The following is a 113,809-nucleotide window of genomic DNA, read 5'->3' as shown; positions in this document are numbered from 1 at the left end:
AGGCCCGGGTTCGGTTGACTCTTCCCGTGACCCCTGACGCGCTGATCGGATTGCTCGCGGACCCGCTGCGACTACGCGTTGTGTCCGCGTTGGTCCTGGGAGCCCGCAGCCCCGCGGAAATCTCCGAGAAGGCCGGTTTGGACGCCCGGCGGGTGGAGGTGGCGCTGCGCAAGCTGCGCGGCGCCGGCCTGGTCGCCGGGCAGCCCGGCGAGATGCTGGTGCGGCAGGACCTGTTCGAACAGGCCGTGCGGGTCGAGCGGGAGCCGGAGGATCCGTTCCTCGGGGACGGTCGGCTGGTCAAGCTGCCCGCGCAGCACGGCCGCCGGCGGGCCGTGCTGGAACAGGTGTGCACGGCGTTCGAGCCCGGCCGCCGCTACCCGGAGCGGGAGGTGGTCGAGGTGTTGCGGACGTGGTGCGAGGGCGGCGAGGTCGACCACGTGACCCTGCGCCGGTACCTCGTGGACGAAGGTCTGCTGGACCGGGCCGAGGGCCTCTACTGGCGGTCCGGCGGCCCGGTCGCGGGGTGAGCCCCGCGCGGCACGGGGTGGACTTCTTCCGGTTCTAGTTGAACTTGTCCGGGTCCGGGCCGACCCGCCGGCCGGTCTCCAGGCCGGCGATCCGGGCGAGGTCGTCACGGCCGAGTTCGAAGTCGGTGATCGCGAAGTTCTCCGCGATCCGGCTCGGCGTGACGGACTTGGGGATCACCACGTTGCCGAGCTGGAGGTGCCAGCGCAGCACCACCTGGGCCGGGGTCCGGCCGTGCTCGTCGGCGATCTCCGCGACCACCTCGTCGCGCAACAGGTCGCCGCCCTGCGCGAGCGGGCTCCACGCCTCGGTGGCGATGCCGTGTCCGGCGTGGAATCGGCGCAGCTCCTCCTGCTGGAACCGGGGGTGCAGCTCGACCTGGTTGACCGCGGGCACCGCGCCGGTCGCCTCGATCACCCGTTCGAGATGGGGCACCTGGAAGTTGGACACGCCGATCGCCCGCACCCGGCCGTCGGCGAGCAGCTTGCCCAGCGCGCGCCAGCTGTCCACGTAGCGGTCGCGGGCGGCGGCGGGCCAGTGGATCAGGTAGAGGTCGAGCCGGTCCAGGCCGAGCTTGCCCAGGCTGGTGTCGAAGGCGCGCAGCGCCTCGTCGTAGCCCTGGTCGGTGTTCCACAGCTTGGTGGTGATGAACAGGTCGTCGCGCGGCACGCCGGAGGCTGCGACGGCCCGGCCCACGGGCTCCTCGTTGCCGTAGATGGCGGCGGTGTCGATACTGCGGTAACCGACCCGCAGCGCCTCGGCGACAGCGTCCTCCGTGTCCTGTGTGGACACCTGGAACACGCCGAAACCGATCTGCGGCATGGTGACGCCGTTGTTGAGCGTAATGGTCGTCATGGGCCCATCATCACCCCTGTCAACGGCTCCCACCTCTTGGACGGCGTTGACGCCCTTCCCGTGCGGCTGATCCGATTCCCACCGTGGCTGTCGTGAAGGCAATCCCCGATGTGACGAGCGTCGACGTGACGGTCGTCATCCGCCTCAGCGCGCCGACCGCCCAGGTGGTGGAGACCGCCGCACAGCTCGCCGAGGCGCTGCGGGCCGTGCTGGACCTGCCCGAGGTGGACGTGGTGGTGGACCTGCCGGTCCCGCGCTCCGAGCCCGAACTGCGCATCCTGGCGGATTCCCGCCGGGTGCTGCACCGGGGGGTGAACGTGGAGCTGACCAGGCTGGAGTTCGACCTGTTGCACCACCTGTGTACCCACCCCCGCCAGGTGCACCGCCGCACGGCGCTGATGAACAGCGTGTGGGGCTCGACCAGTTTCGTCGACACCCGGACGGTGGACGTGCACGTGCGCCGGATCCGCCGCAAGCTCGGCGACGCGGCGGCGCTGATCACCACCGTGCGCGGCGTGGGCTACCGGATGGACAACCCGTTCGCGGTGTCCGTGGAGCACGACGCGCTGGCCGGCTGACCCACCGGGGAGGCGGCGCACCCGCCTCCCCGGTGCCACAGTGGACCGGCGTGCGCCCCCGATCGGGCGTGGGCGGTGATCGAGCCGCTGCTACCGGCCTCCGGGCGCGGACGCCCGCATCCGGCTGGTTCCCGCTTGCCTCGGCGGACGCATCGCAGCAGGCGGCGGCCCTCGTCCCCGGTCAATCGACGTGCTCCGACCGGCCCGGCCACCCGTGCCTCCCATGCCGGGCGGCGACCACCTCACCACCGGGCACGAGATCGACCACGCTCCCGGTCCGGGACGCCAATCGGCATGTCCCGAACCCGGCGAACGTTCATGGTCACCGCATCAGGTGCGGGCGTCCCAGCGGAAGAACCGCACGGCCAGCACGCAGCCCAGCGCCGTCCAGCCGAGCAGCGACAGCGCGGCCAGCTCCGGCCGCCCGGCCCCGCCCCAGGCGACCCGCACCAGGTCGGCCACCCCGCCGCCGGGCAGCGCCACGCCGCGCACGTCGGACGACACCGCCGCCCACAGCCCGCCCGCGAACACGAGCATGAAGAACGGCCCGGTGGTGATCTGGGCCAGTTCCGCGGTCGAGGTGACGCCGCTGGTCGCGACGCCCGCCGCCGCGCTCATCACCACCCCGCCGACGACCGCGAGCAGCAGCAGCTCCGGCCGGTCCGGCAGCGGCGCGCCGGACACCAGGCTCACCCCCAACAGCAGCACCACCTGCACCAACGTCAACAGCACCGGCGGCAGCACGACCCCGGTCAGCACCACGGCGTCCGACGCCGCCCCGGTGCGCAGCCGCTTGAGGTAGAGGTCCTGGCGGCGGGAGGTCAGCGAGGTCGTGATGGTCACGTACGCGGTGAACCCCATCGCGCCCAGCAGTTGCAGCGTGATGGCGACCGGCCAGCCCTCGGGGCCGATGGTGGTCGCGAAGTACACCCCCATCGCCAACGGCATCGCGAACGCCAGCGCCGCGGCGGTCCGGTTGCGCGACAACATCTTCAGCTCGGCCACACCCAGTGCGGTGATCATGCCGCGGTCACCTGCCTCGTCGCGTGGAAAACGTCTTCCAGGGACGCGTGGTGCGCCCTGAGCCTGCCCAGCGCCAGCCCTTCCCGGCGCGCCCACCCCAGCAGCACGTCCAAGTCGTCCTGGAGCTGCCGGGTGCGCACGTCGACCCGCCCGGACGGCACGTGCACCACGTCCCCGGACAGCATCGGCAGCGCGGTCACGTCCAGCGGGCGCGGCAGGTCGAACGAGATCCGCGCGGGCTGCTCGGCGAGCACGTCCACCAGCGCGCCGGACACCGCCACCCGCCCCTCGTGCAGGATCGCCAGCCGGTGCGCGAGCGATTCGGCCTCCTCCAGGTAGTGCGTGGTCAGCAGCACGGTGGTGCCCTCGGCGAGCAGGTCGCGCACCACGTCCCAGGTGCGCTGCCGGGACTCCGGGTCGAGCCCGGTGGTCGGCTCGTCGAGGAACAGCAGCTCGGGCTTGCCGAGCACGGCGAGCACCAGGTCCAGCCGCCGCCGCTCGCCGCCGGAGAGCTGCTTGATCCGCACGTCGCGCCGGTGGCCCAGGTCGAGCCGTTCCAGCCCGTCCCCCCGGTCGCCGGGACGCCACAGCCGGACCATCTCGGCGACCGTGAGGTCCGCCGGGAAGCCGCTGTCCTGCAACATGATCCCGGTCCGGGCCCGGATCGCCGCCCGGTCCCGGCCGGGGTCGAGCCCCAGCACCCGCACCCGTCCCGCGCTCGGCGCGCGCAGCCCCTCCAGGGTCTCCAGCAGCGTGGTCTTGCCCGCGCCGTTCGTGCCGAGCAGGGCGAACAGCTCGCCCTGCGCGACCTGGAGGTCGACCCCGCGCACCGCCTCGAAGTCCCCGTAGCGGCAGTGCAGCGCCGCCACGTCGATCACCGGATTCCGCATGCCGTCGATGCTCGCGCCCGCCCGCGCCCGCCGACAGTGCCGCCGCTCACCGGTCCATGTGACAGATGTCAGCAGACAGCGGGGCGATCCGGCTCGTAGATTCAGCACGTGACGACTATTGGCACCCTGCGGCGATGGACCTTGTGGTCGGTGGTCGGCGCGGGCGCGATGGTCGCCGCGGTCACCGCGCTGGACCTGTCCACCGGCCGCTACGGACCCCTGGGGACGCCGCTGCTGGCGTTGGCGGTCGTCGTGGTGGCGGTGCAGCACGCCCGGCACATGCGGCAGGCGATGGGCGGCCTGGGTCGTGGCGGGCTGCACGCGGTCGAGCACCTGGCGACCTTCGCGGTGGCCCTGGCGGCGCTCACCTACGCCGGCTACCACACGCCCGTGCCGATGGCCTGGTACCTGCTGCCCGCTGCGGTGATCGCGCACGTGGTGGCCAACCGGCCGCGCGGGTCGCGGTCGCTGATCATGCTCGTGGGCACGGCGGCGGCCATCCTGGCGGGCGGCGTGCTGCACTCGCCGGACACGTTCGGCTCGCTGGTGCTGCCGGTGGTGCTGGTCAGCGCGTTCGTCATCGCCGACCTGGCCCAGCTGTGGTTCTGGGACGCGGTGCTCCAGCTCGACCGGGGGCGGCAGGCGTCCGAGGCGCTGGTGGTGGCCGAGGAGCGGCTGCGGTTCGCCGCCGACCTGCACGACATCCAGGGCCACCACCTCCAGGCCATCGCGCTCAAGGGCGAGCTGACCTCGCGGCTGATCGGCCGCGACGACGACGCGGCCCGCCGGCACGCGGACGAGGTGGCCGAGCTGGCCCGGACCGCGCTGAAGGAGACCCGCGACGTGGTGCTGGGCTACCGGCGGGCGAGCCTGGGCACCGAGATCACCAACGCGGTGGGCGTGCTGCGGGCGGCCGGGATCGAGACGGCGGTGTCCGGCGAGGCCGCGAACGTGCCGCCGCCGTTGCAGCCGCTGTTCGGCGCGCTGGTCCGCGAGGGCACCACGAACGTGCTGCGGCACAGCCGGGCGCGGCGGTGCGACGTGGACATCCGGGTGGCCGACGGGCAGGTCAGCGTGCGGCTGCGCAACGACGGGGTCCGGCCCGACGACGCGACCGGCGACGGTTCGGGCCTGGCCGGGCTGCGCGAGCGGTTCGCCGCGGTCGGCGGCCGGGTGGAGTTCGACGCGGGCGGGGACGGGTTCGAGCTGGTCGGGTCGGTGCGGTCGTGATCCGGGTGGTGCTGGCCGACGACGAGGACCTGATCCGGGGCGCGCTGGCGGCGTTGCTGGAGCTGGAGGAGGACCTGACCGTGGTCGCCCAGACCAGCGACGGGGACGGCGCGGTCGCGGCGGTCCGGGCGCACCGGCCCGACATCGCCGTGTTCGACCTGGAGATGCCGGGGCGCGACGGGGTGCGGGCGGCCGAGGCGGTGCGCGACCTGGAGGGCGTCGCGGTGGTCATCGTCACCCGGCACGCGCGGCCGGGCGTGCTGCGGCGGGCGTTGAGCGCGGGTGTGCGGGGGTTCGTGCCGAAGACCACACCGGCTTCGAAGCTCGCGTCGATCCTGCGCGACGTGCACGCCGGCCGCCGGTACGTGGACTCCGAGATCGCCGCCGCCGCGCTGACCGAGGACGCCTGCCCGCTGACCGCGCGGGAGCTGGACGTGCTGCGGCACGCCTTGCGCGGCGGCACGGTCAACGTCATCGCGCAGGAGGCCCACCTGGCCGCCGGGACGGTGCGCAACTACCTGTCCTCGGCGATGACCAAGCTCGGCGTGAGCACCCGCTACGAGGCCGCCCGCCGGGCGTGGGAGGAGGGCTGGATCTGAGCGTGGCGCCGCCCGATCCGGGGTACTCCCCCGGTGCGGAGAGGAGGCGTCATGCCCGGAGGCAGAGAGCTGCCCGGCACGATCGCGCGGTCGTCGAGGAAGGCGCAGCGCGCGTGGATCAAGGCCCACGACACGGCGGTGGCCGAGCACGGTGAGGGCGAACACGCCCACCGCGCCGCGTTCGCCGCCCTGAAGCGCGGGTTCGACAACGTCGGCGACCGCTGGGAACCGAAGGGCCACAACGGACCGACCCACCGGTCCCCGGGCCGGGGTCGCGGCGCGGGAGGGGTGGACGCGAACGCGAGCAAGGCCCACCTGTACGCCGTCGCGAAGCTGCTCGACGTGCCGGGGCGGTCGTCGATGACCAAGGACGAGCTGGTCGACGCCATCGCCCGCGCGCACCAGAGCCGCACCCGTGCGGCGAGCCGCTACTCGGCGGGGTTCTGACCGCGCTCCCGCCACGGCACCAGGAACCACAGGGTGCCGAACAGCACCGCCGCCACCCCGCCCAGCACGATCGCCGGCACGCCGCCCACCACGACCTCGGCGAGCAGCAGGATCGTGCCCGTCATCGCGACCGCCAGGCACCCCAGCCCGAGCACCGCGAACCGGTTCGCCACCGCGATGACGTGCTCCCGGCGGCCCCGCCGGAACAGGATGCGGTGCCACGCGGCGGGCGCGGTCAGCAACGCGACCGCGCCCGCCGCGAACAGGATCGTGACCAGGTGGGTGACCCGGACGTAGGTGTCGGCCGACGCGTACCGGTCGGTGAACGCGATCGACAGCAGGAATCCGAACAGGATCTGCACGCCCGCCTGCGCGACCCGCAGCTCTTGGAGCAACTCGTTGAGGTTGCGCGCCAAACGGCGTTCGTCGGACGACTCGGCTTCGCTCACCGGAGAGGGGTACCCGTCCGCCGTCCGGACCAACCGACGTGTGGGATCGGGCTCGTGGGGTAACCGGGGTTCGTACTCGACACGAGGAAGAGGGTTGTTATCCAGTGACGACGATCGAGAAGTCCGTGGACGTCGACGTGCCGGTCACCACCGCGTACAACCAGTGGACCCAGTTCGAGTCCTTCCCGCGCTTCATGGAGGGCGTCGAGAGCATCACCCAGCTCACGCCCACCCGCACGCACTGGGTGACCAAGATCGCCGGTGTGCAGCGGGAGTTCGACGCCGAGATCTCCGAGCAGCACGCGGACGAGCGGGTCGCCTGGCACTCCGTGGACGGCCCGAAGCAGGCCGGTGTGGTGACCTTCCACCGCCTCGACGACCGCAGCACGCGGGTGCACCTGCAGATGGAGTTCGCCCCGGACACGCTGACCGAGAAGGCGGGCGCGGCGCTGGGCGTCGTGGACCACCGCATCTCCGGCGACATGAAGCGGTTCAAGGAGTTCATCGAGGGCCGCCGCGTCGAGACCGGCGCGTGGCGCGACGACGTGAACCGTCCCCCGCAGACCCGGTAGTCCCGTTCCACCCCGGCGCGCCGGCCGTGACGACCCCTCGTCACGGCCGGCGCGCCGGTCCGCTCACCGGTCCACGGTCAACTCCCGCGCGGTCGCGTACCGGTCGCGGACCCGCGGTGTCGGGTCGGCTTCGGACACCTCGGACCCCAGTTCGGACCAGTGCGGCGGGCCGTCCGAGCCGGCCACCGCCCACGCCGCCTGCCTGGCCGCGCCGTCCGCCACGTACTCGCCGGTCGCGGGCAGGACGACCGGGCGGCCGAACACGGCGGGCGCGACGTGCCGCACGGCCGCCGACCGCGCGCCGCCGCCGATGAGCAGCACCCGTTCGACGGGCGTGCCGACGGCCGCCAGCGCGTCGACCGCGTCGGCCAGGCCGCACAGCAGCCCCTCCACGGCGGCCCGCGCCAGGTGGGCGGGCGTCGCGTTGGCCGGCCGCAGCCCGTGCACCGCGCCGGTCGAGTCCGGTTTGTTCGGCGTCCGCTCGCCTTCCAGGTACGGCACCAGCACGAGCCCGTCCGCGCCCGCCGGGGCGGCCAGGGCCAGCCGGGACAGCTGCGCCAGGTCCACGCCGAGCAGCGCCGCCGTCGCGTCGAGCACGCGGGAGGCGTTGAGCGTGCACACCAGCGGCAGGTGGCCGCCCTCGGCGTCGGCGAAGCCGTTCACCGTCCCGGTGGGGTCCGCGACGGGTCGGGACGCGCGGGCGAACGCCGTGCCGGACGTGCCGACCGACACCACGACGTCACCGGGTCGGGCCTGCACGCCGAGCGCGGCGGCGGCGTTGTCCCCCGCACCCGCGCCCAACCTCGCGGCGGCGGGCTCGGCGGGCCCGAGCACCCTCGGCAGCACCGGGACCCGGCCGAACGCCAGCTCCACCAGGTCCGGCCGGTACCGCCCGGTGGCCGCCGACCAGTAACCGGTGCCGCTGGCGTCGCTGCGGTCCGTGGTCAGCGAGTCGAGGCCGCCCGCACCGGCCAGCCGCCAGGTCAGCCAGTCGTGCGGCAGGCACACGGCCGCCGTCCGATCCGCGTTCGCGGGTTCGTGCGCGGCCAGCCACCGGAGCTTCGCGACGGTCAGCGAGGCGACCGGCACGTTCCCGACCGCCGCCGCCCACGCCGCCGCGCCGAGTTCCGCGACCAGCTCCGCCGCCGCCCCCGCCGACCGCAGGTCGTTCCACAGCAGGGCGGGCCGCACGACCGCGCCGGTCTCGTCCAGGCACACCAGCCCGTGTTGTTGCGCCGCAACGGAAACCGCCGCCACGTCGGCCAACCCGCCGGCCGCCTCGACCGCCGCGCCCAGCGCGTCCCACCACGCCGCCGGGTCGACCTCCGTCCCCGCCGGGTGCGCGGCCCGGCCTTCCCGCACCAGCGCACCGGTCTCCGCGTCCCGCACCACGACCTTGCACGACTGCGTGGACGAGTCGACCCCCGCGACGAGCGCCATCAGCGCGCCCCCAGCAGGTGCTCCAAAGCCAGCTGCGACAACCGCACGAACCCGTAACCACGTTCCGAGGCAACGGAAAAGTCGTCATCGCCGCCGAGGAAGTCCTCAATGGACTCCCCGGCGGCCAAGGTGGGCTCGGCCAGCTCGAAGACCCCGCTGTAGCGCAGGGCTTCCCGCACCTCGGGATCCGCCCGGAACGCCGCCGCACGCTCCCGCAACAACCGGTAGGTGCGCATGTTGGCCGCCGCGCTGACCCACACCCCGTCGAGGTCCTCGGTGCGCAACGGCTTGTAGTCGAAGTGCCGGGGGCCGTCGTAACCGCCGTGCTCCAACAGGTCCACCAGGAAGAACGCGGACAGCAGGTCGCCGTGCCCGAACACCAGGTCCTGGTCGTAGCGCGGCCCCTTCTGCCCGTTGAGGTCGATGTGGAAGAGCTTGCCCTGCCACAGCGCCTGGGCGACGCCGTGCACGACGTTGAGGCCCGCCATCTGCTCGTGCCCGACCTCGGGGTTTACCCCGACCAGGTCGCGGTGCTCCAACGTGGCGATGAACGCCAGCGCGTGCCCGACGGTCGGCAGCAGGATGTCGCCGCGCGGCTCGTTCGGCTTGGGCTCCAACGCGAACCGCAACCCGTAGCCCCGGTCCTCGGAGTACTGGGCGACGGTGTCCAGCGCCTCCCGGTACCGGTCCAGCGCGGCCCGCACGTCCTTGCCCGGGTCCACCTCCGAGCCCTCCCGGCCGCCCCACAGCACGACGGTGGACGCGCCGAGGTCGGCCGCGAGGTCAAGGTTGCGCAGCACCTTGCGCAGCGCGAACCGGCGCGCGGACCGGTCGTTGGAGGTGAACCCGCCGTCCTTGAACACCGGGTGGGTGAACAGGTTCGTGGTCACCATCGGCACCACCAGCCCGGTTTCGCCCAGCACCGCGCGCAATCGCGACACCCGCCGGTCCCGCTCGGCCGCGTCCGCGCCGAACGGGACCAGGTCGTCGTCGTGGAACGTGACGCCCCAGGCGCCCAGTTCGGCCAGCCGGCGCACCGCGAGCACCGGGTCCAGCGGCGGCCGGGTGGCGTCGCCGAACGGGTCGCGCCCCTGCCAGCCGACCGTCCACAGGCCGAAGCTGAACCTGTCCACCGGGCCACCTCCGATAAGTTTGATGGCTGAACTTATCGCAGCGGGCCGCTAGGATCCAGGGGTGTCCCGACCGCGGCCCGCCGGCCAGCACACCGTCCGCCGGCACAACTGCGCGCTCGTGCTGGACGCGATCGCCGCCGCACCCGGCACGTCCCGGGCCACCGTCGCCGCCCGCACCGGCCTGACCAAGGCCACCGTGTCCAGCCTGGTCGACCGGATGATCGGCGCACGGCTGGTGGTCGAGGGCGCGGCGCAGAGCAGGCCCGGACCGGGCCGCCGGGGCACCGCCCTGCACCTGTCCCCCGCCGGGCCGCACGGCCTGGGCGTGGAGATCGGCGTCGACTACGTCTCGACCTGCCTGGTCGACCTGACCGGCCGGGTGCGCACGAGCTGGCTGCGCCCCGGCGACAACCGGGCCGCGCCGCCCGGCCGCGTGCTGACCAAGGTCGCCGCCGCGATCCGGCTGGCGCTCAAGGAGGACGTCACGATCGGCGGCGTCGGCGTGGCCGTGCCGGGCCTGGTCGAGTCCGCCACCGGCATCCTGCGGCTCGCGCCGAACCTGGGCTGGCGCGAGGTCGACGTGCGCGGCGAGCTGACCAGGCGGGTCGGGCTGGAGGTGCCGGTGCTGGTCGGCAACGAGGCGAACCTGGCGGCCCTGGCCGAACTGCGGCACGGGTGCGGCGCCCCGGACTTCGTGCACGTGTCGGGTGAGATCGGCATCGGCGCGGGCATCGTGCTGGGCGGCGAACTGTTCGAGGGCGTGTCCGGGTTCGGCGGCGAGATCGGCCACCTGTCGGTGGACCCGGGGGGCCCGGCGTGCCCGTGCGGGTCGCGCGGCTGCCTGGAGCGCCTGGCGGGCCAGGACGAGATCGTGCGGGCGGCCCGGGTCGCCGACGTGCCGGGACTGCTCGCGGCGCTCGACGCGGGCGACCCCGCCGCCACGGCCGCCGTGCACGACGCGGCGACGTGGCTGGGCGTGGCGCTGGCCGGCGCGGTGAACCTGCTCGACCTGCCGACCGTCGTGCTGGGCGGCACCTACGCGCGCCTGGAACCGTGGCTGAGGCGGCCGCTGCTGGCCGAGCTGGGCCGCCGGGTGGTCAGCGCCGCCTGGTCCCCGGTCACCGTGCTGGCGTCCCCGCTGGCCTCCGACGCGGCGACCCGGGGCGCGGCCGGCACCGCGCTCCGGGCCATCCTCGCCGACCCCGACCCCTACATCTGCGCCGTGCTGGCCTGAAACCCGCGACCCGGCGCAGGAGGGGCGGTGCCCCCTGGTCACCGCCCCCGACACCACCATCCCGATCACCGGTACACGTCCCGGTACACGTGGCCGTGTACCGCGATCACTACGCTGGGCCCGTGCGCTTCGGGGTCCTGGGACCGTTGGACGTTCGCGACCACCAAGGTCGACCGCTGCTGCCCACCCGCCGCAAACAGCGGGTCCTGCTCGCCGTGCTGCTCCTGCGCGACAGCCCGACCAGCACGGACGCCCTGTCCGACGCGCTGTGGGACGACCTGCCGCGCTCGGCCTCGGCCAACCTCAAGACCTACCTGTCCGACCTGCGCCGGCTGCTGCGCCCGAACGCCACCATCGACACCCGCCCGGAGGGCTACGCGCTGGCCGTGCCCCGCCCGGACCTCGACGCCACGCACTTCGAGGACTTGGTGCAGGACGGCCGCAACGCGTTGCGGGACAAGCGGTTCGACGTGGCCACCGAGCGGCTCACCCGGGCGCTGGGCCTGTGGCGCGGGCCGGTGCTCGACGGCCTGCCGGTCCCGGAGCTGATCCGCCCGCAGGTCACCGTGCTGGAGGAGCTGCGGCTGGACGTCCAAGAGGACAACCTCGACGCCCGACTGGCCCTGGGCCAGGACGTCGTGGGCGAACTCCAGGCGCTGACCGGCCGACACCCGCTGCGCGAACGGCTCTGGGGCCAGCTCATGCTCGCCCTCTACCGCACCGGCCGGCAGGCCGAGGCCCTGGCCGCGCACCAACGCCTGCGCGAAACGCTGGACACCCGCCTGGGCATCGAGCCGTCACCGGCGATCCGCCGCCTGCACGTGGAGATCCTGCGCGCGGACACCACCCTCGACCGCCCCGGCCCCACCGTCCCCCGGCACCTGCCGCCCGCCGTCCCGTCGTTCACCGGCCGCGCCGAGGCGCTGCGCCGGCTCGACCTGCTGGCCGCGCAGGCGGTCGAGGACCGGGCCGGCACGACGGCCGTGGTGACCGGCACCGCCGGCGTCGGCAAGACCGCCCTCGCCCTGCGCTGGGCCGACCAGGCCCGGGCGAGCTTCCCGGACGGCCAGCTCTACGCCGACCTGCGCGGCTTCGACCCCCTGCCACCCCGCCACCCGACCGAGGTCCTGGCCCGCTTCCTGCACGCGCTGGGCGTGCCGCCGGAACGCGTGCCGGCCGACCAGGACGCGGCGGCGGCCCTCTACCGCAGCACGCTCGCCGACCGCAGGGTCCTCGTGCTGCTGGACAACGCGGCCTCCCCCGAGCAGGTCCGCCCCCTGCTCCCCGGCGGCTCGGGCTGCCTCGTGGTGGTCACCAGCCGGGACCGCCTGGCGGGCCTGGTGGCCCGGGACGGCGCGACCCGCGTCCCCCTCGACGTGCTCACCGCCGCCGAGTCCGGCGCGCTGCTGAGGTCCCTGCTGGGCCCCGCCGCCGAACCGGAGGCCACCGCCGAACTGGCGGACCTGTGCGCCCACCTGCCGCTGGCCCTGCGCATCACCGCGGCGGACTTCCCCGGCGGCCGGCTGGCCGACCACGTCGCCGAACTGCGCCGGGGCAACCGCCTGACCGCGCTGCACGCCGACCAGGACACCGCCGTGCGCGCCGCGTTCGACCTGTCCTACGCCAAACTCCCGGCACCCGCCCGCAGGCTGTTCCGCCGAATCGCCCTGATCCCCGGCCAGGACTTCACCGCCGACGCCGCAGCGGCCCTGGACGGAAACCCCCTGCCCACGGTCAAAACCCACCTGGCCACGCTCGTGGACGCCCACCTCGTGCACCACGACGGCACCCGCTACACCACCCACGACCTGCTACGCCTCTACGCCCGCGAACGCGTCCACGCGGAGGAGACGGCCGACACCAGGACCCGCGCGAGCCACCGCCTGCACGACCACTACACCGCCCACGCGATCGCGGCCGCCACCGTCCTCTACCCCGACATGGCCCGGCTGCCGACGACAACCCCGCCCGCACCGCCACCGTTCGAGAACGAGACCCATGCCTCGACCTGGCTCGACGCGGAACGCGCCAACCTCGTCGCCACCGTCCAGCACGCCGCCGAGCACCCCGACCTGGCCCCCTACGCGTGGCACCTGGCCGACGCGCTGCGCGGCTACTTCTGGCTGCGGATGGCCACCACCGACTGGCTCACCGTCGCCACGACGGCCCGCCGCGCCGCCCCGGACAGCGACCCGGCCGCACAGGCGTCCGCCGAGCTGAGCCTGGGCAACCTGCACTTCCTGCTCAGCGACCACCCCCGGGCCACCGCGCACAGCACCGACGCCCTGCGCCTGGCCGAACGGGGCGGCTGGCCCGCCGGACAGGCGTCGGCCCACAACAACCTCGGCGGCATCCTGCGCCAGTCCGGCCGGCTGCCCGAGGCCGCCGAGCACTTCGCCGAGTCGCTCGACCTCGACCGCCGGCACGGCCTGCCCGCGGGCCAGATGGCCGGCCTCAACAACCTGGCCATCGTCGCCTGGCAACTGGGCCGGCTCGCCGACTCCACCGAGTACTTCACCCAGGCCCTGCGCCTGCGCCGGGAAGCCCGCGCACCGCAGGGGATCGCGCTCGCGCTGGGCAACCTCGGCGAGCTGTGGCACACCCGGGGCGACCCCGACCGAGCCCTGGAACACCTCACCGAGGCCGTGGACATCCACCGCGAGATCGGCGCGCGCGTGGCCGAGGCCGGCAACCTCGCCACGCTGGCCGCCGTCCACAACGACCTGGGCGACACCGAGCGCGCCTACGACCACGCCCGGACGTCGCTGATGCTCGCCCGGGACACCGGCGAGCGCCGCGCCGAAGCCGGCGCGCTGCTCGTGCTCGGCGACATCCACCGCCGCGCGGGCCACGCCCAGGACGCCCGCGACTGCCACCACCGCGCCGTCACGCTGGCCAGGGAGACCGACGACGACTTCCTGGAGGCCGAGGCCCTCATCGGCACCCACCCGGCGCAGGCCCTGACCATCGCCCGCCACGCCGGCTACCGGGTGACCGAGGGCAAGGCCCTGACCGCGCTGGCCCACGCCGAACTCGCGCGCGGCGACGCGGGAGCGGCCGTCGCCCACGCGCGCGCCGCGCTGGAAATCCACCGGGCGACCGGCCACAGGTCGGGTGAAGCGCACACCCTGGTGATCCTCGGACGCGCGGAACCCGAGCGGAGGAAGGCACACTGGCAGATGGCCCTGGACCTGTTCACCCGGATGCGCGCACCCGAAGCAGGCCGGATTCGGGGTCGAGTCTGAAAGTCTGGACGACACCCGGAACGCTGCGGAGAATCGGGGAAACTTTGGGCAGGGGGTGGAACCGGTGCCGCGTGGAGAGCGCCCGTTGGACGTCGGCGACAGTCCGCTGCTGAAGTTCGCGGCCGACCTGAGGTCGTTGCGCGACAAGGCGGGCGGGTACAGCTACCGACAGCTGGGCGCCCGCGCGCACTACTCGGCGACCACCCTGTCCGACGCGGCCGGCGGCCGGAAGCTGCCCAGCCTCGCGGTGACCCTCGCCTACGTCCGCGCGTGCGAGGGCGACGTGGACGAGTGGGAGGACCGCTGGCACCAGGTGGCGGCCGAGGTCCTGCCGACGCCCCCGGCGTGCCCGAACGAGGCGCACCCCCCGTACGCGGGCCTGGCGGCGTACGGCACCGAGGACGCCGAGTGGTTCTTCGGCCGCGACCGCATCCTGGAGGACTTGGAGGCCCGGATCACCGCACGGCGCTTCACGGCCGTGTTCGGCGCATCGGGAGCCGGCAAGTCGTCGCTGCTCAAGGCCGGTCTGATCCCCCGGCTGCCGGGTCCCACCGTGCTCACCACGCCGGGCGAGGTCGACGTCGAGGCGGGCAAGCTCGACCTGACCCAGGACCTGATCATCGTCGACCAGTTCGAAGAGGTCTTCACCCTCTGCCAGGACCGGGTGAAGCAGGCGGAGTTCATCGACGCGCTGCTGTCCGCGCAGTGCCGCGTCGTGCTCGGCGTGCGGGCGGACTTCTACAGCCACTGCGCCCAGCACCCGAACCTGGTGGAGGCCCTCACCGACGGCCAACTACTGCTCGGCCCGATGGGCCCGGAGGAACTGCGCCAGGTGATCATGCAGCCCGCCGTCAAGGCGTCCTGCACGGTGGAGACCGCCCTGGTCAGCAGGCTGATCGCGGACGCCACCGGGCAGGCCGGCGTCCTCCCGCTGATGTCGCACGCCCTGCTGGAGACCTGGCGGCGCCGGCGCGGCACCACGATGACCCTGGCGGGCTACGAGGCGGCCGGCGGAATCCAGCACGCCATCGCGCAGACCGCCGAACGCACGTTCACCTCCCTGGAGAAGCAGCAGCGGACCCTGGCCCGCCAGGTCTTCCTCAGGCTGACCGCGCTGGGCGACGGCATCGAGGACACCAAGCGCCGGCTGCCCAGGGCCGAGCTGGACCAGGACGTCGACGTGGACGTCGTCCTCGACCGCCTGGCCCACGCCCGCCTGCTCACCCTCGACCGCGACACGGTCGAGATCTCCCACGAGGCCCTGATCCGCTCGTGGCCGCGCCTGCGCAACTGGCTGGCGACCGACCGTGACGGCCTGCGCACCATGCGTCAACTCACCGAGGCCGCGGCCACGTGGGACTCGCTCGGCCGGGACCCCGACGCCCTGTACCGGGGAACCAGGCTGGACACCGCCGTCGAGTGGACCCACCGCGACGGCGCGCGGACCAGCGCCCTGGAACGCGAGTTCCTGGCCGAGAGCGAAGCCTCCCGCGACCGCGAACGCCACCTGGCCCACCGCCGCACCAGGAGGCTGCGCCAACTGGTCGCCCTGCTGCTCGTGCTCCTGGTGCTGGCCTCGGGCGCGGTGGTGCTGGCCATCGGTGCCCAGAAGCAGGCGGCCACCGAGCGGAACCTCTCCGTGGCCCGGTACGTGGCCAACGAGGCCCAGAACCGCAGGACCGCCGGCGACCGCGTGCTGGCCAACCAGATGATCATCGCCGCGTACCGCCTCAGCGGCACCGACGACCTGCGCGACCTCGTCCTGAGCGCCCACGCGTCCGCAGCCGAGGACATGGTCAGCCGCTCGGTCCTGTCCAACGGCGCGGCCCTGAGCCCCGACGGCACCCAGATCCCGACCGCGCGCGTCCCGTACAGCGCCGACGACCGCGTCTACAAGCGCCTGGGCGGCCTGCTGACCCCGCGCAACACCGTCACGTCCTTCGCCGTGACAGCCGCCGAACGCGCCTACGCCACCACCGCCGAAACCCCCGACGCCCGGATCTGGGACGTCACCGACGCCCGCGAACCGAAACCCGTCTACACGTTCTCCGGCCCGGTCACCAGAATCGCCTTCGCCCCCACCGACGGCCGGATCCTGGTGACCGTGGAAGGCGCGTCGGAAGCCAAGATCTGGGACGCCTCGAACCCGAGGGAACCCAAGGTCCTGGGCGTCCTGACCGGCCACCCGAGGTGGATCACCGACATCGCGTTCAGCCCGAACGGCCAGATCCTGGCCACCATCGACAACCAGAGCACGGTGCGCCTCTGGAGCCTGGCGAACCCACGGGAACCACGCCAGATCGGCGAACTGAAAGACGGCGAGGACGTCTCCACGCTAGCCCTCTCCCCCAACGCCAAGACCATCGCCGTGGCCGGCGCGAACGGCACCATCCGCCTCTGGGACCTGGCCGACCCGTGGTCCCCCACCCGCCTGGCCAGGATGATCGGCCACTCCGACAAGGTCCTGGCCATGGGCTTCCGCCGGGACGGCAAATCCCTGGCCAGCACCAGCAAGGACGACACCGTCCGAATGTGGGACCTGACCGACAACCGCCGACCGTCCCAACGCGCGAGGGTCAGCGGCCCCACCGACGGCATCTACACCATCAACTTCGGCGACACCCCGAACTGGGTGGTGACCTCGAACGCGGACGGCACCACCCGCGCGTGGGAATTCGACGTGGACATCGCCATCGCAAAAATGTGCGAATCAGTCGACCAACAAATCACCGAAGAGGAATGGCACAGAAACTTCGAGGGCATCGACTACTACCCACCCTGCGCCTAACCCCTCACTCCCCCACCGCTCCGCACCACCAGACCAACCGCACGCACACACCCCAACACCCACCCCACACCCCCGCACCCCCACCACCCCACCCCAGCCCTCACAAACCCCACCTTCGCCGCGTTCTCCCCGTATTGCCTGCGCGCAGCGAACCGCGCTTGGCCGGGTTGCGCAAGCGCGCTTTTCGCTTGCGCAACCCGGCCAAGGGTGGTTGTCTTCAGACCAGGCAATACGGGGAGAACGCGGCGTGCTTCACCTCCCCCGGATGCCTGCCCAGCGGCGAGCGTCGTTCTTGAACTCGAAAACCCGAGCCCGCCCGACCCCACATCCCCCACCCGCCGACTGGCACCCAAGCCCTCCGGGACCGATAATCACGGCGTGACCACTCCCCGTGACGAGGACCGCATCAAAGCGACTCCTGCCGCCCCGCTCCCGGACGGTCCGACCAGCACGTCGATCGACCACACGCCGACCCCACCGGCGACCACCGGCCACAAACCAACGCCGACCGGCCGCAAACCCCGCCCCACCAGGATCAGCGGCACGTGGGTAGCCGTCCTGGCATCGATCGTCGTCCTCACGTTCCTGCTGGTCTTCATCCTGCAAAACCTGACCGACGCGACGATCCACTTCATCGGCCTGGCCAGCACCCTGCCCCTAGGCGTGGCCCTCCTCTTCTCCGCGATCGGCGGTGCCGTCACCGTCGCCCTGGTAGGTGCCGCGCGCATCCTCCAACTACGCCGCCAAGCCAAACGCTGACCCCACCCGGCCAGCCGTCACGCCCCCACCCAACCGCCCGCCACCGCTACAACCGCCACCGCTGCCAACCGCCACCGCAACAACGCCACACCGCAAAGCCGTCACGCGCTGACGCGAGTGACCATCGACGTAGGCAACAGCAGGAACGGCGGGAGGTTCTCCTCTCCCGCCAACTCCGACATCAGCCGCCACGTCATCGTCCGCCCCAACCGCTCCACGTCCTGCCGAACGGTCGTCAACGGCGGCACCGCGGTCGACGCGATCATCAGGTCGTCGAACCCCACCACCGCCACGTCCTCCGGCACCCTCTTCCCCCGCGCGTGCAACACCTGCAACGCGCCCAACGCCATGATGTCGGCCGCGACGAACACCGCGTCCAACGACGGGTCCCGCGCCAGCAGCTCCTCCATCGCCGTCGCACCGCTCTCCGGCGTGAAGTCCCCGTACGCCACCAGGTCCGCCGGAACCCGAGCCTGGCTCATCCCGCGCTTCCACCCGGCCAGCCGGTCCATCCCGACCGCCATGTCCCGAGGCCCGGCGATCGTCCCGATCCTCTTGCGCCCCAACGAAACCAGGTGCCGAGCCGCCTCCAACGCCCCGTTGAAGTTGTCGGAGTCCACATAGGGCACTCCGGCCGCGCCCAGCGGTCGCCCGCCGACGACCGTCGGCAACCCGGCGTCCGCGAGCACCCGGGGCAGCGGGTCCTGGCCGTGCAGGCTGATCACCAGCACACCGTCGACGTGCCCGCCGCACAGGTAGTTGACCAGGTCCTGCTCGTCACCCTCCTTGCTCATCATCAGCACCAGCTGCACCCGCCGCCCGGCGAGTTCCGCGTGCACACCGCGCAGCACCCCGGCGAAGAACGGGTCGGCGAGCACCCGACTCCCCTGCTCCGAGACGACCAGCGCGATGCAGTTGGCCCGGTTGCCCGCCAACGTCCGGGCCGCCTGGTTGGGCGAGTACCCGAGGCGCGCGATGGCCTGGCTGACCGCCTCGCGCGCCTTCGTGCTGACGTAAGGCTCGCCGTTGATCACCCGGGACACCGTCGACTTGGACACCCCGGCGGCGCGGGCGACCTCTTCCAAGCGGGTTGTCGCCCGACGTGGCCTGGGCTGGTCAACGGCGTCGGTCACGAGGCGACCGTCGCGGCGAGCACGTTGCCCCGGGCAACCTGGGAGTACCACATGGCACTCATCTTAGGAGTCCGCACTTGCGTGTCGTAGTCGACATGCACGATCCCGAACCGCTTGGCGTAACCTTCGGCCCACTCGAAGTTGTCCATCAGCGACCAGGCGAAGTACCCGCGCAGGTCGACGCCCGCTTCGATGGCCGCGTGCGCCGCCCGCAGGTGCGATTCGAGGTACCCCAACCGCTCCGGGTCGTACACCGCGCCGTCCGCCGCCACCGCGTCGCGGTAGGCCGCACCGTTTTCCGTTACGTACAGCGGAATCGAGGAGTACTCGCGATGGACGCGCAGGAGTACTTTCGTCAAGCCCGACGGTTCGACCTCCCAATCCATGTCCGTCCGGGGCAGACCTCGGCTCGGGAACGTCACGTGCTCCGCCCCCACCCACGGCGACCCGGGCACCGCCGGCCCCGGCTGCCCGCTCACGAAGTGCTCCGCGTAGTAGTTCACGCCCAACTGGTCGAGCGTCGCGGCCACGACGCCGAGGTCGCCGTCCCTGATGTGCGCGGCGAACCCGTACGGCTCCAGGTCTTCCAGCACATCGGCCGGGTACCGCCCGTTGAACAGCGGCTCCAGGAAGATCCGGTTCTGGAGCCCGTCCAGCCTGCGCGCCGCGTCCACGTCCGCCGGGTCGTCCGGGTCGGCCGCGATGACCGGGTACATGTTCAACGTGATCCCGATCTTCGCCCGCGCCGACGCCGCGCGGATCACCTCCGCCGCCAAGCCGTGGCCCAGCAGCAGGTGGTGCACCGCGGCCGCCGCCGCCCCGGGCTCCTGCCGCCCCGGCGCGTGCACCCCGGCCGCGTAGCCCAGGAACGCCGAGCACCACGGCTCGTTCAACGTGGTCCAGTTCGTCACGCGATCGCCCAGCACGCCCACCACCGAGTCCGCGAAATCCGCGAACCGGTACGAGGTGGCGCGCCCGGCCCACCCGCCACGTTCCTCCAGGGCCTGCGGTAGGTCCCAGTGGTACAGCGTCGGCCACGGCTCGATGCCCGCCGCCAACAACCGGTCCACCAGCCGGTCGTAGAAGTCCAGCCCCGCCGGGTTGACCCGCCCACCGTCCGGGCGCACCCTCGGCCACGCCACCGAGAACCGGTACGCCTGCAACCCCAGGTCCGCCATCAGCCGCACGTCTTCGTCCACCCGCCGGTAGTGGTCCGCCGCCGGCTCCCCGGTGTGCCCGCCGGCCACCGCCCCCGGCACCTCGCAGAACTCGTCCCAGATGGACTTGGTGCGCCCGTCCACCGTCGTCGCGCCCTCGACCTGGAACGCGGCCGTAGCCGCCCCCCACAGGAACCCCTCCGGAAAGGAAACCTCCGCCGCCCCCACCACACCGCCCGCACCCACCACACCGACCGCACCGACCGCACCCACCGCACGAGAATCCACAGCTACCCCTTCACCGCACCCTGCATGATCCCGGCGACGATCTGCCGCCCGAGGACGAGGAACACGATCAGCACCGGCACCGTGGCCAACGTGGTCCCGGCCAGCACCAGCGAGTTGTCGACGTAGTAACCGCTCTGGAGCTTCTCCAGCGCCACCTGGATCGTCGGGTTGTCGGCGTTCAGCACGACCAACGGCCACAGGAAGTCGTTCCACGACATCATGAACGTGAACACCCCGAGCATCGCCGCCGCCGGGCGGACCGCCGGCAGGCACACGTGCCAGAACACGCGCACCAGCCCGCACCCGTCCATCCGGGCCGCTTCGACCAGCTCGTCCGGCACCGCGTCCACGATGTACTGCCGCATCCAGAACACCCCGAACGCGGTGACCAGGTTGGGCACGATCACCGCACCCAACGTGCCCGACCACCCGAACTCGGCCATCGCCAAGTACAGCGGGATGATCCCGAGCTGGGTCGGCACCGCCAACGTCGCGACCACGAACACCAGCAGCGGCCCACGCCCCCGGAACCGCAGTTTGGCGAACGCGAACCCCGCCAACGTCGACAGCAACACCACCGACACCGTCACCACCCCGGACACGATCACGCTGTTGCCCAGGGCTTTCCAGAACGGGATCGAGTCGAACACCCGCGCCGCGTTGGCGAAGAACTTCCCGCCCGGCAACAGCGGAGTGTCCCCGTCCCCGTTGCTGGCAACGACAAACGACCAGTAGAACGGAAACGCCGACCCCAGCACGAACGCGATCAACGTCCCGTAGACCCCGACCCCCGGCCTCCGGCCCGTCACGAATCCACCCCGCGCAACCGCCGCGTCAACAGGAAGTTGATCCCCGCGATCACCACCACCACCAGGAACAGAACCCAGGCCAACGCGGCCGCGTACCCGAGGTCGAAACTCTCGAACGCCGACTGGTACAGGTACAGCACCACGGTCTGGTACTGCCCCGTCGCGCCCCCGTTGCTGCTCCCCGCCGGCGCGAACAGCTTCGGCTCCGTGAAGATCTGCAAGCCGCCGATGGTCGACGTGACCACCACGAAGATCAACGTGGGCCGCACCAGCGGCAACGTGATCGAGAAGAACCGCCGGAGCCGCCCCGCCCCGTCCACCACCGCGGCCTCGTGCACCTCACGGGGGATCGCCTGCATCGCCGCCAGCACGATCAGCGCGTTGTACCCGGTCCACCGCCAGTCGACCATCGCCGCGATCGCGACGTGGCTCCACCACCGCGAAGCCTGCCAGTCGATCCTCGACGCCCCGAAGAACTCCAGGACGTCGTTGACCATCCCGTACTTCGGCCCGAACAGGTCCGCGAAGATGATCGTCAACGCCACCAGCGAAGCCGCGTACGGCAGCAGCACCCCCATCCGCCACGCCGTGCGCCCACGCAACGCGGTGTTCAGCAGCGCGGCGATCCCCACCGCCACCACCACCTGGGGAACGCTCGACAACACGAAGATGCTCAACGTGTTGACCAGGGCGTTCCAGAACCTCTCATCCGCCAGCAACGCCGCGTAGTTGCCCAACCCGACGAACGGCGTGGAGTCCGCCCCCAACTCCCAGTCGAACAACGACACGTATGCCGTGTACAGCAGGGGAAACAGCCCGACCACACCGAACAACACGAAGAAAGGCGCAACGAACAGATACGGCGTGTACCGCGCGTCGAACCGCTGCCACCACCCACCAGACCGAAACGACGACGGCGACGGCGAAGACGACCCAGACGACGACCCTGACGAAGACGAGGACGACTCGACGTCCCACCCACCCGTCATCGCAGACGTCACTTCGCGGCCTTCTTGGCACCCTCGACCGCCTGCCGCCACCCTTCTTCCGCCGACTTCCCCTGTTCCACGGCCTGGAGCGCGGGCGCGACCACGTTGTCCTGGATCTCCCCGTCCTGCGGCCCCTTGTACTGCGCCGCCGCGACCTTCGACGCCTGCTCCGCGAACAGCGCCCCGACCTTCTGCCCGCCGAAGTACGCGCTCGTCTGGTCCATCAACTGCGGCGACGCCAGCGCCGCCGGCTGGCTCGGGAACGTGCCCTTCGCGACGAACGCCTTGATCTGCTGTTCCGGCGCGGTCAGCCAGGCCGCCAGCGCCGCCGCTTCCTTGGCGTGCTTGGACTGCCGGGGCACGGTCAGGTACGACCCGCCCCAGTTGCCGCCGCCGCCCGGGAACGCCGCCGTCACCGCCCACTTGCCCGCGTGCTCGGCCCCGGCGTTGCCCTCGATCACGCCGAGCATCCACGACGGGCACGTCTTGGTGGCGAACGCCGACTGCTTGAAGCCGTCCTGCCACTCCTTGCTCCACGCCACGAGCTTCGCGGACTGGCCGCGCGCCACCGCGCCGGTCACCTGGTCCCAGATCCCGCGGTCGTCGTTGACCTCGATGGCCAACTTGTCGTCCCGGTCGAAGAACCCGGTGGCCGCCTGGTTGTGCATGGGGTTGAAGATCTGCGCCGCCGAGTCGAACCACGGCTTCCCGACCGCCGCCACGTACTGGTCGCCCGCCGCGAAGTACGAGTCCCAGGTGGCGAACATCCGGCGCACGCCCTCGGGATCGGTCGGCAGGCCGGCCGCCGACAGGAGATCCGTCCGGTAGCACATGGCCAGCGGGCCGATGTCGGTGCCGTAGCCGATCAGCTTGCCGTCCTTGGTCGTGACGGCGTCGACCTTCCACTTGAGCCACCGGTCCGGCCGCACGTCGCCCGGCCCGATCTCGTTGAGGTCGTTGAACTTCCCGGACTTCGCCAGCACCTGGCTGAGGAACCCCTCCTCGACCGCCTCCACGTCGGCGGTCCCCGATCCGGCGGCCAGCTTGGTGAACAGGTTCTGGTGGTGCGGCGCGGCCTGGCCGGTCTTGCGGTGGGTGATCTTGACGTCCGGGTGCGCGGCCTCGTACTCGGCGAAGAGGTCCTCGTAGCCGAACTCGTTGAACGTCGCGACGGTCAGCTCGACCCGACCGTCCGAGCCGGCACCGCCGGAACCACACGCCGCGAGCACGGCGGCTCCGACCAGGACCGAGGCCAGGACTGCTCGACGTTGGCGCACGAGGACTCCTCACATGATCGGCGGCATTCTGGGAGCGCTCCCAGACCCGCCGAAGTGTGGTGCGCGCCACCCGCCGTGTCAAGCACGCCGTCCCACATCGCAGGCCCACCACGCAAGAAGACGAAAGCTCGAAAACCCTTGGCAACCAACACGACCCCGGCGAAATGATCCGCCGGGGTCGTTGCGTCGAACAGCCTAGCGCCCCGCTCGACACCGCCGCCGGGCACCTCGGGATCAACCGCTCAGGATCGGCGACCCAGATCAAGCGCTCAAGATCGGGCGATCAAGGTCGGGCGATCGAAATCGACCCGCTCACCGCCCGTCCTCCAGGTCGCCTTCGGTCTGGAGGTACACCGCGCGCAGGGCGTCCAACGTCGCCGCCTCCGGGTGCTCCCACATCCCCCGGTCGGCCGCTTCCAGCAGCCGCTCCGAGATCCCGTGCAACGCCCAGGGGTTCGACTCGGTGAGGAACTTCTGGTTCTCCGGGTCCAGCACGTAGCTGGCCGCCAACTGCTCGTACATCCAGTCCGCCACCACACCGGTCGTGGCGTCGTAGCCGAACAGGTAGTCGACGGTCGCCGCCAGCTCGAACGCGCCCTTGTAGCCGTGCCTGCGCATCGCCGCCAGCCAACGCGGGTTCACCACGCGGGCCCGGAAGATCCGGTTCGTCTCCTCGTGCAACGTCCGCGTGCGCACCGCGTCCGGCCGCGTGCTGTCGCCGACGTACGCCGCCGGTGCCTTGCCCGTCAACGCCCGCACGGTCGCGACCATGCCGCCGTGGTACTGGAAGTAGTCGTCCGAGTCGGCGATGTCGTGCTCGCGGGTGTCGATGTTCTTGGCCGCGATGGCGATCCGCCGGTACGCGCTCTCCATGTCGACCCGCGCCTCGACGCCGTCCAGCTCGCGACCGTACGCGTACCCGCCCCACACCGCGTAGACCTCGGCCAGGTCGGCGTCGTCGCGCCAGTTGCGGCTGTCGATCAGCGGGAGCAGCCCGGCCCCGTACGCGCCCGGCTTGGACCCGAAGATCCGCAGCGTCGCACGCCGCCGGTCGCCGTGCTCGGCCAGCTCGGCTTCGGCGTGCGCCCGCACGAAGTTCTCCGAATCCGGCTCCGCCAGCCCCGCCACCAGCTGCACCGCGTCGTCCAGCAGCGCGACCACGTGCGGGAAGGCGTCCCGGAAGAACCCGGAGATCCGCACCGTCACGTCGATCCGGGGCCGGCCCAGCTCCGCCTGCGGCACGACCTCCAGCCCGGTCACCCGGCGCGACTGGTCGTCCCACACCGGCCGGACGCCCAGCAGCGCCAGCACTTCCGCGATGTCGTCGCCGGAGGTGCGCATCGCCGACGTGCCCCACACCGACAGGCCGACCGACGCGGGCCACTCGCCGGTGTCCGCGCGGTAGCGCTCCAGCAGCGAGTCGGCCATCGCCTGCCCGGTCTCCCAGGCCAGTTTGGACGGCACGGCCTTCGGGTCCACCGAGTAGAAGTTGCGCCCGGTCGGCAGCACGTTCACCAAGCCGCGCAACGGGGACCCGCTCGGCCCGGCCGGCACGTACCCGCCGTTCAACGCGTGCAGCAGGTTCGTCATCTCGTCGGTCGTGCGGGCCAGTCGCGGCACGACCTCCAGCGCGCCGAACTCCAGGATCCGCGCCACGTCCTCGGACTCGGTCAACGTCCGCGCGACGGCCGGGTCCCAGTCCGCGTCCTCCATGGCCTGCACGAGTTCCCGCGCACGCGCCTCCACGGCGTCGGTCGAGGCGCGCGTGGTGTCGTCGAGCCCCAACGCCTCCCGCAGGCCGGGCAGCGCGGCGACCTGGCCGGCCCACATCTGCTTGGCCTGGAGGATGGACAGCACGAGGTTGACCCGGGTCTGCCCGGTCGGGGCCTCGCCGAGCACGTGCAGCCCGTCCCGGATCTGGACGTCCTTGATCTCGCACAGCCAGCCGTCGACGTGCAGGATCAGCTCGTCGAACTCGGCGTCGTGCGGCCGGTCGTCCAGCCCCAGGTCGTGGTCGAGCTTCGCGGCCTGGATCAGGGTCCAGATCTGGGCGCGGATCGCGGGCAGCTTGGCCGGGTCCATCGCGGCGATGTTGCCGTGCTCGTCCAGCAGCTGCTCCAGCCGCGCGATGTCGCCGTAGCTGTCCGCGCGGGCCATCGGCGGCACCAGGTGGTCGACCAGGGTGGCGTGCGCGCGGCGCTTGGCCTGCGTGCCCTCGCCCGGGTCGTTGACCAGGAACGGGTAGATCAGCGGCAGGTCGCCCAGCGCCGCGTCCGGGCCGCAGCCGGCGGACATGCCGACCGTCTTGCCGGGCAGCCACTCCAGGTTGCCGTGCTTGCCGACGTGCACCACCGCGTCCGCGCCGAACTCGGCCTCCAGCCACCGGTAGGCGGCCAGGTAGTGGTGGCTCGGCGGCAGGTCCGGGTCGTGGTAGATGGCGATCGGGTTCTCGCCGAACCCGCGCGGCGGCTGGACCATCACCACCACGTTGCCCGACCGCAGGCCGGCCAGCACGATCTCGCCGTCGCGGTCCTTCGAGCGGTCCACGAACAGCTCGCCGGGCGCCGGGCCCCAGTGCCGCTCCATGTCCTCGCGGGTGTCCTCGGGCAGCGTCGCGTACCACTCGCGGTAGCGCGCGGCGGGCAGCCGCACCGGGTTGCCCTGGATCTGCTCCTCGGTCAGCCAGTCGACGTCCTGGCCGCCGGCCGCGATCAACGCGTGGATCAGCGCGTCGCCGTCCAGGTTGGCCACGCCGGGCAGCTCGTCACCGATGTCGTAACCGTTGTCCTGCAACGCCTTCAGCAGACGGACCGCGCTGGCCGGGGTGTCCAGGCCGACCGCGTTGCCGATCCGCGAGTGCTTGGTCGGGTACGCCGAGAGCATGATCACGATCTTGCGCTCGGCCGGCGGGATGTGCCGCAACCTCCCGTGCCGCACCGCGATCCCGGCGACGCGCAGCGCGCGCTCGGGGTCCGCCACGTACACGGTCAGGCCGTCCTCGTCGATCTCCTTGAAGGAGAACGGGACGGTGATGATCCGCCCGTCGAACTCGGGGATCGCGACCTGCGTCGCGGTGTCCAGCGGGGACAGCCCGTCGTCGTTCTCGTCCCACGCCGCGCGGCTGCTGGTCAGGCACAGCCCTTGCAGGACCGGGATGTCCAGCTCGGCGAGCGCGCCCACGTCCCACGCGTCGTCGTCACCGCCGGCCGACGCGGTCGCGGGCTTCGTGCCGCCCGCCGCCAGCACCGTGACGACCAGCGCGTCGGCCTTGCGCAGCTCGGCCAGCAGCGCCGGCTCGGCGGTGCGCAGCGACGCGCAGTACACCGGCAGCGCCCGGCCGCCCTTCTCCTCGATCGCGTCGCACAGGGCGTGCACGAACGCGGTGTTCCCGGCCACGTGGTGCGCCCGGTAGTACAGGACCGCGACCACCGGCCCCGCGCCGGTCCCCGCGGCGCCGTCCGGCCGCTCCAGCACGCCCCAGTTCGGCGCGGCCTGCGGCGGGTTGAAGCCGAACCCGGTCAGCAGGACCGTGTCGGAGAGGAACTTGTGCAGTTCGGCGAGGTTCACCGGACCGCCGTGCGCCAGGTAGGCGTGGGCTTCGGCGCAGACGCCGCCGGGCACCGTGGACAGCTCCATCAGCGGCGCGTCGGGGTTCTGCTCACCGCCCAGCACCACCACCGGGCGGGGGCCGGCGAGCAGCAGGTCCAGGCCCTCTTCCCACATCCGCCGCCCGCCCAGGATGCGCACCACCACCAGGTCGACGCCCTCCACGAGGGCGGGCAGGTCGTCGGCGGTCAGCCGGGCGGGGTTGCCCAGCCGGAAGTCCGCGCCGCTCGAACGGGCGGACAGCAGGTCCGTGTCGGAGGTCGACAGCAGCAGGATCACGTGCGGGCTCCATCCCTCGGGGGTCCTCGCCCCAGGTCGTAGGGGACGGCGGGCGGAGTTCCTGACTCCCGGACTCGCGTCCGGTCACAGTGGCGGGACCGCGCCGGATTCGCACCGGCTTCCTCCTGTTGCTTCGCCGTTCCGGCCCACCCTAACCGGGGAGTTAGCATCCAGCCCATGCCCCAGGACCGCGAACGCCCCGACGCCTGCCCCGGCGCGGTCGACGTGCACCGGGCCGCGGACGGCGGGTTGGCGCGCGTCCGGGTGCCCGGCGGCACGCTGTCCGCCGCGCGGTTCGACGTGCTCCGGCAGGCCGCGCTGGACCTGGGCGACGGTTGGCTGGAACTCACCTCGCGGGCGAACGTGCAGATCAGGGGCCTGGCACCGGGCGCGGAGCACGAGTTGGGCGCGCGGCTGCGCGACGCCGGCCTGCTGCCCTCGCCGACCCACGAGCGGATGCGCAACATCATCGCCGCGCCGCTGGAGGACAACCAGGACCTGGTGGACGCGGTGGACGCCGCGCTGTGCGGGGTGCCCGGCCTGGCCGACCTGCCCGGACGCTTCCTGGTCACGGTGGGTGAGGCGGTCAGCGGCCTGGGCGGTGACATCGGCCTGGTGGGTGACGCGCTGTTGCTGGCCGGCCGCGACTCGGGACTGCGCGTGACCGACCCGGTGGCGGCCGTGGTCGCGGCGGCCGAGGAGTTCCAGGCGATCCGGGGCACCGCCTGGCGTTTGTCCGAAGTGGACGGCGGTGTGCGGAAGATCACCGCTGCGCTGGGCGTCCCCGGGCCGAGAACCCTTGATCCGGCTGTGATTCCGGTCGCACCCGGTCCGCACGGCGACCGCCTGGTGGCGGGGGTGCCGCTGGGCCGGTTGGACGCGCGGCTGCTCGCGGGCACGCCGGTCCGGGTCACGCCGTGGCGCGGCGTCGTGGTGCCCGCCGGCACCGACACGTCCGGTCTGTTCACCGATCCGGAGTCGCCGTGGCGCGGGGTGACCGCGTGCACCGGCCGGCCGGGCTGCGCGAAGTCGCTGACCGACGTGCGGGCGGACGCGGCCCGCTGGATCGGTACCCCGCACCGGGGCCAGGTGCACTGGTCGGGCTGCGCGCGGCGGTGCGGCAGGCCGGCTGGCGACGTGGTGGAGTTCGTCGCGACCGGCGACGGGTACGAGGAGATCAGGTGACCAGCTACATCAAGGACGGCGCGGAGATCTACCGCCGGTCGTTCGCCACCATCCGCGCCGAGGCCGACCTGTCCGGGCTGCCGGCCGACGTCGCGCGGGTCGCGGTGCGGATGATCCACGCGTGCGGCATGGTCGACCTGGTCGACGACATCGGCTACTCCCCCGGCGTGGTGTCCGCCGCGCGCGCGGCGCTGCTGGCCGGCGCGCCGGTCCTGTGCGACGCGCAGATGGTCGCCTCCGGCGTGACCCGGCGCAGGCTGCCCGCCGACAACGAGGTGCTGTGCCTGCTCGGCGACCCGAGGGTGCCCGCGCTGGCGGAGCGGCTCGGCAACACCCGCAGCGCCGCCGCGCTGGAGCTGTGGGGCGACCGGCTCGGCGGCTCGGTGGTCGCCATCGGCAACGCCCCGACCGCCCTGTTCCACCTGCTCGACCTGGTCGCCTCGGGCGCGCCCCGGCCGGCCGCCGTGCTGGGCATCCCGGTGGGGTTCATCGGGGCCGCCGAGTCCAAGCAGGCGCTCGCCGAGAGCGGTCTGGAGCACCTGGTCGTGCGCGGTCGGCGCGGGGGCAGCGCCATGACCGCGGCGGCCGTCAACGCGATCGCGAGCGAGGACGAATGACCGGCAGGCTCTACGGCGTCGGGGTGGGCCCCGGCGACCCCGAACTGGTGACCGTGAAGGCCGCCCGGCTGATCGGCGAGGCGGACGTGGTGGTGTTCCACAGCGCCCGGCACGGCCGCAGCGTGGCGCGCCGGATCGCCGAGCCGTACCTGCGCGGCGACCAGGTGGAGGAGCAGCTGGTCTACCCGGTGACGACCGAGGACTCCGACGACTACCAGGGCGAGATCGACGCGTTCTACGCCGAGTGCGCCCAGCGGCTGGCCGCGCACCTGGACGCCGGGCGGACCGTCGTGGTGCTCGCCGCCGGCGACCCGTTCTTCTACGGCTCCTACATGCACCTGCACAAGCGGCTGGCGGACAAGTACCCGGCCGAGGTGGTCCCCGGCGTCACGTCGGTCAGCGCCGGCGCGGCGGTGATCGGCCGGCCCCTGGTCGAGCGGGACGAGGTGCTGACCGTCCTGCCGGGCACCCTGCCGGTGGACGCGCTGACCGGGCACCTGGCCGCCGGCGACCCGGTCGCGGTCATGAAGCTGGGTCGGACGTTCCCGCACGTGCGGGAGGCGCTGGAGCGCTCCGGGCGGCTGGCCGAGGCGTGGTACGTGGAACGCGCCACGACCGGCGGCCAGCGCACCGCGCCGCTCGCCGACGTCGACCCCGACGGGGTGCCCTACTTCTCCCTGGCCCTGCTCCCCAGCAAGGCGACGCCCGCGCCGCACGCCCCGACCGGGACGGCCGGGACGCCCGCGCGCGGGCAGGTCGTCGTGGTGGGGCTGGGCCCGGCGGGGCCGCAGTGGCTCACGCCCGAGGCGCGCGAGGCGCTGGCCGAGGCGGAGGACCTGGTCGGGTACGTCACCTACCTCGACCGCATCCCGGACCACCCCGCGCGGCGCAAGCACGCGTCGGACAACAAGGTCGAGTCCGAGCGCGCCGCGTTCGCCCTGGACCTGGCCAAGCGCGGGCGGAAGGTCGCCGTGGTCTCCTCCGGCGACCCCGGCGTGTTCGCGATGGCCAGCGCCGTCCTGGAGGTCGCCGCGGAGGAGGAGTTCGCGGACGTCCCGGTGCGGGTGCTGCCCGGCCTGACCGCCGCGCACGCCGTGGCCAGCCGGGCGGGCGCGCCGCTGGGCCACGACTACTGCGTGCTCTCGCTGTCCGACCGGCTCAAGCCGTGGGAGGTCATCGCCGAACGGCTGGAGGCCGCCGCGCGGGCCGACCTCGTGCTGGCGATCTACAACCCGGCGTCGCGCAGCCGCCGGTGGCAGGTCGAGTCGGCCCGCGACCTGCTGCTGCGGCACCGCTCGCCGGACACGCCCGTGGTGGTCGGCCGGGACGTCGGCGGCCCCGAGGAGAGCGTCCGGGTGGTGCGGCTGGCCGACCTCGACCCGGAGACGATCGACATGCGGTGCCTGCTGATCGTCGGCTCCTCGCAGACCCTGCGCACCGGCCGGGGGGCGGTGTTCACGCCCCGGCGCTACCCGTCGTGAGCCACGCCAGCGCCGCGTCCACCGTCGACACGGTCGGCGCGGCGGGCGCGGGCGGGCGGCGGAGCACCACGACGGGCAGCCCGAGCACCCGCGCGGCGTCCAGCTTGGCCGCCGTCATCTCGCCGCCGCTGTCCTTGGTGACCAGGACTTCCACGCCGTAGCGGCGCATCAGCGCCACCTCACCGTCCACTGTGTACGGTCCCCGGTCCTGCACGACGTCCAGCGCGGTGGCGTCGGCGGGCGGGTCGACGGTCCGCGCCACGCCCGCCGCGAACGCGCCCAGCCCGTCCCGCCCGGTGGTCACGAACGCCCGCCGCGCGCCGACCACCCCGGCCGCTTCGGCGATCGAGCCGACCCACGTCCAGCGGTCGCCGGCGCGCTCGGTCCAGCCCGGCCGGCGCAGCACCAGCAGCGGCACGCCGGCCTCGCCGGTCGCGGCGAGCGCGTTGGCGGTGATCCGGTCGGCGAACGGGTGGGTGGCGTCGACCACGGCGTCGACCCGCTCGGCCCGCAGGTAGGCGACCAGCCCGGCCACGCCGCCGAACCCGCCGACCCGCACCTCACCCTCCGGCAGCCGGGGTGACGCGACCCGGCCGGCCAGCGACGACACCACCCGGACCAGCGGCAGCGCACGCCGGGCGAGTTCGCGCGCCTCGCCCGTGCCGCCGAGCACCAGCACCGTCCGCGCGCGGCCGCCACCCGGCGCGACGCCGTCCCCGACCGTCACGGGCGGCACCGGGTGGTCGAGTACAGGTGGCTGTCGACGAACCCCTCGGCGGCCAGCACCTCGCCCACGATGATCACCGCGGTCCGCTTGATCCCGGCGTCCGCGACCTGTCCGGCGATGGTGGCGAGCGTGCCGCGCAGCACGAGTTCGCCGGCTCGGCTCGCGTTCGCCACGACCGCCGCCGGGCACTGCGGCCCGTAGTTCGGCAGCAGCTCGGCGACCACCTCGGAGATCCGCTGCACGGCCAGGTGCAGCACGACCGTGGCCCGCGACACCCCGAGCGTCGCCAGGTCCTCGCCCGGCGGCATCGGGGTGGCGCGCGCGGACGTGCGGGTCAGGATCACGGTCTGACCGACGCCGGGCACGGTGAGTTCGCGCTTGAGCGAGGCCGCCGCCGCCGCGAACGCCGGCACGCCGGGCGTCACGTCGTACGGGATGCCCAGCGCGTCCAGCCGGCGCATCTGCTCGGCCATCGCGCTGTAGACCGACGGGTCGCCGGAGTGCAGCCGCGCCACGTCGTGGCCGGCGTCGTGCGCCGCCGACAGCTCGGCGGTGATCCGGTCCAGGTCGAGGTTCGCGGTGTCCACCAGCCGGGCGTGCGGCGGGCAGTGCCCGAGCACCTCCGGCGGCACCAGCGCACCCGCGTACAGGCACACCGGCGACGACTCCAGCAGCCGCACCGCGCGCAGCGTGAGCAGATCGGCCGCGCCGGGCCCGGCCCCGATGAAGTGGACGGTCACCGGTCCTCCTCCGTCAGCGCCCGGTCCACGACGTCGTCCTTCGTCACGGCCCAGGCGGTCACCTGCATCTGCGGCCGCCACCCGGTGAAGCCGCCCACGGGCGTGTCGCGGCTGACCGAGAGCCTCGTCAACGACCCGCCCGCGGCCGCGTGCCACCGGGCGAGCACGACCTCGGACTCCAGCGTGACGGCGTTGGCCACCAGCCGCCCGCCGGGCCGCAACGCCGCCAGGCACCGCCGCACGACACCGGGCGCGGTCAGCCCGCCGCCGATGAACACCGCGTCCGGCTGCGCGAGGTCCAGCGCCGCCGGGCTCTCCCCCAGCACCACGCGCACCCCCGGCACGCCCAGCGCGGCGGCGTTGCGGGTGATCCGCCCGGCGCGCACCGGGTCGCGTTCGACCGCGATCGCCCGGCACGCCGGGTGGGTGCGGGACCACTCGACCGCGATGCTGCCCGAGCCCGCGCCGACGTCCCACAGCAGCTCGCCGGGACGGGGTGCGAGCAGCGCCAGGACCACCGCGCGCACCTCGCGCTTGGTGAGCTGCCCGTCGTGCTCGTAGGCGTCGTCCGGCAGGCCCGGGACCAGCGCGAACCCGCTGTCGGCGGGTTCGATCGCGAGCACGTTGAGCGGGTCGGCGGCGGTCACGTCGTGGTGGATCCGCTCGGCCGGGCCGCCCAGCTGCTCCAGCACGGTGATCCGGGCGTCGCCGGCCAGCGCGGCCACCTCGGCGGGGTCGCCGCCCAGCACCAGCACCCGCCGTCCGGGGTGCAGGTGCGGCACGAGCAGCGCGGCGGGCTTGCCGACCAGGCTCACCACGGCCACCGCGTCCAACGCCCAGCCCAGCCGCGCGCACGCCAACGACGCCGACGACGGCTGCGGCAGGACCCGCACCGCCTCCGCCCCGAGCAGCCGCACCAGCGTGGTGCCGATGCCGTGGAACATCGGATCACCGCTGGCCAGCACGCACACCGCGCGCCCCTGGTGCGCCCGCAACAACCCCGGCAACGCGGGCAGCAGCGGCGACGGCCACGCCACCCGCTCGACGCCACCCGGCGACTCGGCCGGCGCGCCGGCGGCCCCCGGACCCCCGGGCACCAGGGCGAGCTGCCGGGCGCTGCCCATCAGCACCTCGGCGGAGGTGACCGCGCGGCGTGACGCGGGCGGCAGGCCCTCCCAGCCGTCCGCGCCGATGCCGACGACGGTGATCACACCGAACCCAGCACGCGGGTCACCGCGATCTCGATCACGACCCGCTCCGGGTTGGGGCGCGGCTCGCGGTAGCGCTCGGTGTAGCGGCGCACGGCGTCCGCGACCTCCTCGGCCGACTGCCGCACGACCGCGCGCCCCTCCAGCGTCGACCAGCGCGCACCCTCCACCTGGCACACCGCGACCAGCGCGCCCCCGGCACCGGCCGCCAGCACGTTGCGCACCTTGCGCGAACCGCGCGAGCAGATGATCCGGGCGGTGGCCGTCCCGACGTCGAGCGTGACGCCGACCGGCACCACGTGGGGCGTGCCGTTCGGACGTGCGGTGGTCAGGGTGCTCAGGTGGTACTCCGTCCAGAACGTCCGGAAGTCCTCGCCCTTGGTCGACAACATGGGTGCATCATGCGGCACGACCGCGCTATGGTCGAAAACGTGACGCGTCGATTTAGCCGCCCCTGGCCGGGAGACCCGGCCATCCGGGGCGTGCGCTAGGCGCGGTCCGGGTGGCGGACCGGCTCAGGGGACCTCCCCGCAGCCGACCCGCTTCCCGAAGGGACCTCCCGCGATGCCTCGCGACCTCACCGACCCCGCCCAGGGGCCGCACGCCATGCAGCTCGTCCTGGACGAGATCCTCGCCGCCGCACCGCCCGCCGCCGAGCGCCGGGTGATCCGGGACGGCCCGGAGGTCGGCGTCGAGGACAACTACACCAACCTCGGCTACCCGCCGGACGCCATCACCCGTGACGCCCGTTACACCCGCTACACCACCGAAGGCCGGATGCTGCGCAGCCACACCTCGGCCATGATCCCGCCCGCGCTGCGCGTGCTGGGCACGCAGGAGTGGGACGACGTGCTGCTGGCGTGCGTCGGCATGGTGTACCGGCGCGACGCGGTCGACCGGGTGCACTCGGGCACGCCGCACCAGCTCGACGTGTGGCGGATCTCCCGCCACCGGGCCGATCTGGACGAGCTGGTCGACGCCGTGATCACCGCCGCCGTGCCCGGCGCGCGGTACCGCACGACGCCCGCCGAACACCCCTACACCGAGCAGGGCCTCCAGGTCGACGTGCTGGTCGACGGCGAGTGGCTGGAGGTCGCGGAGGGCGGCCTGGCGGCCCGGCACGTGCTGCGCCGCGCGTGGCTGCCCGACGACGTGCACGGCCTGGCGCTCGGCCTGGGCCTGGACCGGTTGTTGATGCTGCGCAAGGGAATCCCGGACATCCGGCTGCTCTCCTCGGACGATCCCCGGGTGGCCGCGCAGATGCGGGACCTCACGCCGTACCGCGCGGTGTCCAAGCACCCGCCGATCTCACGGGACGTGTCCGTCGCGGTGCGGCCCGAGCAGGACGCGGAGACCATCGGCGACACCGTGCGCGCGACCGTGGGCGACCTCGTGGAAGAGGTGCTGGTGCTGGACGAGACGCCGGTGCACGACCTGCCGCCCGCCGCCGTCACCCGGCTCGGCGCGCACACCGGGCAGAAGAACGTGTTGCTGCGCCTGGTCTTGCGGCACCCGACCCGCACGCTGACCGACGCGGAGGCCAACGCGGCCCGCGACGCCGTGTACGCCGCGGTCCACGAAGGCGGTGCTCAGTGACCGCGCAGGCGGTCCGGGTGGAAGACCAGGGGCACGCTGAACAGGTCGCCGAAGCTCGCGTTGGTGGTGAACACCTCGGCGGCCAGCTCGCCGTACTTGGCGGTGAACGCCTCGTGCAGGTGCGCGCGCGGGATGTCGTCCTCCCGGGTGAGCACGCCGGTGAGCACCACGACGTCGTGGCCGAGGCCGTCGTCGTCGAGGTTCAAGGAGGTGCGGGGGTTGGCCTTGAGCCGGTCCAGCCGCTTGGCGTCGGGCTTGCTGTAGAACAGCACGGTGCCGTCCTCCTGCCAGAGGAACCACACCGGGGCGGGCTGCGGCGTGCCCGTCCGGTCGACCGACGTGACCCAGGCGATCATCTCCTCGCGCAGCCTGCGGGCGACTCGGGCACCGAACTCCGTCGAGGGGTCGGGCAGGGCGAACGTCATGCGGTCATCTCCAGTCGTCGGGTGATCGACTCCTGGCAACACCGTGCCGCACGCCACTATTCCGCCGGCTGCGCCGACCGCTCTTCCGACACCGGGCGGGGGCGGATCTCGTTGAGGTAGTTGTAGATCGTGAACCGGGTGACGCCCAGGACGCCCGCCAGGTAGTCCACCGAATCGCGGACCTGGAACAGGCCGGCGTCGTCGAGGTACCGGACCACCCGGGCCTTGTGCGACTTGCGCATCAGGTCGACCGGCACCCCGGTGTCGGCGACGGCCCGTTCGACCAGCATCCGGCGGTAGGTGTCCACGTCGGGCGGGAACGCCCGCGCGCCCGCACCGGCCTCGGTCGTGCCGCCGGGGTCGGCCTCGATCCGCCGGGCCGCCGCGCGCCCGCCCCCGTCGTCCGGGACGGCGGCGGGCGCGGCGGGTTTCGCGGTGGCCCGCGAGGTGAGGTGGCGCAGGGCGTCGGCGACGAGGGCGACGGTGTCGGCGGTGGTCGAGGCGTGCGGGGAGAGGCGGACGTGCTCGGGGCGGGTGGTCGCCGTCACGCCCGCCCTCGCCAGCGCCGCGCCGACCACCGGCGCCGGCACGTCCGGGAGCGTGAAGGCCAGGATCCCGGCACCGCGCACCCGCTCGGAGACCACCGCGCCGCCCGCCGCGCGCACCACCTCGGCCAGCGCGTCGACCTGGTCGAGGATCCGGCCGCGCAGCACGTCCACGCCCGCGGCCTCGACCAGTTCCAGCGCCGTCGCCAGCGCCCCGGCCGCGACCGGGCTCAGGTGCGTGAGCGACCAGGCCGCCGCGCCGGCCGCCCGGGGCCGCAGCGAGTTGTCGAACACGCCGACGTTCACCGCGCCGGACCAGCCGGACAGGGTCGGCTCCACGCGTTCCAGCGCGCGCTCGGACAGCGCGACGAACCCCGTCGACCACCCCGCGCGCAGCCACTTCTGCCCGCCGGCCACGACCACGTCGGCCACCGCCCACGGCTCGTCCACCACGCCGAACCCCTGGATGGCGTCCACGATCAGCAGCCGGTCGCCGACCACCTCGCGCAGCGCCGCCAGGTCGGCCCGGTAGCCGGTGCGGAAGTCCACCGCGCTCACCGACACCGCCGTCACCTCCGGCGTGAGCGCCGCCCGCACCGCCTCCGGCGTGACCGGCCCGGCGTCGAGCCAGCGCACCCGCGCCCGCCCGCTGCGCGCCCACGGGTAGGTGTTCGCCGGGAACTCGCCCCGCGACACCACGACCTCCCCCACCACCCCCGATGCCGCCTGGAACAGCCCGGTGCTGGTGTTGGGCGCGAGCGCCACCTGGTCGACGGCCGTCCCGACCAGCCGGGCGACCGCCGCGCGCGCCCGCAGGTCCTGCGGCATCAGGTCGTGCACGGTCGAGGGCCCGGCCAGCGAGGACTGCTCCAGCAGCCGGGTCGTCTCGGCGACGACGGCGTGCGTCGGCGGCCCGTACCGGGCGAAATCGACGTAGCCGACGGGTTCACGACACTCGACCAGGTAGGTCTGCGGCACGCTCACACCGACCGAAGCTACAACCCCAGGTTGAACGATTCAACTACGGGTTGAATGGAATTCGCGAGGTGTCCCCTTCGTTGAACCGGGTAACCGGGGGCGAAAACGCCCAGTGCAGAGCGAGGAGAACCTATGGCCACGGTGGAGCTGACCACGGAGAACTTCGACGAGGTGGTCGGCGGATCCGACATGGTTCTGGTCGACTTCTGGGCGGGCTGGTGCGGTCCGTGCCGCCAGTTCGCGCCCACCTACGAGAAGACCGCCGAGAAGCACCCGGACATCGTGTTCGGCAAGGTCGACACCGAGGACCAGCAGCAGCTCGCGGCGGCGTTCCAGATCCGGTCGATCCCGACGCTGATGATCGTGCGCGACGGCGTCGTGCTCTACGCCCAGCCCGGCGCGCTGCCGGAGTCGGCGCTGGAGGACCTGATCGACCAGGCGCGCAAGGTCGACATGGAGGAAGTGCGCAAGCAGGTGGCCGACCAGCAGGCGTGAGACCCACCGGGAGGGGGCGGAGCGATCCGCCCCTCCCGCGCGTCCGCCCCCGTGCGCTCACGGCAGCGAGTCGGGCAGCCCGAACCGCCGGAAGTGCGCCACCCCCTGGAACGAGGTCACGCCGGCGATCAGCCCGTCGCGCAGGGTCAGCACGTTCACCGACCACGCCTCGTGCGCGCCCGACCCGCCGGCGCGCAGGTAGCAGGCCACGGCCGGCTGGGCGTTCGCGCCGATCTCCAGGTGCCGCCACGAGCCGCACCGCATCGGCACCGCCCGCGCGAAGTCCAGCACCGCCGCCCGCCCCGCGTACCAGGCGGGCAGCGGCGGCATGGACCACGTCACGTCCTCGGTGAGCAGCGCGACCAGGGTGTCCGCGTCACCGCGTTCCAGCGCCCCGGCGAACCCGGAGACGACCTCCCGCAGCCGCGCGTCGTCGATCATCCGCAGGGTCTGCTGCTGGGTGGCCGCCGGCACCTTCTCCGCGACGATCCGCCGGGCCCGCGCCAGCGCCGAGTTCACCGAGGCGGTGGAGGTGTTCATGATCCCGGCGATCTCGGCGACGGAGAACCCCAGCACCTCGAACAGGATTAGCGCGGCCCGCTGGTTGCCGGGCAGGTGTTGCAGGGCGGCGACGAACGCCAGCTCCACCGCCTCGCGCTGCTCGTACCGCGCGCCCGGCCCGCTCAGCCCGGTGTCCGGGTAGGGCCCGAGCCACGCCACGTCGGTCAGCGCCACGTCCCCGACCACGGCCCGCTCGCCGGCCGGTCCGAGGTCGACCGGCAGCGCCCGCCGCCCCCGGTGCTCCACGACGTCCAGGCAGGTCCGGGTGGCCACGGTGTACAGCCAGGACCGCAGCGAACTGCGCCCCTCGAACCCCGGCAGCCCCCGCCACGCCCGCAGCAGCGCGTCCTGCAGGGCGTCGTCGGCGTCGTGCGCCGAGCCCAGCATCCGGTAGCAGTGCGCGTGCAGTTCACGACGCAGCGGTTCCACCAGACGGGTGAACGCGGCGTCGTCGCCCGCGCGCGCCTGGTCCAGTTCCGCCTCGGTGGAAGAAACTTCGCTCACGAGCGACGATTCTGCCTCCCGACGGGAGTCACCTACCTCCGAACGGGCGAAAACCGACAGCTGGAGGAACCAGATGACCACCGTGACCGCCGACTCGCTCCGCGTGGACGACGCGACCCTGCACTACGAACTGCGCGGTGCCGGCCCGCTGGTGGTGCTGGTCGGCGCGCCGATGGACGCACGGGCGTTCGAACCGCTGGCCGACCTGCTGGCCACCGACCACACCGTGCTCACCACCGACCCGCGCGGCATCAACCGCAGCCCGGTGGACGACCGCGAGCGCGACTCCACGCCCGAGCAGCGCGCCGACGACCTGCACCGGCTGATCCGGCACGTCGACGCGGGCCCGGCGGCGGTGCTGGGCTCCAGCGGCGGCGCGGTCAGCGTGCTGGCCCTGGTGCAGGCGCACCCGGAGGTCGTGCGCACCGCGATCGCCCACGAGCCGCCGCTCAACGAACTGCTGGAGGACCGCGCGGCGCTGCGCGCGAAGACCGACGAGATCATCGCCATCCACCGGACGGGTGACGCGGTGGCCGCGTTCCGGAAGTTCCTGGAGGTGGCGAACATCTTCCTGCCCGACGAGGTTGTCGAGCACATGCTCGGCGGCGACCGGCCCGCGCAGGACGTGGCCGACGACGAGTACCAGCACAACCGGATGCTGCGCCCGACCACCCGGTGGGTGCCGGACCTGGACGCCCTGCGCGCCGCCCCGACCCGGCTGCTGATCGGCCTGGGCGAGGAGTCGACCGGCCAGCTGTGCGAGCGCACGTCCCGCGCGCTGACCACCGCGCTGGGCACCGAACCGACCCTGTTCCCCGGCGGCCACATCGGCTTCGCGGAGAACCCGGTGGCGTTCGAGCCGCGCCTGCGCGAGGTGCTGGCGGGCTGAGCAGGCGGAGGGGCCGCCGGCGGCAGGTGGGTCCACCCGTCCTCTGCTTCCGGCGTCACAGCTGTGCCGTGCCGGTGAAACCCGGTGGGACCTGCTCTCAACTACGGGTAGGCCGGCGGCCCCTCGCCCACAGGATTCCCGCCCTTCGCGCGCCCACACCTGTGGACGGTGCGAAGCGTCAGAACAGCGGCGACCGCACGCACAGGCGGGTGTCCGCAACGGACACCAGGTCGTCGGCCAGGCCGGGCGCGTGCCGCCGCGCCCACGAGCCCAGCGCCCCCAGGAACCCGACCAGGTCCCGCTGCACGCCCAGCAGCGACTCGCGCAGCACGGCCGCGTCCAGGTCCACGAACGCGCCCTCGCCCGGCTCGTCGCCGAGCCCGCCGTCACCCCACAACCGCAGCACGCCGTCGTCGCGGAACTCCACCCACGGCGCGGGGTCGTGCCCCAGGAAGACCTTCGACCCGGACAGCACGGCCACCCAGTCGCGCCACTCCTCCAGACCGAAGCAGCACCCCGGCGGGACCGTGACCGCCGAATCGCGCACGAGCAGCCCGCCCGGCAGCGTCCAGCCGTCGGAGTCGAGCAGCCACCGCACCGCGGCCTCGACCGACCGCGGCCCGTCGACGTAGGGCAGCGCCGCGCACAACACCGTGCCGACCTCTTCGGAGGTCATCGACGGCCCGACCGGCAACCAGTACGACCCGCCCACCACCGGCCAGAGCGCGAACTCGTCGACCACGGCCGGGAGCCGTTCCGCGACCGCCTCGACGCTGATCATGCCCGCGACGCTAGCCGCGCGGTCAGAACCTCGGCGAGCGCTTTTCCAGGAACGCCGCCACGCCCTCCGCGTACTCGGGGCTGTGCACGGCCTCGTCGTACAGCGCCCGCACCGCGTCGTCGTCCTCGTGCTGCCCGTCGGTGATCCGCTCCACGATCGACTTCGCCCCGCGCACGCTCACCCGCGCCCGCGACGCGATCACCTCGGACAGCTCCTTGACCCGCGCCTCGACGTCGGCGTGCACCTCGTTCACCAGACCGATCCGCAACGCCGTCGCCGCGTCGATGATCTCGCCGCTGAACAGGATCTGCTTGGCCCACGCGGGTCCCACGACGTCGACCAGCCGCTTGGTGGAGGTCAGGTTGTAGACGATGCCGAGCTTCGCGGGCGTGATGCCGAACCGGGCCTGGTCCGAGGCGATCCGCAGGTCGCACGCCAGCGCGATCTCGCACCCGCCGCCGATGCAGAACCCGGTGATGGCGGCGATGGTGGGCTTGCCGAGCGTGGCGATCGCGCGCTCCCCGCCGTGCACCGCCTCGTGGTACCGGGCCGCGCCGTCCGCGCCGCTGCGCAACGTGGAGAACTCGCTGATGTCCGCGCCCGCCGAGAAGTGCTCGCCACCCCGGACCACCAGCACCCGCACGTCCGGCGCGTCCTGGACCCGGGCCAGCAGACCCGGCAGCGACGACCACATCTCGTGGCTCATGGCGTTGCGCTTGGCCGGCCGGTCGATGGTCAGCGTGGCCACCGGGCCGGACGTGTCCAGTCTCAGCGTCATGACCGGAGGGTAGGGGGAATCGGGTCCGGCCGGGCCGTGAGCGCCCTCACGCCAGCCACCAGAACGTCGGGCCGCCCACCACCAGTCCCAGCACGACACCGCCGACCACCTGCGCCACCGTGTGGTCCCCCAACGCCACCCGGGACCACCCGACCAGCGCCACGGCCGGCGTGAACACCAGCGACCACAACCCGAAGATCACCACCATCACGGCCAACGCGCCGGACGCGACCGCGGTGTGCACGGAGATCTTCCACCCGCGCCCGCCGGGCACCGGGGCGGCGAAGGTGATCGCGATGCTGACCACCAGGCTGAGGAACATCGACAGCGCGAGCGCCACCATCCGCTGCGGCGCGTCCCCCAGCACGAGCGCGGCGATCCCCGTGCCGAGCGACAGCGCGCAGGTGAACAGCGGCACCAGCCGGCCCTCGCGGTTGGTCACGTGGTGGCCCTGCCACAACCCGCGCCGCGCGCCGCGGACCACCACCAGCATCGGGATCACCGACCCGGTCACCCCGACCACCAGGCCCCACACCACGGTCGGCAGCACGCTGCCCGTCGCGTGCCAGGCCACCAGTACCGGCAGGCTGAGCACGAGCACCCACGGCGCGAGGACTTCCGTCACCACGCGGGCGAGCACCGGCGGCGTCTGAGTGGCCATTGCCGGAGCGTAGATCGAGATGGTCACGGACGAGGTGGTGTTCCACCGGTGACCACCGATTGGGGTGATCCGGTTTGCGAATGGGTCGGCGGTGGGTATCGCGGGTGCGGGCGGACCCCCGCCGAGGCGACCTCGCGAACGCGGTCGCCCCGTCGGCGGCCCGCCCGCGCGACCCGGTGCGCGAATGGCCTAGCGGTAGGCGTTGCGGGTGTAGGTCAGGCTGAAATCGCCCCGGTTGGCGAAGTACACCGACACCAGGTAAGCCGGGTCGGTGGCGAGCAGGCCGCGCTGGAGGTCGCTGCCGTCGTTGCCGTCGTCCCAGCCCCACGCGCTGTTCGCTGCGTTTGAACTTACTGTGCATTGCTGTGAGCACCAAAAAACCTAGTGACACACTATCGCTCAGCCTGATAGCAAGCACGCTTGCAGGTGCAGCGCACAGCAAGCGCGACCGCCGGAGCACGATCGGCGACCCCGCACAGCAGATGTCCCGTACCGTTCTTTCCCAAGATTGTTCGCACACCTGGATGTACGCTCGACACCAGGGAAGGGGGGTCGCCTGATGGGGGCAACACGACTCGCCCACCGACGCATGAAGCGTTGGCAGGAAGTCAAGCTGATTGGCGGCATCTACGTTCGAGCTTCTCGCGACGCCAACGGCCGTGCCATTTCGATCGGTACGCAGACAGACGAGGGTGTCGAGTTCTTCGAGGAGAACGACATTGAGCACGCCGTAACGTACTCCGATAATAACCTGAGCGGGTCGCCCTACGCCACCGAGGCCCGAGGCGACTACGAACGTGCACTGGAGGACCTTCGCGCGGGCCAGATCAACCTGTTGTGGACGTTCGACCACAGCAGGGCGCAGCGCGATCTGGAGGTATACGCGAGGCTGCGCCGTATCTGCGAAGAGGCTGGCGCGTTCTGGGCTTACGCGGGCCGGATCTACGACATGACCGATCCGAAGGACCGCAAGGACTCTGCTCGGGATGCAGTGGATGCCGAGAACGCCTCAGACAACATCTCGATCCACACCCGGCGCGGGAAGCGGGGTCGCCGGAAGCGCGGCGAGCACAACGGGCCCACTGCCTACGGGTACAAGCCGGTCTACAGCCCTGAGACGGGCAAGTCGCTCGGGTGGGAGATCGTGGCGGAAGAGGCGGAGGTGATCGCTCGAATCGTCGCAGACGGTCTCGACGGCAAGGGGCCGACCACGATCGCGCGCGAACTCAACGCGGATGGCGTCCCTACTCCCCGTGGGCACATGTGGGACAAACGGCGCGTCCAGCACGTTAGCGACGAGTACCGCACACGCGAGTGGCCGACGTTCACAGCCTCCCTCACCGCGGATCAGGAGGACGTTGCCCACGAGATCGTCAAGCGCGTGAACGACGGGGACACGCCGAAAGAGGTCGGCCGCGATCTCAACCGTCGAGGCGTCCCGTATTTCTTCCCGAGCAAGTGGTGTGAGACCAAGGTCAAGAACATCGGACTTGCTCTCCCGACTGCCGGGCTGCTCGCGCACGACGGCGGTATCTATCTGGAGAAAAAGTTGGACCCCGACGCCGCAGAGGGCTTCCGCATGGTGCCCGTTGAAACCGCATGGGAGGCCATCAAGTCTGCGGAGGACCATGACGCCCTCGTCGCCTTGTGGGAACCGCGCAAGGACAACACCAACCGCGACGGTGGGCGGGTCCGTCATCTGTGGACTGGAATCACCAAGTGCGGAGTCTGCGGAAAGGGCCTCAGCAGCCGTGTGAACCACGGGAAGCGCCGGTTGGAATGCCTGAACGGCAAGGGCTGCGTGTCACGTGACCAGACGTTGACGGAGGCTTGGCTGACCGAACATGCCTTGCAACTCCTCGAACGAGAGGACGCGGCCCAACTGTTCCGGCTCGACGTTGCCGCTGACGACGCCAGCAAGGCACAGCAAGAAGCGGAAAGGCTTCGGGCACAGTTGGAGGGCTTCCGCGCTCAGGCACTCGCTGAGAAGATCACGCCTGAGTCGTTCGCCGTGTTCGAGGGGGCGTTGCTACCGAAGATCCACAAGGCCGACCAGTTGGCACGTCGCGCGAAGCTGCCGCCGGTTCTAGCCGAGGTGATCGGGCCGGACGCTCGTTCGGTGTTCCTGTCGCTGGATCTGGTGCAGAAGCGGAAGATCCTGCGCGCGATCATGCGGCCGAAGGTGCACAAGACCAACCGCAAGGTGAAGGGGCGCTTGGACACCAAGACGATTGATCCCGGCTTCCTCTTCGGCGAGCCGGACATGTTGCCGTCTATCGCAGCTCCGTTCTTCCCTGCTGCCTGAACACACGAAGGGCCCCCGGTCCCATCGCAGGGACCGGGGGCCCTTCGTGTGTTCGTTCTACGCGGCCGAACTGTGGGCTGCCAGCACGGCGCGCACGCGAGGCCGGAACACCGCCGCTACGAGGTCGAGCTGACGCGGCGTAAGTCGCGCCGCTGCGTCGACGTTCGCACGAGCAGCGGCCAGCTCATCGGCGGACAGCACTGTTCGGGGGTCGACGGAGTGGACGGGAACGGCCGCAGCAGTCACCACAGGCGATCCTCGGTATCAGCGGGCACGAGCGCGCGACCGTCATTGTCTCGGGGGTCGGCCAGGGGCGTCACCTTGCGTTCGGCGGTGACGACGATGCCGACGGTTCCGAGCAGGACCACGACAGCGGAGATCACGCCCGTGATGGCGTTGCCGGTGTCGGTGGTGAGCAGGCCGGAGCCGACGAGCCCAGACACCAGTGCGGTGAGTCCGCCGACGACGGAGCCGAGGGTGCGCAGCGGGCGCGGGCGGGTGGTCGGGGTGGCGTTCATGTGGTTCTTCTCCTGGGTGTGGTCGGTCGAGTTGCGGTCGAGCCACAGGACGAAGGCCCTGCTGCCCTTGAAGGCGGCCCAGATGAGCAGGGCCAGGGAGACCATGAGCGAGCCGCCGGGTTTCATTCCGGTCGGCCGGGTCAGGGGCGGGTGATCCAGTCGCCCGCGTAGATCCTGTTGGGGTCGGAGATGCCGTTGCGGGCGGCGATGGCGGCGACGCTGGTTCCCCAGCGTGCGGCGAGTCCGGAGAGGGTGTCGCCGTACTGGAGCTGGTAGCGCTCGCCGTCGCCACCGCTGCCTCCGGCGGGGACGCGGATGGTCTGCCCGGCCTGGATGCGGTCGGGGTCGCCGATGCCGTTCGCGGCGGCCAGCTCGGCGACGGTGGTGCCGAACCGAACGGCCAGCCCGGACAGGGTGTCGCCCCACGCGATGGTGTAGTCGGTCCAGTCGGAGGGCGCCGGGCCGGGCTGCGGCTGAGGGGTGGGAACGGGGGCGGGGACGTTGCCGAGGGCGAACGCCTCGCGGGTCCATCCGTCCATCGTGGCGTTGCGGTCCACGAGGCCGGGGAACCCGTCGACGTTGCCGGTCTGGCTGTGCTGGTGCAGTGCGAGGCGTGGGTGGGAGTAGTCGGGGCGGGCGGGGTCTCCGTTGTACTGGGCGACCCAGAGGAGCACCGCGTCGTCGGCCCACTCGTCGGGGCGCAGGCGGGTGGTGAACCAGTTCTGGTTCGCGTAGACGAGGATCGCGCTGCCGGTGGCGGAGCGGAACCGGGAGATGAACTCGGCGACGAACGGGTTGGGGTCGCCGAACCCCCCGGCCTCCATGTCGAGCATCGGCCACATCGAGCCGTGGTCGAGCAGGCCGCGCGACTCCAGCGCCGCGACGAAGAACCCGACCTGTCCGGGGATGTCGCCGGGGTGGGCGTAGTGGTAGCCGCCGGTCATGATCCCGACCGACCGGGCTCCGGCAACCTGGTTGGTGGCCAGCGGGTTGGTGTAGGTGGTGCCCTCGGTGACCTTCACCGAGGCGTAGCTGATGTTGTGGGCGGCGACGGCGGGCCAGTCGATGCGGTCGCCCTGGTGGCTGGAGATGTCGATGCCGTAGTCGGTCAAGAGCCCTCATCTGTTTGGTGGAAAACGAAAAGCGCCGACACCGGGAGTGGTGTCGGCGCGGCTGGTGTTGCCGGTCAGGTGGTCGGTGGTGGTGTGGCGCGCAGGGCGGCGGCGGCCTGGTCCTCGGCGGCGCGGCGGCGGTCGCGTTCGGCGTCCAGTTCGATCTCCAGGCCGGACAGGCGGCGTTCGAGCTTGGCCAGCCGGGTGCGCAGCGCGGCCAGCTCGGCGGCGTGGCCGGTGCGTAGGGAGGCGAGTTCGGCGGCGTGCGCGGTCTCGCGGGCGGCCAGCGCGGACAGGTACTCGGCGCGGTCGGCGCGGTTGGCGGTCATGAGCCGGTGGTTCGCGGCGAGCAGGTAGAACACGACCGCCACGAGTGCGCCGGCCACGCCGAAGCTGGGCAGGGTGGACAGGTCCAGCGGGCTCGCCTCCCTCGGGTCAGGGGACGCGGATGCCCTCGCCGAGCAGGACGTTGCGTGCGGCGGGGTCGGTGGCCGGTTCGGGGGTCAGGCCGGTGTCGGTGGGCGGGCCGGTGCTGGTGGTGGCGCGCAGGGTCACCACCAGGCGGACGCGGCCGGTGTCGTCGCCGCTGGTGCGGATGCCGACCACCCACGCGGTCGTGGACAGGGCCGCGCCGATCTCGTCCACCACGCGCACGAGGTCGCCGAGGGTGAGCCGGGGGTCGGGCAGGATCTCCACGTCGCCGAGCAGCGGCAGCGGTTGCGCGGCCATGGCCAACAGGTAGTCGGCGACGTTGGCGGCGGTGGCGGACTGTTGCAGCCACGGCGTTGCCGCCACTTGGTAGACCTGTGCGCCGTAGCGGGTGCGGCTGGGGTCGTTGTAGCGGCGCACGGTGAGCCGGGTCGGGCTGCCGGAGGCGAGCCGCTGTGACCAGATGGACAGCGACGACGTGCCGGTGGCGGTGGCCATGTAGAGCGTTGCGCCGGACATGTTCCGGAACGAGACCTTGAGCTGTCCGCCGTCGCGTTCGGTGGTGGACTCGACCTGTCCGACGATGGCGTTCGCGCCGTTGGTGTTCACCGAGAACCGGACTCGGCTGGTGTTGGCCGGTAGGACGCTGGCGTAGAGCACGGGCGGCGGGCTGTCGTACTCGGTGGCGTCGTAGTCGAACGTGAGGTTCAGCGTGGCGTTGGGTCCGAGGGTCTGGACGGTGGGCGAGGTGAACCGTTCTGCGGGGCTGCCCGCCGTGAACTGTTGGTAGGGGACGTCCACGACGTTTCGGACGGTGTCGATCGCCTCGGACACGCGCAACGAGGCGATCTCGCGGGCGCTGGTGACGGTGAGCGCGGGAGTGGAGGGCGGGTTGCGGAACCGGAAGTTGGTCCGGTACCTGAACACGCCGTAGGGGTCGAATTCGGCGGTTGCCTGTTCGGCCTTGGCCACGGCGGTGATGACGTCCCACGCGCTGCCCTGGGTGGGCGGGATCGCGAAGAGCCGGGACATCAGCCCCTCTACGACCGCACCCCGTGTCCACGGAGCGTCGAACTCCGCGCGGCTCATCGGGGCCGATCGCATGGACACCTGAACGGCTTCCACGGGGAGCGCGCCGGTCAGCTCCACGTAGTGCAGTTGGGACTGGGACAGCGCCACGAACGCGCCCAGGTCCTTTTCGTAGTAGCCGCCGACCAGGCTGGGACTGGATATCTGGAACCGGCAACTGGGCACGCTGCCGTTCCACGTCCAGTGCACCCCGATGTGGTAGATGTCGCGGGTGTTGATCCCGAACCCGGCGTCCGCCTTGCTGGTGTTGGTGTTGCCCAGTGAACCGGCGTACATCTGGGCGGTGGCGAAGTCGAAGTTGAAGAACAGGTTGTCGGTGAGGTTGTCGGACTGGAACACCAGGGTCAGGCGCATCTCGGAGCCCGCGCCCCGGAACGAACCGGGGTGGGCGACCCACATTTCGGTGTAGAGGCCGCGCCCGCCCACGGTGGTACGGGTGCGCGGGTCCCACCGGACCGTGTACGGGGTGCTGTAGGCCAGCAGCGCCATCTGCCACGGCGTTTCCGCCCGCTGGACGGTGTACTCCGGCCCCGCCGTGCCGTGGCCCCGGTAGAACCCGATGTCCGGCACCACACCACCGTGCAGCGAGGCGTACAGGATGCAGTCGGCGCGGGGCGGCGGGCTGCTGTGGATGCCCGCGTCGCGCAGCAGGTGGTCCACGATCCAGTGCCCGGAAGCGATCGTCGCCGTGGAGGTGGAGACCACGGCGGGCAATCGGGCGGCGTCGCGCAACTTCTCCGCACCGTCCAGGGCGGACAGCTCCACGCGGCCGGTGCGGGAATCCGCGGTGCGGTCGCGCACGGTGCCCCGGAACGCGGGCAGCGTGGACCCGCCGAGCCCCCACGCGTGGGTGACGGACTGGCCGGGCCGGGCGGCGTCGGCGGTCTCGTGCGGCGCGTAGGGGCTGTAGGTCTGGGCGGCGGTGCGGTCCTCGGTTCCGGTGAGCGTCGCCCGGTACTCGGCGGCGGCGCTGCCGTTGGTGGCGCGCATCGGCGCGGGCAGGTCGGAATCGTAGGCACGGTCCACCGTCCACGCGCCCACCTGCTCGGTGACCGGCTTGCCTCCCAGCCGCGTGACGGCGGTGTTGGTCCGCTCGGAATCGGACAGGGCGGCGGTCAGTTCCGGGTCAGCTTGCAGCACGGCGCACCTCCACGAGGGTCAACGTCAGATCGCGCAGGCGCGGCGGCTTGGGCTTGTCGGTGTAGCCGGTGACGGTCATGGCGGGGCAGCCGTCGCCGATCGGCGCGGCCAGGTGGGCGGCCACCCGGCCGCCGATCCACAGCCACGACGTGCCCACCGGGGTGGGCGAGGTGAGCGCGGGGAGTTGGACGGCGGGCCGGACCCAGCACGCGCCGGGCGGGGCCACGGCGTTGACCTCCGCGCCGCCGTTGGCGCGCTCGACGTTGTTCCCGGCGGCGTCGTACCAGTCGAGCACGCACACCCCGCCGAGCGCGGCCAGGGCGTTGGTGAACCCGACCGGCAGGCCGGGCGTGACCGGCCAGCCGATCCAGTACGGGTGACGCCACCGCAGCGACGAGCCCGCCGAGGTGCCGGTGATCGTGGCCGCGCGGCCGGTCTGCGCGGTCAGCGTGCCGCCGCCCACCAGCGCCCACGCCGAGGCCGGGCCGTAGCCCTGCGACGCCGGGCCGTCCACGTGGTTGCGGGCGGTCGGGTCGAGCACGGCCAGCGGCACCGGCCCCCACACCCGGCGGGCCAGTGCGTCGAGCCATCCGGCGGTGTCCTCGTCCAGGCCGGTCCAGGACAGCGCCAGGCGGCGGGGCGGGGTGGCCAGACTGGTCACGGTCACCCCGCCGCCGAGCGCGGCGAACTCCGACACCCCGAGTCCGACCGACCGGTCGAAGTCGGTGGCGGCGTCGGGAATCTCTTTCAGCCGTCCGGCCGGGCCGATCCACAGCGAACCCACGTTCACCTCACCTCCGGGACAGGACGCGTTCGCCCTCGGCGGTCGCGCGGGCGATCTCGGTGGCGCCGACTTGGACGATCACCGGGCGGGACGCGAGGTCCCGCACGGCGGCGGCGAACTCGGCGAACTCGGCCGCGAGCCCGGCGGGCGCGGCCGTGCCGCTCACCCGACCGGGTCCGATCCGGGGCGGGACACCGTCCGGCGCGGCCTGTTGTGGGATGCTGGCGGTCAGATCCGCGAGGTACCGGCGCACGGCCGGTTCCCCCTGCTCCAGACCGGAGACCAGCCCGCGCATGATGAGGACACCGTTGGCGCGCAACAGTGTCCGGTCACGCTCCGGTGGCCCCTTCCACGACGGCAACAGGTTCGTGAGGGACTTCAGCTTGTCCTTCACGGTGTTGATCATGGACTCCACGCCCCGGATCAAGCCACGGATCAGGTTCTTTCCGGCCTCCCACAACAGGCTTCCGAGATCGCCGAGCGCCGAGACGATCCGGCCGGGCAGGTCCGCGACCAGCCCGACGAGCCCGCCGAGCGCGAGTTGCGCCGAGTCCCACAGCGCCCCCAGTGCTCCGGCCGCCATGTCCTTGAGGCCCTGCCAGGCGCGCGACCAGTCACCGGTCACGACGCCCATCACGGTGTCCAGCAACCCTTGCAGGAAACGCAACGCGCCCGACACAGTGTCCACAATGGATGTGAAGACGGGCGTGACGACGTTGTCCAGCAGGAAACGCAGGGCGGGTATCAGCTTCGAGCTGACCTCGGAGCCGACCCCGGCGAGCGCGGCCGTCCACGTGGCCATGAGCCCGGCGGCCTGCACGACCAGGGGCAGGAGCGCGGTCACCAGCGACACCAGCGAGGGCAGGAGCGCGGCAGTCAGCTCCAGCAGGGTCGGCAGCCACGGCACGATGCCTTCCGACCAGATCCGGACGAACGCCTCCGCGAGCGGCGGGAGGATCGGCAGAAGTCCCTGTGCCGCAACGGAAACGATCTGACCTAGCAGGACTCCGGTCTGCACCAGGCTGGGCGTCGCGGCGGCCAGTCCGACCGACAGCACGCCCGCGAGCTGCTGCACCGTGGACACAACGACCGGCAGCACGGGCAGGACAGCCTGGAGGGCCGCCAGGAGCACCTGCGACCAGACGTCCGCGAGCTGCCCGACCAGCGGCAGGACGGCCGACACGGCGGTGAGCAGCGCGCCGCCGATCTGCGCCGCCACGGGCGTGAGCACGGCCAGCAGCCCGGACAGGGCAGGCACGACGATCCGGAGCGCCTGCGCAAGCAACTGTCCAAATTGGACAGCGAGCGGGGCGGCGGCACGCGCGACAGCCACCAGGGCGGGCGTCAGTTCGCGGACGCCGTCGGCGAGCGCGCCGCCCACCAGCTCGCGGACGATGACCTGTGCGGCGGGGGCCAGTTCGGCGACGACGCCCGAGAGCGCGCCGAGCGCGGGCACGAGCACCGAGGCCACGGCCTGCGCCGCCGTGCCCGCCAGGGGCGCGAGCGCGGCGAGGATCTGACCGGCCGGTGCCGCCCCGGCGGCGAGCACCCCGAACGCCTGTGCGACCATCGGGCCGAGCTGTGCCACGGCCGGGGCCACCGAGGTGACCACGGCCTGACCGATGGCGACGATCAGCGGCACGAGCGCGGACGCGACCGCACCCAGACCCGCGAAAATCTGTTGCAGCGCAACTGATCCCTGACCAGTGGTCAGGAAGTCTGCCAGGCTGCCCGTGACCGCGTTGATCGTGCCGAGCAGGCTCGCGCCCCCGGCGTTCGCGGCGGTGAAGATCGCGCCGACGATCCGGAAGACGTTGCCCAGCAACGACACCAGCTCGCCGATTGCGGACAGGCCCGCCGAGATCCAGCCTTCAAGCCTGCCGGTTTCCCTGGCCTGGGCGATGAACCGCCCGAACGCCCCGGCACCCTCGGCCAGCCCGTTCGCCAGGCTGGGCAGGAAGGTCGAGCCGACCGCCCCGATGTCGCGCAGCCCGCCCAGGAACGGGGCGACCCCGCCGGACTGCTCGCGCAGGGCAACCGCGGAATTGCCCAGCACGGTGCGGACGTCCTCGACCGTGCGCGCCTCGCGGCCGAACGACGCGAACCCTCGCGCGGAGGCGTTGAGGGAGTCGGCCATCTCGCCCAGGCCGGTGCGCACGGCGGGCAGGTGCAGCGCGCCCAGCTCGGCGACCTCGCCGCCCAGCGCGGCGAACAGCCGTTGCTGCACATCGAGCTTGACCCCGGCGAACTCGCCTTGCAGGGCGCGCACCGCGCGGGCGGTGTCCTGCATCGCGGGCGGCATCCGCGTGACGGCCTCGGCGAACTTGCCCGGATCGGTCTCGGCGAGCGCGTCGCCCAGTCCTTCCGTCCCGAGCTTGAGGACGTTGAGGGCGACGGCCGCCGCGATCCCGGCGGCGGGCAGCAGCAGCAACCCGCCGGACGCGGTCGCGGCGGCACCGCCCAGCCCGCCGAGCACGGCCACCATCTGCCCGGCCGCCGCGAGCATCGCCGCGTAGCGCAGGGTGGCCACACCCACGGCGGCGGTGTGCCGGGTGATGCCGACCGTGGAGGAAGCGACCGCCGAGTCCAGCGCGGACAGGCCGCGCACCGCGCCGCCCACCGACCGGTCCAGATCGACGCGGAGACTGATCGAGCGGCCGGACTCGCGTCGCACGACCTGGTCCACGTCGCGGGAGGCCGGGCGGGTGTCGGCACCCACCGGCACGGTGACGGTCTGCCGCGAGGCGTCGCGGGCTGCGGCGGCGATCTGCTCGCGCAGCTCGTTCGCGCGGATGCCGACGCCGAGTGTCAGTCTCGGCGCGGACCGTTCGGCCTTGTCGACCTCGCGTTGGAGTTCGGCCTTGATGCCCTCGACCGTGGGCATGATCTTCAGGAAGGCGTTGCCGACTACCGCCACGGGAGATCACGCCTCCCTCATCAGGAGCGCGATCTCACGCAGCGGGGTGGTCTTGGTCGGGGAATCACCTCCCCGCACGGCAGGGGGCGTCTCAGCGCCGGTGACGGCGTCCCACGGTGGTGTCAGGTCTTCCTCGGCGACCTGCTGACCGAACACGGACAGCACGGCCGCCCACAGGGCGGTCACACGTCGTTCGGTCGCGGCGGCGAGGACTTCGGCGCGGGTCCACCGGCCGTCCGGGTACAGCGCCCGCCACAGGGCCGCGTCGGGCGGCAGGTGCGCGACGATCGCGCACACCCGCCGCAGCGACAGCACGCCCCGGTACAGGTCGAGCAGATCGACACCGATGCGCAGGAAGTCCACTTCCAACGCCTCGGCGGTGCCGTCGTCCGCCAGGAGGCGGGCGACGGTCAGCGGTTTCCCATGCCCAACTCCCGCATCACGTGCGTGGAGAAGTCCTCGGCATCGGCGGCGGTCGTGGCCTGCTCGCGCCACAGCGGGTACTGCTCGGGTCCGAGGATGATCCGCAACGCGGTCAGGTGGCGGCCCGCTTCCTCCGCTTCGAGCGCGTCAAGCGGGAACGCCTCGGCGGTGGGCAACGAGAACTCCAGACCGCGCCAGGTCACCACGACCTCGGCGGCCTGCTTGGACGGGGCGGGCTTGGGCTTGGCGGCGGCGCGCTGTCGGGCGCTCATACGGTGTTCTCCTGGGGTGGTCGGGTCAACGGCGGCGGGTTGTGGACGCGGTCGCGTCGTCGTCGGCTTCCGCCGTGATCCCGGCGGCGGCCAGGCCCGCGACCACGGCCGGGTCGTCGGTGAGCCACACGGCCAGCACGGTGGAGGTCCCGGCCGGGGCGAGCGCGGCGAACGTGATCCCCCAGCGCGCTTCCTGCTGGCGGGACAACTGGGCCTCGTTGGTCTCGGACACCTCGGTGCGCGGCACGTAGAGCCGGTGGTGGTAGACCTCGGTCGCGCTGACCTGGTCCGTCCAGTCGACACACAGCGCCCGCACGTCGCCGCGCGGGATGGTGCTGATCTCCGCGCGGTACTTCTTGCTTCCGGCAGTGGTCTCGGTGAACTTGAGCCCGCCCCAGTACGCGCCGAGCACCGCGCCCTTGGTCTCTTGGAACGTGCTGGCGACGGTGAGCGAGTGCGACCGGATGATGTACCGGGCGGGCGTGATGGACTGCCAGTGGCTCGTGCCCTCCTTCTCGACCCTGCGGTTGAGGGTGACGCCGTCCTCGGTGGACAGCCCGAGGCCGGACCACGGGGCGGCGAGCGGCACGAGGGCGTCGGCCGGTTCGGGGGTGTCGGGCGGGGCCAACGACAACTCCCCGGTTCCGGGGACGCGGACGAAACTGGTGTTGATCGCCAAGTGGGCGAACCTCCTTCGGGGGCAGCGGCAAGCCGCCCCCGGTACCGCTCCTCACGTGAGGGCGGCGAAGGACTCGCGGGGGTTAGCGGACGGGTGTTCGGGCCAGCACCACGAGCGTGGTGAACGCCAACGGCGCGGCCGTGTACGGGTCGGTGCCGGGCAACGGCGCGGCGGCCGGGCTCGCCGAGACGAACGCCCCGCGCGCCGGTCGGGCGCACAGCAACCCGAGCGCGAGCGCGCACAGCGCCTTCGCGCGGTGCTCGGTGGTGTGCCAGCAGGTGATGCGCACCGTGGCGCGTTGGAGAGCCGGCCACCGCCAGGTGTGGCCGTCCAGGGCGACCAGCAGCCACGGCAGCGACGGCGGGCCGCCGTCGAGCCCCCGGCCGGTCTCGGTCGCCACGCGGGCGCCCTCGGCGACCGGTTCGGGCCGGTCGGACAGCAGGCGGCGCAGCTCGCGCACCACCAGTTCGGCGACGTCGACCGGCACCGGGACGGGCGCGGTCACCGGCCGTCCTCGTCGCCCAGGCCGGTCGGTTCCAGCCCGACCGCTTCGGCCGCACGGCGCAGGACACCGTGCCGGGCTTCCATGCCGACACCGGCCGGGTGCGGCACGGCCACCGACACCCCCGCCCGGTCGGTGTCGCGTTCGTCGCGGACCTCGATCGGCAACGGGGTGCCGTCCTCGGCCCGCAGACGGCGGGCGCGGGCGACGGCCGCGACCTCGTGCGCGGCCTCGCGCAGCACCGCGCGGACCTCGTCGCCGCGAAGCAGCTCCCGGATACCGTCGTGATCAAGTTCGACCCGTGCCAAGTCGCCCCCCCAGGAAGCAGCGGCGGTTCTGTCGAATCCAAGTAGCCATCTGGGATTCGCGAATCGTTTACGTTGTGCGATCCGTTCCGGTATGGCGCGGGTCCGGATCGGCGGTATTCATTTGGGGTGGCTCTCGGACTGCTGATCGTTCCGGCTTTGCTCAGCGTGGCAGGCATAGCATTGCCGGTGCTGCTGCTGTGGGTGACCCTGCGCGGCACGAAGCCGCGCGAGCGTGCGGAGATCATCCGGGCGGTAGCTGTTCTGGTGCGGGCGGCACGGCGCCATGATCAGCGACCGGTACCCCGCGACCGGGGCACCGGCTAGCCTTCTCGGCCCTCGTCGGACAGACGGAGCAGGTCCAAGAACTTCCTGGCGGCGCGCTCGGCGTTGGTGCCGTGGGCGTCTTCCACCAGGCCCAGCAGCGCCACGAACGAGCCGTGGGTGAAGTGGTCGAAGAACCGTTGCAGGTCGGACGACCACGGCCCGTCGAACCGCACCGCGATCTGCCCGAGGGTGTCGGTCATCACCGGCTCGCCATCCACGTGGGTCGAGTTCAGCCACGGGGTCCGGTTGACCAGTCGCCGCAGGCGGGCAACGTCGGCTTCGTACTCGCGGCGGCGCTGGAACGACGGGGTGCCCATCCGGCCACGTTCGCACACGCGTTCGAATGGATGTCAAGGCCGATTACCCCTCGACGTGAATCAACCGCGCCTCGTAGTGCACGCGGCCGGGCCGGGGTTCCCAGCGGTCGGGTTCGCCGTCGACCAGGAACACCCGGCCGCCGTGGGCGATGCGCTCGCGCGCCCGGATCGGGTCGTGGGTGAGGAGGAACCACCGGCCGGTGACGGCCTGACGGCCGGGTTCGGCCGACGTGGCGCTGTCGCGGGGCTGGACGAACCCGCGCACGGTCCGACGCGGGGCGGTCGGCCCGTAGTCGAGTCGGGTGGTGGGGTTGTCGTACTCGTCGCGGACCTCAAGCGGGGTGATCACGGTCAGCTCGTGCGGGAGGCGCACGGGATCACCACGCGTCGGGGTCGGTGAGGGTGGCCGGCCACCACGGCATCGGCTCGGCGAGCCGTCCGAAGGGGTCGGCCACCGGGACGGTTTCCAGCGGCGGCGGGTGGTCGCCCACCGTGTAGGGGGTGCGGGTCGAGCGCAGCCCGGACCGGCGGGCCAGGCGGCGCAGCACGCCGCGTTCCTCGGTGGACAGGTAGACCCCGGTCACCGCGGCCTCGCCGTAGCGGTAGCCGTACTGGCCGATCTGCTCGGACTGGTAGCCCTCGGGGTTGCGCAGGCTGCGCCCAGCTGCCTGGCACACGATCGCCACCACCACGGGCGGGACGGTCGGGACCAGCAGCGCGGGCGGCAGCTCGGCGCGCACGAGCGCGGAGGCGTCGGCGAGCGCGGCCGTGGCACGCGACTCGTCGGGGGTTCCGGCGAGTGCGCGTTGGGCGCGGGTCTCCAGCTCGGCCAGCGTCGCCAACGGCGGCGGGGCCGGGGCGGTCACGCGCCGCCCGCGCCGATGGTGAGACGCAGGGCGCGCTTGATCTGGCCGTTGTCCTTGGTGACGTCGGCACCGGCCAGCGTCGACACCACGGAACGGTCCTGCTGGAACGCCGGGTCGTAGTCGCGGACCAGGCGCAGCGCGAACCCGTTGTACGTGACGCTCTGGCCGAACGTCGCACCGGCCGGGACTTCGAGCGCCCTGGTCACCAGGGGGAACCCGGTGCGGTGGTAGGCGACCGCCGAGCCGTCCGCGAGGTAGGTCGAGGGCAGCACGAGGAACCCGTACAGCCGCCCGATGACCGCCTCGCGCAGCGCTGCGGGGGAACCGCTGGCGTCCACCGGGATGAGCTTGTTCTTGGGGTCGTTGAGCAACAGCGACTCGACCTCGGTGGACACCGCGAAGTAGCGGTCCTCCAACGGAACCCCGGCCTTGGTCAGCCGTGCCCGTGCGGCGATCATCGCCGTGTGCACGTCGGTGCCGTCCGGCTTGATCGACAGCGTGGACGGCAGGGCGTTCATCTGCGCGGCCACCATCGTCTCGATGCGCCGCGAGACGGCCTTGGCCTGCGGGGTGGCGATCTGCCGCGTGAAGTCCCGGACGTTGAGCGTGAGCTGTTCGTCGGGCAGGTTCACGCCCTTGTAGAGGTACTTGTCCAGCTTGACGTCCACGCCGATCTCCTGGACGTCGTCCACGACGATCGGCTGACCGCTCGCGCGGTCGAACTCGCGCGCCTCGCCGACGATGGTGTCGGTGTGGACGGTGACCACCGAGCCCTGCTTGCCCCGGAAGTCGGCTTCCGCGTCGCGCCAGGTGGTGGCGGCCAGGACGGTCTGTGCCTCCAACGCGGCGATGGACGCGCTGGCGATCTGCTTGGGTGTGAGGAACTGGTTCGGGATGACGGGCTCCTTTACTTGCCGCCGAAGACTTCGCGGGCGATGGCGTCGGGGGTGTCGGGCTCGGCCTGGCCCTCGGTGCCGGTGCTGGCGACCGGGGTCAGGGACTCGACCGGGCGACGGCCGGGCGGGACCGGCGCGGCGGCCGGTCCGGTCGGTGCCGGTGCGGGCGGGGTGGTGGGCGCGGCGGCCGTGCGGATCAGCTCGGCCAGCGCGGCGGCGTCGGCGGTCAGGGTCGCCTCGTCCGCGCCCTGAAGCCGCCCGGCGAACGCGTCGGGCAGCCCGGCGGCCCGGCTCACGGTGAGCCGGGTCAACTGCTGCTCGGCGGTCCGGGCGCGTTCCTCTGCCGCAGACGCGCGCGACTCCAGCTCGGTCACGCGCGTGTCGGCCGCCGGGGTTGGGGCGGGCCGGCTGGCTACCGCCGCAACCGGTGCGGCCGGGGCGGGTGCGGGTGGTGCGGTGGGCGCCGGGGCGGGTGCGCCGCCTGCGTCCGGGGCGGTCGGCGGCTCGGCGGCGGGGTTCGGATCGGTCACGGGCGGTTCCCTCACAGCGGTAGGTGACGGGGTGGGGACGCGCGCCCGCCCGGCTCCACGAACGGGACAGGGATTCGGAGTGGTGGCCTGTCGTGTGGCAGCGCGGGCGGGCGCGGGGATGGGGTGGGGAGGGGAGATCAGGCGGCGGTGCGCTGTTGGGCCTCGTAGGCGCGGCGGAACGCGTTACGCGCGTCCTTGCCCGAGTGGCCCTTGGTCGAGGTGACCCACAGCTCGGCGAATCCGGCGGCGGCGGCCGGGGGCGCGGCGTCTTCGCGGTACACCGCTTCGACCGTGCACAGGCACCCGTCGTGGAACGGGTCCGGCTCGCCGTCCCGGACGCGGTCGCCCGCCGACCACGCGGAGGCGTAGAAGGTGCGCCGCTCCGGGCTCATCGCCGAGCGGGCGGCGAGCATCGCGCAGAACGAACACGGCTTCGCCGAGGTGACCCGGTGGAACCCGGTCAGCACGCGGTCGCGTTCGCGGGCGGCGTGCAGCAGGTCCCGGCCGCCGTCCGCGCCGTGCCGCAGCGCGGCGGCGGCGACGAGCGGTCCGGCCTTGTCGGCGGCGGCCTGCGGGTCCAAACCCGACCCGGTCAACCGCTTGACGGTGCTGGGGCCGGTCACCAGCAGGGAGACCGCCGCCGCGTCGCGCCACCCGGAGTCATCGGGCAGCGCGAACGGGTTCGGCGGCGGTGCGCCGAGTTCGGCGAGCCGGAACCGGGTCAGGTAGTCCGCGGAAAGCCGGGCCGACCGGTCGCGGTAGCCGCCGACGAGGTCGAGCACCAGGCGTAGCCATGCCGGGGCGGTCGCGTCCAACCGGCGCGGGTCCAGCAGCGGCCACAGCGACAGCACCTCGCGCACCAACAGCGCCCCGGTACGGGCCTGCTCGCGGCGGTGCCGCTCGGTCGCGGTGGTGCCCCGAAGGGTGGCCGCCATCTACAGGCCACCCCTCGGGATGTCCGGCCCGGCCGGGCCGGTCGCGCGGGCGAGCACGTCGGCCAGCAGCCCGGCCCCGTCCGGGGTCGCGGGCATCCCGGCCCAGCGGGTCACGTCGGTGTCGGTGACACCGGGCAGGCGTTCCCAGGTGGCGCGCTGCGGCACGCCGAGCATGGTCACGGCCTTGCCCCAGGCGTCGACCACGGCCGCGAGCGACCGGGTTTCGGTGTCGCGCCACCGGACCTGTGCGCTGGTGTCCAGCCATCCCGTGAGGTCACCGGCCAGCAGCGCGCACAGCCGCAACACCTGTTCCCAGCTCTCGCCGTAGCTCGTGCGGCGTTCGCCGACCCGGCGCTGCAGGCCGGACTCGGCCGCCGCCAACGCGTCCGCCGAGAGGTTGGTGAGGCTGCCGAGCAGGGCGTGAGGCGGGGTCTGGGTGATCGCCGCGAGGTGGCGCAGGACTTGTTCGAGGACTTCGACGTACCCGGACAGCGGGGTTGCGTCGAACGACCCGAAGCGGGTTTCGGGGCTGTCGGAGTGCAGGAGGCGATCCGGCCCGATGGGCGGTTCCTCGCCCTCGTCCAGTTCCAACCCGGCGGCCCAGCGCTGCCGGTGCGCGCCGTGCTCGCCCGCCATCAGCAGCAGGAACGTGGAGTAGTTCAGCCGGTCCTGAATGTCGATCACGGGTTCGACCACGCCGGGGGTGTCCGAGTCCAGGTCGTCCTCGTCCACGAACCGCGTGATCGGGGTGACCCCGGCGTTGTGCTCGCGGTGCTCGACGTAGGACAGCGAACCGTCGTTCTCGGCCCCCAGGAAGTACACGGCGCGGTCGTCGTAGAGCCGGTACAGCGTGCGGGGCCCGGACGGCGTCCACGACCGGGTGCGCTCGACCGCGTACACCGGCCACTCGTCGGAGTCGTCCGCGTAGAACGCGGACATGGTGCGCGGGGAGTGCCCCCGGATGACCGGGCCGGTGTCACCGGGCAACGCGCTGACGAACGCCGAGCCGTACTTGAGGGCGGCACGGTGCACCGCGGATTGCCTGCGCGCCATCCGGTTGAGTGTCCAGTGCCGCCACGGCGAGGCGTCGCCCTCGGCCTGCCCGGCGGTGCGGATGCCGTCCACGTAGAGGTTCTGCGCCAAGAGCTGTACCAGCAGGCGGCACCAGTTCGTGCGGGACTTGCGCAGCGTCCACAGGTAGTGCGCTTTCGACGCGCGCGGCGCGAACGGCAGGTCGTGTTCGCCGCGCACGTACCGGTGGATGCGGTCGTTGCGGGCCTGGTCGGGCCAGCGTTCGACCAGGCGGCGGCCGACGTCGACGGCGTCACGGGCGGACAGGGGCACACGATCACCCCCAGATCGGCTAGTGGAAGACGCGGAGCTTCCCGGCGCGCTTGCGGGCGCGCTTGGCCCACTCGGGCGAGGCGAGAACCAGGCGGCGGAGGTGACGGGCGACGATCAGGCACACGGCGAGGTCGATCTTGTGCGGGGACTCGCGTGATTCCTTGGAGATGGAGACGCCGTAGCGGTTGGGCGCACGGCGCGAGTTGAGGACGTGACGACGCAACCTCAGGTCACCGTCGTGGGTCAACGACCGGTCGCGGATGTCCACCAGGGCACGCCCCACGGCGCGGGTGACCTCCTGCGCCCGGCCGCGCATGTCGAACGCGACGGCGTGCCGCGCGCGGCCGGTCGTGGCCTCCACCAGCAGCTCGCCGCCGAACTCTTGCGCCCAGGTGTCCACGTAGCTCTCGAACTCGCGGACGTCGGCGAAGAAGCCCACGACGTCGTACCGCTCGAACGCGGTCCGCACGGCCAAGTCGGCCTCGTCGCGGTCGACCTCCCACACCTGATCGGCGGGAAGATGCTCGGGCCGCTCTTGCAGGTGCAGCACCTGCGCGTGCCCGTCGGACACTCGCACGCCGACCAGGCCCGTCGCGTCGTCCGACTTGGACCCGTCGAACATCATCACGATGGTGTCGCTCTCGGCGAACCGTGGCGCGTCCCCGTCGTGGCAGCCGTCCCACTCTTCGGCCGTGGTCCACGCGGTCGCCGCCGCGCCCTCCAGGTTGAAGAAGTAGCGTTTGGACTCTTCGAGATCCTTCGCCAGGTCCCAGAACTCGTTTTCCACGATGCCGGGCAGGTCCATCCACGCGGCGGCCGGGCCGTAGACCTCCGTCAGCGCGGCGACCATCGCGTCCAGGTCGGTCACGTCCACGTCGGGCGGGGCGTGCCGGTGGTCCCACAGCAACCGGGAAGCGCGCGTGCGGCCTTCCCGGATCGCGTTCGCCTGGGAGTGCACGGTCTCCAGCGTGGAGTTCTGGCCGCCCTGGTACATCGTGGAGGTCAGCAGTCCCCACGGCTCTGCGGCCTTGCGCTTGCGCAGGTTGCGGTCCACCGTCTTGAACATCCGCCGCAGCTCGGGCGTGATGTAAAGGTGCGGCTCGTCGTAGATCGCCAGGGACTCTTTTCCGCCGTCCTTCGCGGACGAGCTGGCGGTGGAAGGCACGATCTCGCCGCCCTCTGGCAGCAGGATGCGGGTCAACCCGGCCGCGTCGCCCGGCAGGTCCTCTCCGAGCGGGCCTTGCGACAGGTTGAAGTGGATCACGTCGTAGGTGTTGCCCGTCTGGCTCTCCTCGGTGGCCAGGCACCGGATGTACGGGTAGACCAGTGGGCGCCCCATGGGCTCGCCGGGCGAGTACCGGTAGGTGAAGCCGCGCCAGCGGAAGGTTTCACCGCCTTGCGCCCACCCGGCGAACCGGGCCGGGCCGCGCGCCTCGAACGAGCCGATGAACCCGGCAAGCTCGGACTTCGCCCGGCCCTTCGCGCGCACCAGCGCGGCACGCGAGTAGAGCCGACGCCCCGCCCGGTCCAGCGCGTAGGCGTCGACCAGGAACCCGGCGAACTCGTCGTCCAACTCGACCTCGTCGCCCTGCACGTCACCGGGACCGTGCACACACCAGTGCTCGATCCACGCGACGGCCAGCCACCCGAGCGACCGGACCCGGTCGTGGTCAGGCGCGTACACCAGCTCACGGGGCACCGGACAACCTCGCGCGGCGGTCCTCCAGCCGGGTCACCGAGGCCGGGTCGGTCGGTACGTCGTCGTGCTCCTGGCCCTCGGGCTCGACGTAGCGGACGCGGATCTTCAACCGGTCCTCGTGGGTCAGCCCCAACTTCGCCGCGCGCAACCGCAGCTCCGCTGCGCGGTTCAACTCCCCACGCCAGAAATCGTCCACCAACCTGGCGGTCTCCAGCGCGAAGCGCCAGTCCGTCTCCGTCCACAGCACGCAGTGCGGCATCCGACGCACCGCCTCCCACCACGCCCGCGTCTCGGCGTGCCAACGCTGCCGACCACGCGACGGAAGATCGGGCGACGGACCGGCGAACGGCACGTTCGGTACGTGCGTCCAGTCGTAGGTCTTCGCGTTGCGGTTGCGCGGATTCGTGGAGGGCGGACGACCCGTGATCGCCACGATTCACCCCCTCGGGTGTCTAGATCACCGGGGAAGCGGCCGATACTCATCGGCGGACCACCGAACAGCAGCGCCGAACCGTGGGGGACCAGTCCGTGCCAGTCCTCGCCAGTCCCGACGATGACCAACCCGACGATGACCAACCCGACGATGACCTCGGCCTCACTCTCTCGCGCGAGACGTTGGAACGCCTGGCAAACGAGATGGACGATCAAAGGACCGCCAGGACGGTGGCGGACTTCACGGAGCGGCTAAGGGGTCGATCTATCCTGGTCGGGATGACCAGCACCGGGAAGTCGAACATGCTTCGTGGGTGGAATATGTCGAATCCACCGGTCCTGGATGGAGAGTCGCGGATGGCCACTGTGAGACAGATCCGCCGCGGGGAGGACGCACACCAGGCTCCGTTGGCACCGCCCTCGACATGGTTCGAGTATCTGTACCGGCTGGCTCCAACCAAAGAGGACTTCCGACACGTCGCCACCACCGCGTTCGGTTGGACAACGATTCTGTCGGTCGTGTTCGCTGGCGCGGTAGTGACGGTGGCGAAGGCGGTCAGCGGTCCTGGGTTTTCCTTCGGCTGGTTCAGCGCGGGTGTGAGTGCGCTGATCACCGTCGTGGGAGGCGGTGCGGTGATCCGGAAATGGCTGACCCGCCGGGCGGTCGGAACTGAGACGGAGCCCTCAAGTCCCGAAGATTCTCAGCCCTAGGCTGCACTCTTCGGATACGGCTTGGCCATGCGCCGGATACGGCGGCGGGTGATCTTGTTCATCGGGTAGGCGTACCGGTGTTTCACCGGGATGTTCTTCAGCCGGTAGGCGTCCGGGTCGACCGTGCGCCGAATCCACTCGATGCCGGTTTCCCCCGGTGCGCGGTGGGGCTTGGACCAGGACGAGACGGACCGGCCGTGCGTCGTGACGCCGTTGACCACGTAGTAGCAGTCCGACGAACCGGTGTGGCCGGTGTAGATCCAGTTACCGGCCTGGTAGATCCCACCGTGGTGGCCCTGTGCCGAGTCCGCGTAGGACACGACCAGGTGCACGCCGGGGCTGCTGGCGCGGAGCTGGCGCAGCGTGGCGGCGATGATCTGGGTGACCGGGGTGGCGTGGTCGGTGAGCGCGACGCGCACCAGCTCCACGCATTCGGTCTGGATCAGCCCGTAGGGGCTGCCGAGCTTGCTGTTCGCGCCGCGCCCGTAGATCACCGTGCCGACGAACGCGCCGTTCTCCCACACCCCGAACGTGGCGATCTTGCCCACAGGCATGGTGCGGGAGTAGTGCCAGCGCAGCACGGCGAAACGGGAGGCGGCCCGCGTGCACGGAGCCACGAGTAGGTCAGTCGTGCGGCTCACCCCCTCCGGTCGGCGCGCGACGTGCGCGGGTACGGGTGCGCTGGCGCGGCGGCTCGAACCGGTCCAGCCGGGGCAGGGTGGTCGGGGGCTGCGGAGTGAAGTCGGTCAGGGCGACCTCGTCCGAGTCGGCAAGGTCGTGGCGGGGCTGCACGGAGGCGTCTCCAGTCGGGTTCGCGGGGCGGGGCAAGGGAAAACGCCCGCGACCGCCGCGACGCGGCACCCGGAAACCCCCGAGTTTCGTACAGATCGCGGGCTGCTATGACGTACCGGTGCCGGTGAGCACGTGACGGGGGTCACCCCCCACCCGTGGCGCGGGTCAGCCGCGCCGAGGCGCGCGGGCGCGCTTGGGGGTCGCCGCGGATTCCTGCGGCACGGGCTCGGGGGCCTGGCCCTCGTCCACTCGCTCGTCCACCTCAGGGACGTCGACCGGTCCGGCAGCGTCGTACACCAGCTCGGCGACGCGCACGGCGACCAGCGCCAGCGCACCGGCCTCGTCGTGGTCGAACACGTCACCCGCGTGACGTCCACCAACCGGGGACAACAGACGGATACGCACAGACGTTCACCTCTCGATCAAGCCGGGATGCGGCGACGACGGACGGCGGGCGGACGCACGGCAGGCGGCAGCGGCCAACCCTCCCTCACGGGCGGACTTGGTCCGATGGCACGGCGAACACACGCCTTGCAGGTTGGAGTCCCGGTGATCGTCACCGGGCACGATGTGGTCCACCTCGGTGGACAGACGCTCGGCGCACACCCGGCACAGCACGTCACGGCGCAGGATGCGCGCACGGATACGCAGCCAGTCGGGCGGGAGACGTTCGGCGCGCCTACTACCTGACCAGGGCACCGGAATGCCCCCTCACCGGATCGGGTGAAAGTTCCGAACAATGTACAAAGTTTCAAGCTCCGGTAATACATCACCGCAGTGATGTATCACCGGCATGGAGCCGGAATAATGCCGAAATTATTCCGCACTCCGACTGACCGGGGAGAGTGTCTATACCAGCACGAACAGGCACGATGCCCGTTGCGGACGCGCAACGGAAAGACAGACAGACAGACTTCCCACAGAGAGTGTTTCTGTGACCCGGACATCTCCCAATAACCCCCAACGGGGGTCATCGGTCGACCTCGTGGGCACACCCCGGTTACGCGTACACGAGCCCATCCGGTAAATTCACGCTCGCTTCAAGTCCTGCCGGGTCAGCCGGTCACCCCGTCCATGCTGTTGGGCATGGGCGGGCCGACTGGTTGACCGGGCGAAGGGACTGCACGTGACAGGCGAGAAGCCTGATCGGATCGAGCTGTGGCTGTGCGTACTGGCGGCGCTGCTCGAAACCGTTGGTGAACAGAGAGAGGGAGAGAGCGACCCGGTCTCAGACTGGGTGAACGTCTGGGTGACCAGGCCGCTCGCTCGGGCCATCCGCGAGTTCCTGGACAGACGACGCGGGTGAACCCCCGGTGGTGCCGCCCTTCGGCGGCACCGCCCCTCTAGTAACGGTCACCGCAGTAACGTTACTGCGCGAGCGTAGCACCAGCGCCTTAACACCAGAATTCTGGTTATGCCTCTGACCTGCGCAGACGTCCTGACCAGCGGTTGCGGACACCTATGACGTTCCACGCGGCCGAGGCTCACCTATCGGTCGGTGATGTACATACGTGCCCGCTAAGCGGCTGCGAACGGGAGCGCCCCCGGCACCGGGAGGTGGTGCCGGGGGGCGCTCAACCGCGTGGGGGGAGTCGGTGACGGGCAGAGATCACCAACATGGGCGAACCTACGTTCGCCGCTGGTCACTGCGCAACCGAGTTACGGCGGCGGTGCCCGCCGCTCGCAGCCTGGCGACGTGTGCCCGCGCCGCCGAGTACGAACACCCGACCCGCCGGGCGATCTCGGCGGCGTTCGTCTCGCCTCCGTCGAACAGCTCACGGACGCGCCGCGCGACCTCGACGCGCGGCAGCTTCTCACCGCTGCCCGGTGGCCGGCCGCTGGGCGCGTTGTCGCGTGCGGCGTCGCGCTGGGCCGTGACCTGCTCGACGGTGCGGCGGTACCAGTGCTCACGTCCGCAGACCACGCGGTCGGCCGGGCCGATCTTGCCCTGACTGCGGTAGTCGGTCCACGTCTGGGCCTTGACGCCGAGTTCTGCGGCGCATTCGGCGCGGTCCAAGAGGTCTTCGGGGTCGTCATCGGTCGGCAGTGACGGGACGGGTTCTCCGCGTGCGTAGGCGGCGGCCTGCTCGGAGTCCCAAAGGTCCGGCTGTCCGGTCGCGGGCCTTCCGGTGGTGATGCGCTCCGGGTGCGCCGGATCGGCCCACGGTCGCGCCCGCCGGGCTTGCGAGGGCGTGAGCTTGTGCAACAGGGCGATTCCGGCCGTGTCGACGGCGTCGCGGCCTGCTCGAATCACGCTCTACCTCCTCGCGGCTGGGTTCGGTTCGGGTCACAGTGTGCCGGTGCCCCGGCTCCTGGTGGAGAGCCGGGGCACCGTGTCGCGTGTCAGTTCGCGCGCTTGCGTGCGGCGGGCTTGGCGGCGACCGGCTTCTTGTCGCCTCCGACGCGGGCCTGTCCGGTGTCGGCGGTGCGGCCGTCGCGGTGTCCGGCGGCGGCCCCGGCGGCGCTGTGGTTGTCGCGCTTGCCGACCTTGAGGGTGTCGGAGGGGTACAACTGCTCGAACCTGGCGGTGACGCGTTCGTGGTCGGACACCAGAACCAGCGCTCCGGGCTTGTTCTCGACCTCCTTGGCGATCTGCTGGCGTGCCCCGGAAATCTTCTCGGCGACCCCGGCACCGTAGCCAGGGAGGTAGGACCGGAAGAACACCCGGCGGGCGCGGTTGGCCTCCTGCTGGCTCGGGTACTGGTTGCGGACGTCGGCCATGTGGGCCTTGGTGGCGCGAGTGCCGTTGTGTTCTGCCTGGAGCATGATGGACGGCAACAGCATCTCCAGCGCGGCGACGGCGGACGCGGTGCCGACGATGTGCACCCAGCGCGTTTCGCCGTTCATCTTGTTGCCGACGTAGACGGCCATACACCCGTAGCCCTCGGCGACGCGGGCGACCAGTTCGGCGCGTCCCTTGCCGTGCCAGCCCTGGCCGGACACCTCGAAGCGCAGCAGGGAGATGGACTCGGGCTTCTGTCCCTTCTCGGCGCGGACGGTCGCTTCGTCAAGCGCGTGGCGGGCCATCAGGTCGGCCGCCTTCGCGGAGAATGCCTGCGCCTCCTGCTCGGTGGCGGCGGGGTCTGCGGCCTGGGCGAGTAGGCCCTGAACCTTCTTGATCAGCGCGGCCTTGGCGGTCCGGGTGTTGGTGGCCTTGGCGTTCGTCATGTCCTGTCCTTTCGGGACGTTCGCGGTGGTTTCGTTGCCGGGGGCGGGGTTCCAGTTCCGTTCCCGACAAGAAGAACTATATCGTGAGTACTGAGCATGGGCTAGGCGTTCGTGAGGGGGGTCACCAGGCAGGACGGGGCCGGGCGTGTTCGTCCGGCCCCGCCGTGTGCCTGTCCGTCGATCTCAGCAGTAGTGCGCGAACATCAGCGACCGGAAGAACCAGTCAAGGCCCTCAAGAGTCCTTTTCAGCGACACCTCTACATCGTCGTCCACGTCCGGCGCGATGAGCAGGGACCGACCGTGGATCGTGAGTGTCGCGTGGACGGCCCCACCGCCCGTGGTCAACAGGCGCTCCGCGGCCTCGAACCCCAACACGATGCAGTGCGCGAGGGTTTCCCCCGATCCCCGCTGGTCCAGTCCGAACACGTCGGTCAACTGCCAGGCGAACCGCTGACCGCCCGTGGTTCCGTCCGGGGGTGGCGGGGTGTGGGCGTTCGTCATCGCTGCGACTCCCCGGGGTGCGTGAGCAGCGTTGCCGCCTTGCGCCACAGGTTCCGGATCTCGACATAGGCTCGCCAGTCGGCGACCTGCCACGCGATCGGACCGACCTGCACGCGCAGGTGCGCTGGCGTGCGGAGGTGCAGCGGTACGCGCCCGGTGTCCACTGCGGGCATCATGCCCGCGATGCCCAGCGGCTCGCCTTCGATCCAGACCATGTGGAACATCTCGGGAAGGTGGGGACGGGAACGCGGCGTGACCGTTTCGGTCGGCAGCTCCTCCGCGAGGTCGCGGCACCGGTCCCACAGTGCCCGGATCGAGTCGGCGGTTCCCGGCCGCTCGATCAGGTGGGCGACACTGCCGATGGTGACGATGACGTGTCGCCCTTCGTGTGCTTCGACCAGTTCAACGCCTCCCCGCACGCGCCCGGTCGCCTGGACGACCAGGCCGACCGTGTCGGCCCGCATCTCCATTTTCACTGCCACTCCTAGGGATTGTCGTTGTGCGGTGGTGTCGGGTCCGGGGTTCCAGTTCCGTTCCCGACACAAAGAACCATATCGTGAGTAGAGAGCATTCGGAACCGTTTGGTGAGGGTGATCACCGGGGAAGGGGCCGGGCGAGTAGCCCGGCCCCCAGTCGGTCAGTCCCGTAGTGCGATGGCGTACCGGACGCCCTTCCTGATCAGGTCAAGGATCGTCGCGTCCAGCTCCGGACGCGCGAGGTCGACCGGGAGTGCGAACGCGCCGAACTCCAGATAGCACCGGCTAAGGTCCGGATGCGCAGACGCACGGGCGAAAGCGTGCAGCGCGTGCGTGCTCAAGCCGGGGCACACCCTCGCGTCTGCGGCGGGCGGGTTCCACACGGCGCAGTAACCGCAGCGGTCCTGCGCGCACAGCTCCTCTGAGAACGCCCAGTAGAGCACCAGTCCGTCAGCGCTCCGCGCCACGAGTGCAGGGGAGTCTGTCCCACTCTCGTGCCCGATGGTGCCGGTACCTTCCCAGTACCAGATGGCGTAGGCGAGATTTTCGGTGTCGACTTCAAGTGATGCCGGAAGTTCGTCGGTGTGCATGCTTTGTCCTTTGTGGATTTGCGACCGTCACGAGGCCGGGCTCCAGATCGGCCCCGTGACGGCGGGGTGTGACTACTCGTAGGCGGCGAGAAGTTCGGCGCGGATTCCGTCGAGCATTACCCGAGACTCCGCGATGTTGCCTTCCGGGTAAGGGAACGAGTCGCCCGGAACCAGCCAGACATCTTCGTCCGCGACGCGGATCAACAGCGCCCCCTGAGGGGACAGGCTCAGAACCCCGTCCGTGAGAATCGCGAACCCCGCCCGGAACCCCTCTGCGACCGACGTGGCGGTGCCTTCGGCGATCATGACGTCGTAGGCTGCGACTTCCCAGTGCACCGAGTGGTTGTCGTTCATATGCGCGCTCCTGACCGGACGCACGGCCCATGCGTCCTAAGTGGATTTTCCTGGGGAGAGCGCCCCGCGTGGTGCGGGGCGCTCCCGGTTTCAGAGCCCGGAGGGGCGGGAGACCCGGTGTGCCCGCTGCACGGCAGCGAACACGGCCCGGAAGGCAACCTGGTCGGTGACCCGCCACACGACGGGGCCGAGCTGGATTCGCAAGTGCTTGCTGGCACGGGTCGTTGCGGGGACGAAGGCGTATGAACCCGCCGTGCGTGCGTGGATCTCCGTCAGCGACGCGACGCGGTACAGGCCCGGAATCGGTCCGGGGCGTCGCGCCTCGTCGCGGTAGGGCAACCGGAACTCGTATGCCTCGGCACCCCTCCACACCAGGTCCAGTGTGTCCATCGCCCCGTGCAGGTCGTGGATGTGGATCACCGCGTCACCGGTCTTGAGCGCGACGGTCGATTCCGGCGTTCCGGCGTCAAGAACGCCGATCCGGCACTTGACGTCACCGGTCGCGTTGACCGTGATCGTCTGCACTGTGCTCGTGTCAGGGATGAACACCCTGTTTCTCCTGTTCGTAGTGCGTTTGCGGTGGTGTCGGGTCCGGGGTTCCAGTTCCGTTCCCGACATGAAGAACTATATCGTGAGTGCTGCGCAGTGGTCAACCACCCGCATCCCGCCCTACACTGGGGCTCGCTCCTGTCAGCGATTTGCGGTGGAGCACGCGGGTGGCGGCGGTTCCAGGCGCTTTCGGGCGTTCGCCGCCCCCGCACCCCGATCACGCGGCCCTCAGCGGTCCGCGCCTGCGCTGCCATGACGCCAGCACCTCGGTTCGGGCGTAGAGCGGCCGGGACTTGGTGCCGTGGTTGGTCCAGCGGTCCTCGCTGCGCCAGCGGCGCAGGGTGCCGGTCGGGACGGACAGCCAGACCGACAGCGAGGCGCTGTCCGACAGCGGAGTCCCCAGCGCCACGCGCAGCTCTTCCCAACGTTCGCGCGGCCAGCTCGTTCCGCACGCGCGGCAGGTGATGCGCTCGCCGCCAAGGCGGGCACGCAGGCCCGCGCCGCATGGGCGTTCGCCGGACTCGTCGCGCACCGGGGCCGGGCACGTGCCGACCGGCACGCTGCGTTCCTGGACGCCCAGGGCGTTGCGGAGCTGGTCGCGGATCTCGCGCACCTCGTCGCCGAGGTCGCCGACCCAGTACCGGCGGGTGATCCAGTCCAACCAGCGGATGAGGAACCCGGCTTCGCCGCTCACCGTGCGCTGTTCCGCACCCAGCGCACCGGCCACCGCCTGGCGCAGTTCGGCAACGCGGTCGCGGACTCCGGCGGCCCAGTCCTGTTGTGCGGTCCAGGCGAGCCAGCCGGTCAGCAGCACGCCGTCCGCGCGTTCGGCGTCGGTGAGGTCGGCGGGCAGCAGCCCCGTGTCCTCGCGGACGTTGTCGGCCCAGCCCGCCAGGACCGCGAGCACCGAGTGGAGGTCGCCGGCCTCGGCGGCGCGGGTGCGCGGGTCGGTCAAGGCGAGCACCCCGTCACGGGCGGGCGAGCGCGATCCGAAGCCCGGTGCCGCGCGGTTCCCGGCGCCCTCGGTCGAGCCGGGAACCACGGCCTCGTCCAACAGCGCGTACAGCTCGATCACCTCGCCGAGGTTCGAGCGCAGCTCGGCGGCGCAGGTGTGGCAGGTGACGTATCCGGGCTGGGCCGGGTAGGGCTGTCCGTGCGGTGCGCGGCAGCCCATCACGCACAGGTCGGCGGTGGTCGGGTCGGTGGTGCCGGTCATCCCTGGTTCTCCTGGTCGGTCACGGCGGTGGTGGTGTCGGCGGCGGTGCGGGCGGCCAGCTCGGCGCGCGAGGGGTGCGACCCGGTGAGCAGGTCGCGGGACTCGGGACGGTCGCGGCTGGCACGGCCGGTGCGGCGGCAGCGGGTGCCGACCGGGGCGCGGCAGGACTCGACCGGGCACGGCACGGTCAAACCGGCGTCGCGGTCGGTCCGCTTCCACCGCATCGCGGCGTAGACGGCGGCCATGCCCCGGTGTCGCGCGTCGTCGCGACGGGGTGCGGTCGTGATCGCGGGCACCACGGCGCGGTCGGCCTTCCCCCGGCGGGCGGTCCGGATGCGGTTGACGAGGTCGGCCGGGGTGATCCGGTGCGGGCTGGTCTGGGCGTGCGCGATCACGGCGGCGGTGCACTCGCCCAGCGAATAGCCGGCCAGCGCCGCGCCCCAGGCACTCACCGCGGCCTCGCCCACGTCGGCCGGGCCGTAGGAGGCGACCAGCGCCAACAGGCCCGCGACCTCGGCGCGGCTCATCCGGACGCCCTGGGGCCGGTACTCGGCGGTCATGCCGCACCCGCCCCGACCAGGACACCGAGGGCGCCGGACGCGCCGCCCGCGTGGGCCTGGTCGTGCCGGTCGAACCCGGCGGCGGCCCGCAGTGCCCGGCCGACCTCGGTGTCGTCGCCGTCCTCGGCGGCGTAGCGGGCGGCCAGCGCGACCGCCGCCCCGACCCGGTCGTCACCGCCCGAGTGGTGCGCGACGCGGGCGGCCTGGATCGTCGGCGCACGCATCGCCTCGCCCACCAGCTCGGGGAGCATCCCGGTCCCGAGGCGCTTTCCGGCCCACAGCCGCAGTCCCGCCCCGACGTCGCCGGGCGCGATGCCTTCGGCGAGCAGCCCGGCCGCCTCGGCGACCAGCCGCGCGGTCACCCGTCCCGGCTGCCGTCCGGGAAGCACGTCGGCAACGAGACGTCCGGCGGCCTCGTGCGTGGGCGCGTCCACGCGGGCGTGTGCGTCCACGCGGGCAGGCGCGGACGCGGGCACGTGCGGGTGCGGGTGCGTGTTCCCGCCAAACGACCCAGGAGTCATCTGGACAGGGACAACAACCCCGTTCCCCCCTCCCCCTACCCCCTGGCCCTGCCCGGAAGGGTGCGCGGAAGGGTCCGGCGAAGGGTTCCCGGAAGGGTCCGGCGCGGGGTTCGGCGAGGGGTCCGCCGCACCCCGCGCGGCGGGCTCGTCGGCCTTGCGCGAGGCGCGCTTGCGCAACCGGGCCTCGGCGGCGGCCTTGACCGCCGGGGGTTGGTCGCGCAGACCGGACAGCAACGCCGTGGCGGCCAGGCCCGGTCCCGGACCGACCACGTCGACCGGGAGGCGGCGCAGCTCGGCCGCGAGCACCGACCGCAGGACCGGGGAGGTGATCTCGAACGCCTCGCGCAGCGCGGCGGCCAACACGGCGGGCTGCTTCCAGATGCCGTCACGCCGGATCAGCGAGCGCACCAACGCTTCCTCGGCGTCGTGGTCGACCACGACGAACCGCGCCGCGTCCAGCTCGGACAGGGCCGCCGTGACCGTCTCCGGGGTCTCCCGCAGACGGCCCGCCCAGCGCCGCAGCCGCAGCGGCAGCAGGCCCGCGTAGTTCAGGTCGTCCTGCGACAACAGGAAGAAGTAGAGCCGTTGGGCCTGGCCGGACAGGTCGAGGAAATCCGGGTCGTCCCAGATCGCGTTCAGGATGCGGGCGTGGTCACGCGCCACGGGGAACAACCTCCGGACTCGGTTCGGGCACCCGGCGGGCGGGCAGGTTCAGCCGCGCCCGGACACGCGCGGCGCTGTAGGCGGTCAGGCCGACCCGCGCGCCGATCTCGGCATCGGTCAGGTGCAGCTCGTGCAGCCAGGTCACGGCCAGCTCGCGGGCCCGAACGGGAACCTCGTCGGCCAGCAGCTCGCCGCGTGCGCACCTGCGCGCGGCCTCCACGTCGCTGTAGGGGCGTTCCGGGTTCACGACGCCTCCCGGTCCGGCGCGGCCCGGTCGGTCGGGGCCTGGTCGAGCGCGGGTTGCGTCGTGGCCGGCCGCTCGGTGGTCACCGCGGATTCCAGCGGCGACAGGTCGACCTCGTAGACCGGTTGCGGCTTGCCCCGGTTGCCCGAGGCCACGTCGGTGCACCGGACGTAGCCGCCGGTCGGGTGCAGCACCTTCGCGGCCACCAGGGCGCGCACGGTCGCACCGACCACCGCCGGGTTCACCCACACCGGCAGGTGGGGCCGCCACCCGTTCGCGGTGGTGCGCCACAGCGGATCGGCGGCGGCGTCGCGCAGGACCGCCGACACGATCGCCTCGACGTGGGCGCGGTTGCTCGGGTCGCCGACCAGCAGCGCGCACACCGCCGAGACCGTGTCGCGCGACGCCGAGGCGGCCCCGGCCCGCCGCGCGATCATCCGCGCGACGTCGGCCAGGTCGTGTTCGGTCCACCAGATTTCGGACTCGTCCGCGCACAACGGGTGCAGCCCCCGGCCCGACACGTCGTCGAGCCGGTACCCGCACACCCGGCACACCCGCGCCCGGCGGGCGAAACCCCTGCGGCTGCTCACGATGCGGGCCTGACCAGCTTGAACCGGCGGGCCTCGGCGAGGGTCAGGCAGTCCTCGGCCACGGCCGGGTACCGGGCCTTGAGGTCGGACTGGTCCAGCACGATCGACAGCACCGAACGGTGGGTGACGACCGGGACACCGCCCAGGGTGCCGACCTCGGCGGACCCCATCGCGGCCTTGATCTTGTCCTGCAAGCGCGTGCGCAACTCGGCGAGCCGGGCGCGCTGGTCTTCCACCTGGCGCAACAACACCAGCTCGGCGGCCAGGCCGGTCAGGTCGACCTCGGGGCCGTCCGGGGACGCGGGGACGGCGGGGACAGCAGTGGTGATCTTGGACATGCTGAGGCCGCCTCCAGCGGCCTGGACGTGCTCGAACGGGGTCAACGGCGTGAGGCGATGCCGGACACCCGTCCAGGGGTCCGGCCGTGGGATAACCCGGCCAACCAGGCCGACAACCGGGCTAAGCCCCGCCGGGACCGCCGACGAGCAGCACGAAGACAACGCATGTCACCCCCCAGTGATGCGGCCGAATGAGTGAGCGCCCGAGGCAGGCGATCACGTACCGTGGCGTGATCCACAGTGGCCCTGCACTGTGCGTCTTGTCAAGAAATTGGCAAGCTAGGGCGTTCCTTGTGGTGATCTGCACATGTCATCCCGGAGGTGGACCCCACGGCGACCAACGGCTGTAGCGGCGGCTCACCACCCAGGTGATGATCAGGACCACGCGGCGGACACACTGGCCGCCGACACGAACCCGGAGAATGGGGTGCGCCGAGGACGCCGGTCCCGGCGGCCGGGAAGGCGGACATCATGAGACGGGTCAAGGCAGATTCGGACACACCGCCGGTCGCCGGTCCTACCTCCGCAGTGGACGCGCTCATACAACGCAGGCTCGCCGAACTTGGCCTGGAGGGAACCAGCGTCGCCGCCCTGGAACGACTACACGGCATCCGGGCCGGAGCGCTCGCGCACCCACTCCGGCGCGAATGGCGCGGCAAGTGGCCGTCCGCGAAGTCCATCACCCTCTGGGCGCAGGCCCTCCAACTCGACACCACCGAGGTCAGCCGCGCGTTCGCGGCCGACCTGGAAGGCGTCTCGGAGGTCCACACCGACCACCAGCGAGCCATGCTCGTGGTGATGGACGGACTGTGCCAGAAGGACCAGGAAGCCGCAGTTGACCTCGTGCGCGCCTTCGTCAAGGCGGTCGGCCACAGAGACGTGGACCGACAACCGCCGTCCGGGTGACCAGCTTGCGGCCGAATGTTCCCGTGACGCTTTCATCCCGTGACGCTTTCATGCAGTGGAAACAGTGAAACCGGTGGCGTGACCGCCCATTTGCGGGTTCAGTGGTTGAGGACGAAACCACCAGCCGCCGGGGCACCCCGGGGAGGGAGTCACCCCGGCGGCACGCACGCACCCCACGTTCATGGCGCGGGCAACGGGTGCAGAGGGGCAATCGTGGAAACAGAGGACAGACCGGTCATCCCGTTGGTCATCGTCAGGTCTGGGCTGCCCAGCCCCTTCGAGCTGGCGACCAACCTGGACGGCAGGCAGTCGCTCCACCTGGCGGACGGACTCGTCCTCCGCCAGGGCATCGGCGACATGATCAACGAGGTTGCCCACCAGCGGGAACGCGCCAGTTGCCCCATCTGCGTCGGCCTATGGCACCACCACTACAGTCCGCCGTGCCCGCCTGGGGAGCAGGCCGCGCACTACCTGCGCTGGATGAGCGCCATGCACCGCAGCCACCTGGGTCCGTCGGGCGAGATGCCGCTGCAACGCGCGCGCTAGTGATCTCCGACCTGCCGCACATCACCCAGGTAAGTGGTTAACCCGGTCGAAGCGAACCGCATCGGCTGGACGGCCGCTGAAGCGGATAGCGAATCGGGGGCCGAAGCAGGCCCCCGATTCGTGCTCGGTGACCTCAAGAATGAAGTTTCGCAGAACGTAGGAAGTTCTCGAACGCCGTCACGCTGAAGACCAACGGCGCGTGTGGGTTCTTCGAGTCCCGCACCCCTGCGACGGTTCGCCGCAGTGCGACTTCGACACACTGTGCGCCGCCACCGGCGTTGCTGCCGCTGCGCACGCTCTTGCGCCACTCGGCTGCCGTGAAGTCGGTGGCGTTCACGCTTCGTCCCTCCGCGTACTTGATCACTGCGACTCCTGAGAGAGTCGTTCGATCATGGCCTCTAGCAGCATGACCGACTCCTGGGCAGACAAGGCAGTCGCTGTGAGCTGCCCAAACACAAGCGTACAGTGCCTCACGTCCTCGGCGTCCTCCAGATAAATCGACCCTCCTGGGCCGTCCGTGTAGACGATGTCCGGCGTGTCGTCGGGAAACTCCAGCAACGTGAACCAGCCGACGATCCCAGGGTGGGCGCCAACCCCGGCCGGGACCACTTGAAGGGTGACGTTCGGCCTCGACGCCATCGCCACGAGATGACGCAACTGGCCGATGCGGACGTCTCGCGAGCCGATCTCACCGCGGATCACCCGCTCGTCCAGCACCACGTGCACCTCTTGCGGATCATCACGAGTCAGCACAGCCTGCCGCGCGAGGCGCGCTTCAACGCGAAGCTCCAGTTCGGCGGGGTCAATGCCCCGCTCTACGCCAGCGATGATCGCTGCGGCGTACTCGGGTGTCTGGCACAGTGCGGGCACGAGCAGGGGGTCACAGATGCGCTGGACGACTGCGGCCGTCTCGTACTCCACCAAACCGATCATGTTCTCGGGAACGTGACGTGCCTTCTGCTGCCACCTCCCCTTTGAGCGGGCAGCCTTCGCCCACTCCTTGAGCCTCTGAGTGTCAGCCGGTTCGCACTGGTAGACCGTGCACAGGTCTTCCACCTCGTCGGGCTGGACCCGTGCCAGAGCGTTCTCAATCCGGCTGAGCTTCGACACGGACCAGTTGGCGCTGTTCGGCAAAGCGAGCAGCGCGTTGACGATGTCCTCCTGTCGCTGCTTGCCACGCAACGACTTGAGTTCGGCCGCCAGCTTCTTGCGCACTGCGGGCGGGATGCTGTCCGTAGTCACGTACCGGTCCTCTCTCGGCAAGCCGTCGCCAAGACCCTAAGGGTGCGGCACTCCGCACGCCGCTGGCCCATCCGAGTGAACAACTAGCAATTTGCACTTCTGGGACTTGCGAGAACTGCAAGTTGCAAGCAACGCTGAGGAGGTCGGCAGCGCGGAACATCGGCCCGTGACAAGGAGGTTGGGGTGGATACGTTGGGACCGGCTTCGTCCCTCACGCATAGGGCGTGGGTGCCAACGGCGACCCACCTTTGCCTCGGATCGGGCTCCAGTTCGCCCGCTCGTCTAGACGGCAAGTCGGACCGGCGGGTTCGTAGGGCCAGGCGGTGCCATCACCCCCGACGTGGCAACGCCTGGCCCTCGCAGCATGCGGGTGGGGCGACATGAGCGCCTTCGGCGCTGGCGGAGCCTGGGCGCTAAGCGTCCGGCTGCGGACTGAAGCCCACTTCCGGATGCTGCCCCTGCTTGCCTCCAACGGTCACCCGAGTGGCCTCTACTTCCACCGCTTCGCGCGACCGGGAGTGATCGAGGTTGTCCAGGCATGGGATGACCGTTGGGCGGTGTACGCCAAAATGAGCGATACACCGGACAAGACGGCCCCTTTCGCGGGTCCGTCGCTCTTGTATCAGTCCGTGGGTGCCTTCGCCGAAGTGATTGAAGAACTAGCGCGAACGCAATCGGCACCCACTCAGTGAAGCGAGCAGGTGACCAGACAAGAGAGGAGGGCAACAGATGGACAACCACGACGCTTTCGCGGACGTCTTCGTCGGTGACGAGACGCTGGCGGTGGTCCCCAGCGAGTACACGAAGATCGCGGGCAGCAGCGACACCAAGAACCAGTACGACGAAATCTGATCCGGGGCGGGGGTGGGCGCACGCGCACGCGCCCACCCCCGCGCCTTCCCCATTAGGAGACACCTGTGCTGAAAATGGCGTTGGCGCACGAGGGGGTCAGTACGCCGTGGCATCTTCACGGCGGCCGATGGGTGTCAGGGTCGAGTTGGATCGAACCCTTTAGGCACTCAGGTCTTGAAGACTTCGCTGCGACAGACGGCGAATCGAGTTTCGTTGCCGTCAGGGAGCGGGGCTCCGAAACCCCCAGGATCGGCGCACCTAAGCCGATGGCTCTCACACCGCACGCCTACGGCAAGCTGAAGGACCAACTGATCAGCTCTGCCACGGACTTTCTGTTGGTCGAACGCGATTCCGGCGGCGCTTTCCATCTCCGTGCGGGCCAGTGGGGGAACGCGCCCATCTACGTCGTTGAAGGGCGAGGACGGCTGCACGGCTCGTGGTACTACGGCGACCTTCGGTCACACATGCGCTTCGAACAACTACACCCTCCGACCATCGCGGGGATCTTGGCCGGTCAACCCCGGTACTCGATGCACACGCTGTTCGCCCCGGTGAAGCAGGTCACCGAGCGCATGAGCGTGACATATGACCCGGTCGCGGGTCTGACGCTCCAGTACCCGGAGCCTGCTCTGCGCGCCCTGCCTCGGGAGATCCGCGAACACGTGGACATCGTGGCCGTCTACGAAGCCGAGTTGGCAAAAGCGGCCCAACTGTGGTCGATCGACCCGGAACGAACTGCCGTCGAACTATCCGGCGGGATGGACTCCGCGAATGTCGGCATGACACTCGCTGCACTGCACCCCGGAAAAGTCCAGTCTTACGCCCTGATCCTCGCGGGCGAGATCGGTGAACAACAGGTCCGCCGACGTAACTCCATGATCGAATTCGCGAGGTTTCGTGACTTTCACGTTCCCGCGCTCGAATGGCCGCCGCTGCATCCGCAAGGAGCCAGGGCGCAAGGTGATCCGCTGAACCCAATGGATGAGCCCTACTACGAAGCAGTAGAGGTGATGCTGAAACGGGCACGTGATCACGGGATCACCACCGTTTTCACGGGCGACGGCGGCGACGAACTTCTCTCCCTTCGAGGCGAGGAGTGGAACCAGACGGGCCGGGTTCAAGGGCGACACAACCCCCACCGGAACCCACCCAACTGGCTTGGCTACCGAGCCCTCAAACCGCTTCACGAGATCGACAACGACCTTGCGCCAGTCTCAGTTCTGAATGAGGCAACCCATCTCGGATTCGCCTGCCGGACGCCACAGTTCATGGCGGCCGGGCTGTGGCCGCTGTCGCCACTAGCCTCCGGCCGTTTGATCCGGTTCGGCGAGCAGTTGCCACTCAGATTCCGCGAGGGCAAGTACATCGCCCGTGAACGCCTCCGGCGGCTCGGCTTCTCCGAAGATGTGGTGCACCCGCACCATCGCGAGAACTTCGTTCACGTCATGGAACACGGACTTGTCCAGTACGGCCTGCCCCTCGTGGACAGGTACCTGAGGGAATCACCGCTGGTGGATCTTGGGTTCGTGGACCCCAATCGCCTTCGCGTTGTTCGAGATGCGGCTCTGGCCGGCAAGGTCGACACGCGGCTGTTCGGATACCTTCGACTCGAACTGGGTCTGCGAGGATTGCTGTCGTGACGACGGTAGCGACCGCTTACGTGATGCGTCCGGGAGTGGCATCCGATCGGCAACAGGTCGCAGACATGATCCGTGCTCGGGCGGCCTGGATGCGCGGAGCCGGCCACGGCAGGTGGACAAGTTGGGACCGAAACGCTGACGAGCTGGCCGGACAGGTGGGAGACAGTGCTTGGCCAACCTGGGTGCTGTGCACGTCGCAGGGGGACATCGTGGGCGTGACCTCCGCATCCCCGGTTACTCCGGCCCTGGGGTGGAGCCTCGAAGAGCAGGCGCAGAGCGCCACGTTCCTTCAATCTACGGTCACAGACCCGCGCTTCGCCGGACACGGCCTGGGCGTTGTGATCGCCTTCTGGGCACTCGACCATGCGGCCAGGGAAAGCCATGACTGGGTTAGGCGGGGTGTCCTGACCATCGGCAAGGACAACCGCGGCCTGGTGCGGTACTACCAACTACAGGGCTGGCGGGTAGCCCGCGCGATCCCGCACCCGCGACGACGCGAGATCACGGTGTGGTCGTTGCAGCGGCCCGCCGAACGGCAACCGCAACTCGCCGAGATTGTGGATTGCCAGTAGCGGGTCTCTTCAGCGTTCAGCAGGGCGCGGCGGGCATCGCCGAGGCCGAATTGTGACTCCGGTCACCGCTCTCGGCGACCTGCTCACCTGCGCGAGAGGTGCGACGTTGCGCTAGGAACTGTCCTGACCAGCGGAAATGTTCCGCATCTCTATACACAGTTGTCCCAAACTTGACGTTCGCGGCGTTCTTCTTCCCGTTGTCACCCCGGAAGGTGCCCCAACTCGCGAACGTCGTCGAGTCCGAGCGGTGCGCCCACAACCCACCCGGCGCGAACGTGTCGACCAGCCGGTAGGCCACCGAGCGGTCGTTGCCGCCCGACGGCACCTCGCCGGTCGTGCTCGGCACGTAGACCACGCCGTCACCGCCCGGGAACTCCGCGCCGTTCCACGCGTACAGCCCGTGCCCCTTGGCCTCCTGCCTCGTCGTGGGCCGCTGGTCCTGGACCAGCAGCGTGCCGTCGACGTTCTCCCGGCCGCCGGTGAACGTGCTGCCGACCGGAACGTAGGAGTAGAAGTCGCTGTGCGCCACGGTGACCACCGCTTCGAGCTTGCCGAACGCGCTGCCGTCCTTGCGGACCGTCGCCAGCAGGCCCTCCATGTCGTTCTCGTGCGTGAACTGGCCGAACGGGTCGGGGAAGTCCTCCCAGTCGCGCGGGTGGTAGAAGCTGTAGACGATGAACCAGTGGGTGGAGGTCTCCACCACCGAGTAGTAGGCCGCGCCGGTCAGCCGGGACAGCACGTCGTCCTGGCTCTCCCAGTTGTTCTGCGCGTTCCAGTCGCCGTCGAAGTCCACAGTGGACAGGTAGTCGGCGTCGTAGTCGGAGGAGTCGGTGTCCTGGTAGTGGATCGGCGCCCAGTGCAGCGCCAGCTCGGAGTCGGTCGCCGCCGACGCCGGCGCGGTGGCGAGGACCGAGAGCGCGACGGCCGCGAACAGCGTCGCGGCCACCTTCCGCACCGGGTTCGGCCGTGCCCGGGGAGATCGCGCCGGGGAGAGTCGTGCCGGAGACAGCATCGTGCTCCACCTTCCGTCAGGGGTGTGGCCCGCGGGCTGAGCCAACGGGCCACGCGAAACCCTGGGGTGACGGCACGGCGAACACAAGGTGTGTACCGGATGAGTACTGCGAGTGACTTCGGGACTCCGCGCCGGCGGTCAGCCCGCCGGGAACATCCGCGCCATGCCCGGCGGCGGCGCGAACGGCGTCCACTCGCCCTCGACCTGCGCGAGGCGGTCGGCGATGACCCACCAGACCGTCGAGTTGTAGCCGTACCCGAGGTGGCTGGACGCGACGGCCACGTTCTCCCGGCCCGGCCCCGGCTCCGAGACGCACGTCTGCCACGCCACGATGCCGTCGGACTTCGAGTACACCGAGGTCGCCGGCACCGGGATCGGCGGGCGGGTGTGCTCGGGCGGCGGCATGTCCGCGCCCGCCACGTAGAACCGGGACAGCAGCCGGTAGACCGGGTTGACCCGGGTCTGCCGCAGGTCGGTCATCGCGTACGGGCTGCCCAGCGTGACGACCTGGCGGACCAGGTCGGGGTGCTCGCGGGCCAGTTCGCGGGCGAAGATGCCGCCCAGGCTCCAGCCGACCAGGCTGACCGGCCGCTCGGCGGCCAGCTCCCGCAGCAGCGCCCGCATCCCGCTCACGACCTCGACCGACGGCCCGATGTTGCGCCCCAGCCCCCACCCGTGCACGTCGTAGCCCAGGCCGGCCAGGAACTTCCGCAGCATCCCGGTCGACCCGTCACCGGCGCCGAGACCGGGCAGGACCAGCACGGTGTGCCCGTCGCCGCTGGGTGCCGCGCGCAGCAGCGACCGGGTCGCCGCGAACTGCCCGATGTCGACCACCGCGCGGGTCGGCTCGGTCAGGTACCAGAGCAGTCCGGGGGCCTCGCCACCGGCGAGGCGCAGCTCCGCGCGGTCGGGCTCAAGCTCCACTGGCGGGATGTCCGGTAGTGCCGACATGGTCCCTCCCCCGGCTCGTCGTCGAGCGCCCCTGGTAACCATGATGTTTCCCGGGAAGGAAATGCACCAGTCCCAGATACGTCTCGACGCCCCGGAGACGCGGACCTACCGTCGCCGCATGGACCGCATGAGCGCGATGGACGCCGGATTCTTCTTCATCGAGGACGACAACGTCCCGATGCACGTCGGCTCGGTCCTGGTGTTCGAGGGCCCCGTCCCCTCGTACGGGGACGTCGTGCGCCTGTTCGCGGCGAAACTCGGCACCGTCCCCCGCTACCGGCAACGCGTGAAGTCCCTGCCGCTGCACCTGGCCCGCCCGGTGTGGGTGGACGACGAGCACTTCCAGATCCTCTACCACGTCCGGCACACCGCCGTCCCGTCGCCGGGTGCCGACGACCAGCTGCGCAACCTGGCCGGCCGGCTGTTCGCCCAACGCCTCGACCTCGCCAAGCCGCTGTGGGAGGTGTGGCTGGTCGAGGGCCTGGAGAACGGCCGCTGGGCGATCATCTCCAAGGTGCACCACTGCATGGTCGACGGCGTCGCGGGCAGCGACCTGATGCAGGTGCTGCTGGACTGGCGGGCCGACGCGGACCTGCCCGCACCCGCCACGTGGACCCCGAGGCCGAGCCCGTCGTCCCTGGACCTGGTGGTCGACGGTGTGCGGGACGCGGTGCTCACGCCGGTCAAGCACCTGGCGGCGTTCCCGGCCCTGGCGCGGCGGCTGCGCAGCGGTTCGGAGATCGCCGACGTCGGGCGGGCGGTGCTGGGCAGCCTCCCGGACACCGCCCGCAGGCTCGCCGCCGGCACCCCGAAGTCGTTGAACGGCCGCATCGGCCCGCACCGCCGGTGGCTGTGGGCGAAGGCGGGCCTGCCGGAGGTCAAGGAGATCCGCAAGGTCACCGGCGGGACCGTCAACGACGTCATCCTGGCGGCCGTGACCAGGGGTTTCCGCGACCTGCTCGGCGAGCGCGACGAACTCGTGGCGGGCCGGGTGGTCCGCACGATGGTGCCGGTGTCGGTGCGCTCGCGGGCCGAGAAGGGCCGGCTGACCAACCGGGTCGGCGCGGTCCTGGTCAACCTCCCGGTGGCCGAGCCGGACCCGCTCCGACGCCTGGCGGACCTGCGGGCCCAGATGGACGATCTGAAGGGCAGCCGGCAGGCGGCCGGCGCGGACGCCCTGACCAGCCTGGGCAACTTCGCCGCCCCGACCCTGCTCGCGCTGGGCTCGCGGACCGCGATGCGCTTCCCGCAGCAGCTCTTGCAGACCGTGACGACGAACGTCCCCGGCCCGCGCGTCCCGCTGTACCTGCTGGGCCGCGAACTGGCCGAGATCTACCCGTACGTGCCGATCGCGAGCACCATCCGGATCAGCATCGGGATCTTCTCGTACCTGGACCGGATCACGTTCGGCGTGAACGCGGACTTCGACGGCGTCCCCGACGTCCAAGTCCTGGCCGACGGCATCCGCGCGGGCTTCGACGAACTCACCGCCGCCACGTCCGGCTAGCCCTCGACCGGCCGCCCCTTCCGCACCCGCATCTCGGTGTGGATCTCCTCGGCGAGCGCGACGGCCTCGGCGGCGTGCCGCGCGATGACCGCCATGCCCTGCCGGGTGGCGGTGAGTTCGACGTCCTTGCCGATCTTGAACAGCACACCCCCGCCACCGGGCTCGATCTCGAAGTTGATCCGGACGTCGTCGGGCACCTCGGCCCACAGGTGAACTCGCGCCATGCTCACGGCTTGCCTCCCACGGAGATCAATGATTCGCCGCTACGATGCTGAGTGGGCACTAATACAAGCAAGTCGTATCCCACCATCGAGTGAAAGGCCGCACCGTGGCTTCGCCGTCGCCGACCATCGCCGCCCTGGAACTGGGCCTCCGTCTGCGCGAACGCCGCGAGTCGGCGGGACTCACCGCCGCAGCCGCCGGACGGGCGGTGAGCAACACGCAGTCGTACATCTCCGGCGTGGAGATGGGAAAGCTCAAGATCAACGACGCCAAGCTCACCGAACTCGCGAAGGTCCTCGACTTCACCACCGCCGAAACGACCGAGTTGCACGAACTCCGCCGAGCGGCCAAGGAACCGGGCTGGTGGGCTCCCTACTCGGCGATGTACAACGCCGAGATGCTGCGGTTCTTCGGCTTCGAACACGGTGCCGAGACGGTCCGCACGTACAGCACCGGGCTCATCCCCGGCCTGCTCCAGATCGAGTCCTACGCGATGGCGGTCATGAGGGGCGGCGCGCCCAACGTCCGCCTCGCGGAGGCGAACCGCCGGGTCGAGGTCCGGATGAGGCGACAGCGCCGCCTCACCGACGACAACCCGCTCAAGCTCATCTGCCTCATCTCCGAGGGCGCGCTGCGCCAACACGTCGGCGGCCGAGCGGTGATGGTCGAGCAGCTCCGGCACCTCACGACCATGGCCGAGGAGCGCCCTGACACCATCGAGTTGCTGGTCATCCCGTTCACCGCCGATTGCTTCAACGCACTGGGCGGTTCGGGCTTCTACATCATGGATTTCGCCGGGGTCCGCCTGCCTGAACTGGTCTGGCAGGAAACCATTTCGACCACCGACCTGATCGAACACCCGATGCGGATCCGCGAGTACAATCTGGCCCAGGAACAGGCGATGGGCGTTGCGCTGGACCGATCGGCGTCGCTCGCGCTGATCGGGCAGATCAGAGAGGAGTTCGAGTGACGCAGTCCGGCTGGTTCAAGTCGAGCCACAGCGCCGACAACGCCCAGTGCGTCGAGGTGCGGTTCACTCCCGACGCAGTCGCCGTACGCGACTCCAAGCACCCGACCGGACCACGTCTCTCCTTCCCCCACACCACTTGGGCCAAGTTCCTCACCAGGTGACGCAGGCCCGGTCCAGACCCCAACGCGGCTTCGCTGTCGACCAGGTCGCAAAGGAGTTCGAGTGAGGCAATCCGAGTGGTTCAAGTCGAGCCACAGCGCCAACAACCCCGCGTGCGTCGAAGTGCGGTTCACTCCCGACGCGGTCGCCGTGCGCGACTCCAAGCACCCCACCGGACCACGCCTCTCCTTCCCCCACACCACCTGGACCAAGTTCCTCACCAGGTGACGCGAGCCCGGCCGGGCTACCTCAACCCGGACGGATGGCCGTAGAGACCGGGGCCGGCCACCACGACGTCGTCCAAGAACCGCGTGGACGCCTCGTACGACGACGCGATCAACTCGGCGGTGTGCCCGAAGTCCAACGGTGTCACCGGTTGCACGGGCGGCCCCGGCAGGTACAGCACCGGCACGGACGTCGACGCCAGCTCGACCTCCAGCACGGCCTGGTTGCGCATCCCCAGCGTGGCCCAGAACAGCAGCGTCTCGGCGATGTTCTCCGGCACCGACGGCAGGTGCCCGGGGAACGCGCAATCCAGCACCACCAACGACTTCGCGCCCATCGCCAGCGCCTGCCGGATCGGCACGTTCGCCAGCACGCCGCCGTCGTAGAGCACCCGCCCCTCGCGGTGCACCGGCGGGTAGATGCCCGGGATCGCGGCGCTGGCCAGCACCGCCGAGACCAGGTCGCCGGAACCGAGCGTCACCGCCGTGCCCGCGACGGAGTCGACCGCGACCGCGCCGAACGGCAGCGCGAGGTCCGCGAAGTCGGTCACGCCGTCCAGCCCGAACGCGAGCACCTCGGCCAGCCCGGTGTTCGGGAACAGGTGCGTGCGGTGCTGCCGCAACGTCCTGGCCTGCGCCCACAGCCCGCCCGGGAACACCCTGGGCCGGGTCATGTGCTCCCAGATCCGGCCGAGCCTGGTGAACGCGTGCGCCGGGTCGAGCGCGAGCAGCGCGCCGTTCACCGAACCCACGGACGTGCCCACGACGAGGTCCGGCGCGACGTCGTGCTCCGCCAACGCCCGCAGCATCCCGACCTGGCCCGCGCCCAGGCTGCCCCCGCCACCCAGCACGAACCCCACCGGACCCGGAAGTTCGATCACGCTCCGTATCGTCGCACGAATTCCCGCACCCGCTCGGCGGCGTCGATCCGGTGTCCGCAATCCCACACCTCGACCTCCGCGTGCGGCACGAGGTCACGCATCCGCCGCGCCGCGCGTCGGCCGTCGTGCACGGTGCTGTGCCGGCCGAACACCGCCAACACCGGCACCCGCACCGCACGGAGCGCGTCCCCGTACGGCACCTGCGGCGCGGGCCGCGCCCGGTACTCGGCGATCCCGGCGAGCACCAACCGGAAGTCCTCCCCCGGCGCGGCCCACCGCAGGAACCACTCCCACCCGAGCACGCGCGTCAGCGGTGCCCGCCAGACGACGCCGAACCCGAACCCGATCGCCACCGCCATCGGGTCGAGCAGGCTCACCGACGCGATCCGCTCCGGCGCGTGCACGGCCGCCGCGGTGGCGTGCCACCCGCCGGTCGACGCACCCACCAGGTGCGCCCGCGCCAGTCCCAGCCCGCCGACCACCTCGGCCACCCACCGCCCGCGGTCGACCGCCGTCCGGATCGGCGCGGTCTGCACGCTCAACCCCGGCTCGCCGAGCGTGTCGACGGCGTAGACGACGTGGTCGGCGGCGTACCGCGCGAGGTCCGCACCCCACCCGGCGGCCGTGGCCGCCATGCCCGGCAGCAGGACCACCGGTTCCCCGGCCGCCCCGAACCGGTAGACCCTTGTCGGGCCGAACGACGTCGGCACGTCCAGCACTTCGCCCGGTTCCGGACACGTCGCCCACACCTCCGCGTAGACCGCGCGGTACCTCTCCTCGGCCCGCGCATCCGTGAATCCCCCTGTATCCATGCCCGCAACGGTAGGAAACGGCGGACGTCGCGTATTGGACGAAAGTAAACTGGCGGACATGGTCGGCTGGTCGATCGTCGTGCCCCACGACCAGGTCGCGCGCGTCGAACCGCTGGTGTTCGGGGCGTCCGCCGCGCCGGGGGTGCTCAGCTACAGCGCGCACGACAACGCCGGCGAGCCCCAGCACTGGACGGCCACGCCGCTGGCCGCCGTGACCGTCATGCTCGACCTGGTCGCGCCGCACCGCCCGGGCCTGCCGTGGTCGCCGGTCAACGGCCTGCGCGACCGCCCCCTGGTGGCGACCCAGGAGGGCCGCGCGGTCGGCATCACGGTCGGCCTGTCGCCGCTCGCCGCGCACGCCCTGTTCGGCCCGCTCCGCGAGCTGACGAACACGTCGGTCGGCCTGGCCGACCTCACGCCGGACGCCCACCTGCTCGCCGAACAGCTCGCCGAGGCCCCGACCCCGCAGTCCCGCTTCGCCCTGCTCGACCGCCACCTGGGGCCCCGCATCGTCGAGGGCCACCGGGCCGACCCGGGCGTGCGGCACGCGTGGCGGCGGCTCGCCCAGGCCGGCGGCGCGCTGCGGATCGCCGAACTCGCCGACGAACTCGGCTGGACCAGGCAGCACCTCAACGCGAGGTTCCGCGCGCAACTGGGCCTCGGCCCGAAGACGGCGGCCCGCGTCCTGCGCCTGCACCGGGCGGTCACCCTGCTCCGCGACGCCCCGCCCGCCGCCGTGGCCGCCGCGTGCGGTTACGCCGACCAGTCGCACCTCAACCGCGACTACCGGGCGCTCACCGGGACCCGGCCGGCCGACCAGGTCAGCGCGGCGGACCTGCCGCGACCCGGGCCCGGGCCGCGTCCGGCGTCGCCACCCGGTCGGGCTCGACCCGCCAGGTAGCACCGGCCCGCGCCCACGCGTCGAAGTCGCCCACGCCCTCGGCGTCCCACAGCGCCCGCACCGCCGCGAAGTCGTCCGGCCCGCGCGCCGCACAGCAGCCCGGCCCACCGCGCGGCCGACCACAGCGGCAGCGAGCCCTCGCCGACCATCCACACCGGCACGGCGTCGGCCTGGCCGCGTTCGCCCGTCGGGAACCGCCGGCCACGCGGCAGCGCGATCGCGCAACGCACGTCATGACCTTCCCACATCCTGAGCCCCCCTTGGCCGGAGTTCGGGGCGGGTGCCAGCATCGGGTCATGTCCCAGGCCCGCGTGCTGTGCACGCGCCGCCACGTCGACTTCCGTCGGCAGGCGAGCGCGATGTGTGCCGCGCCCGCCTGACCAGTCCACTGTGGACACGGAAACCCCGACCGGGGAGGGACAGGTATGCAGACCCGCCGGAGAACGACGACCGCCGCGACCGTCCTGCGCTCGGTGCTGGACAACGGCCCGGTGGCGCGCAGCACGATCGCGCGGCTGACCGGGCTGTCCGCGGCGGCCGTGACCAAGCAGTACGCCGAACTCGCCGACCTCGGCCTGCTGCGCGAGGTCGAAGAGGCCCGGGTGCCCCGGGTGACGGTCGGCCGGCCGCACGTGCCGGTGGACATCGACGTGGACCGGCACGTGGTGTGCGGTGTGCACATCGCGTGGGCGCACACCACCCTGTCCCTGGTCGACCTGCGCGGGCGGGTGCTGTCCCAGGACCGCGAGAACCACCCGGCGCGCACGCCGGACGCGGTGTTCCGGCGGATCCGGCAGCGCATCCCGGAGTTCCTGCGCCGCCACCTCGCCGGGCGCTCGCCGCTGGGCATCGGGCTGGCCACCGGCGGCTGGGTGGACCCGGAGCGCGGCACGGTCGTGCGGCACAGCCAGCTGGACTGGCGCGACGTCCCGGCCCGCGCCGAGCTGGAACCGCTCGGCCTGCCGGTGCACGTGGAGAGCCACAGCCGCGCGCTGGCCCGCGCCGAGCAGCTGTTCGGCGACCAGCGCAGCCGCACCAGCCTGGTGCACCTGTTCGTGGGCAACGTGGTCGACGCCGCGATCGCCACCGCCGGCACCGTGCACCACGGGCCGCGCTCGGCGGCCGGCGAGGTCGCGCACCTGCGGGTGGAGGGCAGCGCGGCGCACTGCCCGTGCGGACGCCGGGGCTGCTTCCAGGCCACGGTGTCCGACCGCGCGGTGGCCGAGCGCGCGGTCCGCGAGGGACTCATCCCGGAGCCGACGCTGCTGCTGCTGGTGGACCGGGCGCGGGCGGGCGACGCGCGGGCCAACGAGCTGTTCCGGGAACGCGCGCGGCACGTCGGCCGGGCGGTCCGGCTGCTGCTGGACGTGATCAACCCCGAGGTCCTGGTGCTCACCGAGGCCGGTGTGGTGCACCTGCCGGGCTGCCTGGACGAGGTGCGCGAGCAGGTCGGCGACCGCGCGGAGGCGGTCGTGCCGACCAGTTTCGGGCGGGACGTGCTCAGTGTCGCGGCGGGTTCCGTGGTCCTCGACGCGATTTACGGCAGCCCGCTCGACCTGTGCGCCTGAGATTAATTTACGGAATCGCAAAATTGACTCCCGCGGGCTGCGCGGAGAGACTTGCCAGGTAAGCGCAGCACCTATTCATACCCTAACTGACCTGCGAAGGTCTATTTTCGCATACCCATGGGAGACGCCAGGTGACGAGCACGCTGAACAAAGTCGCGGTGCGCCCGGTGGCGGGCCACACCGGAGCCGATATCTCGGGAATCGACATTTCCCGACCATTGGACGCGGAAACTCTGGAGGTTGTCCGGAATGCACTCCACGAGTACAAGGTGGTGTTCTTCCGGGACCAGGAACTCGACCACGCGAGCCAGATCGCGTTCGGCCGCCAGTTCGGCGAGCTGACCTACGCGCACCCGCACGACGACGCGCCGCCCGGCGGTTTCCCGGAGATCTTCACCATCGACCCGCGCCGCTACGAGGAGCGCTACGGCCCCGAGTTCCGGCAGCAGGTGCGCCGCCGCCAGTACAGCTACTTCGCCGGCTGGCACACCGACGTCACCGCCGCGGTCAACCCGCCGTCCGGCTCGATCCTGCGCGCCGAGGTCGTGCCCGAGCGCGGCGGCGACACCACGTGGACCAACCTCGTCGCGGCCTACGAGGGGCTCTCCGCACCCCTGAAGTCCTTTGTGGACGGACTGCGGGCGGAGCACCGGTACGGGGGCGCGGACAAGCCCGCCGGCAACGACGCGTACGCCAAGCGGATCAACGACAACCTGCTGGTGGCGGTGCACCCGGTGGTCCGCGTGCACCCGGTGACCGGCGAACGCGCGCTGTTCGTCAACCCCGGCTTCACCAGCCACGTCGTGGACGTCTCGCCGCGCGAGTCGAAGGCGGTGCTCGACCTGCTCTACGCCGAGATCACCCGCCCCGAGTACACCGTGCGCTTCCGCTGGGAGCCGGGCAGCGTGGCGTTCTGGGACAACCGGGCCACCGCGCACCTCGCGCCGCGCGACCTGGAGCACCTCGACGTGGAGCGCCGCCTGCACCGCGTGACGATCATCGGCGACGTGCCGGTGGGTCCGGACGGCCGCGAGTCGGAACTGGTGGCGGGCAAGCCCTTCACCTCCGAGCACACGGTCAAGGTCGACTGATGACGGCGGTGCTGCCCTCGCCGCCGGTCGACCCGGCGCGGTTCCGCGAGGTGTTCCGCCGCCACCCGGCGGGCGTCGTGGTGGTCACCGCCGACGGCGGGCGGGGTCCCGCCGGGTTCACCGCCACCTCGCTGACCTCGGTGTGCGCGCAGCCGCCGCTGGTCTCGTTCGGCGTTTCCACCCGCTCCTCCAGCTGGCCGCACGTGCGCGCCGCGACGACCGTCGTCGTGAACTTCCTGGGCGCGCACCAGGAAGACCTCGCCCGGCGGTTCGCCACCAGCGGCCTGGACCGGTTCGCCGCGCCGACCCGGTGGCGCAGGCTCCCCGGCGGCGAGCCGGTGCTGCACGACGTGGCCGGCTGGCTGCGCGCGGAGGTGCACGACCTGGTGCCGGTGGGCGACCACCACCTGGTGCTCGCCCGCGTGCTGGAGACCGAACTCGACGACAGCTCCACGCCCCTGCTCTACCACGACGGCCGTTACCACACGATTTAGGAATCCCGAATGACACTGCCAGCCACGTCGGCCATCGGCCGGCGCTCGTTGCTCGCCGGACTGGCGGGTCTGGGGGCGCTCGGCCTCGTGGGGTGCACGGTCGCGGGTGGCGCGAGCGGTCCGGCTCCGGCCGGGCCGCTGCCCACCGCCGTCCCTCCCGGCACGAAGCTGAACATCTCCATCCGCACCACGCTGAGCCAGCTGGAGGCGTCCGGCGAGCTGTCCAAGCTGCCGTTCCAGGTGCCGGAGTGGCCCAACGTGACCGCCGGCCCCGACGTGATCCAGGGCTTCCGGGCCAGATCGGTCGACCTGGCCTCGAACGCGGGCATCCCGCCCATCCAGGCCGCCGCGATCGGCTACGAGACCAAGATCGTCGCGGTGGCGCACCGGGAGACGCCGACCTACAAGTTCGCCACCGCGCCCGGCACCGACATCGACTCGCTGCGGGACTTCAAGGGCAAGAAGATCGCGTTCTCGCAGGGCCAGGCCCAGGGCGTGGTCGTGCTGCGCACGCTCAAGGAACTGGGCCTGCGCAACGACGACGTGCAGCTGATCGCGTTGAACAGCCCGCAGTTCCTCACCGCGCTGCAGTCCAGGCAGGTCGACGTCGCGGTGCTCGCCGAACCCACCACCACCAAGTACCTCGGCCAGTACGGCAAGGACGGCGCACGCACCATCGACATGACCGCCGTCGACCTGCTGACCGTGCTGTGGGCCCCGACCGAGGTCCTGCGCGACGACGCCAAGGCCGCCGCGATCCGGGCGTTCATCCCGTTCTGGACCGGCGGCCTGGTGTGGGCGTGGGAGCACCCCGAGCAGTGGATCGAGCACTACTACGTCAAGGACCAGAACGTCAGCGCGGCGGACGGGGAGCGGATCGTCAAGGCCATCCCCCGCCCGTACTTCCCGGACAGCTGGGACCGGGCGATCGCCTGGGAGCAGGAGACGGCCGACCTGATGAACCAGGGCGGGTTCACCCCTCCGGTCAAGGCCGCCGACCTGTTCGACCGGCGGTTCGAGCACCTCGCCGCGGAATCCGTCCCCGCCACGTACCGGAGCAAGCCATGACGCAGACCCTCGCGCCACCCCTGCGCGCGGCCGGCCGGACCGCCGTCCCGGCCGGACCGCGCAAACGCCGGCTGGGCCCCGGCAAACCCATCCCGTACGGCCGTGCCCTCGGGCCGCTGCTGGTCGTGCTGATCTGGAGCGCGGCCTCGGCCACCGGCTGGCTGGACCCGCGCGCGCTGTCCGCGCCGTGGACCGTGGTGGAGACCGGGATCGACCTGGTGGCCAACGGGAAGCTGCCGGAGAGCATCCTCACCTCGTTGCAGCGGGCCGGGTCGGGCTTCCTGGTCGGCGCCGTGATCGGCACCGCGCTGGCCGTGCTGGCCGGGCTCAGCCGGATCGGCGAATCGCTGATCGACGGCACGGTGCAGGTCAAGCGGGCGATCCCGGCGCTGGGCCTGATCCCGCTGCTGATCCTGTGGCTGGGCATCGGCGAGGGCTTCAAGATCGTGGTGATCGCGATCGGCGTGGCCGTGACCCTCTACATCCAGACGCACGCGTCGCTGACCGGCATCGACCAGCGGTACGTGGAACTGGCCGAGGTGGTCGGCCTGAGCCGGGGCCAGTTCGTGCGCAAGGTCGTGTTCCCCGGCGCGCTGCCCGGGTTCTTCGTCGGGCTGCGGCTGGGCGTGACCGGGTCGTGGCTGTTCCTGATCGTGCTGGAGCAGATCAACGCCACCAGCGGCATCGGCTACCTGATGTTCCAGGCCCAGAACTACGGGCAGAGCGACGTGATCGTGGTGGGCCTGGTGGTGTACGGCCTGTTCGGGTTCGTCTCCGACGCGCTGCTCCGACTGGTCGAGCGGAGGGTGCTCGCGTGGCGCAGCACGTTGAGCGGGTGACCGCCGTGCGGGTGCGGAACCTGGTGCGGCGCTTCGGGGACCGGGCCGTGCTCGACGGGCTGGACCTCGACATCGCGCCGGGCGAGTTCGTGGCCCTGCTGGGGCGCAGCGGTTCCGGCAAGTCCACGTTGCTGCGGGCCATCGCCGGGCTGGACTACGACGTGACCGGGAGCGGCGAACTCCAAGTGCCGCAGGAGGTCTCGGTCGCCTTCCAGGACTCGCGGCTGCTGCCGTGGCTGCGCGTGCTGGACAACGTGCTGCTGGGCGTGCCCGGCGGCGCGCGGGAGCGCGGCGAGCACGCGCTGGCCGAGGTCGGGCTGCGCGGCCGGGAACGCGCGTGGCCCAACGAACTCTCCGGCGGCGAGCAGCAGCGCGTCGCGCTGGCGCGCTGCCTGGTCCGCGAACCCGCCGTGCTGCTGGCCGACGAGCCCTTCGGCTCGCTGGACGCGTTGACCCGCATCAAGATGCACGACCTGCTGCGCGAACTGTGCGCGCGGCACCGCCCCGCGGTCCTGCTCGTCACGCACGACGTGGACGAGGCCGTGGAGCTGGCCGACCGGATCGTGGTGCTGGAGGAGGGGCGGATCGGGCTGGACGTCCGGATCGACCTGCCCGAGCCCCGTTCGCACCGCGACCCGCTGTTCCAATCCCACCGCGACCGCCTGCTGCTCGCGCTGGGGATCACCGAAGGGGCGACACCGTGACCCAGCTGCACCTCAACCTGTTCCTGCACGACACCGGGCACCACGAGGCGTCCTGGCGGCTGCCGGAGAGCGACCCGCACGGCCACCTGAGCATCGACTACCACGAGCGGCTGGCCCGCACCGCGGAGGCCGCCGCGTTCGACTCGGTGTTCCTGGCCGACTCCCCCGTGCTGTGGGGGCAGGTGGGCCGCCGGCCGTCGGGCAAGTTCGAGCCGACCCTGCTGCTCACCGCCCTGGCGCGGGCGACCTCCCGGATCGGGCTGATCGCCACCGCCTCCACCACCTACAACGACCCGTTCAACCTGTCCCGCCGGTTCGCCTCGCTGGACCACATCAGCGGCGGCCGGGCGGGCTGGAACGTCGTGACCACGGCGGGCGACGACGCGGCCCGCAACTTCGGCCTCGACGGGCAGCCCGCGCACTTCGACCGGTACGAGCGGGCGGACGAGTTCCTGACCGTGGCCAAGAAGCTGTGGGACTCGTGGGACGACGACGCGATCGTGGCCGACAAGGAACGCGGTGTGCACGCCGAAGCGGACCGGGTGCACACGATCGACCACGAGGGCAAGTACTTCCGGGTGCGCGGCCCGCTCAACGTGCCGCGCTCGCCGCAGGCGTACCCGCTGCTGGTGCAGGCCGGGTCGTCCGAGGCCGGCAGGGGTTTCGCGGCCCGGCACGCCGAGGCGGTGTTCACCGCGCAGCAGACGCCGGCCGAGGCCAAGGCGTTCTACGCGGACATCAAGGACCGGGCCCGCGCGGCGGGCCGCGACCCCGACCACGTCAAGATCCTGCCCGGCCTGGTGCCGGTGATCGGCTCCACGGAAGCCGAGGCGCTGGCCGCCGACGCCGAGCTGGACCGCTTGATCGTCGCCGAGTACGCCCGGGGCCAGCTCGCGAAGCTGCTCCGGGTCGAGCCGCAATCCCTGGAGCTGGACCGGGAACTGCCCGCCGACCTGCCGTCCGAGGACGAGATCGAGGGCGCGAAGTCCCGCTACACGCTGATCGTGGAGCTGGCCCGGCGGGAGCGGCTGACCGTGCGGGAGCTGATCGGGCGGCTCGGCGGCGGGCGCGGGCACAAGACGTTCGCGGGCACGCCCGAGCAGGTCGCGGACACCATCGAGCACTGGTTCCGGGAGGGCGCGGCGGACGGGTTCAACATCATGCCCGCCGTGCTGCCCTCCGGGCTGGACCTGTTCGTCGAGCACGTCGTGCCGATCCTGCGGCGGCGCGGCCTGTTCCGCACCGAGTACACCGGCACCACGCTGCGGGAGCACTACGGCCTGCCGCGCCCGGCGAACCAGTTCGGCCGCCCGCTCGCGGCGGTGTGAGGGTGTCCTGGTCGCGGAGGCTGATCGGGTACTGCCTGCGCCACCGCGCCGACCTCGTGCTCGCGTTCGGCTCGGCCGTCGTGGCCGCCGCCGCCACGGCGTCGCTGCCGCTGGTGCTGCGCCACGTGGTCGACGACGTGGCGGTCGGCGCGGTGGCGGACGTGACGCCGTGGGTCGCGGTCTTCCTGGCCGTGGCGGCGGCCCGGTTCGCGGCGGGCTACCTGCGCCGCTACCGGTCCGGGCGGCTCTCCCTGGGCGTGCAGCAGGACCTGCGCGACGACGCCTTCCGGTCGTTGCTGCGGCTGGACGGCGCGGAGCAGGACGACCTGCGCACCGGCCAGGTGGTGAGCCGGTCCATCTCGGACATCACGCTCATCCAGACCCTGCTGGCGTTCCTGCCCAACATCACCGGGAACGTGTTGATGTTCCTGGGTTCCGTGGTGGTGATGGCGGTGCTGTCGCCGCCGCTGACCCTGGTCGCGCTCGCGGTCGGCCCGGCGCTGTGGTTCATCGCGCACCGCAGCCGCCGGGACCTGTTCCCGGCCAACTGGCACACCCAGCAGGAGGCCGCCGAGGTCGCCGCCGCCGTGGAGGCGGCGGTGACCGGCGTCCGGGTGGTGAAGGGCTTCGGGCAGGAGCAGCGGGAGCAGGAGGCGTTGGAGGAGCGCGCGTCGGCCCTCTACGCGTCCCGGCTCCGGGTCACCCGGCTGACCAGCCGGTACCACCCGGCGATGCAGGCGGTGCCCGCGCTGGGCCAGGTGCTGGTGCTCGCGTTCGGCGGGTGGCTTGCGCTGCGCGGCGAGATCACCCTGGGCACGTTCCTGGCGTTCACCACCTACCTGGGCGCGTTCGTGAACCCGGTGCGGCAGCTGGCCACCTTGCTGACCGTGGCGCAGCAGGCGCGGGCGGGCGTGGAACGGGTGCTGGAGATCATCGACGCCGAGCCCGAGCTGCCCGACGGGGACCGGGACCTGCCCGCCGGGCCGCTCGGCGTGGAGTTCGCCGGGGTCGCGTTCGGCTACCCCGACGCGCCCGTGCTGGACGGGGTGACGCTGCGGATCGCGCCCGGCGAGACGGTCGCGGTGGTCGGCGCGGCCGGGTCCGGCAAGTCGACGCTGGGTCAGCTGCTGCCCCGGTTCTACGACGTGTCGGCCGGCGCGGTGCGGGTCGGCGGGCTGGATGTGCGGGAGGTGCGGACGTCGTCGTTGCGCGCGGCGGTCGGCGTGGTGTTCGAGGACACCTACCTGCTGTCGGACTCGGTGCGCGCCAACATCGCCTACGGACGGCCGGACGCGTCGCCGGCGGAGGTCGTCGAGGCGGCCCGGCTGGCGTGCGCGGACGAGTTCGTCGCCGCGCTGCCCGAGGGCTACGACACGGTGATCGGCGAGCAGGGCCTGACCCTGTCCGGTGGTCAGCGGCAACGGATCGCGCTCGCCCGCGCGCTGCTCTACGACCCGCGCGTGCTGGTGCTGGACGACGCGACGTCGGCGATCGACGCACGGGTGGAGGCGGAGATCCACCGCAACCTGGCCGACGTGCGGCGGACCACGCTGGTCGTCGCGCACCGGCGGTCCACGCTGGCGCTGGCCGACCGGATCGCGGTGCTGGCCGACGGGTCCATTGTGGACGTCGGGACCGAGGCCGAGCTGGACACCCGCAGTCCGGAGTTCCGCACCCTGCTGGCCGGGCAGGGCTCCCGGCCAGCGGCCAAGGCACGCGGGCGCACCGAGGCGTTGTGGCGCAACGGTCCTTCGGTGCGCTCCGCGCCGAGCGCCCGCACGGCGCAGGCGTTCGCGGCCGCGGCCAGCAGCGCGCCCGGCGGCGGCGCGGTCGGCGGCGGGGTGCTGGCGTCCGCGCCGCCGAGCCCGGAACTGCTGGCCAGGCTCGACGGGCTCGCGCCGCTGACCGCGCGGCCCTCGGTCGACGTCGAGCAGGCGCGGGCGGCGGACCTGTCGTTCGGGTTGGGGCGGTTGCTGCGGCCGTTCCGGCGGGCGCTGCTGGCCGGGTTGGCGCTGGTCGCGCTGGACGCGGCGGCGCAGATCGCGTTGCCGGTGCTGGTCCGGGCGGGAGTCGACGGGCACGTGGTGGCGGCGTCGGCGGTGGCGGCGGCGGTCGTGCTGGCCGGGTGGGCGATCGGCGTGGCGCAGGTCCGGGTCACCGGGCGGACCGGCGAACGGCTGCTGTACACGTTGCGGGTCAAGACGTTCGCGCAGTTGCAGCGGCTCGGGCTGGACTACTACGAGCGCGAGCTGGGCGGCCGGATCATGACCCGGATGACCACCGACGTGGACGCGCTGTCGAACTTCCTCCAGACCGGCCTGGCCACCGCCGTCGTCACGGTGCTGACGATCTCCGGCGTGCTGGTCGCGATGATCGCGGTCGACCCGCCGTTGGCGGTGGTGCTGCTCGTGCTGCTGCCGGTGCTGCTGACCGCGACGGTCGCGTTCCGCCGCCGTTCGGTGCCCGCGTACATGGAGGCGCGCGAGCGGATCAGCTCGGTCAACGCCTACCTCCAGGAGACGGTGGCGTCCTTGCGTGCGTCGCAGGCGTTCCGGCGCGAGGCGGTGGACGCGGCGGAGTTCACCCGGCGCGGCGACGCGTTCCGGACGGCACGGCTGCGGGCGCAGCGCAACATCGCGACGTACTTCCCGTTCGTGGAGTTCCTGAGCGCGGTGGCGTCGGCGTGCGTGCTGGCGGTCGGCGCGGGGCAGGTCCAGGCGGGCACGCTCACCGCCGGAACCCTGATCGCGTTCCTGCTCTACGTCGACATGTTCTTCGCCCCGGTGCAGCAACTGCCGCAGGTCTTCGACGGCTACCAGCAGGCGGTGATCGGCCTGAGCCGGCTGCGCGACCTGATGCGCACCCCCACCACCACTCCCCCGGCGGCGTCGCCGACCCCGGTCGGGCGGCTGCGCGGCGAGATCGTGTTCGAGGACGTGCACTTCGCCTACTCGGGGGTCGCCCGCGAGGCGCTGCGCGGCGTCACCCTGCACGTCGAGCCCGGCGAAACCGTCGCGCTGGTGGGCAGGACCGGCGCGGGGAAGTCCACCCTGGTCAAACTCGTGGCGCGGTTCTACGACCCGACGGCCGGCGCCGTCCGGGTCGACGGCGCGGACCTGCGCGCGCTGGACCTGACCGGCTACCGGCGTCGGCTGGGTGTCGTGCCGCAGGAAGCTCACCTGTTCAGCGGCACGGTCCGCGACGCCATCGCGTACGGCCGCCCGGACGCGACGGACGACGAGGTGGAGGCGGCTGCCCGCGCGGTGGGCGCGCACGACGTGGTGGCGGGCCTGGCGCACGGCTACCACCAGCCGGTCGGCGAACGCGGCCGCAACCTCTCGGCCGGGCAGCGCCAGCTGATCGCGCTGGCCCGCGCCGAACTGGTCGACCCCGACGTGCTGCTGCTGGACGAGGCCACCGCCGCGCTCGACCTGGCCACCGAGTTCGCGGTGACGCGGGCGGTCGAGGCGTTGTCGCGCAAGCGGACCACCCTGGTCGTCGCCCACCGCCTGACCACGGCCGCCCGCGCCGACCGCGTGGTGGTGCTCGACGGCGGGCGGGTCGCCGAGGTCGGCACGCACGCCGAACTGCTGGACCGGGCGGGGCCGTACCGCCTGTTGTGGGACGCCTTCACCGGCGAGGACCTGATCGAGGAGAGAACCGCATGACGCACCGCCCGTTCGGCCGCACCGGTGTGCGGGTCAGCCCGCTGGCGCTGGGCGCGATGATGTTCGGCCCGCGCGGCAACCCATCGCACGAGGACGGCATCCGGATCGTCCACCGCGCGCTCGACGCCGGCATCAACCTGGTCGACACCGCCGACGTCTACTCGGCGGGCGAGTCGGAGACCATCGTGGGCAAGGCGTTGCGGGGCAGGCGGGACGACGTCGTGCTGGCGACGAAGTTCCACGGCGCGCTCGGCGAGGACGTCAACGAGCGCGGCAACTCCCGCCGCTGGATCCACCGCGAGGTGGAGCACAGCCTGCGCCGGCTGCAAACCGACTGGATCGACCTCTACCAGGTGCACCGCCCCGAACCCGGCACGGACTTCGACGAGACCCTGGGCGCGCTGACCGACCTGGTGCGGGCGGGCAAGATCCGCTACATCGGCACGTCCACGTTCCCGCCCGCCGAGATCGTGGAGGGCCAGTGGATCGCGGAGAAGCGCGGCCGGGAGCGGGTGGTGTCCGAGCAGCCGCCGTACTCCCTGCTGGCCCGCGGCGTGGAGCGCGAAGTCCTCCCGGTGGCGCGCAAGTACGGCCTGGCGGTCATCCCGTGGAGCCCGCTGGCCGGCGGCTGGCTGACCGGCAAGTACCGCGCGGGCGGCGCCCAGCCGCCGTCGTCGCGCGCGGAGCGCTTCCCGGAGCGCTACGACATCGCCGCGCCGGAGAACGCGGCCAAGCTGGCGGCCGTGGAGGCGTTGGCCCAGCTGGCCGACCAGGCGGGCCTGTCGCTGATCCACCTGGCGCTGGCGTTCGTGCTGGAGCACCCGGCGGTGACCTCGGCGATCATCGGCCCGCGCACCTACGAGCAGCTGGAACAACAGCTGGGCGCGGCCGAGGTCCGGCTGCCGGCCGACGTGCTGGACCAGATCGACAAGATCGTCCCGCCCGGCACGACCCTGTCCGACCGCGACGCCGGGTACCGCCCGCCGTCCCTGACCGACCCGGCCGAGCGCCGCCGCTAGGGCCCTGCCCGGTGGCGGGGTCGCGACCCCGCTCGGACCCGCCACCGGGCAGGCCGGGCCGCAACGCGCGGCCGGCGATCGGCCCGCCGTCGACGCGGCGGCGGGCCGTCACACGTCCTGGCAAACACGGGTGTGAACCAGGCCGTTCGGCGCAACCTTCCGTCACCGGCGGACCACCGCGTTCACCCGAACGGCCGGAACGGTGCCCGACCCGCCCATTTCCGCCCCTCCACCCCCGCACGGGCCGCGTGCGGGCACAATGCCTGGTGTGACCACAGCCATCCACCAGAGGATCGCCGACGAGCTGGGCGTGCGCGCCGGACAGGTCGGTGCCGCCGTCGACCTGCTCGACGGGGGCTCGACCGTGCCGTTCATCGCCCGCTACCGCAAGGAGGCGACCGGCGCGCTGGACGACACCCAGCTACGCACACTGGAAGAGCGGCTTGGCTACCTGCGCGAGCTGGAGGAGCGCCGGGCCGCGGTGCTGGAGTCGATCCGGTCGCAGGGCAAGCTCGACGACGCGCTGGAAGCCTCGATCCTGGCCGCCGATTCCAAGGCCCGCCTCGAAGACCTCTACCTGCCCTACAAGCCGAAGCGGCGCACCAAGGCGCAGATCGCCCGCGAGCAGGGCCTCGAACCCCTCGCCGAGGGGTTGTTGAACGATCCGACGACCGACCCGCAGGAGGCCGCGCTGGCCTACCTGACCGAGGAGGTCGCGGACGCCGCCGCCGCGCTCCAGGGCGCGCGGGCCATCCTGGTCGAGCGGTTCGGCGAGGACGGCGACCTGATCGGCGAGCTGCGCGAGCGCATGTGGGGCATGGGCCAGGTCGCCGCCAAGGTGCGCGAGGGCAAGGAGGAGGAGGGCGCGAAGTTCGCCGACTACTTCGACTTCTCCGAGCCGTTCACCAAGCTCCCGTCGCACCGCATCCTGGCGCTGTTCCGGGGCGAGAAGGAAGAGGTGCTCGACCTCCAGCTGGAGGCGGGCGACGACGAGGAGCCCACCGGCTACGAGGCGCGCATCGCGTCCCGCTTCGGCGTCGACGACCGCGGGCGCCCGGCCGACCGCTGGCTGTCCGACACCGTGCGCTGGGCCTGGCGCACCCGGATCCTGGTCCACCTGGGCATCGACCTGCGCTCCCGGCTGCGCCAGTTCGCCGAGGACGAGGCGGTCCGGGTGTTCGCGTCCAACCTGCGCGACCTGCTGCTGGCCGCGCCCGCCGGCACCCGCGCCACGATGGGCCTGGACCCCGGCTTCCGGACCGGTGTGAAGGTGGCCGTGGTGGACGCGACCGGCAAGGTCGTCGCCACCGACACGATCTTCCCGCACGTCCCGGCCAACCGCTGGGACGAGGCGATCGCCAAGCTCGCCGCGCTGGCCGGGAAGCACGACGTCGAGCTGATCGCGATCGGCAACGGCACCGCCTCCCGGGAGACCGACAAGCTGGCCGGCGACCTGCTCAAGCGGCACGCCGACCTCAAGCTGACCAAGGTCGTGGTGTCCGAGGCGGGCGCGTCGGTGTACTCCGCGTCCGCGTTCGCCTCCGCCGAGCTGCCCGGCATGGACGTGTCGCTGCGCGGCGCGGTCAGCATCGCCCGCCGGTTGCAGGACCCGCTGGCCGAGCTGGTCAAGATCGACCCGAAGTCCATCGGCGTCGGCCAGTACCAGCACGACCTGTCCGAGTCGAAGCTGTCGCGCTCGCTGGACGCTGTGGTCGAGGACTGCGTGAACGCGGTCGGCGTCGACCTGAACACCGCGTCCGCGCCGCTGCTCACCCGCGTCTCGGGCATCACCGCCGGCCTCGCGGAGAACATCGTGCAGCACCGCGACTCCAACGGCCCGTTCCGGTCGCGGACGGCGCTCAAGGACGTGGCCCGCCTGGGGCCCAAGGCGTTCGAGCAGTGCGCGGGCTTCCTGCGCATCCCGAACGGCGACGACCCGCTGGACGCCTCTTCCGTGCACCCCGAGGCGTACCCGGTGGTGCGGCGCATCCAGCAGCACGCCAAGGCCGAGCTGATCGGCAACACCGCGGTGCTGAAGTCGTTGCGGCCGAACGATTTCGTGGACGAGAAGTTCGGTCTGCCGACCGTCACGGACATCCTGCGCGAGCTGGAGAAGCCCGGCCGCGACCCGCGCCCGGCGTTCAAGACGGCGACCTTCGCCGACGGCGTGGAGAAGCTCGGCGACCTCAAGCCCGGCATGGTGCTGGAGGGCGTGGTGACGAACGTGGCCGCGTTCGGCGCGTTCGTCGACATCGGCGTGCACCAGGACGGCCTGGTGCACATCTCCGCCCTGTCCGACACCTACGTCAAGGACCCGCGCGACGTGGTCAAGTCCGGTGACGTGGTGCGGGTGAAGGTGCTGGAGGTCGACATCCCGCGCAAGCGGATCGGCCTGACCCTGCGCTTGCAGGACGAGCCCGGCCGCAAGGCCCCGCAGGAAGGCAACCGGCAGCGCGGCGGTGGCGGCGGCGGTGGCGGCCGGCCGCGTCAGCAGCAGCAACGCCAGCAGCAGCGCCAAGAACGCCCGCCCGCCAACGGCGCGATGGCCGAGGCGCTGCGCCGCGCCGGACTCGGCGGCGGCTCGAAGTGACCGACCGCTGCCGCGTTCCGCACGGGACGCGGCAGCGGGCTCTCCACCCCGCACACCGAGCCTGATCAGGGTTCACGACGTCCACTGTGGACCGTGGGCGGAAATTCGGGGTCGGCACGGGCGGCCTTCCGGCGTACCGTGACCCGGACGCCGGTGTCCGGGCGACACCGGTGTCCGAGCCGAGGGGGCGATGCGGTGGGCGACGACGTGGACGCGGTGGTCATCGGGTCCGGGCCGAACGGGCTGGTCGCGGCGAACCTGCTGGCCGACGCCGGCTGGGACGTGCTGGTGCTGGAGGCCGCCGACGAGCCCGGTGGCGCGGTGCGGACCGCCGAGCTGACCGCGCCCGGCTTCCACAACGACGTGTTCAGCGCGTTCTACCCGCTGGGCGCCGGCTCGCCGGTGCTGGCCGGGCTCGGGCTGGAGCGGCACGGGCTGCGCTGGCGGCACGCGCCCGAGGTGCTCGCGCACGTCCTGCCCGACGACCGGGCCGTGCTGCTCTCGCGCGACCTCGACCGCACGGCCGCGTCCGTGGAGGCGTTCGGCGCGGGCGACGGGGCCGCGTGGCGGGCGGAGTTCGTTCGCTGGCAACGGGTTCGCGACCACCTGATGGAGGCGGTCACCCGGCCGTTCCCCCCGGTCCGGGCCGGCGCGCGGCTGCTGCGCGAACTCGGCGCGGCCGACGCGCTGAGGTTCGCGCGGATGGCCGTGCAGCCCGTGCGGTCCTTCGGGGACGAGCGGTTCACCGGCCCCGGCGCGCCGTTGTTGTTGGCGGGCAACGCGATGCACACCGACCTGGGCCCGGACGACGCGGGCGGCACGATCTTCGGCTGGCTGCTGTCGATGCTCGGCCAGGATCTGGGCTACCCGGTGCCCGAGGGCGGCGCCGGCCAGCTGACCGGGGCGCTGGTGCGCCGGCTGGGCGGCAAGGTGCAGTGCGGCCGACCGGTCGCCGGGGTCGTGGTGGCCCGGGGGCGCGCGCTCGGCGTGCGGGACGCGGCGGGCGGCCTGGTGCGGGCCCGGCGGGCGGTGCTGGCCGACGTGCCCGCGCCGAACCTCTACCTCGACCTCGTCGGCGCGGACCACCTGCCCGCCCGGCTGGTCGCCGACCTGGCGGACTTCGACTGGGACGACGCGACGGTGAAGGTGGACTGGGCGCTGTCCGGGCCGATCCCGTGGACGGCGGCCGAGGCGCGCGGCGCGGGCACCGTCCACCTGGGTGGCGACCTCAACGGCCTGTCCACGTCGAGCACGGAACTGCGGACCGGCCGGCTGCCGCGCACCCCGTTCCTGATCATGGGCCAGATGACCACGGCCGACCCGACCCGGTCGCCGGCCGGCACCGAGACCGCGTGGGCGTACACGCACGTGCCGCGCGGCGTGAAGTGGACGGCCGACCGGGCGCGGCGGCGGGCCGACCGGGTGGAGCAGCTCGTCGAGCAGCACGCGCCGGGCTTCCGCGACCTGGTGCTGGCCCGCTCGGTGCAGGGCCCGGCGGAGCTGGAGGCGCGCAACGGGAGCCTGGTCGGCGGCTCGACCAACTCCGGCACCGCGGCGCTGCACCAGCAGCTGGTGTTCCGCCCGGTGCCGGGGGCCGGCCGCGCGGACACGCCGGTCGACCGGCTGTTCCTGGCCGGGGCGTCGGCGCACCCCGGCGGCGGCGTGCACGGCGCGGCGGGCGCGAACGCGGCGCGGGCGGCGTTGGCGCGCAACGGTTTCGCGGGCGAGGGCTACCGGCTCGCGATCGGCGGCCTGCACCGGCTGCTCTACCCGTGACCCCGGGCCCGCCGCCCGCACCCGGGCTACCGGTCGCACCCGGCCGGGCGATGGGGGACTGCGCGATCGGCGAGATCACCCGCACCTGCCTGACGACCACCCGGGCGATCGATCAGCGGGTCGTGGCCCCTCGGCGTCGACCGGAACGGCACGTTCCAGCCCGCGCACCCGGCGGCGACGCGTCGAGGAAGACCTCGGGTTCCGGCCCCACTGCCGGGCGCGTCCGCACAAGATCAGGCGCGCCCGCCACGTCCATGAAGCCGCGCACCCGGGGCTCGACTCGAAATACCCGGCCGACGTCGTGGCCGTGGTCCTTCAGCGTCAATTCGACCCGGTGCCCGCAGCTGCCGCCCCGCTCGCCGGACAACCCCGGGACCGGCCTTGACCTCGGCCTTTCCCGCCCCGGTCGCACGGCGGGCCGGGAGCGGCGCGGCGGTCGGACCGGCGGCGAACTTGCCTGCGAAAGACTCCCGGATATGAGTTACCGACGAGTAGGACCATTCGGCGAACCGGCCCTGATCGCCTAATATTGTGAGCTGACCCACGTCCGCGAACCAACGCCGGGAGGATCCGCAGCGCGCGCGGTGAGAGGCGCCGGAAGGCATTCCGCAGTGCTTTCCGACGCCCCGTTGCGCCGAACGGAGCAGTCCGCCGCCCGGTCTCGGCCCACGTACGCAGGGGCGCTGTCCGTGAACGACCCGGGTTCCGTGACCCGGGTCGGCCGACGACCGGGAGTCTCCGCATGACACCACCGCGCACCAGTTCCCCCGTCCTGGTAGGCCGGGTGGACGAGCTGGATGCGCTGCTCGGAGCCGTCGCCGCGCAGCCGTCCGTAGCACTCGTGGAAGGTGAGGCGGGGGTCGGGAAGAGCCGGTTGGTCCGCGAACTGCTGCACCGGCCGGAGGTCGCGCCGCTGCGCGTGCTGACCGGTTTCTGCCAGCCGCTGCGCGAGCCGTTCCCCTACGGCGCGGTGCTCGACGCGCTGCGCACGGTCGGCGGGCTGCTCGGCCGGGTACCGCTGAGCCCGGTGACCGGCGTGCTGCGGCCGCTGCTGCCCGAGATCGCCGACCGGCTGCCCGACCAACCGCAACGCCCCGAGGACCCGCGCCAGGAGCGGCACCACCTGTTCCGCGCGGTGCGCGAGGTGCTCGCCGCGCTCGGGCCGGTGCTGCTTGTGGTGGAAGACCTGCACTGGGCCGACGACGGCTGCCGGCACCTGCTGCGGTTCCTGATGGCCGACCCGCCGGCGAACCTGACCGTCCTGGTGACCTACCGGCGCGAGGACGCGCCCGGCGGGATGCCGCTGGGCAGCGCCTACCGGCCGCCCGCGGGCGTCGCCGGGGTCGTCGTCGCGCTGAGCCCGCTCGACGTCGCGCAGGTGCACGACCTGACCGCGGCGATCCTCGACGTGGAGGGGGTGCCGGCCGAGTTCGCCGCCCGGCTGCACGAGCGCACCGCCGGCATCCCGTTCGTGGTGGAGGAGATGCTGCGGTCGCTGCGCGACCCGGACTGGCGGCTGCTGGACGAGGTCGAGGTGCCCGCGCTGCTGCGCGACGCCATGGCCGAGCGGCTGGACCGGCTGCCCACGACCGGCCGGCGGATCGCGCACGCCGCCGCCGTGCTGGGCGTGCCCGCGAGCGAGGCGCTGCTCGCCGAGGTCGGCGCGGTGGAGCCGGACCGGGCGCGGGCGGCGTTGACCCACGCCCTGCACAGCGGCGTGCTGCACGAGGCCGAGGAGTCCCGCTACGGGTACCGGCACTCGCTGGCGCAGCAGGCCGTCTACGACACGATGACCGGCCCGGACCGGCAGCGGCTGCACCTGCGGGCGCTGGCGGCGCTGGAGGGCGCGGTGCCCCGGCCGTTCATGCAGCTGGCCGAGCACAGCCTGCGGGCCGGGCGGCTGGCCGACTGGCTGCGGCACGGCGAGGCCGCCGCCGACCGGGCGCTGGAGGTCGGCGACGCGTCCACCGCGACCCGGCTCTACCAGCGGCTGCTGGACGACGCCACCCTGACACCGTCCGATGTGGACAGACTCGCGGTGAAGCTGGGCCAGGTCGCGCGCGGCGGCGTCGACCAGCACGACCCGCGCACCACGCTGGAGTGGCTGCTCAACGACCGGCGGCTGTCCCGGGGCGCGCGCGGCGAGGTGCGGATGAACCTGGGGTTCCTGCTGATCCGCCAGTTCGAGAGCACCGTCGCGGCGCGCCTGCAACTGGAGCAGGCGGTGGAGGAGCTGACCGACAAGCCGAACCTGGCGATGCACGCGCGGGCCGTGCTGGGGCAGCCGTTCATCGGCAGCACGCCGCTGGCCGAGCACCTGCGGTGGATGCGCGTGGTGGACGCCTACATCGAGACGGCCGAGGACCCGGGCGTCCGGTACGCGCTGATGGCCAACGAACTCGGCTCGCGGCTGTCGATCGGCGACGCCGCGGTGGTCGCCGAGCTGGACCGGCTGCCCGCGACCTCGTCGGACGTGGAGACCCGGCGGCACCTGGCGCGGGCCCACTGCAACATCGCCGACGCGGGGATGCTGGTCGGCCACTTCGAACTCGCCCGCGACTTCCTGACCCGCGGCCTGCGGCTCACCGTCGGCGCGGGCGTGCCGTTCACCGCGAGCACCGGTCAGTCGACCCGGATCCACCTCGACTGGTACTCCGGCAACTGGGGTTCGCTGGCGGCGCGGTCCGCGCGGCTGCTGGAGGAGTACCGCGAACTGCTGCCGGTGGCCAGCGAGGCGTCGCTGGTGCTGGGGTGCCTGGCGCTGGCGCGCGGCGACTGGGAGGAGGCGGAGCGGTACCTGGCCGACAGCGGCGTGCGGTCGGTGGAGACCGCGATCACGCCGGTGGCGCTGAGCGGGTTCGCCGCGCTGTCCCGGCTGGCGTTCGAGCGCGGCAACCGGCCGCGCGCCTGCGCGGAGGCCGACCGGGGGCTGGACCTGATGCGGCGCAAGGGGGTGTGGGCGTGGGCGGGCGAACTCGCGCCGGCCGCCGTGGACGCCTACTGCGCCGCCGGGCGGGTGGAGGACGCGGCGAAGCTGGTGGAGGAGCTGACCGCCGGCATCGCCGACCTCGACGCGCCGCTGGCGCACGTGGCGCTCAAGACGTGCCGGGCGCTGCTCGCCGTCGGCCGCGAGGAGGACGCGGTGTACCTGTTGCAGGACGCGCGGCGGGCGGCGGACGCGCTCGGGCTGGCGTACTACTCGGCGCAGCTGTCCGAGCGGATCGCGTTGTGCGGCTTGGAGAGCGGGGACGACGCGGCGGTGGCCGCGCTCGGCGAGGTGGCCGACCGGTTCGACGCGCTGGGTGCCAGCCGGGACGCGGCGCGCTGCCGGCACCTGGTGCGCGGGGCGGGCGTGGCGACCCCGTCACGGCGGGGGCGGCGCGGGTACGGCAACGCGCTGTCGCCGCGCGAGCAGGACGTGGCGCGGTTGCTGGCGCAGGGGCGCACCAACCGGGAGATCGCCGACGTGCTGTTCCTGTCGCCGCGGACGGTGGAGCAGCACGTGGCGCGGGTGCTGCGCAAGCTGGGCGTGACGTCCCGGGTCGAACTGCTCGCGTGAGCGGGCAGGCGAGGGTCCCGGCGGCGGCTGCCGTCGAGACCCCCGGGAGGCCCGGTCACAGGTACGAGCGCTGACCCCACGGCATCGCGGCGGCCAACTGGGCGCGCCGGCCGATGTCGAGCTTGCGGTAGATGCGGGTGATGTGCAGTTCGACCGCCCGGGTGGACACCGAGAAGTGCTCGGCGATCTGCCGGTTGGTCATGCCCTCCAACATCATCAGCGCGATCCGGTGTTCGTGCGGCGTCAGCGGCTCGCGAGCCCGGGAGTCGGCGCTCTGGCCGTCGCGCGGCCGGACCATGCCCGGCACCCGCTCTCCCTCGGGCACGCCGAGCAGCACGTGCCACTGGCGGATGCGGACCTCGGCGATGGACTGCGACCGCACGTACGGGTCGCCGCGCACCAGATCGCGTGCGGCGGCCTCGTCGGGCACCTGGCAGATCAGCAGCACCCCGGACCCGTCCGCCCAGGGCCCGGTACCGACCAGCACGCCCTGCTCGGCGAGCGGGCGCCAGTATTCGCGATGGGCCAGATGAATGGATCTACGCACCTGCCGCGCATCACGAAATGTCAACTCAACGGCGAAAGCCACTGGACTGATCCCCATTTCATATCCGCGGCCGACTTTCGCCACATACTCAACTGGGGGCCTTATTCACTGTCAAGTGGGAGAGGTCACACGGGTGATGCCGAAACCTGATAGCTCCTATAGCCGCTTTTCGAACCAGTGCTCCGCATAGCGGTCGTCGTTGAAGGGTGCTACCTCACGGTAACCGTGCCGGGCGTACAGCTTCCGGGCTTCGACCAGGTCAGAGCGGGTATCCAGCCGAACGGACGAAGCACCAATTGAGACAGCGGCTTCCTCGACCGCCGCCAGCAGCACTGCTCCACCACCCTGCCCGCGTGCGTCCGAATGGACGAACAGCCGTTTCAGCTCGGCCGTTTCCGAACTCACCATCCGGAACCCGGCGCAGCCCAGCGGCCGGCCGTCGAGTCGGCCGACGAAGAACGCCACCAGGTCGTCGGTCGGGTCGTCCGCGATCGCCTGGTCGACCTCCCGGTCGGCCGCCGCACGGCCGTAGTAGCGCCCGATGATGTCCGCCAGGTAGGTGCGGACGAGCGCGCGCGCCTCGGCGTCGTCGACCGGTACGGACTGAACGGTCCAGTTGGCCATACCGGTGATTCTGGGCGAGGTTGGGCCATTCGGACACCTGGTTTTCGGCATTCCGGGCGCGTGTAAAGTCCTCGCCCGTGGCAGCGCAACAGGTCCGCGTCGAGCGCGACGCGGCGGGTCTGGCCGTGCTCACCGTCGACGCTCCCCCGCTGAACCTCTACACCGCCGAACTCCAGGACCTGCTCGACGACGCCATCGGCGACCTGGAGGACCGGCCCGCGCGGGCGCTGCTGATCCGCGCCGAGGGCAAGGTGGTCAGCGGCGGCGTGGACGTGCGCCTGTTCGCCGCCCAGCCGTCCCGGGCCAAGGTCAAGGCGCTGTTCGACCAGATGCTCGACCTGCCGGAGCGGGTGGCCGCGCTGCCGTTCCCGACCGTGTTCGCCGCGCACGGCCTGTGCCTGACCTGGGCGTTCGAGGTCGCGGTGGCGTGCGACATCGTGCTGGCCGCCGAACGTGCCCGGTTCGGCCTGGTGGAGCGGGTGATCGGGCTCACCCCGACCATGGGCGGCACGCAGCGCCTGGCCGCCCGCGCGGGCGTGGGGCGGGCCAAGGAGTTGGTGATGACCGGCGACCGGTACGACGCGGCGACGCTGGAGCGCTGGAACGTGGTCAACCGGGTGCTGCCCGACGACGGCTTCGACGACGCCGCGCTGCGGTTCGCCGCGACCCTCGCCACGGGCCCCACGATGGCCCACGCGGCCACCAAACAGGTGCTGGCGCACTACGAGCGCGGCGGCGTCGCCGAGGCGAACGAGCACATCACGTCCATCGCCGCGGACCTGTTCGAGACCGAGGACCTCCAGCACGGCGTCCGGTCGTTCCTGCGGGACGGTCCGGGCAAGGCCGTGTTCACCGGTCGCTGATCCGCCGGAATTCCAGCCACCGCTCGCTCTGCCCCGCCCAGATCTCCTGGTAGCGCGCGAACATCTCGTCGAGCCGGGCCCGGTCGAGTTCCTCCGCCGGGTGCGCGGCGATGTAGTGCCGCAGCTCGTCGCGCAGCCGCAGGAACAGGTGCAGCGACTCCTCCATCAGCACCCACAGCGACCGCCAGGCGAAGAACGGTTCCAGCGCGCCGAACAGGGTGGTCAGCGCCACCAGCGAGAACGCCAGGCCGGTCCAGAAGTCCAGGTCCTGCCAGCCCAGGATGATCGTGGCGGACGCGGACAGGCCGAGCACGGCGACCTTGAGCACCACCGACCGCCGCCGGAACTGGCTGCGGCGGACGGTGCTGTACCGGGTGGCCTCCTCCATGCGGGCCGGCAGGTCGTGCGCCAACTCCAGCGTCGTGAGCCCGGACTTCACCACGGGCTTCTCCGGCGTGTCCACGCCCGGACCATATCCGCGCGGTGAGCTACTTGGGGTCGTAAGCGGTGGGCGCGTACCAGGCCAGTGCGGAACGCACCTCGGCCACGTCCCGCTCGCGCCGCTTGCGGTACCGCTCGTGCGAGATCGGGTAGACCCGCACGCCGCCCTTGTGCGTCTGGAAACTGCCGCGCCCCAACGTCTCCGGCACCTGTGCCGCGCTGACCAGCCACACCATGACCCACGGCCGCGCGCCCTGGCCCTCGACCTTGACCCGGGAGATCGCGTACCACGGCAGCCGGCGCTTCTCCTCGCCGCCGGACAGCGTCAGCCCGTCCGGGCCGATGTCGACGGTCAGCGGCCGGCGCAGCGCGTCGACCAGCAGCCGGATCGCGAAGATCGCGAACACCACGAACGCGACGCCCGCCGCCACCCGCACGCCGGTGGGCGCGCCGGAGGCCCGGTCCGCGATCGAGCCGCAGACCAGGGCGGCGAACACGTGCGCGGCCATCCACCCCAGCCCGGCCGCCCGCGACGTCCGGAACTGCGCCCCGCTCTTCTTCAGCGGCGGCGTGTACGGCCGGATCAGGCCGCCGGCCGGCACGGCCCCGGACGGCGGCACCCGGGACGGCTGCCCGACCGGCGGCGGCGGGTCCTCCACCAGCAGCCTGGTCGGCGGTTTGCGCTCCTCGGCGAGCAGCCGGGTGGGCGGCTTCGCGGGCAGTTCGCGCAGCTCGGTGTGCCGCTGCTCGACCAGGGTGCGGACCTGCGCGGGCAGCCACGACGGCTCGTTGGACGGCGGCCCGATCAGCTCCAGCAGCCGGGCCGGGGTCGGCCGGTTGGCGGGCTCGCGGACCAGGCACGGCACGATCAGCGGCACCAGGCCGGGCGGCACCCGGGACAGGTCCGGCTCCTGGTGCACGACCCGGTAGACCAGCGCGGACGTGGCGCCCTCGCCGAACGGCCCGGCCCCGGTCGCGGCGTAGACCAGCACCGAGCCGAGCGCGAAGATGTCGCTCTGCGGCGTGATCGCCGACCCGACGACCTGCTCGGGCGAGAGGTAGCCGGGCGTGCCGAACACGATCCCGGCCTCGGTCAGCGCGGAGTGCTCCATGGCCCGCGCGATGCCGAAGTCGATGACCCGGGGCCCGTCGTTGGCCAGCAGCACGTTGGACGGCTTGAGGTCTCGGTGCACCAGGCCCGCGCCGTGGATCGCCACCAGCGCCTCCGCCAGCCCGCCCGCGAGCCGCCGCACGGCGCGCTCGGGCAGCGGCCCGAAGTCCTGCACGGCCTGCTGGAGGGTCGGTCCGGGCACGTACTCGGTGGCCATCCACGGCCGGTCGGCGTCGGGGTCCGCGCCGACCACGGTGGCCGTCCAGAACCCGCCGACCGACCGCGCCATCTCGACCTCGCGGCGGAACCGCTCGCGGAACTGCGGGTTGTCGGCGAGTTCGGCCCGCGCCACCTTGACCGCGACCGGGCGACCGCCGAGGGACCTGGCCAGGTACACGGACCCCATCGCCCCGCGACCCAGGGCGGCGAGCAACGTGAAGTCGCCGATCCGCGGTGGGGCGTTCGCAGGCAGTGGTTGCACGACACCCACATTAGAGGCGTCGGCGGCCGGCGTCGGCCAAGACGGGTAGTTCTACTCGGTCACCCTTCGGCCAAGGCGACGAGTTCGGCCGCCCGCGAGTGCCACGAGAACCGGGTCACCGACGCGCGCAGGGCGTTCGCCGGGCGCAGCCCGCCCTCGGACAGGGTGCGGCGCACCGCGTCCACGAACTCGGCATGGCCGGTGGTCGCGCGCACCCGGTCGGTGTAGGTGGCGAGTTCGGCGAAGTCCGTGCTCACCACCGGCAGGCCCAGGGCCAGGTACTCCTTGAGCTTGATCGGGTTGGAGTGCTTGATCCAGTTGTTGTCCTGCCACGGCATGATCGCCACGTCGAACGCCGACCCGTAGGCCGGGATCGTGTCGTACGGGCGGAAACCCAGCCAGTGCACGTTGGGGTACTTGTCGAACCGCTCCATGGGGTGCGTCGCGTCCCCGATGAGCACCAGCGACGCCGTGGGCAGCTCGGCCGCGAGGCGCTCCAGCAGGTCGAAGTCGACCACGAAGTCGTCCAGCGCGCCGAAGAACCCGATCCTCGGCCCGTCGACCGCCCGGACGTCGTCGGGCCACTCGAACTCGGGGCGCGCGGTGAAGTGGTCGATGTCCACGCCGTGGTCCAGGAAGTGAGCCCGGTCACCGGTGCGCGGGCGCTCCTCGTCCATCAGCGCGTGGCTGACGTAGACGACGTGGTCGGAGTGCGCGAGCAGTTCGTGCTCCAGGGCCTCGATGGACGTGCGGTCGGCCTCCGGGAAGTCCGAGTGCCGGTCCGAGCGGTTGAACACCAGGCTGTGCTTGCGCATCGGCGCGACGACGTCCCACGCGGTCGGGATGGTGACCATGATCACGGGCGTGCGCATCCGCAGCGCGGTCGCGACCAGCCGCACCTGCGTGCGCACCAGCACGGCGTTGACCTTGCGCAGGAACGGCGAGCCGTAGAACGGCAGCGGCAGCGGCGACATCACGTAGAAGTTCGGCAGCGGCTTGCGCACGAACTTGGCGACGCTGCGGAGCTTGCGCAGGATGCGCCGCGCCACGTGCGTGCTGTTGCCGGGCGTGGGCATCCTCATCCCGATGCTGTTGACCACCAGCACCTTGCGGCGCTGCGCGACCGACCTCATCAGCTGGAAGTCCGAGTGCGCCCGGTTGTGGTACCACCAGTCCTGCGCGGAGAAGCAGATCCAGCCGTGGTCCTCGCCCGGCCGCGCGGGCCAGCGCCGCCAGCGCAGCAGGTCGCCCAGCGCCTTGCGGTGCTTGGGTTCGCGCGGCGCGCGCAGCAGTTCGTTGAGCAGCACGGCCCACCACATCGCGAACGCGGCCAGGCGGCCGTGACGCTCCCGGATCATCCGGACGCGGTTGGTGGTGGCCATCGACCACAGGACGGGTGACGTGGACTGCTCGCCGCCCAAGTGCACGGCGCGCGAGCGCGGCTCGAAGCGGACGCCGAACCCGCGCTTGCCGGCGCGCAGCATGTACTCGGTCTCCTCCGAGTACAGGAAGTACCGCTCCTCCAGCTTGCCGGTGGCGTCCCGGCACTCGCGCGACACCAGCCACGCGGCCCCGGTCACCCAGTCCGCCGTGCCGGTCCGCTCGTAGGCGCGCTGGTCGACCACCAGTTCGCCCAGCGGCGCGAGCCGGCCCGCGCGGAAGCCGCCGAGCAGGGCTTCTCCCAAGGCCCGCAACGGGTTCGGCGCACGGCGCAGCGAGAGCTGCTGGCTGCCGTCCTCGTTGAGCAGGCGCGGCGCGGCGACGCCGACGCCGGGCTGGGCGAGCGCTTCGCGCAGCGGCCCCAAAGCTCCCGGTTCGAGCCGGATGTCCGGGTTGAGCACGAGGACGTCGCAGTCGGGCGCGGCGGCGAACCCCGCGTTCACCCCGGCCGCGAACCCGTCGTTCGTGGTCCTGGCCACGATCTGCGCGTTCGGGGCGGTGCGGGCCACGACGTCGAGCGTGTCGTCGGTCGAGGCGTTGTCCACCACGACCACCCGCCCGTCCGGAATGGACTCCAGGGCGACGGCGACCGACTCCAGGCACTCCTGGACGACGTCGGCGCTGTGGTAGGTCACGATGACCACGGCGAGCGGCACGGTCACTTCTCCCGGGTGAAGCGGGTACGGAGCGCGGAGGACAGCAGTCTGAACGCGAACGGCAGGTCGTCGCGCAGGTAGCGCTTGGCGAGCCGGCGGGGCTCCAGGGCGAGCCGGTGCAGCCACTCGGCGCCCATCTTCTGCACCACGCCGGACGCGCGGCGGAACTCGCCCGCCGCCATCGGGATGCCCGCGCCGCAGCCCAGGAACCAGGTCTCGGGCAGTTCCGCGCGCAGCAGCCGGATCAGCCGTTCCTGCTTCGGGAACCCGAGGCCGACCAGCACCAGGTCCGGTTTGGCCTCGACCACCCGGGCCACCGCCTCGGCGGTCGCGGCCGGGGCGGCGTCGAAGCCGAACGCGGGCGAGTCGGTGCCCGCGACCCGCAGGCCCGGGTAGCGCCCGACCAGCACGCCGGCCGCCTTCTCCGGGATGCCGGGGTTGCCGCCGAGCAGGTAGACCGAGCGGCCCGCGCGGGCGGCGGCCTCGGCGAGCGTGAAGACCAGTGACGAGCCGGTCACGCGTTCCGGGACGGCGGTGCCGGCCAGTCGCCCGGCCCACACCACGGGCATCCCGTCGGCGACCACCACCTCGGACTCGGCGATCAGCGCGGCCAGTTCCGGCGAACGGGTCGCGGCGCGCACGATGTCCACGTTGGCCGTGACGATCGCGCCGCCCTCGCCGCGCTGCCAGGCTCCCAGGACGTGCTCGGCGACGCCGGATTCGCGGACGGACCACACGTCGACGGCACCCACCCGGACCACGGGCGGAGGGATCTGCGGCATACCCGCGTCATCGGGTTCCGGAGGGTCCCCGTTACCGGCCCGGGCTGTGATCACCGACCCCGCGCGCATCCGCCGTAACGACTACCGCCGGTGACCGATATCGAAGTCATGTACGTCGCGTCGGTCCGACCGTCCGAACGGGTCAAGGGCAAGGTCCCCGGCACGGTCGTCGCCCTGGGCACGGTGAGCCTGCTCACCGACGTCTCGGCCGAGATGGTCACCGCTTTCATGCCCGTCTACCTGCTGGTGACCCTCCAGATGGGCTATGCGCAGTTCGGCATCCTCGACGGCCTCTACACGGGCGCGACGGCGGTGCTCCGACTGGTGGGCGGCCAGGTCGCCGATCGGACGCACCGGCACAAGGCGGTGGCGGCGTTCGGTTACGGGCTGTCGGCGGCGACGAAGTTCATCTTCCCGGCGGTGGGCGCGAACGCGTTCGGCATCGGGGCGACGATGGCCGCCGACCGCGCGGGCAAGGGCCTGCGCACCGCGCCCCGCGACGCGCTGATCTCGCTGGCCACTCCCCCGGACAAGCTCGGCGCGGCGTTCGGCGTGCACCGCAGCATGGACACGGTCGGCGCGCTGCTCGGCCCGCTGGTGACGTTCCTGCTGCTGGCCAACATCGGCATCGTCGCGGGCCCGGTGTTCGTGGTGAGCGCCTGCTTCGCGCTGGTCGGCCTGATCGTGCTGATCGCGTTCGTGCGGGAGAACAAGGCCGAGGCGAAGGCCGGCCCGAAGCCGTCGGTCAAGGCCGGGTTGGCGCTGCTCAAGGACACCGACTACCGGCGGGTCACGATCGCGGCGGCCGTGCTGGGCCTGGCCACGCTGTCCGACGCGTTCGTGTTCATCCTGGTGCAGAAGGCGACGGACGTGTCGCTGGCCGCGCTCCCGCTGATGCCGCTGGGCACCGCCCTGGTCTTCCTGGTCGCGGCCGGACCGGTCGGCCGGCTCGCGGACAAGATCGGGCGCTGGAAGGTGTTCCTCGGCGGGCACGTGCTGCTGCTCGCGGTCTACGTGCTGCTGCTCGCACCGGGCACCGGTTACTTCGGGGTCGGTGCCGCGCTGCTGCTGCACGGCCTCTTCTATTCCGCCACGGATGGCGTACTTTCCGCGCGGGTGAGCACGCTGGTACCCGAATCATTGCGGGCTTCCGGCCTTTCGGTAGTCCAGACGGGTCAGGCCCTCACCCGGTT

At 72.1% G+C, this 113,809-nt stretch carries 116 protein-coding genes and 1 riboswitch (1 of these 117 running past the window's edge); of the genes, 45 read left to right on the top strand and 71 right to left on the bottom strand.

Translation table 11 applies throughout. The features are described 5' to 3' along the window. Nucleotides 1-26 precede the first annotated feature (26 nt). Nucleotides 27-527 carry a DUF2087 domain-containing protein gene (locus AC0HI0_RS00810; RefSeq protein WP_480930276.1) on the top strand — a complete coding sequence of 167 codons (501 nt, stop codon included), beginning with the start codon at nt 27-29 and terminating at the stop codon, nt 525-527. A 34-nt stretch (nt 528-561) separates the two neighbouring features. Here the strand turns inward: AC0HI0_RS00810 and AC0HI0_RS00805 are convergent, their stop codons facing one another. After that, the gene (locus AC0HI0_RS00805; RefSeq protein ID WP_480930275.1) at nt 562-1,380 is read right to left on the bottom strand and encodes an aldo/keto reductase; all 819 of its coding nucleotides are present in this window, start codon (nt 1,378-1,380) and stop codon (nt 562-564) included. Nucleotides 1,381-1,472: 92 nt separating this feature from the next. Here AC0HI0_RS00805 and AC0HI0_RS00800 point away from each other — a divergent pair, with 92 nt between their 5' ends. Beyond that, entirely contained in the window at nt 1,473-1,958 is a 486-nt protein-coding gene (locus AC0HI0_RS00800; protein WP_480930274.1) for a winged helix-turn-helix domain-containing protein, read from the top strand. 330 nt (nt 1,959-2,288) lie between these two features. Here AC0HI0_RS00800 and AC0HI0_RS00795 read toward each other — a convergent pair whose 3' ends face one another. Continuing rightward, nucleotides 2,289-2,981, bottom strand: a complete 693-nt coding sequence (locus tag AC0HI0_RS00795) for an ABC transporter permease (protein WP_480930273.1) — start codon at nt 2,979-2,981, stop codon at nt 2,289-2,291. Continuing rightward, nucleotides 2,978-3,871, bottom strand: a complete 894-nt coding sequence (locus AC0HI0_RS00790) for an ABC transporter ATP-binding protein (RefSeq protein ID WP_480930272.1) — start codon at nt 3,869-3,871, stop codon at nt 2,978-2,980. Before AC0HI0_RS00790 ends, AC0HI0_RS00795 begins: the two co-directional genes overlap by 4 nt. 108 nt (nt 3,872-3,979) lie before the next feature. Between AC0HI0_RS00790 and AC0HI0_RS00785 the strand changes: the two genes are divergently transcribed. The 3 genes from AC0HI0_RS00785 to AC0HI0_RS00775 are packed head-to-tail and all read left to right on the top strand — an operon-like array spanning nt 3,980 to nt 6,147. After that, nucleotides 3,980-5,101 (top strand): sensor histidine kinase, encoded by a 1,122-nt coding sequence (locus AC0HI0_RS00785; RefSeq protein WP_480930271.1) that lies wholly within the window; start codon nt 3,980-3,982, stop codon nt 5,099-5,101. Continuing rightward, nucleotides 5,098-5,700, top strand: a complete 603-nt coding sequence (locus AC0HI0_RS00780) for a response regulator transcription factor (RefSeq protein WP_480930270.1) — start codon at nt 5,098-5,100, stop codon at nt 5,698-5,700. Before AC0HI0_RS00785 ends, AC0HI0_RS00780 begins: the two co-directional genes overlap by 4 nt. Before the next feature lie 51 nt (nt 5,701-5,751). Further along, nucleotides 5,752-6,147 (top strand): ChaB family protein, encoded by a 396-nt coding sequence (locus tag AC0HI0_RS00775; protein WP_480930269.1) that lies wholly within the window; start codon nt 5,752-5,754, stop codon nt 6,145-6,147. Here the strand turns inward: AC0HI0_RS00775 and AC0HI0_RS00770 are convergent. Beyond that, complete coding sequence (locus AC0HI0_RS00770; RefSeq protein WP_480930268.1) at nt 6,129-6,596, bottom strand: DUF6328 family protein; 468 nt, start codon at nt 6,594-6,596, stop codon at nt 6,129-6,131. The genes AC0HI0_RS00775 and AC0HI0_RS00770 overlap by 19 nt on opposite strands. Before the next feature lie 104 nt (nt 6,597-6,700). Here AC0HI0_RS00770 and AC0HI0_RS00765 point away from each other — a divergent pair, with 104 nt between their 5' ends. Next, nucleotides 6,701-7,168 (top strand): SRPBCC family protein, encoded by a 468-nt coding sequence (locus AC0HI0_RS00765; protein ID WP_480930267.1) that lies wholly within the window; start codon nt 6,701-6,703, stop codon nt 7,166-7,168. A gap of 63 nt (nt 7,169-7,231) precedes the next feature. On the opposite strand, the gene AC0HI0_RS00760 is transcribed toward AC0HI0_RS00765, so the two are convergent. Beyond that, complete coding sequence (locus tag AC0HI0_RS00760) at nt 7,232-8,608, bottom strand: FGGY family carbohydrate kinase (RefSeq protein ID WP_480930266.1); 1,377 nt, start codon at nt 8,606-8,608, stop codon at nt 7,232-7,234. Then, the gene (gene xylA, locus AC0HI0_RS00755; protein WP_480930265.1) at nt 8,608-9,741 is read right to left on the bottom strand and encodes a xylose isomerase; all 1,134 of its coding nucleotides are present in this window, start codon (nt 9,739-9,741) and stop codon (nt 8,608-8,610) included. The genes AC0HI0_RS00760 and xylA overlap by 1 nt, the downstream gene beginning before the upstream one ends. Nucleotides 9,742-9,802: 61 nt before the next feature. Between xylA and AC0HI0_RS00750 the strand changes: the two genes are divergently transcribed. The 4 genes from AC0HI0_RS00750 (at nt 9,803) to AC0HI0_RS00735 (ending at nt 17,767) form a co-directional block, all read left to right on the top strand. Continuing rightward, nucleotides 9,803-10,975, top strand: a complete 1,173-nt coding sequence (locus AC0HI0_RS00750; RefSeq protein WP_480930264.1) for an ROK family transcriptional regulator — start codon at nt 9,803-9,805, stop codon at nt 10,973-10,975. 122 nt (nt 10,976-11,097) lie between these two features. Then, nucleotides 11,098-14,220, top strand: coding sequence for an AfsR/SARP family transcriptional regulator (locus AC0HI0_RS00745; protein WP_480930263.1), 3,123 nt, complete (start codon nt 11,098-11,100; stop codon nt 14,218-14,220). 64 nt (nt 14,221-14,284) lie between these two features. After that, nucleotides 14,285-17,008, top strand: coding sequence for an nSTAND1 domain-containing NTPase (locus AC0HI0_RS00740; RefSeq protein ID WP_480930262.1), 2,724 nt, complete (start codon nt 14,285-14,287; stop codon nt 17,006-17,008). A gap of 378 nt (nt 17,009-17,386) precedes the next feature. Further along, nucleotides 17,387-17,767, top strand: coding sequence for a LapA family protein (locus AC0HI0_RS00735; RefSeq protein WP_480930261.1), 381 nt, complete (start codon nt 17,387-17,389; stop codon nt 17,765-17,767). Between the two features lie 101 nt (nt 17,768-17,868). Here AC0HI0_RS00735 and AC0HI0_RS00730 read toward each other — a convergent pair whose 3' ends face one another. From AC0HI0_RS00730 to cobN, 6 genes are all read right to left on the bottom strand, one after another. After that, nucleotides 17,869-18,900 carry a LacI family DNA-binding transcriptional regulator gene (locus AC0HI0_RS00730; protein WP_480930260.1) on the bottom strand — a complete coding sequence of 344 codons (1,032 nt, stop codon included), beginning with the start codon at nt 18,898-18,900 and terminating at the stop codon, nt 17,869-17,871. Next, nucleotides 18,897-20,330: a GH1 family beta-glucosidase gene (locus tag AC0HI0_RS00725; protein ID WP_480930259.1), complete on the bottom strand. Its 1,434-nt coding sequence runs from the start codon at nt 20,328-20,330 to the stop codon at nt 18,897-18,899. The genes AC0HI0_RS00730 and AC0HI0_RS00725 overlap by 4 nt, the downstream gene beginning before the upstream one ends. Before the next feature lie 17 nt (nt 20,331-20,347). Beyond that, entirely contained in the window at nt 20,348-21,154 is an 807-nt protein-coding gene (locus AC0HI0_RS00720) for a carbohydrate ABC transporter permease (protein ID WP_480930258.1), read from the bottom strand. Continuing rightward, entirely contained in the window at nt 21,151-22,143 is a 993-nt protein-coding gene (locus AC0HI0_RS00715) for a carbohydrate ABC transporter permease (protein ID WP_480934225.1), read from the bottom strand. Before AC0HI0_RS00715 ends, AC0HI0_RS00720 begins: the two co-directional genes overlap by 4 nt. 8 nt (nt 22,144-22,151) lie before the next feature. Then, the gene (locus AC0HI0_RS00710) at nt 22,152-23,420 is read right to left on the bottom strand and encodes an ABC transporter substrate-binding protein (RefSeq protein WP_480930257.1); all 1,269 of its coding nucleotides are present in this window, start codon (nt 23,418-23,420) and stop codon (nt 22,152-22,154) included. A 312-nt stretch (nt 23,421-23,732) separates the two neighbouring features. After that, nucleotides 23,733-27,305: a cobaltochelatase subunit CobN gene (gene cobN / locus AC0HI0_RS00705; protein WP_480930256.1), complete on the bottom strand. Its 3,573-nt coding sequence runs from the start codon at nt 27,303-27,305 to the stop codon at nt 23,733-23,735. 34 nt (nt 27,306-27,339) lie between these two features. Further along, a riboswitch (cobalamin riboswitch) is annotated at nt 27,340-27,470 on the bottom strand. Between the two features lie 12 nt (nt 27,471-27,482). Between cobN and AC0HI0_RS00700 the strand changes: the two genes are divergently transcribed. From AC0HI0_RS00700 to AC0HI0_RS00690, 3 genes are read left to right on the top strand one after another with little or no spacing between them, the layout of a single operon-like run. Beyond that, the gene (locus tag AC0HI0_RS00700) at nt 27,483-28,490 is read left to right on the top strand and encodes a hypothetical protein (RefSeq protein WP_480930255.1); all 1,008 of its coding nucleotides are present in this window, start codon (nt 27,483-27,485) and stop codon (nt 28,488-28,490) included. Beyond that, entirely contained in the window at nt 28,487-29,107 is a 621-nt protein-coding gene (locus tag AC0HI0_RS00695; protein WP_480930254.1) for a precorrin-8X methylmutase, read from the top strand. The genes AC0HI0_RS00700 and AC0HI0_RS00695 overlap by 4 nt, the downstream gene beginning before the upstream one ends. After that, the gene (locus tag AC0HI0_RS00690; RefSeq protein ID WP_480930253.1) at nt 29,104-30,588 is read left to right on the top strand and encodes a precorrin-2 C(20)-methyltransferase; all 1,485 of its coding nucleotides are present in this window, start codon (nt 29,104-29,106) and stop codon (nt 30,586-30,588) included. Before AC0HI0_RS00695 ends, AC0HI0_RS00690 begins: the two co-directional genes overlap by 4 nt. On the opposite strand, the gene AC0HI0_RS00685 is transcribed toward AC0HI0_RS00690, so the two are convergent. The 4 genes from AC0HI0_RS00685 to AC0HI0_RS00670 are packed head-to-tail and all read right to left on the bottom strand — an operon-like array spanning nt 30,563 to nt 33,655. After that, complete coding sequence (locus AC0HI0_RS00685; RefSeq protein WP_480930252.1) at nt 30,563-31,315, bottom strand: cobalt-precorrin-6A reductase; 753 nt, start codon at nt 31,313-31,315, stop codon at nt 30,563-30,565. The genes AC0HI0_RS00690 and AC0HI0_RS00685 overlap by 26 nt on opposite strands. Continuing rightward, nucleotides 31,312-32,055 carry a precorrin-4 C(11)-methyltransferase gene (gene cobM / locus AC0HI0_RS00680; RefSeq protein WP_480930251.1) on the bottom strand — a complete coding sequence of 248 codons (744 nt, stop codon included), beginning with the start codon at nt 32,053-32,055 and terminating at the stop codon, nt 31,312-31,314. Before cobM ends, AC0HI0_RS00685 begins: the two co-directional genes overlap by 4 nt. Next, nucleotides 32,052-33,266, bottom strand: a complete 1,215-nt coding sequence (gene cbiE, locus AC0HI0_RS00675) for a precorrin-6y C5,15-methyltransferase (decarboxylating) subunit CbiE (RefSeq protein WP_480930250.1) — start codon at nt 33,264-33,266, stop codon at nt 32,052-32,054. The genes cobM and cbiE overlap by 4 nt, the downstream gene beginning before the upstream one ends. Beyond that, nucleotides 33,263-33,655 (bottom strand): pyridoxamine 5'-phosphate oxidase family protein, encoded by a 393-nt coding sequence (locus tag AC0HI0_RS00670; RefSeq protein WP_480930249.1) that lies wholly within the window; start codon nt 33,653-33,655, stop codon nt 33,263-33,265. Before AC0HI0_RS00670 ends, cbiE begins: the two co-directional genes overlap by 4 nt. A 172-nt stretch (nt 33,656-33,827) precedes the next feature. Between AC0HI0_RS00670 and srmL the strand changes: the two genes are divergently transcribed. Next, on the top strand, nt 33,828-34,859 hold the full coding sequence (gene srmL, locus AC0HI0_RS00665; RefSeq protein ID WP_480930248.1) for a PheS-related mystery ligase SrmL: 1,032 nt from the start codon (nt 33,828-33,830) through the stop codon (nt 34,857-34,859). On the opposite strand, the gene AC0HI0_RS00660 is transcribed toward srmL, so the two are convergent. Further along, nucleotides 34,853-35,284: a TIGR03667 family PPOX class F420-dependent oxidoreductase gene (locus tag AC0HI0_RS00660; RefSeq protein ID WP_480930247.1), complete on the bottom strand. Its 432-nt coding sequence runs from the start codon at nt 35,282-35,284 to the stop codon at nt 34,853-34,855. The genes srmL and AC0HI0_RS00660 overlap by 7 nt on opposite strands. 56 nt (nt 35,285-35,340) lie before the next feature. Next, on the bottom strand, nt 35,341-36,807 hold the full coding sequence (locus tag AC0HI0_RS00655) for an aminotransferase class V-fold PLP-dependent enzyme (RefSeq protein WP_480934558.1): 1,467 nt from the start codon (nt 36,805-36,807) through the stop codon (nt 35,341-35,343). A 132-nt stretch (nt 36,808-36,939) separates the two neighbouring features. Here AC0HI0_RS00655 and trxA point away from each other — a divergent pair, with 132 nt between their 5' ends. Continuing rightward, complete coding sequence (gene trxA, locus AC0HI0_RS00650) at nt 36,940-37,302, top strand: thioredoxin (protein ID WP_480930246.1); 363 nt, start codon at nt 36,940-36,942, stop codon at nt 37,300-37,302. Nucleotides 37,303-37,359: 57 nt separating this feature from the next. Here the strand turns inward: trxA and AC0HI0_RS00645 are convergent, their stop codons facing one another. Then, complete coding sequence (locus AC0HI0_RS00645; protein ID WP_480930245.1) at nt 37,360-38,367, bottom strand: sigma-70 family RNA polymerase sigma factor; 1,008 nt, start codon at nt 38,365-38,367, stop codon at nt 37,360-37,362. A 73-nt stretch (nt 38,368-38,440) separates the two neighbouring features. Here AC0HI0_RS00645 and AC0HI0_RS00640 point away from each other — a divergent pair, with 73 nt between their 5' ends. Next, nucleotides 38,441-39,256 carry an alpha/beta fold hydrolase gene (locus AC0HI0_RS00640; protein ID WP_480930244.1) on the top strand — a complete coding sequence of 272 codons (816 nt, stop codon included), beginning with the start codon at nt 38,441-38,443 and terminating at the stop codon, nt 39,254-39,256. Nucleotides 39,257-39,434: 178 nt separating this feature from the next. Here the strand turns inward: AC0HI0_RS00640 and AC0HI0_RS00635 are convergent, their stop codons facing one another. From AC0HI0_RS00635 to AC0HI0_RS00625, 3 genes are read right to left on the bottom strand one after another with little or no spacing between them, the layout of a single operon-like run. Next, nucleotides 39,435-40,037 carry a hypothetical protein gene (locus AC0HI0_RS00635; RefSeq protein ID WP_480930243.1) on the bottom strand — a complete coding sequence of 201 codons (603 nt, stop codon included), beginning with the start codon at nt 40,035-40,037 and terminating at the stop codon, nt 39,435-39,437. A 22-nt stretch (nt 40,038-40,059) separates the two neighbouring features. Next, entirely contained in the window at nt 40,060-40,815 is a 756-nt protein-coding gene (locus AC0HI0_RS00630) for an enoyl-CoA hydratase/isomerase family protein (RefSeq protein WP_480930242.1), read from the bottom strand. A 46-nt stretch (nt 40,816-40,861) separates the two neighbouring features. Continuing rightward, complete coding sequence (locus AC0HI0_RS00625) at nt 40,862-41,476, bottom strand: hypothetical protein (protein WP_480930241.1); 615 nt, start codon at nt 41,474-41,476, stop codon at nt 40,862-40,864. A gap of 589 nt (nt 41,477-42,065) precedes the next feature. Here AC0HI0_RS00625 and AC0HI0_RS00620 point away from each other — a divergent pair. Next, complete coding sequence (locus tag AC0HI0_RS00620) at nt 42,066-43,781, top strand: recombinase family protein (protein WP_480930240.1); 1,716 nt, start codon at nt 42,066-42,068, stop codon at nt 43,779-43,781. Between the two features lie 242 nt (nt 43,782-44,023). Here the strand turns inward: AC0HI0_RS00620 and AC0HI0_RS00615 are convergent, their stop codons facing one another. From AC0HI0_RS00615 to AC0HI0_RS00565, 11 genes are all read right to left on the bottom strand, one after another. Then, nucleotides 44,024-44,404 carry a hypothetical protein gene (locus AC0HI0_RS00615; protein WP_480930239.1) on the bottom strand — a complete coding sequence of 127 codons (381 nt, stop codon included), beginning with the start codon at nt 44,402-44,404 and terminating at the stop codon, nt 44,024-44,026. A gap of 35 nt (nt 44,405-44,439) precedes the next feature. Next, on the bottom strand, nt 44,440-45,411 hold the full coding sequence (locus tag AC0HI0_RS00610; protein WP_480930238.1) for a GH25 family lysozyme: 972 nt from the start codon (nt 45,409-45,411) through the stop codon (nt 44,440-44,442). Between the two features lie 74 nt (nt 45,412-45,485). Then, the gene (locus AC0HI0_RS00605) at nt 45,486-45,797 is read right to left on the bottom strand and encodes a hypothetical protein (protein ID WP_480930237.1); all 312 of its coding nucleotides are present in this window, start codon (nt 45,795-45,797) and stop codon (nt 45,486-45,488) included. A 49-nt stretch (nt 45,798-45,846) separates the two neighbouring features. Continuing rightward, nucleotides 45,847-48,069 carry a hypothetical protein gene (locus AC0HI0_RS00600; protein ID WP_480930236.1) on the bottom strand — a complete coding sequence of 741 codons (2,223 nt, stop codon included), beginning with the start codon at nt 48,067-48,069 and terminating at the stop codon, nt 45,847-45,849. Next, nucleotides 48,056-48,853, bottom strand: a complete 798-nt coding sequence (locus AC0HI0_RS00595; protein ID WP_480930235.1) for a hypothetical protein — start codon at nt 48,851-48,853, stop codon at nt 48,056-48,058. Before AC0HI0_RS00595 ends, AC0HI0_RS00600 begins: the two co-directional genes overlap by 14 nt. 7 nt (nt 48,854-48,860) lie before the next feature. Beyond that, nucleotides 48,861-51,770 (bottom strand): phage tail protein, encoded by a 2,910-nt coding sequence (locus tag AC0HI0_RS00590; RefSeq protein WP_480930234.1) that lies wholly within the window; start codon nt 51,768-51,770, stop codon nt 48,861-48,863. A gap of 6 nt (nt 51,771-51,776) precedes the next feature. Further along, on the bottom strand, nt 51,777-52,139 hold the full coding sequence (locus tag AC0HI0_RS00585; RefSeq protein WP_480930233.1) for a hypothetical protein: 363 nt from the start codon (nt 52,137-52,139) through the stop codon (nt 51,777-51,779). A 41-nt stretch (nt 52,140-52,180) separates the two neighbouring features. Beyond that, nucleotides 52,181-52,465, bottom strand: a complete 285-nt coding sequence (locus AC0HI0_RS00580; protein WP_480930232.1) for a hypothetical protein — start codon at nt 52,463-52,465, stop codon at nt 52,181-52,183. 25 nt (nt 52,466-52,490) lie between these two features. Further along, nucleotides 52,491-53,144, bottom strand: a complete 654-nt coding sequence (locus AC0HI0_RS00575) for a phage tail tube protein (protein WP_480930231.1) — start codon at nt 53,142-53,144, stop codon at nt 52,491-52,493. Between the two features lie 82 nt (nt 53,145-53,226). Further along, complete coding sequence (locus tag AC0HI0_RS00570; protein WP_480930230.1) at nt 53,227-53,649, bottom strand: hypothetical protein; 423 nt, start codon at nt 53,647-53,649, stop codon at nt 53,227-53,229. Then, entirely contained in the window at nt 53,646-53,954 is a 309-nt protein-coding gene (locus tag AC0HI0_RS00565; protein ID WP_480930229.1) for a hypothetical protein, read from the bottom strand. Before AC0HI0_RS00565 ends, AC0HI0_RS00570 begins: the two co-directional genes overlap by 4 nt. Before the next feature lie 126 nt (nt 53,955-54,080). Here AC0HI0_RS00565 and AC0HI0_RS00560 point away from each other — a divergent pair, with 126 nt between their 5' ends. Next, a complete protein-coding gene (locus AC0HI0_RS00560) occupies nt 54,081-54,278 on the top strand; it encodes a hypothetical protein (RefSeq protein WP_480930228.1) in 198 nt (65 codons plus the stop codon). On the opposite strand, the gene AC0HI0_RS00555 is transcribed toward AC0HI0_RS00560, so the two are convergent. From AC0HI0_RS00555 to AC0HI0_RS00515, 9 genes are all read right to left on the bottom strand, one after another. Next, nucleotides 54,275-54,595 carry a hypothetical protein gene (locus AC0HI0_RS00555; RefSeq protein WP_480930227.1) on the bottom strand — a complete coding sequence of 107 codons (321 nt, stop codon included), beginning with the start codon at nt 54,593-54,595 and terminating at the stop codon, nt 54,275-54,277. The genes AC0HI0_RS00560 and AC0HI0_RS00555 overlap by 4 nt on opposite strands. Before the next feature lie 43 nt (nt 54,596-54,638). Continuing rightward, the gene (locus AC0HI0_RS00550) at nt 54,639-54,968 is read right to left on the bottom strand and encodes a hypothetical protein (protein WP_480930226.1); all 330 of its coding nucleotides are present in this window, start codon (nt 54,966-54,968) and stop codon (nt 54,639-54,641) included. Between the two features lie 4 nt (nt 54,969-54,972). Then, a complete protein-coding gene (locus AC0HI0_RS00545; protein WP_480930225.1) occupies nt 54,973-55,461 on the bottom strand; it encodes a hypothetical protein in 489 nt (162 codons plus the stop codon). Further along, on the bottom strand, nt 55,458-56,303 hold the full coding sequence (locus AC0HI0_RS00540) for a phage major capsid protein (RefSeq protein WP_480930224.1): 846 nt from the start codon (nt 56,301-56,303) through the stop codon (nt 55,458-55,460). The genes AC0HI0_RS00545 and AC0HI0_RS00540 overlap by 4 nt, the downstream gene beginning before the upstream one ends. A gap of 65 nt (nt 56,304-56,368) precedes the next feature. Further along, nucleotides 56,369-56,731 carry a hypothetical protein gene (locus tag AC0HI0_RS00535; RefSeq protein WP_480930223.1) on the bottom strand — a complete coding sequence of 121 codons (363 nt, stop codon included), beginning with the start codon at nt 56,729-56,731 and terminating at the stop codon, nt 56,369-56,371. 293 nt (nt 56,732-57,024) lie between these two features. Continuing rightward, nucleotides 57,025-57,822 carry a VG15 protein gene (locus AC0HI0_RS00530; protein WP_480930222.1) on the bottom strand — a complete coding sequence of 266 codons (798 nt, stop codon included), beginning with the start codon at nt 57,820-57,822 and terminating at the stop codon, nt 57,025-57,027. Beyond that, on the bottom strand, nt 57,823-59,166 hold the full coding sequence (locus AC0HI0_RS00525) for a phage portal protein (RefSeq protein WP_480930221.1): 1,344 nt from the start codon (nt 59,164-59,166) through the stop codon (nt 57,823-57,825). It lies immediately after the preceding gene. A gap of 19 nt (nt 59,167-59,185) precedes the next feature. After that, nucleotides 59,186-60,865, bottom strand: a complete 1,680-nt coding sequence (locus AC0HI0_RS00520; RefSeq protein WP_480930220.1) for a Terminase — start codon at nt 60,863-60,865, stop codon at nt 59,186-59,188. Further along, nucleotides 60,855-61,298 (bottom strand): phage terminase small subunit, encoded by a 444-nt coding sequence (locus tag AC0HI0_RS00515; RefSeq protein WP_480930219.1) that lies wholly within the window; start codon nt 61,296-61,298, stop codon nt 60,855-60,857. Before AC0HI0_RS00515 ends, AC0HI0_RS00520 begins: the two co-directional genes overlap by 11 nt. Nucleotides 61,299-61,576: 278 nt before the next feature. On the opposite strand from AC0HI0_RS00515, the gene AC0HI0_RS00510 reads away from it, so the two are divergent. Further along, the gene (locus AC0HI0_RS00510; protein ID WP_480930218.1) at nt 61,577-62,008 is read left to right on the top strand and encodes a hypothetical protein; all 432 of its coding nucleotides are present in this window, start codon (nt 61,577-61,579) and stop codon (nt 62,006-62,008) included. On the opposite strand, the gene AC0HI0_RS00505 is transcribed toward AC0HI0_RS00510, so the two are convergent. The 3 genes from AC0HI0_RS00505 to AC0HI0_RS00495 all read right to left on the bottom strand — a co-directional run bounded on the left by AC0HI0_RS00505 (nt 62,005) and on the right by AC0HI0_RS00495 (nt 63,406). Continuing rightward, entirely contained in the window at nt 62,005-62,625 is a 621-nt protein-coding gene (locus tag AC0HI0_RS00505) for a Mom family adenine methylcarbamoylation protein (RefSeq protein ID WP_480930217.1), read from the bottom strand. The genes AC0HI0_RS00510 and AC0HI0_RS00505 overlap by 4 nt on opposite strands. Nucleotides 62,626-62,965: 340 nt before the next feature. Then, the gene (locus AC0HI0_RS00500; RefSeq protein WP_480930216.1) at nt 62,966-63,205 is read right to left on the bottom strand and encodes a hypothetical protein; all 240 of its coding nucleotides are present in this window, start codon (nt 63,203-63,205) and stop codon (nt 62,966-62,968) included. A gap of 6 nt (nt 63,206-63,211) precedes the next feature. Further along, nucleotides 63,212-63,406 (bottom strand): HNH endonuclease, encoded by a 195-nt coding sequence (locus tag AC0HI0_RS00495; protein ID WP_480934557.1) that lies wholly within the window; start codon nt 63,404-63,406, stop codon nt 63,212-63,214. A gap of 520 nt (nt 63,407-63,926) precedes the next feature. Between AC0HI0_RS00495 and AC0HI0_RS00490 the strand changes: the two genes are divergently transcribed. Further along, nucleotides 63,927-64,106, top strand: coding sequence for a hypothetical protein (locus tag AC0HI0_RS00490; RefSeq protein WP_480930215.1), 180 nt, complete (start codon nt 63,927-63,929; stop codon nt 64,104-64,106). Nucleotides 64,107-64,427: 321 nt separating this feature from the next. Here AC0HI0_RS00490 and AC0HI0_RS00485 read toward each other — a convergent pair whose 3' ends face one another. From AC0HI0_RS00485 to AC0HI0_RS00425, 13 genes are all read right to left on the bottom strand, one after another. After that, nucleotides 64,428-65,054 (bottom strand): hypothetical protein, encoded by a 627-nt coding sequence (locus tag AC0HI0_RS00485; RefSeq protein WP_480930214.1) that lies wholly within the window; start codon nt 65,052-65,054, stop codon nt 64,428-64,430. A gap of 89 nt (nt 65,055-65,143) precedes the next feature. Continuing rightward, nucleotides 65,144-65,968, bottom strand: coding sequence for a DUF2786 domain-containing protein (locus AC0HI0_RS00480; RefSeq protein WP_480930213.1), 825 nt, complete (start codon nt 65,966-65,968; stop codon nt 65,144-65,146). Between the two features lie 183 nt (nt 65,969-66,151). Continuing rightward, a complete protein-coding gene (locus tag AC0HI0_RS00475) occupies nt 66,152-66,469 on the bottom strand; it encodes a hypothetical protein (protein ID WP_480930212.1) in 318 nt (105 codons plus the stop codon). After that, the gene (locus tag AC0HI0_RS00470; protein WP_480930211.1) at nt 66,466-66,945 is read right to left on the bottom strand and encodes a hypothetical protein; all 480 of its coding nucleotides are present in this window, start codon (nt 66,943-66,945) and stop codon (nt 66,466-66,468) included. The genes AC0HI0_RS00475 and AC0HI0_RS00470 overlap by 4 nt, the downstream gene beginning before the upstream one ends. A gap of 161 nt (nt 66,946-67,106) precedes the next feature. Then, on the bottom strand, nt 67,107-67,535 hold the full coding sequence (locus AC0HI0_RS00465) for a hypothetical protein (protein ID WP_480930210.1): 429 nt from the start codon (nt 67,533-67,535) through the stop codon (nt 67,107-67,109). 72 nt (nt 67,536-67,607) lie between these two features. Then, a complete protein-coding gene (locus AC0HI0_RS00460) occupies nt 67,608-67,889 on the bottom strand; it encodes a hypothetical protein (protein WP_480930209.1) in 282 nt (93 codons plus the stop codon). Nucleotides 67,890-67,979: 90 nt separating this feature from the next. After that, nucleotides 67,980-68,414, bottom strand: a complete 435-nt coding sequence (locus AC0HI0_RS00455; RefSeq protein ID WP_480930208.1) for a hypothetical protein — start codon at nt 68,412-68,414, stop codon at nt 67,980-67,982. A gap of 241 nt (nt 68,415-68,655) precedes the next feature. Next, nucleotides 68,656-69,654, bottom strand: a complete 999-nt coding sequence (locus AC0HI0_RS00450; RefSeq protein ID WP_480930207.1) for a hypothetical protein — start codon at nt 69,652-69,654, stop codon at nt 68,656-68,658. Beyond that, nucleotides 69,651-70,214 (bottom strand): hypothetical protein, encoded by a 564-nt coding sequence (locus AC0HI0_RS00445; RefSeq protein ID WP_480930206.1) that lies wholly within the window; start codon nt 70,212-70,214, stop codon nt 69,651-69,653. Before AC0HI0_RS00445 ends, AC0HI0_RS00450 begins: the two co-directional genes overlap by 4 nt. Further along, nucleotides 70,211-71,398: a hypothetical protein gene (locus AC0HI0_RS00440; RefSeq protein ID WP_480930205.1), complete on the bottom strand. Its 1,188-nt coding sequence runs from the start codon at nt 71,396-71,398 to the stop codon at nt 70,211-70,213. Before AC0HI0_RS00440 ends, AC0HI0_RS00445 begins: the two co-directional genes overlap by 4 nt. Then, nucleotides 71,388-71,645, bottom strand: coding sequence for a hypothetical protein (locus AC0HI0_RS00435; protein WP_480930204.1), 258 nt, complete (start codon nt 71,643-71,645; stop codon nt 71,388-71,390). Before AC0HI0_RS00435 ends, AC0HI0_RS00440 begins: the two co-directional genes overlap by 11 nt. Next, nucleotides 71,642-72,232, bottom strand: coding sequence for a hypothetical protein (locus tag AC0HI0_RS00430; RefSeq protein WP_480930203.1), 591 nt, complete (start codon nt 72,230-72,232; stop codon nt 71,642-71,644). The genes AC0HI0_RS00435 and AC0HI0_RS00430 overlap by 4 nt, the downstream gene beginning before the upstream one ends. Further along, nucleotides 72,229-72,615, bottom strand: coding sequence for a hypothetical protein (locus AC0HI0_RS00425; RefSeq protein WP_480930202.1), 387 nt, complete (start codon nt 72,613-72,615; stop codon nt 72,229-72,231). Before AC0HI0_RS00425 ends, AC0HI0_RS00430 begins: the two co-directional genes overlap by 4 nt. A gap of 426 nt (nt 72,616-73,041) precedes the next feature. Here AC0HI0_RS00425 and AC0HI0_RS00420 point away from each other — a divergent pair, with 426 nt between their 5' ends. Together AC0HI0_RS00420 and AC0HI0_RS00415 are read left to right on the top strand one after the other, a co-directional pair. Further along, the gene (locus AC0HI0_RS00420) at nt 73,042-73,476 is read left to right on the top strand and encodes a hypothetical protein (RefSeq protein WP_480930201.1); all 435 of its coding nucleotides are present in this window, start codon (nt 73,042-73,044) and stop codon (nt 73,474-73,476) included. Between the two features lie 213 nt (nt 73,477-73,689). Then, nucleotides 73,690-74,022, top strand: a complete 333-nt coding sequence (locus tag AC0HI0_RS00415) for a hypothetical protein (RefSeq protein WP_480930200.1) — start codon at nt 73,690-73,692, stop codon at nt 74,020-74,022. A gap of 133 nt (nt 74,023-74,155) precedes the next feature. On the opposite strand, the gene AC0HI0_RS00410 is transcribed toward AC0HI0_RS00415, so the two are convergent. Both AC0HI0_RS00410 and AC0HI0_RS00405 read right to left on the bottom strand, forming a co-directional pair. After that, on the bottom strand, nt 74,156-74,386 hold the full coding sequence (locus AC0HI0_RS00410) for a DUF397 domain-containing protein (RefSeq protein ID WP_480930199.1): 231 nt from the start codon (nt 74,384-74,386) through the stop codon (nt 74,156-74,158). Further along, complete coding sequence (locus AC0HI0_RS00405; RefSeq protein WP_480930198.1) at nt 74,383-75,264, bottom strand: helix-turn-helix domain-containing protein; 882 nt, start codon at nt 75,262-75,264, stop codon at nt 74,383-74,385. Before AC0HI0_RS00405 ends, AC0HI0_RS00410 begins: the two co-directional genes overlap by 4 nt. 380 nt (nt 75,265-75,644) lie before the next feature. Here AC0HI0_RS00405 and AC0HI0_RS00400 point away from each other — a divergent pair, with 380 nt between their 5' ends. The 4 genes from AC0HI0_RS00400 to AC0HI0_RS00385 all read left to right on the top strand — a co-directional run bounded on the left by AC0HI0_RS00400 (nt 75,645) and on the right by AC0HI0_RS00385 (nt 78,328). Then, the gene (locus tag AC0HI0_RS00400) at nt 75,645-75,956 is read left to right on the top strand and encodes a hypothetical protein (protein ID WP_480930197.1); all 312 of its coding nucleotides are present in this window, start codon (nt 75,645-75,647) and stop codon (nt 75,954-75,956) included. 37 nt (nt 75,957-75,993) lie between these two features. Beyond that, the gene (locus AC0HI0_RS00395; RefSeq protein WP_480930196.1) at nt 75,994-76,116 is read left to right on the top strand and encodes a hypothetical protein; all 123 of its coding nucleotides are present in this window, start codon (nt 75,994-75,996) and stop codon (nt 76,114-76,116) included. Between the two features lie 74 nt (nt 76,117-76,190). Then, nucleotides 76,191-77,756, top strand: coding sequence for an asparagine synthase-related protein (locus AC0HI0_RS00390; RefSeq protein WP_480934556.1), 1,566 nt, complete (start codon nt 76,191-76,193; stop codon nt 77,754-77,756). After that, nucleotides 77,753-78,328 (top strand): GNAT family N-acetyltransferase, encoded by a 576-nt coding sequence (locus AC0HI0_RS00385; protein WP_480930195.1) that lies wholly within the window; start codon nt 77,753-77,755, stop codon nt 78,326-78,328. Before AC0HI0_RS00390 ends, AC0HI0_RS00385 begins: the two co-directional genes overlap by 4 nt. 16 nt (nt 78,329-78,344) lie before the next feature. Here the strand turns inward: AC0HI0_RS00385 and AC0HI0_RS00380 are convergent, their stop codons facing one another. Together AC0HI0_RS00380 and AC0HI0_RS00375 are read right to left on the bottom strand one after the other, a co-directional pair. Continuing rightward, nucleotides 78,345-79,274, bottom strand: coding sequence for a hypothetical protein (locus AC0HI0_RS00380; RefSeq protein WP_480930194.1), 930 nt, complete (start codon nt 79,272-79,274; stop codon nt 78,345-78,347). Nucleotides 79,275-79,478: 204 nt separating this feature from the next. Continuing rightward, nucleotides 79,479-80,291, bottom strand: a complete 813-nt coding sequence (locus AC0HI0_RS00375) for an esterase/lipase family protein (protein ID WP_480930193.1) — start codon at nt 80,289-80,291, stop codon at nt 79,479-79,481. Nucleotides 80,292-80,409: 118 nt separating this feature from the next. On the opposite strand from AC0HI0_RS00375, the gene AC0HI0_RS00370 reads away from it, so the two are divergent. Further along, nucleotides 80,410-81,798 carry a WS/DGAT/MGAT family O-acyltransferase gene (locus AC0HI0_RS00370; RefSeq protein ID WP_480930192.1) on the top strand — a complete coding sequence of 463 codons (1,389 nt, stop codon included), beginning with the start codon at nt 80,410-80,412 and terminating at the stop codon, nt 81,796-81,798. On the opposite strand, the gene AC0HI0_RS00365 is transcribed toward AC0HI0_RS00370, so the two are convergent. After that, nucleotides 81,795-82,022, bottom strand: a complete 228-nt coding sequence (locus AC0HI0_RS00365) for a hypothetical protein (protein ID WP_480930191.1) — start codon at nt 82,020-82,022, stop codon at nt 81,795-81,797. The genes AC0HI0_RS00370 and AC0HI0_RS00365 overlap by 4 nt on opposite strands. Nucleotides 82,023-82,126: 104 nt before the next feature. Between AC0HI0_RS00365 and AC0HI0_RS00360 the strand changes: the two genes are divergently transcribed. From AC0HI0_RS00360 to AC0HI0_RS00350, 3 genes are all read left to right on the top strand, one after another. Further along, a complete protein-coding gene (locus tag AC0HI0_RS00360) occupies nt 82,127-82,990 on the top strand; it encodes a helix-turn-helix domain-containing protein (protein ID WP_480930190.1) in 864 nt (287 codons plus the stop codon). Further along, on the top strand, nt 82,987-83,151 hold the full coding sequence (locus AC0HI0_RS00355; RefSeq protein WP_480930189.1) for a DUF397 domain-containing protein: 165 nt from the start codon (nt 82,987-82,989) through the stop codon (nt 83,149-83,151). Before AC0HI0_RS00360 ends, AC0HI0_RS00355 begins: the two co-directional genes overlap by 4 nt. Before the next feature lie 61 nt (nt 83,152-83,212). Further along, nucleotides 83,213-83,377 (top strand): DUF397 domain-containing protein, encoded by a 165-nt coding sequence (locus AC0HI0_RS00350; RefSeq protein WP_480930188.1) that lies wholly within the window; start codon nt 83,213-83,215, stop codon nt 83,375-83,377. Between the two features lie 16 nt (nt 83,378-83,393). Here AC0HI0_RS00350 and AC0HI0_RS00345 read toward each other — a convergent pair whose 3' ends face one another. Then, entirely contained in the window at nt 83,394-84,254 is an 861-nt protein-coding gene (locus tag AC0HI0_RS00345) for a patatin-like phospholipase family protein (RefSeq protein ID WP_480930187.1), read from the bottom strand. Then, nucleotides 84,251-85,066, bottom strand: coding sequence for an alpha/beta fold hydrolase (locus tag AC0HI0_RS00340; protein WP_480930186.1), 816 nt, complete (start codon nt 85,064-85,066; stop codon nt 84,251-84,253). Before AC0HI0_RS00340 ends, AC0HI0_RS00345 begins: the two co-directional genes overlap by 4 nt. 58 nt (nt 85,067-85,124) lie before the next feature. Between AC0HI0_RS00340 and AC0HI0_RS00335 the strand changes: the two genes are divergently transcribed. From AC0HI0_RS00335 to AC0HI0_RS00275, 13 genes are all read left to right on the top strand, one after another. Continuing rightward, complete coding sequence (locus tag AC0HI0_RS00335) at nt 85,125-85,967, top strand: helix-turn-helix domain-containing protein (RefSeq protein WP_480930185.1); 843 nt, start codon at nt 85,125-85,127, stop codon at nt 85,965-85,967. A 425-nt stretch (nt 85,968-86,392) separates the two neighbouring features. Next, nucleotides 86,393-87,535, top strand: coding sequence for an ROK family protein (locus AC0HI0_RS00330; RefSeq protein WP_480930184.1), 1,143 nt, complete (start codon nt 86,393-86,395; stop codon nt 87,533-87,535). 131 nt (nt 87,536-87,666) lie between these two features. Further along, nucleotides 87,667-88,626, top strand: coding sequence for a TauD/TfdA dioxygenase family protein (locus tag AC0HI0_RS00325; RefSeq protein ID WP_480930183.1), 960 nt, complete (start codon nt 87,667-87,669; stop codon nt 88,624-88,626). Next, entirely contained in the window at nt 88,626-89,120 is a 495-nt protein-coding gene (locus AC0HI0_RS00320; RefSeq protein WP_480930182.1) for a flavin reductase family protein, read from the top strand. The genes AC0HI0_RS00325 and AC0HI0_RS00320 overlap by 1 nt, the downstream gene beginning before the upstream one ends. A gap of 9 nt (nt 89,121-89,129) precedes the next feature. After that, nucleotides 89,130-90,188, top strand: coding sequence for an ABC transporter substrate-binding protein (locus tag AC0HI0_RS00315; protein ID WP_480930181.1), 1,059 nt, complete (start codon nt 89,130-89,132; stop codon nt 90,186-90,188). Then, a complete protein-coding gene (locus AC0HI0_RS00310) occupies nt 90,185-91,027 on the top strand; it encodes an ABC transporter permease (protein WP_480930180.1) in 843 nt (280 codons plus the stop codon). The genes AC0HI0_RS00315 and AC0HI0_RS00310 overlap by 4 nt, the downstream gene beginning before the upstream one ends. Next, complete coding sequence (locus tag AC0HI0_RS00305; RefSeq protein ID WP_480930179.1) at nt 91,003-91,731, top strand: ABC transporter ATP-binding protein; 729 nt, start codon at nt 91,003-91,005, stop codon at nt 91,729-91,731. The genes AC0HI0_RS00310 and AC0HI0_RS00305 overlap by 25 nt, the downstream gene beginning before the upstream one ends. Beyond that, entirely contained in the window at nt 91,728-93,059 is a 1,332-nt protein-coding gene (locus AC0HI0_RS00300) for an LLM class flavin-dependent oxidoreductase (RefSeq protein ID WP_480930178.1), read from the top strand. The genes AC0HI0_RS00305 and AC0HI0_RS00300 overlap by 4 nt, the downstream gene beginning before the upstream one ends. 2 nt (nt 93,060-93,061) lie before the next feature. Beyond that, the gene (locus tag AC0HI0_RS00295) at nt 93,062-96,727 is read left to right on the top strand and encodes an ABC transporter ATP-binding protein (protein WP_480930177.1); all 3,666 of its coding nucleotides are present in this window, start codon (nt 93,062-93,064) and stop codon (nt 96,725-96,727) included. After that, nucleotides 96,724-97,746: an aldo/keto reductase gene (locus tag AC0HI0_RS00290; RefSeq protein ID WP_480930176.1), complete on the top strand. Its 1,023-nt coding sequence runs from the start codon at nt 96,724-96,726 to the stop codon at nt 97,744-97,746. The genes AC0HI0_RS00295 and AC0HI0_RS00290 overlap by 4 nt, the downstream gene beginning before the upstream one ends. A gap of 259 nt (nt 97,747-98,005) precedes the next feature. Beyond that, a complete protein-coding gene (locus tag AC0HI0_RS00285; RefSeq protein ID WP_480930175.1) occupies nt 98,006-100,336 on the top strand; it encodes a Tex family protein in 2,331 nt (776 codons plus the stop codon). A gap of 195 nt (nt 100,337-100,531) precedes the next feature. Next, a complete protein-coding gene (locus AC0HI0_RS00280) occupies nt 100,532-102,112 on the top strand; it encodes a phytoene desaturase family protein (protein ID WP_480930174.1) in 1,581 nt (526 codons plus the stop codon). Between the two features lie 742 nt (nt 102,113-102,854). Next, nucleotides 102,855-105,671, top strand: a complete 2,817-nt coding sequence (locus AC0HI0_RS00275; protein ID WP_480930173.1) for an ATP-binding protein — start codon at nt 102,855-102,857, stop codon at nt 105,669-105,671. Between the two features lie 55 nt (nt 105,672-105,726). Here the strand turns inward: AC0HI0_RS00275 and AC0HI0_RS00270 are convergent, their stop codons facing one another. Together AC0HI0_RS00270 and AC0HI0_RS00265 are read right to left on the bottom strand one after the other, a co-directional pair. Next, a complete protein-coding gene (locus tag AC0HI0_RS00270; protein WP_041312653.1) occupies nt 105,727-106,275 on the bottom strand; it encodes a LuxR C-terminal-related transcriptional regulator in 549 nt (182 codons plus the stop codon). A gap of 99 nt (nt 106,276-106,374) precedes the next feature. Then, nucleotides 106,375-106,842 carry a GNAT family N-acetyltransferase gene (locus AC0HI0_RS00265; protein ID WP_480930172.1) on the bottom strand — a complete coding sequence of 156 codons (468 nt, stop codon included), beginning with the start codon at nt 106,840-106,842 and terminating at the stop codon, nt 106,375-106,377. A gap of 77 nt (nt 106,843-106,919) precedes the next feature. On the opposite strand from AC0HI0_RS00265, the gene AC0HI0_RS00260 reads away from it, so the two are divergent. Further along, entirely contained in the window at nt 106,920-107,705 is a 786-nt protein-coding gene (locus AC0HI0_RS00260; RefSeq protein ID WP_480930171.1) for an enoyl-CoA hydratase/isomerase family protein, read from the top strand. On the opposite strand, the gene AC0HI0_RS00255 is transcribed toward AC0HI0_RS00260, so the two are convergent. From AC0HI0_RS00255 to AC0HI0_RS00240, 4 genes are read right to left on the bottom strand one after another with little or no spacing between them, the layout of a single operon-like run. Next, nucleotides 107,692-108,168, bottom strand: a complete 477-nt coding sequence (locus AC0HI0_RS00255) for an SLATT domain-containing protein (RefSeq protein WP_480930170.1) — start codon at nt 108,166-108,168, stop codon at nt 107,692-107,694. The two genes, AC0HI0_RS00260 and AC0HI0_RS00255, sit on opposite strands and share 14 nt — an antisense overlap. Nucleotides 108,169-108,193: 25 nt before the next feature. Then, nucleotides 108,194-109,738: a serine/threonine-protein kinase gene (locus AC0HI0_RS00250; RefSeq protein WP_480930169.1), complete on the bottom strand. Its 1,545-nt coding sequence runs from the start codon at nt 109,736-109,738 to the stop codon at nt 108,194-108,196. 59 nt (nt 109,739-109,797) lie between these two features. Then, on the bottom strand, nt 109,798-111,834 hold the full coding sequence (locus AC0HI0_RS00245; protein ID WP_480930168.1) for a glycosyltransferase: 2,037 nt from the start codon (nt 111,832-111,834) through the stop codon (nt 109,798-109,800). Nucleotides 111,835-111,836: 2 nt separating this feature from the next. Further along, nucleotides 111,837-112,616 (bottom strand): WecB/TagA/CpsF family glycosyltransferase, encoded by a 780-nt coding sequence (locus AC0HI0_RS00240; RefSeq protein ID WP_480930167.1) that lies wholly within the window; start codon nt 112,614-112,616, stop codon nt 111,837-111,839. Nucleotides 112,617-112,724: 108 nt separating this feature from the next. On the opposite strand from AC0HI0_RS00240, the gene AC0HI0_RS00235 reads away from it, so the two are divergent. Continuing rightward, nucleotides 112,725-113,809, top strand: the 5' portion of a protein-coding gene (locus AC0HI0_RS00235; RefSeq protein ID WP_480934555.1) for an MFS transporter. Its footprint extends 115 nt past the window's final position; only the first 1,085 of its 1,200 coding nucleotides appear in the window; the start codon lies at nt 112,725-112,727; its stop codon lies beyond the right edge, outside the window.

The sequence above is a fragment of the Saccharothrix sp. NBAS 001 genome (assembly GCF_056640475.1).
This window is presented reverse-complemented; position numbering and strand designations above follow the sequence as displayed.

What these genes read in the sequence shown, in the direction of transcription:
- AC0HI0_RS00805 (WP_480930275.1), bottom strand. Translation starts at nt 1,380, where the DNA reads ATGACGACCATTACGCTCAACAACGGCGTCACCATGCCGCAGATCGGT.
- AC0HI0_RS00795 (WP_480930273.1), bottom strand. Translation starts at nt 2,981, where the DNA reads ATGATCACCGCACTGGGTGTGGCCGAGCTGAAGATGTTGTCGCGCAAC.
- AC0HI0_RS00790 (WP_480930272.1), bottom strand. Translation starts at nt 3,871, where the DNA reads ATGCGGAATCCGGTGATCGACGTGGCGGCGCTGCACTGCCGCTACGGG.
- AC0HI0_RS00775 (WP_480930269.1), top strand. Translation starts at nt 5,752, where the DNA reads ATGCCCGGAGGCAGAGAGCTGCCCGGCACGATCGCGCGGTCGTCGAGG.
- AC0HI0_RS00760 (WP_480930266.1), bottom strand. Translation starts at nt 8,608, where the DNA reads ATGGCGCTCGTCGCGGGGGTCGACTCGTCCACGCAGTCGTGCAAGGTC.
- AC0HI0_RS00715 (WP_480934225.1), bottom strand. Translation starts at nt 22,143, where the DNA reads ATGACGGGTGGGTGGGACGTCGAGTCGTCCTCGTCTTCGTCAGGGTCG.
- AC0HI0_RS00700 (WP_480930255.1), top strand. Translation starts at nt 27,483, where the DNA reads ATGCCCCAGGACCGCGAACGCCCCGACGCCTGCCCCGGCGCGGTCGAC.
- AC0HI0_RS00690 (WP_480930253.1), top strand. Translation starts at nt 29,104, where the DNA reads ATGACCGGCAGGCTCTACGGCGTCGGGGTGGGCCCCGGCGACCCCGAA.
- AC0HI0_RS00670 (WP_480930249.1), bottom strand. Translation starts at nt 33,655, where the DNA reads ATGTTGTCGACCAAGGGCGAGGACTTCCGGACGTTCTGGACGGAGTAC.
- srmL (WP_480930248.1), top strand. Translation starts at nt 33,828, where the DNA reads ATGCCTCGCGACCTCACCGACCCCGCCCAGGGGCCGCACGCCATGCAG.
- AC0HI0_RS00660 (WP_480930247.1), bottom strand. Translation starts at nt 35,284, where the DNA reads ATGACGTTCGCCCTGCCCGACCCCTCGACGGAGTTCGGTGCCCGAGTC.
- trxA (WP_480930246.1), top strand. Translation starts at nt 36,940, where the DNA reads ATGGCCACGGTGGAGCTGACCACGGAGAACTTCGACGAGGTGGTCGGC.
- AC0HI0_RS00640 (WP_480930244.1), top strand. Translation starts at nt 38,441, where the DNA reads ATGACCACCGTGACCGCCGACTCGCTCCGCGTGGACGACGCGACCCTG.
- AC0HI0_RS00635 (WP_480930243.1), bottom strand. Translation starts at nt 40,037, where the DNA reads ATGATCAGCGTCGAGGCGGTCGCGGAACGGCTCCCGGCCGTGGTCGAC.
- AC0HI0_RS00630 (WP_480930242.1), bottom strand. Translation starts at nt 40,815, where the DNA reads ATGACGCTGAGACTGGACACGTCCGGCCCGGTGGCCACGCTGACCATC.
- AC0HI0_RS00625 (WP_480930241.1), bottom strand. Translation starts at nt 41,476, where the DNA reads ATGGCCACTCAGACGCCGCCGGTGCTCGCCCGCGTGGTGACGGAAGTC.
- AC0HI0_RS00620 (WP_480930240.1), top strand. Translation starts at nt 42,066, where the DNA reads ATGAAGCGTTGGCAGGAAGTCAAGCTGATTGGCGGCATCTACGTTCGA.
- AC0HI0_RS00615 (WP_480930239.1), bottom strand. Translation starts at nt 44,404, where the DNA reads ATGGTCTCCCTGGCCCTGCTCATCTGGGCCGCCTTCAAGGGCAGCAGG.
- AC0HI0_RS00580 (WP_480930232.1), bottom strand. Translation starts at nt 52,465, where the DNA reads ATGAGCGCCCGACAGCGCGCCGCCGCCAAGCCCAAGCCCGCCCCGTCC.
- AC0HI0_RS00555 (WP_480930227.1), bottom strand. Translation starts at nt 54,595, where the DNA reads ATGGGCACCCCGTCGTTCCAGCGCCGCCGCGAGTACGAAGCCGACGTT.
- AC0HI0_RS00530 (WP_480930222.1), bottom strand. Translation starts at nt 57,822, where the DNA reads ATGGCGGCCACCCTTCGGGGCACCACCGCGACCGAGCGGCACCGCCGC.
- AC0HI0_RS00510 (WP_480930218.1), top strand. Translation starts at nt 61,577, where the DNA reads ATGACCAGCACCGGGAAGTCGAACATGCTTCGTGGGTGGAATATGTCG.
- AC0HI0_RS00480 (WP_480930213.1), bottom strand. Translation starts at nt 65,968, where the DNA reads ATGACGAACGCCAAGGCCACCAACACCCGGACCGCCAAGGCCGCGCTG.
- AC0HI0_RS00475 (WP_480930212.1), bottom strand. Translation starts at nt 66,469, where the DNA reads ATGACGAACGCCCACACCCCGCCACCCCCGGACGGAACCACGGGCGGT.
- AC0HI0_RS00465 (WP_480930210.1), bottom strand. Translation starts at nt 67,535, where the DNA reads ATGCACACCGACGAACTTCCGGCATCACTTGAAGTCGACACCGAAAAT.
- AC0HI0_RS00460 (WP_480930209.1), bottom strand. Translation starts at nt 67,889, where the DNA reads ATGAACGACAACCACTCGGTGCACTGGGAAGTCGCAGCCTACGACGTC.
- AC0HI0_RS00450 (WP_480930207.1), bottom strand. Translation starts at nt 69,654, where the DNA reads ATGACCGGCACCACCGACCCGACCACCGCCGACCTGTGCGTGATGGGC.
- AC0HI0_RS00445 (WP_480930206.1), bottom strand. Translation starts at nt 70,214, where the DNA reads ATGACCGCCGAGTACCGGCCCCAGGGCGTCCGGATGAGCCGCGCCGAG.
- AC0HI0_RS00420 (WP_480930201.1), top strand. Translation starts at nt 73,042, where the DNA reads ATGAGACGGGTCAAGGCAGATTCGGACACACCGCCGGTCGCCGGTCCT.
- AC0HI0_RS00400 (WP_480930197.1), top strand. Translation starts at nt 75,645, where the DNA reads ATGAGCGCCTTCGGCGCTGGCGGAGCCTGGGCGCTAAGCGTCCGGCTG.
- AC0HI0_RS00395 (WP_480930196.1), top strand. Translation starts at nt 75,994, where the DNA reads ATGGACAACCACGACGCTTTCGCGGACGTCTTCGTCGGTGACGAGACG.
- AC0HI0_RS00390 (WP_480934556.1), top strand. Translation starts at nt 76,191, where the DNA reads ATGGCGTTGGCGCACGAGGGGGTCAGTACGCCGTGGCATCTTCACGGC.
- AC0HI0_RS00375 (WP_480930193.1), bottom strand. Translation starts at nt 80,291, where the DNA reads ATGTCGGCACTACCGGACATCCCGCCAGTGGAGCTTGAGCCCGACCGC.
- AC0HI0_RS00370 (WP_480930192.1), top strand. Translation starts at nt 80,410, where the DNA reads ATGGACCGCATGAGCGCGATGGACGCCGGATTCTTCTTCATCGAGGAC.
- AC0HI0_RS00365 (WP_480930191.1), bottom strand. Translation starts at nt 82,022, where the DNA reads ATGGCGCGAGTTCACCTGTGGGCCGAGGTGCCCGACGACGTCCGGATC.
- AC0HI0_RS00340 (WP_480930186.1), bottom strand. Translation starts at nt 85,066, where the DNA reads ATGGATACAGGGGGATTCACGGATGCGCGGGCCGAGGAGAGGTACCGC.
- AC0HI0_RS00335 (WP_480930185.1), top strand. Translation starts at nt 85,125, where the DNA reads ATGGTCGGCTGGTCGATCGTCGTGCCCCACGACCAGGTCGCGCGCGTC.
- AC0HI0_RS00330 (WP_480930184.1), top strand. Translation starts at nt 86,393, where the DNA reads ATGCAGACCCGCCGGAGAACGACGACCGCCGCGACCGTCCTGCGCTCG.
- AC0HI0_RS00320 (WP_480930182.1), top strand. Translation starts at nt 88,626, where the DNA reads ATGACGGCGGTGCTGCCCTCGCCGCCGGTCGACCCGGCGCGGTTCCGC.
- AC0HI0_RS00315 (WP_480930181.1), top strand. Translation starts at nt 89,130, where the DNA reads ATGACACTGCCAGCCACGTCGGCCATCGGCCGGCGCTCGTTGCTCGCC.
- AC0HI0_RS00310 (WP_480930180.1), top strand. Translation starts at nt 90,185, where the DNA reads ATGACGCAGACCCTCGCGCCACCCCTGCGCGCGGCCGGCCGGACCGCC.
- AC0HI0_RS00290 (WP_480930176.1), top strand. Translation starts at nt 96,724, where the DNA reads ATGACGCACCGCCCGTTCGGCCGCACCGGTGTGCGGGTCAGCCCGCTG.
- AC0HI0_RS00285 (WP_480930175.1), top strand. Translation starts at nt 98,006, where the DNA reads ATGCCTGGTGTGACCACAGCCATCCACCAGAGGATCGCCGACGAGCTG.
- AC0HI0_RS00275 (WP_480930173.1), top strand. Translation starts at nt 102,855, where the DNA reads ATGACACCACCGCGCACCAGTTCCCCCGTCCTGGTAGGCCGGGTGGAC.
- AC0HI0_RS00270 (WP_041312653.1), bottom strand. Translation starts at nt 106,275, where the DNA reads ATGGGGATCAGTCCAGTGGCTTTCGCCGTTGAGTTGACATTTCGTGAT.
- AC0HI0_RS00265 (WP_480930172.1), bottom strand. Translation starts at nt 106,842, where the DNA reads ATGGCCAACTGGACCGTTCAGTCCGTACCGGTCGACGACGCCGAGGCG.
- AC0HI0_RS00240 (WP_480930167.1), bottom strand. Translation starts at nt 112,616, where the DNA reads ATGCCGCAGATCCCTCCGCCCGTGGTCCGGGTGGGTGCCGTCGACGTG.